Origin of the sequence: Arthrobacter subterraneus, from assembly GCF_900099735.1 — a bacterium.
In the GTDB taxonomy this organism is placed as follows: Bacteria; Actinomycetota; Actinomycetes; order Actinomycetales; family Micrococcaceae; genus Arthrobacter_D; species Arthrobacter_D subterraneus.
On record NZ_FNDT01000003.1, the window covers coordinates 1 to 114,476 of the forward strand.

The following is a 114,476-nucleotide window of genomic DNA, read 5'->3' on the forward strand; positions in this document are numbered from 1 at the left end:
ACCGCCGGCCGCACCACCCTCACCGGCGAAGGCCTCCAGCACGCAGACGGCCACTCACCCATCCTCGCCTCCACCAACCCCGCCGTCATCACCTACGACCCGGCGTACGGATACGAAATCGGCCACATCATGCGGGACGGTTTGGAGCGCATGTATGGAGCCGGTAATGCGGTCTCGGGCTCGGATCCGAACGTCATGTACTACATCACCGTCTACAACGAGCCAATCCTCCAGCCCGTCGAGCCCGAGAACCTTGACGTACACGGGCTGCTGCGGGGCATCTACAAACTCCAGGACGGACACGCGGCCGAAAACCCTCCAAAGTCGCAGATCCTTGCCTCGGGTGTGGCGGTCCCATGGGCACTCGAAGCACAGCGGATCCTGGCCGAGGAATGGGGTGTGTCGGCCGATGTGTGGTCCGTGACGTCCTGGACCGAGCTGCGGCGCGACGCCCTCGCCGCCGAGGAGGAAGCCTTCCTCAACCCCGGCGCTGAAGCCCGCGTCCCCTTCGTCACCGAACAGCTCGGCAACGCACCCGGACCCATTGTCGCCGTCACCGACTACATGAAAGCCGTCCCCGACCAGATCCGGCAATTCCTCCCCCAGGACTTCGCCACCCTCGGCGCCGACGGCTTCGGCTTCTCCGACACCCGCGCCGCCGCCCGACGGTACTTCAAGATCGACTCACACTCCGTCGTCGTACGCACCCTCGAACTCCTCGCCAAACGCGGCGAAGTCGACCCCGACGCACCCCGCCAGGCCATCGAAAAGTACTCACTGCTCGATGTCAACGCGGGCACCACCGGCAATGCGGGTGGTGACTCGTAACCCAGTGCGGATCCACAGGACCCGCCGGCCTTCCTCGGAAGCCGGCGGGTCCTGTTCGCCGTTAAGGCTCTGTTTGTAGCCTTCGTACAAAATGGAGCCGAAGGTGTCCGGGCCGTATGCTCGAATTATGGCATCGCCCACTCCCCCGCGCGGATCGTCCCTTCCCGCTCCGGACCCGGCCACCGTGGACCGGCTCCGCACACAGATCGGTGCACTCTCCACGGCTACCCTGAAGCAGCTCGATTCCTCCCTGCCGTGGTACCGGAACCTGCGTCCGGATGAGCGCTCAGCGCTGGGCCTGGTTGCCCAGAAGGGCATCGCTTCCTTTGTGAACTGGTACCAGAAGCCGGTCTCGCCTGCATGGGTTCTCAGCGATGTGTTCGGTACTGCACCTACTGAGCTCACCCGGTCCATCAGCCTGCAGAAGGCGCTTCAGCTCATCCGGGTGGTTGTCCAGGTGGTCGAGGACCAGGTCCCCGATCTCGCCTCGAACGCGGATCAGGGCCTCCTGCGGGAAGCTGTTCTCAGGTACTCGCGGGAAGTGGCCTTCGCGGCAGCAGATGTGTATGCCCGTGCAGCCGAAACCCGCGGCTCCTGGGATACCAGGCTCGAAGCCCTGGTTGTTGACGCCATCCTGCGCGGAGAAAGCTCGGACGCACTGCGCTCCCGGATTGCGGCCGTGGGATGGAAGTCGCAGGCACCGATCACCGTCATGGTCGGCAGCTCACCGGCCGAACCCAACGCAATGTTCCTCAATGAACTGCGCCGCACCACCGGCCGGCTTGCCGAGGACACACTGGTCGGCATCCAGGGGGACCGTCTCATTCTTGTCCTCGGCGGCGTACAGGACCGGAACAGCGCCTACGCCAGGCTGAGCGAATTATTCGGGCCGGGACCGGTGGTTTACGGGCCCGAATCCGCTTCACTCGTAGCGGCCAGCGGGTCAGCACAGGCAGCTTTCGCCGGACTCACCGCCGCCCGAGCCTGGCCGTCCGCGCCGCGTCCGGTTGCAGCCGACGACCTGTGGCCGGAGCGGGTCATCTCTGGCGATGACACCGCGCGCAAGTCCCTCCTCCGCAACATCTACCGTCCCCTGGCAAATGCCCAGAACGGACTTGAGGAGACGCTCTCCGCCTATCTCGCCCTGGGTCACTCGCTCGAAGCCACATCACGTGAACTGTTTGTTCACGCCAACACCGTCCGATACCGTCTTCGACGCGTTTGTGACATCACCGGGTGGGACCCGCTGATCCCCCGGGAGGCGTTTGTTCTCCAGACTGCTTTGGTCATCGGCCGGCTCGCACCGCCGCCGAAGACCGCTTCGGAGCGCTCAGCAACACGGCCGGAGCGCGCTCCTTCGTTGTAGACTTCCTACAAAGTGGCTTCGGGAGCTTCGTGCACCGGAACACCCTGCTTCTGACCGCCGATTTGGAAAGCTTGATACGTGCTCGCAATTCTCTGCCCTGGACAAGGGTCCCAGTCCCCCGGATTCCTGACCCCGTGGCTCGACCTTCCGGGCGTGCGGGAGCATCTTGAGGCTCTCAGCGAGGCAGCAGGCGTCGATCTCGTGCTTCACGGCACGGTCTCCGACGAGGAGACCATCAGAGACACCGCAGTAGCACAGCCGTTGATTGTCGCCGCGGGACTGGTTGCCGCCCGCGTACTCCTGGGAGACACTCCACTCACCTCCTCCACCGTGGTTGCCGGACACTCGGTCGGCGAACTGACAGCGTCAGCTGTCGCCGGAGCGCTCACGGAGCAGGATGCCATCAGGCTTGTTCGCACCCGGGCACAGTCAATGGCCGCCGCGGCCGCCGTGACACCCACCGGCATGAGTGCCGTTCTGGGTGGAGACCCCGACGACGTCGCAGCCACCCTTGAGCGGCACGGATTGACCGCAGCGAACGCCAACGGGGGCGGGCAGATTGTCGCGGCGGGCACTGTCGACCAGCTCGCCGCCCTTGCGGCAGATCCGCCGCAGAAAGCCCGCGTCATCCCGCTGAAGGTGGCAGGCGCCTTCCACACCCATCACATGGCTCCAGCGGTGGAAGCGCTTGAGGAGCTCCGCCCCTCGCTCTCACCCGCGGAGCCCCTCGCCACGCTGCTGTCCAACTTCGACGGCGAGCCGGTGGCTTCCGGAGACTTGAATCTGGACAGTCTGATAGCGCAGGTCTCGCGCCCTGTCCGTTGGGATCTGTGCATGCAGCGACTCCAGGATATGGGCGTCTCCGGTGTGCTGGAACTTCCTCCGGCGGGTACCCTGACAGGGCTGGCAAAGCGGGGAATGCGCGGAACGGCCGGACTGGCAGTAAAAACGCCCGAGGACCTGAGCGCCGCCCGGGCCTTCATGGACGAACACTCCCGCACCGCTCCGCCAGCGGACGCCCCCATCGCAGAAGGAAACGCGTGACTACTCCCACCCTCAATCAGTCTCCGCTGCAGGAGAACACCCGCATCCACGGTTTGGGCATCTGTCGCCCCGAGGTGATCGTCACCAACGAGGACATCTGCCAGTGGATCGACTCGTCCGACGAGTGGATTCGCCAGCGCACCGGCATCGTAACCCGTCACCGCGCGGACAAGGACACCAGCGTCATTGACATGGCCGAAGCCGCGGCCCGCGCCGCCCTGGAGGATGCAGGTATCGAAGCGTCACAGCTCGGCGCCGTACTGGTCTCCACCGTGACGCATCCATACGCAACTCCCTCCGCCGCAGCGCAGCTCGCAGACCGGCTCGGCGCCACGCCGGCACCTGCCTACGATATTTCAGCGGCCTGCGCCGGGTACTGCTACGGGATCGCGCAGGCCGACGCCCTGGTCCATGCAGGAACGGCCGACTACGTGCTCGTGGTCGGTGTCGAGAAGTTGTCGGATTTCATTGACAACACCGAGCGCACCATTTCCTTCCTGCTCGGTGACGGAGCCGGTGCCGTCATCATCGGTCCGTCCGACTCACCCGGGATCGGTCCATCCGTCTGGGGATCGGACGGCAGCAAGCACGAATCCATCCGCATGACGCATTCGCTGCTCGACGTCCGGGACCTTTCGCTCGCTGCACTCGCGGAAGGACCGGAGGCCCTGTCCTCAGCCGCGGAATCCGCCATCTGGCCGACTATGCTTCAGGATGGACCCACCGTCTTCAGATGGGCTGTGTGGGAGATGGCGAAAGTGGCACAGCAGGCCCTGGACGCTGCAGGAATCCGGGCCGAAGATCTCGTCGCCTTCGTGCCGCATCAGGCGAACATCCGCATCATCGATGAAATGGTCAAGCAGTTGGGCCTGCCCGAGCATGTGGCGGTGGCTCGGGACATTGTCGACGCGGGAAATACGTCGGCAGCCTCGATTCCTCTGGCAATGCACCGCCTCCTCGCGGAGAATCCCGGACTCAGCGGCGGCCTCGCCCTGCAGATCGGGTTCGGTGCCGGGCTTGTGTTCGGCGCCCAGGTAGTTGTTCTCCCCTAGTTTTCCGCTTCGGGCCGCACTCCGCGGCTCGATCGAACCGATCCGGTACTTACCGGGACACAAGAAAAGGAGCCACCATGGCTAGCAACGAAGAGATTCTCGCAGGACTGGCAGAAATCGTTAACGAAGAGACCGGCCTCGCGCCCGAATCCGTGGAGATGGACAAGTCCTTCACCGACGACCTGGACATCGACTCCATCTCCATGATGACCATCGTGGTCAATGCCGAAGAGAAGTTCGGCGTGCGCATCCCCGACGAGGAAGTCAAGAACCTCAAGACCGTCGGCGACGCAGTTGAGTTCATCGCCAAGTCACAGTCTTAGCGTGGACGCGGCGATGGCAGCTACGGTCATCGCCGCTCCATCAGCTCACCTTCCACACGGAAACAACGACGCATCGAAAGAGTGAACCATGGCACGCAAAGTAGTCATTACCGGCTTGGGCGCCACGACACCCATCGGCGGCGATGTTCCCACCATGTGGGAGAACGCGCTGAAGGGCGTTTCCGGCGCCCGCACCATCGAAGCGGACTGGGTTGCTGAATTTGAGCTTCCGGTCACCTTTGCCGCGCAGGTATCGACGCCTGCCAGCGAGGTCCTGACCCGGGTCGAAGCCAAGCGAATGGATCCCTCCACCCAGTTCGCGGTGATAGCGGCCCGGGAAGCCTGGCGGGACTCCGGAATCGAGGAGGTCGACCATGACCGGTTGGCGGTGGCATTCGCCACCGGTATCGGCGGCGTCTGGACGCTGCTGGACGCCTGGGACACGCTGAAGGCAAAGGGCCCGCGTCGGGTTCTTCCGATGACGGTCCCCATGCTGATGCCCAATGGTCCGGCGGCCGCAGTCAGCCTTGATCTTGGAGCACGCGCCGGCGCGCACACACCGGTTTCGGCCTGTGCCTCCGGCACCGAGGCGCTCCACCTCGGACTGGATCTGATCAGGTCCGGCAAGGCCGACGTCGTGATGTGCGGTGGCGCTGAAGCAGCGATCCATCCGATGCCGATCGCGGCCTTTGCTGCCATGCAGGCCTTGTCCCGCCGCAATGATGACCCTGAGCATGCCTCTCGCCCATACGACATCGACCGGGACGGTTTTGTGATGGGTGAGGGGGCCGGTGCCCTTCTGCTCGAGGCGGAGGAACATGCCCTCGCCCGCGGCGCGCGGATTTATGGTGAACTCGCCGGTACCTCCGTAACGGCAGACGCCTACCACATCACAGCCCCGGACCCCGAGGGACTCGGCGCAACCCGTGCACTCAAGGCCGCAATGTTTGACGCGCGCGTGCAGGCGTCCGATGTTGTTCACGTGAATGCACATGCGACCTCCACCCCGGTAGGTGACCAGCCGGAATACGTTGCTCTCAAGACGGCACTCGGCAGCCAGGTTGACTCGGTGGCCGTCTCGGCGACGAAGTCGCAGACCGGTCACCTGCTCGGTGCATCCGGTGCGGTGGAAGCCGTCATGACTGTGCTGGCTGTTCATGAACGTCGGGCCCCGGTGACCATCAACCTTGAGAACCAGGACCCGCAGATCCCGCTGGACGTAGTGACCTCGGCACGTGACCTTCCGGCGGGCGATATCGTCGCGTTGAGCAACTCGTTCGGGTTCGGTGGCCACAATGCGGTCATAGTGGTGAAGAACGTCTAACCGGCTCTCCCGGAACACACGCTGGAGGCCGGGTACCTGAGGGTACCCGGCCTCCTTCAGCGTTTCAGGGCTGTGGTCAGCCGACCTGGTGCAGCCAGCGAACGGGGGCACCCTCTCCCGCGTGCCGGAAGGGCTCCAGTTCCTCGTCCCAGGACTCGCCCAGCGCCAGGGACAGCTCATGGTAGACCGCGGCCGGGTCTCCGGCTCCCGCCTCATAGGCGTAACGGATGCGGTCCTCGGAAATCATCACGTTGCCGTGTACGTCGGTCGTAGCGTGGAAGATTCCCAGCTCGGGGGTGTGCGACCAGCGCCCGCCGTCCGCCCCTGCGCTCTGCTCCTCGGTGACCTCGTAGCGCAGGTGCGCCCAACCGCGCAGCGCGGAAGCCAGCTTCGCTCCGGATCCCTGAGCGGCAACCCAGGACAATTCGGAGCGGAACATTCCGGGCGCGGCGGGCTGCGGCGACCACTGCAGGTCGAGTCGCTGATCAATCACCGATCCGACGGCCCACTCGATATGAGGGCACAACGCAGAAGGGGCTGAGTGTATATACAAAACACCACGCGCCATCACAACAGACATTCCATCCTCCATAGCTGTAGGTACGTCTTCCCCAACGACCTTCAACTATCGGCGTACTGTCCCGTTATTGTTTGGATGTGGTGTGCTCAGTCCACGGGGTAACAAGGAACATTCTGCCCCATGAACGCAAATCGCGCCACTGTAATTACCTGCGCCGGATTCCGTGCGTTCATGCCCGCGGGTGCGCCTGCTCATAACTGCGCCGAAGCCGGTCCACCGATACATGGGTGTAGAGCTGCGTTGTCGCAAGGCTCCGGTGCCCGAGAAGCTCCTGAACGGCGCGCAGGTCTGCTCCTCCGTCGAGCAGGTGGGTTGCCGCGGTATGGCGCAGGGCATGGGGGCCCGTGGCACCGGTGCCGTCGACGCCGGCGAGATGCCGCTCCACGACGGACCGTGCCTGGCGCTGGTCCAGGCGGCGCCCGCGGGGACCAAGGAACAGTGCAGCGCCGCTGTCGGGCTTGACCCAACGCGTTCTTCCCCTGCCGATCCAGTCGTTCAGTGCCTGGGCGGCAGGCACACCATACGGTACGGTGCGTTCCTTGTTGCCCTTGCCCAGCACACGCACCATACGGCGGTCATGGTCCAGATCATCGAGGTCAAGGCCGACCAGCTCCCCGACGCGGATCCCCGATCCGTAGAGCAGCTCGAGGAGAGCCCGGGCGCGTAGCGCTTGCGGGTCGCCTCCTACCGCCGCGTCCTGCGCGGCAGCGAGCAGCGGCTCCAGCTGGGATACCGAGAGGACATCGGGAAGCCCGTTGCGGCGACGAGGGGCTTTCAGGCGTAATGCGGGATTCTCTGCCAGATGACCCTCGCGGGTTGCCCAGGCGAGGAAGTTCCGCACCGTTGCTGCGCGGCGGGCGATGGTGGCACGTGAGAGCCCCTGCTGGTCCAGTGAGCCGAGCCAGGACCGGAGGCACGTCAGATCCAGCCCCGCAAGGGTGGCGATACCAAGGGAAGCTGAGAACGCCGCGAAATTCTCAAGGTCGCCCTGGTAAGCGCGCACAGTGTGGACGGAGCGATTACGTTCGCGTTCCAGATAGCGGATGAACCCTTCGGATTCGTTGGCGAACGGGAGGGTGGGTCGGTTCCCCCCTCGCCGTTCTCTCATCCGTTGCTCCCGATCCATCAATGGCTTCCCTGCGCTTGGTCCGCCCCGCCTGAAGCTACTGTGCGCCAGTGTGGGTGTCCGATCAAGGAGCCACACCGCCGCGCGCTTCAGGAAGCCGTGTGCTGGACGGGTGAAGGGGAGGCGGACGGCGCCGGGCCATTTGCCTGCGCGGCCATCTCGGCCACCGCCGATTCCAGTTCGAGCAGCGAGCGCTTGACGGCAACGCCGGCGGCGTAGCCGGTAATGGCACCGCCTGCCCCCACAACCCGATGTCCCGGAATAACGATTGACAACGGGTTGGCGCGTACCGCTGCCCCCACTGCACGGCCCATGGCGTGATTTCCGAGAGCGCCGGCGACCTCCTTGTACGTACGACGTTCACCGTAGGGGATCTCCGCGACGGCGGCCCAGACCTTGCGCTGGAACTCGGTTCCACCCACCAGGTTGTAGCTGAGCGGCGGAGCCATCACGCCACGAAAGTACCCGCGCAGCCACTCCTCCGTTGACTGGAACACTGCAGAGGCAGCATCCGGGTCGCTAGTAGCGGGAGAGCCATTCGAGGCGACCTCTGGGGGCTGGTCATTGGGGAGTTCCTCGTCAGCGGGCAGCCCGAGAATAACCGGCGAGGGCTCGGGCGAGTGATACTCGTGATAGACGCCGACGAGGTCCTGATCTCTGGCTACGAGTACGAGTCCCCCGACCGGGCTGTCGATGATCTTGAAGGTGTTCATGGTGGATATCCCTTTCATGTGTCTGCTTCCGGGTGGTGCGCTGTGAATGTTCAGGGGTGTGCAGGTTCGGGCGGCCCTCTGTTGGTGGCCCATCAGCCCGGGGAGCCGGATTACGGGCTGGTCATCGCGGCCGTTTACGCCAGCCGCCGCCGTCACCGCGCTGCGCAAGGCCGTCAGTCTCCAGCCGGCCCAGCCCGGCCAGGACGCCGGCAATACTCAGGCCGGCAACGGATGCGAGCTTGTCCACGGTCGAGGATGCGCGAACAGGCAGGGCGTCGAGCAGCAACAGATCCTCCACCGTCAAGCCGTCATGCAGGGCCGGTACGACAGCACGCTTTTGTACCGCTTCGACAGCAAGGGGGCCGGCGAGTTCCGCCACCTCCGCAGCATCGGTGACGCAGACGGCGCTGCCGTCGCGGAGCAGTCTGTGGCAGCCAGCCGAATTGGGAGACTGGACAGAACCCGGAACGGCTCCAACGGAGCGTCCAATGCCAGCGGCGTGATGCGCGGTATTGAGGGCCCCCGAGCGCCACCGCGCCTCGACGACCACTGTGACGGCGCTGAGCGCCGCAATGAGTCGATTTCGCTGGAGAAATCGGTATCTCGAAGCTGACGAGCCGGGGGGTACCTCTGAAATCAGTTGTCCGCGCTGGGCAATATTCCGGAGCAGGCCCTCGTTTCCGGCTGGATAGTATCGGTCGATGCCGCAGGCCAGCACTGCCAGCGTGGGCAGCGGATTGTCCTCGGCGGCGATTTTCAGCGCCGCCCGGTGGGCGCATGCGTCGATTCCAAAAGCGCCGCCTGACACCACCGTGAAACCGCGTCCGACCAGCCCCGAGGCCAGGGCACCCGTCACGTTCTCCCCGTAGCTCGTGCTGTCGCGTGAGCCGACGATCGACACCACCCGGTTCTGCGGCGGAATTGGCACCGGATTTTCGCCTCGGACCCATAGGCACAGGGGTTCGCTGAGCTGGAGGTCCGCCAGCGCCGTAGGCCACCAGTCCGATTCCGGGGTAAGCAGGGTGCCCCCGAAGCGGCGGACCGTTTCCAGGTCCCTCAGCGGTGCGAGTGTGTCCCAGCGCGCACTCCAGCGGGTGATGGCTTCCGTCAGCGCGTCCCGTCGCATCTCATGGCCATGGCTCTCCAGGACGTCAAAAAGCGCCCGCTGAACGCTCGGACCGGCGGACGAAACGCCGGTGGCGATCCGGTACGCTTCGACAGGCCCGGCAGCCGCTACCAGGCCAAACCCGACGTTATCCGAAGCTTCGAACAGACGGGCCAGACCCGCCCGGGAAATCTGCTCCTCCGTCCATCCATTCATACTGCTTCCTCCTGAGTGCGGAAGAGAAGCGCCGTTGTGACGTCATCACTGTTGGGCATGGTCCGCCCCGCGAGATCACCGATAGACCACGCCACCCGGAGAACCCGGTCATAGCCGCGCTTGGTGATAGCTCCCGTTTCAATCCCTTTGTCCACAGACACGGTTGCCTTACGGCTGAGCCTGAGTTCGTTGTGCAGCAGGGCTGCCGGCACCTCTGCATTTGTGGACAAATTCCACGCGCATAGGCGGTTCTCCTGCGCCGCCCGGGCATCTGCCACCCTCGATGCGATCGCCGCACTTGAGTCAGCGGTGGCTGAACCGGAGAAGTCATGGAGACTGACCCTGTGCATTTCCAACTGCAGGTCGACCCTGTCAAGGAGCGGCGCGGACATCCTGCCGAAGTAGCGTCTGCGCTGCTGGGCAGAACAGGTGCAGTCCATGCCTTTACCGGTCGACTGTCCGCAGGGGCAAGGATTGGCGGCAAGCACCAACTGGAAGCGTGCGGGATAGGTGGCCGTGCCGGCTGCACGGTGCAGGACCAGTTCCCCGCTCTCCAGCGGTTCCCGCAGAGCATCGAGGATGCGGCGCTGATATTCGGGGGCCTCGTCAAGGAAGAGTACGCCGCGGTGTGCGCGCGATGCCGCACCCGGGCGGGGGATGCCGCTGCCTCCCCCAATGATCGATGCCGCGCTGGCCGTGTGGTGTGGACTTTCGAACGGCGGTCGGCGTCTCAGCTCCCGGCATGCCTCCGCGCTGCCCAGAGAGTGGATGGCGGTGACCTCCATGGCCTGTTTGTCCGTGAGATCGGGGAGGATTCCCGGAATGCGTTCAGCCAGCATGGTCTTGCCGGCGCCGGGAGGGCCCACCATCATCAGGTTGTGTGCTCCGGCGGCAGCGACCTCGACGGCGAACCGTGCTTCCGACTGGCCCGCGACATCCGCCATATCCTTGGGCACCGGGTCCGGACCCTTATGGACAGATTGGGTACAAGCGTCCGGCGGCTGCGCCGCCGGAAGCTCGACGGATGCCGGATCCGCTCCGAACGCCAGCGCCACCTCCGCCAGCGAATCATAGCTTTTCACCTCGGCGCCCGGTACGAGATTCGCTTCCGCGGCGTTCCCACCGGCCACGACCACGCTGGTGAACCCGGCCTGCACAGCGGCCATCACCGCCGGGAGTACGCCACGGATGGGCCGCAGCCGCCCGTCCAGTCCCAGTTCCGAAAGAAACACCGTGCGTCCGCAATGGCGGACGTCCCCGGCAGCCGCCAGGGCTGACATGACTATGGCAAGGTCAAAGCCGGATCCGCGCTTCGGCAAGGAAGCCGGCACGAGATTCACCGTTATTTTGCGCCGGGTGAGAGGAAGGCCGGCATTGCGCGCTGCCGCCCTGATGCGCTCCCTGGCCTCGGAGAGCGAGGCGTCCGGCAATCCGAGCAGGATGAACGCCGGCAGGGTCTGCCCGATGTCGGATTCAACCTCCACGATGTAACCGTTGAGCCCCACCAGGGAGACGGCGTAGGTGCGTCCAAGCGGCATCAGCTCACCGCCCGCAGATGGTCGATGACCGGGTGACCGGTGCCGTCATCGATGATGGCCACCGCGTCCACGCGGAATCCGGAGAAACGGAGGTCGTGTGCCCGCGCCCAACGGGAAGCAAGCAGGTACAGCCGTTCAAGCTTGCCGGGAGTGATCGCTTCCAGCGGGTGGCCGAATGCCTCCGAGGACCTGGTCTTCACCTCGACGACCACCAGGGTGGCGCCGTCCACCGCGACGACATCGATCTCCCCCAGCGGACACCGCCAGTTGCGGTCGATGACCCTGAAACCTGCTTCCTCCAGGTAACGGGAAGCAAGTGCTTCGCCCCGCCTGCCCAACTCGTCCTTGGTTCTCATAAAAACACCTCCGGTTACCAGCGTGGAGCAGCAGGTAACCGGAGGCGGAGGAGAGTGCGCTTATGTGGGAAACCCCAGCGGACTCAGGCGAATGTGGAGCGGAAGTCAGCCGCTCAGGGAACCGTCCTTGGGAAGCGGAATATCATCGGACTTCGCCAATTCCTCGACATTGACGTCCTTGAAAGTGATGACCCGGACAGTCTTGACGAACCGGGCTGAACGGTAGACATCCCACACCCACGCATCGTTCAGCGTGAGATCGAAATAGATCTCACCGTCCGCCGAACGCGCCTGAAGGTCCACGTGGTTGGCGAGATAGAATCTCCGCTCGGTTTCGACCACGTAATTGAACAGGCTGACGACGTCGCGGTACTCACGGTAGAGCTGCAACTCCATGTCGGTTTCATAGTTTTCGAGATCTTCGGCGCTCATAAACCCATCATCCCCCACTTTCAACGGCAGGCATGCCGGGCTCGGCGACCGCACTGCCAAGGCGCCACGTCCGCCGGTGCTCGCTGCTCGGCCCAAGCCCGTCAATGGCGGCACGGTGGGAGGCGGTTGCGTACCCCTTGTTGATTTCCCATCCGTAGCCCGGGTACTCCTGTGCGAAGCCCACCATCAGCCGGTCCCGTTCCACCTTGGCCAGGACGCTGGCCGCAGCGACGCTCAGGCACTGCAGGTCCGCCTTGATCCGCGTGTGGACCGGGGCGTCGCAGCTGACCTCGAGTGTCTCCACGTCGTCAAACAGCGAACCCTGCGGCACCGGCGCAAGCCAGTTGTGGTTGCCGTCGAGGATGACCGCGTCCGGCCGGACCTCCCGGGTAGCTTCAGCCCACGCGCGGTTACCGGCAAAGCGCAGGGCTGCCATCAGTCCTACTGCGTCGATCTCGGCGGCCGTTGCGTGGCCGACCCCGTAGGCGGCCGCCCAGCGCTGAATCCTCGGAACCAGAGCCTCTCGCTCGGGTGCGCGCAGAAGCTTGCTGTCCCTTACCCCCCGCAGCCCTTTGGCGGATGCAAGATCAATGACCACAAGACCCACGGTGACCGGACCGGCCAACGCTCCCCTGCCCACTTCATCACAGCCTGCGAGAAAGCGGTGGCCTTCGGCGAGGAATGACCGTTCATAGCGGAGTGTCGGCGCCTTCCCTGTCACGGCGCCGGCTGTTCCTGCCCGGAGCTGTCAGGCGCCGTCTCAGGAACTCCTGCAAAGACCTCCGGGAAGTTGCCGAGGAAACCCATCCGGTCCAGTGGCCAGGCGACGACGGCCGCCTTTCCTTCTATGTCGTCAACATCGATGAATCCCCCACCGGGCTTGTCGGTGTTGGCACGAGAATCCGCCGACGCGTTGCGATGATCTCCCATGACCCAGACTTTCCCTTCAGGCACTGTTACGTCGAAGGGTGTGTCCGAAGGATTGGCGCCCGGGAACAGGTACGGTTCATCGAGGGGTTCACCGTTGACGGTGATCCTGCCCTCGGCGTCGCAGCAGATTACCCGGTCTCCCTCCAGGCCGATCACGCGTTTCACCAGGTGCTGCTGGGATTCATCCGGCAGCAGGCCGACAAAGATGAGGGCGTCCTTGAACCACCCGGTATCCGCTGTTGCAGCCGCTGTCTCGGGGAGCCAGCCTTCCGTGTCGCGGAACACCACAATGTCGCCCCGCTTGAGCTCGAAAGGCTCTGGAACCAACTGGTTCACGAAAATCCGGTCGTCTATTTCGAGCGTGTTCTCCATGGAACCCGAGGGAATGAAGAAGGCCCGGAAGAGGAAGGTCTTGATAAGAAAGGAGAGCAGCAGCGCAACAGCGACGATAATGAGGACTTCCTTCGCCCAGCTGCCCAGAGAGCGGGCCGCTGAACCGCCGGAGGTGGTTTCCTCACCGGGACCGTCGAAAGTGGGCGTTTCCGCCGCGTCCTCACCGCCGTCGTTCGGTTTCCCTGGATGGGCTTCGGCCATTATGTGTTGTTCCTCTGCTGTGCGTTCAGGACTGACCGGCGGAAGACGCGTGGTCGGCGGGGCGTGGGATTACGGTGAAGCGTTCGAAGGGCCAAAGGACGTGGGTGACACGGCCGACCACCCGCTCCTCGGAGATGAGTCCGCCGCCGGGTGCACCGAGCAGGCCGCGGGAGTCGAAGGACTCGGAACGGTGATCACCCATGAGCCACAACTTACCCTCCGGAACCACGACCTCGAAGTCCGTTTCGCTCGCCGCGTCCATGGGAAAAACGTAGGGCTCCTCGATCGCGTTCCCGTTGACCGACAGCCGCCCGGAGGAGTCGCAGCAGGCAACGGTGTCACCGCCCGTGCCGATCACCCGCTTCACGTAGGTTGTTTCCGACACGCCAAGCCCGAAGAAGTGCGCAACACCTGCCAGCACCTCCGGCAGCCCGCCGTCGCCCAGGGGCGCAAATGAACCCCTCCCGTCGAAGACAACAACGTCGCCGCGCATGGCCTCCGCGGACACGTAGTCGGTCCGGGAGACCAGCACGCGGTCGTCTTCCTTCAGCAGCGGCTCCATTGAACCCGACGGGATGTAGAACACGTCCATCAGGAGCGCGCGGACTGCGATGACGGCCACGCAGGCGAAGGCCACCGCATAAATGGCGAAGCGCCAGCCCGACATACCGGGCCAGCGCTTCGACTGATGCCTGGGTTTCCGCACGACGGAAGGATCAGGCATCACAAATGGGAAAAGTTACTTGGCGGTCTTCGGATCGCGCTTTTCCTTGATCTTCGCAGCCTTGCCGCGGAGTTCGCGCATGTAGTAGAGCTTCGCGCGGCGCACGTCGCCCTTGCTGACAAGCTCGATCTTGTCGATCACCGGGGAGTGCACCGGGAAGGTACGCTCAACGCCGACGCCGAAGCTGACCTTGCGAACCGTGAAGGTTTCGCGGACGCCGTCGCCCTGGCGTCCGAGGACGAAGCCCTGGAAGACCTGGACACGGGTGTTCTTGCCTTCAATGATGTTGACGTGCACCTTGAGGGTGTCACCGGCCCGGAAGTCGGGAACGTCATTGCGCAGCGATGCTGCATCCACATTGTCGAGAATATGCACTTGATTGCTCCTGGTGAACGCCACAGGTCATTCACGTTGGTCACAACGACGAAGACCTGAGTCCAGGCAAATGCCGTTGAAGTTTAGGTACCGGTGCGCCACGTAGCGTTTTCCGGTGTGCCGTCCTGTTGGCTACGCTCCCCCTGTGGCAGGCGCGTACCGGTAGGCACGATCCCCAATTATGCCACAGGGAACCCTGCTACCCCGAATGGGACGACGCCGGATCAGAGACAGGCGGAAGCGCCCGCTTCACTTCTCCCCCTGCAACCGCGAAACCTTCATCGGCCAGGACCGCCAGGTCGGCAGCGTCCAGGCTCCCGGCGTCGAGCCTTGCCAGAAGGTCCGGCCGGCGGCGGGCGGTGCGCCGGAGTTGCTCGTCGCGCCGGTAGCGCGCGATGCGGGCGTGGTTGCCGCTCAGGAGGATTTCCGGCACTGCGAGGTCCCGCCAGGCGGACGGCTTGGTGTATACCGGGTACTCCAGCAGCCCGTCGGAGTGCGATTCCTCGACCAGGGACTCCGGGTTGCCGACCACCCCCGGAAGCAGGCGCGCGACCGCCTCAACCATTGCCAGGACGGCCACCTCACCGCCGTTCAGCACGTAGTCGCCAAGACTGAGCGGGCGGACGTCGAAGGATCCTTCTGCCCACTCGAGCACCCGCTCGTCGATTCCTTCGTAGCGACCGCAGGCGAAAACGAGATGTTCCTCGCGTGCCAGATCGTGCGCCATCGCCTGGGTGAAAACCGCGCCGGCCGGCGAGGGAACAATCAGGACCGGGCGGGCGCCCCCGTGCACGCTCTCGAGAGCCTGTGCCCACGGTTCAGGCTTCATGACCATGCCGGCGCCGCCGCCGTACGGGGTGTCATCCACGGTCCGGTGCCGGTCCGTGGTGAAGTCCCGGAGATTATGGACAGAAAGGGCCAGCAGCCCGTCCTGACGCGCTTTCCCGATCAGCGAGAGATCCAGCGCCGCGAGGTACTCCGGAAAAATACTGAAGACGTCGATGCGCACTAGCTGCCGTCGGCCTTCTCTGCGGCGTCCGGGCTCTCTACCTCGTCCGCTTCCGCCTGGTTGGAGCCGGGCAGGTTCAGCTCGAGCAGACCTGCCGGGGGCGTGAGGAGCACGAATCCACCGTCGACGTCGACCTCGGGAACGATCTCCTCCACGAAGGGGACCAGGATTTCCTCACCGTCCGCCCGCTCAATGATGAGCAGGTCCTGGACCATCATGGTTCGCAGGGCGCTCACCCGGCCGACCACCTCGTCCCCCACCCTGGCCTCAAGTCCCACGAGCTCATGCTCATACCAGGCATCGCCGTCGTCATCCGAGGTGTCCTCCGATTCGATGAACAGCTTCGCCCCCCGCAGGAGTTCGGCAGCGTTCCGGTCGGGCACTTCCTCGAAACCGAGAATCAGGATGTCCTTGTTCCAGCGCGCACTGGAAATTGTGAGCGGCCCCTGGGCAGCCGGCTCCACCCGGAAAACCGCTCCCGGTTCAAAACGCTCTTCGGGCGCGTCCGTGAAGAGCTGAACGGTTACTTCACCCCTGATGCCGTGGGGCTTTCCGATGCGGGCGACCTGCAGATCCATGGGTTCTCCGTGTGTGGTGGCGAATCAAAACAGTAAAAAAGTCCGGCCCCAACACCTCAAGTGGTGGGGCCGGACTTCAGGCATGAGTGCTGCTGATCAGCGGCGGCGGTCGGTGTCCACGACGTCGACCCGCACCGGCTCGCCATCCGCCAGGGCGGAGATGACGGTGCGCAAAGCGCGTGCCGTTCGACCCTGCCGGCCGATCACACGGCCGAGGTCTTCCTGATGAACGCGCACCTCGAGGGTCTCACCACGACGGTTCGACTTCGAGGAAACCTGAACATCATCAGGGCTGTCCACAATTCCGCGGACAAGGTGCTCCAGCGCTTCAGCAAGCAATTTACTCGGCCTCGGAAGCTTCAGCCTCAGGCTCGTCGGCCTTCTTGCTCTTCGGGGTGATGGCCTCGGGCACAATGACGGAACCCTTTTCAGGAGCCGTGAAGGTCTCCTTGGGAGCCTTGGTCTTCAGGGTGCCTTCCTGGCCCTCGATCCCCTTGAACTTCTGCCAGTCACCGGTGATCTTCAGAATCGCGGCGACCTGCTCGGAAGGCTGCGCACCGACGCCGAGCCAGTACTGCGCACGGTCCGACTTGACCTCGATGAACGAGGGCTCTTCCGTGGGGTGGTACTTGCCGATCTCTTCGATGGCACGGCCGTCGCGCTTGGAACGCGAGTCCATGACAACAATGCGGTAGTACGGGGCGCGCATCTTGCCGAAGCGCTTCAGGCGAATTTTTACGGCCACTTGTGTGGTCACTCCTTGCTGATCAAAAGGGCGAGCTCCGGTTTCTGCACCCGTGGGGCGGGCCATACATTTGGAAGCTCTAGAGGACACAATGCGCGCAGAGAGAGGGGCTGCGCAGATTGGGTACGGGTCCATTGTGCCAGAAGTTCATGCCTGCGGGCGACTCCACGGCTGTGTGGTGCGCAGGCCCTAGCGGACAGCGACGCGGAGCTTGTTCCGCCAGGGGTCGTCAAACCGCAGTTCGCGGCCGGTGTGGTGGTGAGCAATGCCCGCTACCTTCAGCCGGTCGGCAAGTGCTCCGACCTCGTCAGCGTGCGGTACTTCGATGAGGACCTCACCGAGGCCGAGGGTGTCCTTGCGCGGTCCGGCTCCGCGGCTGTTCCAGACGTTCATCGCCATGTGGTGGTGATACCCGCCGGCAGAGACGAACAGCGCCTGGCCGTGCCAGCCGGCGGTCCGCTCGAATCCAAGGGTGTCGACGTAGAACTGTTCGGCCGTCCGGACGTCTCCCACCTGAAGATGAACGTGACCGACATCGGCGGCCGCCTTCTGCTGGTTCGCGACTGACTCCTCCGTGAGGTTGCTCTCAAGGTAGTGCCTGGGCGGCAGCGGCGCGTTGTCCATGACGACGGTGCGCCTGCCTTCGGTGGTGGTCCAGTCCCAGGTTTCACGGGGCTTGTCGAAATACAGTTCAATCCCATTGCCCTCGGGATCCGTGAAGTAGAACGCTTCGCTGACCAGGTGGTCCGCACTTCCCACGTAACGGCCGTCGGCTGACTGCGCGACCTGCGCCGCGGTTGCAACCGTCGCAGCGAGATCGGAGCGGCTGGAAAACAGCAGTGCAGTGTGGAAGAGGCCGGCCTCGGTGGGTTCCGGCAGCGCAAGGCCGGCAGCGGGGGCGAGATGGATAAGCCGCTGACCGGCGCGGCCAAGGTAAAGTCCGCCGTCGGACTCCGCGATATCCACCAGGCCGAGTGCGCTCCGGTAGTAGTTGGCCATGCGGTCAAGATTTCCCACCTTGAGCATCACTGTGCCCATCGCGGTTTCTGCAGGCAGCAGGTCCTGAGCGTTCATTTTTCCTCCAAGCGTGTGGTTATATCTTCCAACTACTTGAAGGTTTAACTTATTCCCAGGCTGTTCAGTTGGTCAACCAGGCTGTTCAGTTGGTCAATGGGCACAGCAGGAAACCTGCAGCCTATGCGCTACGCGGCATGGCTGCGCACGAACTCCCGGATGAGCGCGTTGCCCTCTTCCGTATCCTGGGGGCGGTGTCCGCCGCCCACTACCCGGTGCACAGCACCGGTTCCGGCCAGATAACCGGCCACCTCTTCATAGAGCGGCTCCCACCCGCCGGTCAGCACGAGGGTAGGAACGCCCGGGACGATCTCCAGCGGCGCTTCCCACGGCGGCGCCTGCATTCTGAGCCGCCGGGCACGATGACGGTCCTCAGCGCTCATGAGCGGGCGCGGTTCGGAGGCGAAGACGGCCCGGGCAAATTCGCGGTGAAATTCCGCATCGGTCAAGTCCGCTGCACGGGCGAACAGCGGCTCAACCCGGGCGCGGTGGGCTGCGGTGGCGGGAAGTTCCTGCGTCAGGGACAGGCAGGCCGGCTCCGCGAGGACGAGCGATTTCACCAGCTCGGGCCGTTCAAGCGCGACCATCATGGCTGAAACGGCACCCTGTGACGCTGCGACCACATGGCCGCCCTCCCCCAGCGCATCCCGGACAATCTGCTGGTCCGCAAGAAAGTCCGTGGGCAGGGGCTCGAGGACCGGATCAAAGCCATGGCGGCGCAGAAACAGGCAATCGAAATCCAGCGCCATCCCGTGCTGCCTGGGCCAGGCTGCCGCGCCGAAGGTTCCTGCGCCGTGCACGAAGACAACGCGAGTGCTTTTCATGTCCTCAACCTAGCTGCCGCCCCGGACATTCCGTTCCGACCGACAGCATCCCGGCCTACTTGCCGAGGAACTTCTCGAAGCCCTTGGGAAGGTTGAGGGACGAGGGATCGAAATCGTTCTGCTGGCCGAAAGCAGCGCCCGTCGGCACCGAAGCCCGCTGGCCGTTCCGCCGTGCTTCGGCGGCAGCTGCCTCCTGCGCGGCCTTCGCGGGATTGCCGGAACGCGGCTTCTTCTTTCCCTTGGTGTTCGCCTTGCCCTTCCGCGCGCCTCCCGAGAACCCTCCGGGACCAGGCATCCCCGGCATGCCCGGGATACCGCCGCCGGCGGCCATCTTGCGCATCATCTTCTGCGCCTGCCCGAAACGCTCCAGCAGCCCGTTGACCTCGGAGACATGGACGCCGGAGCCTCGCGCGATGCGGGCACGGCGGGATCCGTTGATGATCTTCGGCGCCACGCGCTCATGCGGGGTCATGGAACGGACAATCGCCTCTACCCGGTCGATCTCCCGCTCGTCGAAGTTTTCCAGCTGCTGCCGCATGTTGGCGGCTCCGGGCATCATCATGAGCATCTTCTTCATGGAGCCCATGTTGCGGATCTGCTGCATCTGAGCCAGGAAGTCATCGAGCGTGAAGTCCTCCTGGTCGGCGAACTTCTTCGCCATCCGGGCGGCTTCGTCCTTGTCCCACGCCTGCTCGGCCTGCTCGATCAGGGTGAGGATGTCGCCCATGTCGAGAATGCGGGATGCCATACGGTCCGGGTGGAAGACCTCGAAGTCCGTGAGCGCCTCGCCGGTGGAGGCGAACATCACAGGCTTGCCGGTAACCGAGGCGACGGAGAGTGCTGCACCGCCGCGTGCATCGCCGTCGAGCTTGGTCAGGACCACACCGGTGAAGTTGACGCCCTCATTGAAGGCCTGTGCAGTGTTGACCGCATCCTGGCCGATCATGGCGTCGATCACGAAGAGCACTTCGTCAGGGTTCACTGCGTCGCGGATATCGGACGCCTGCCGCATCAGCTCTTCATCAATGCCCAGCCGGCCGGCGGTGTCGACGATGACGACGTCATGGAGCCTGGTGCGTGCCTCGGCAACTCCCTGCCGGGCAACCTCCACAGGATTTCCCGTAGCCGACTCGAATTCGGAGCTGACGCCCGGATGGGGAGCAAAGACAGGAACTCCGGCCCGCTGTCCGTTCACCTGCAGCTGTTTCACCGCGTTTGGCCGCTGCAGGTCACATGCCACCAGCAGCGGGCTGTGCCCCTGGCCCTTGAGCCACTTGGCGAGCTTGCCCGCAAGGGTGGTCTTGCCGGCGCCCTGCAGGCCCGCCAGCATGATGACCGTCGGGGGGTTCTTGGCAAGGCGCAGCCGCCGGGTCTCGCCGCCGAGGATGCCCACGAGCTCCTCGTTGACGATCTTGACAACCTGCTGCCCGGGGTTCAGCGCCTGGGACACTTCCAGGCCGAGGGCGCGTTCCTTGACCTGCGCCGCGAACGCACGCACCACAGGCACGGCAACATCCGCGTCGAGCAGCGCGCGACGGATCTCGCGAACGGTGGCATCGACATCGGCCTCTGACAGGCGCCCCTTGCCGCGAAGGTTCTTGAAGGTCGCTGTCAACCGGTCTGAGAGTGAATTGAACACGGTGCGTGAACTGCTTTCCTCGAACTCAAGTGGATTCAACTATCAAGGGTAGCAACTGGGTTGGTTCCCCCGGACAGCAGACAGCCGCACCCTGACAGTGGCAGGGTGGAGGAGTGACTACACATGCGATTGATGAACAGGCCTCGGGACACCGGTTCCGCGGACAGGCCATACGTACGCTGCTGATTCTCGGTGCGTCCGGCGACCTCACCGGCCGGCTGCTGCTCCCCGGGCTTGCCAGGCTGGTCAGGCATGGGAAGGCCGAGGACCTTGCCCTCGTAGGCGCCGGATCGGATGCGTGGACCGCCGAAGACTGGCAGGGAAGACTGGCGACGTCCTTCGCAGCTGCCACGCCGGATTCCGGCACGGCAGACGACGGCGGCGCCCTGGCACGGATCTGCGCGGCCAGCACCTACCACCAGGTGGACGTCACCGCTGACGGTGCACTGGCCGGCCTGATCGCCGGGCTTGAACCTCCCGTTGCGATTTATTTTGCGCTGCCGCCCGCTGTCAGCGAGAAGGCCAGCGCAAAGCTCGGTCCGGGCGACCTGCCGGAAGGTTCCCGCCTGGTGCTGGAAAAGCCCTTCGGCACCGACCTGGAGTCGGCGAGCCGGCTGAACTCCATCCTTGCCCGGCTGGTGCCCGAGGACCACATTCACCGGGTTGACCACTTCCTCGGCAAGGCGACGGTCCTGAACATCCTTGGGCTGCGCTTCGCGAACCGGTTCCTCGAACCGGTGTGGAACAGCCTCCATATCGATTCCGTCGACATTGTCTTCGATGAGGAGCTGACGCTCGAGAACCGTGCCCGCTATTACGACGGCGCCGGGGCACTCAAGGACATGATCCAGAGCCACCTGCTGCAGGTAATGGCCCTGCTTGCCATGAACGCCCCGTCAACACTGCACGAGCGGGACCTGCGCGATCACGTCGGCACTGTCCTGAGGGCCAGTTCCGTGCACCCGGACTTCAGGGAGAGCACCCGGCGTGCCCGGTACACCGCGGGAAACATCGGCGGGCGGGAGGTTCCCAACTACGTGGATGAAACCGGCGTCGACCCGTCCCGCGGAACCGAAACCCTCGCCGAAATAGTGGTGTCGATCAATAACGAGCGGTGGGCTGGAGTGCCGTTCCGGCTGAGATCCGGAAAGGCACTGGGGAGGACCCGCAAGGAAGCAGTCATCACCTTCAAGCCCGTGAACCACCTCCCGGACGGTTTCACAGGGGTAGACTCCCCCACCCGCCTGCGGATCGGATTCGGTCCGGACACCCTCCAGCTGGACATTGACGTCAACGGACCCGGTGACGTTTTCTGCCTCGACCGCGCAACCCTGCAGGCGGAGCTGAATGCCTCGGAACTGCTTCCCTACGGTGAAGTGCTCGACGGCGTCCTGTCGGGTGATCCGACCCTGTCGGTCCGCGGCGATACCGCAGAGGACTGCTGGCGCATCGTGGAACCTGTCCTGGCGGCGTGGAAAGCGGATGAGGTTCCCATGGACGAGTACGCGGCGGGCTCGGACGGCCCACCCAACTGGTGACCCTGCGTTCAACCCGCCTTGCGGGGCCGGCCCGCGCCCGGACGCGGCCCGGCCCCTCCGGCGTCAGTCCCGGCAGTCGGCGTCGTCAGCGCACTCACGGACCAGCTTCATGACCACGCCGCGCTCCTCATCGGGGCCGCCGCTCTTGTTGGCCAGGACGTAGAGCTCTCCGTCCATGTCCTCACCGATTCCGAGCACAAAGAGATTGATGTGCCCGTTGACCAGGTTGAAGACCTTCGGTGTGCGGTCCCGGGGGTCCGCGGTATCGGTCTCATCGACGTACAGAACCCGGCCGTTCGCGGAGTGGAAGCCGTCTGAATAGTCGCCGAGGACATACGTTCCGTACAGTTCAGGCAACTCGGATCCCCGATAGACAAAGCCGCCGATTGTTGCGACACCCTCATCATGGTCGTACTGGGCAACCGGATCTATCAGCCCCGGCGGGAACCCCGGAGTATCGGCGTAGACAAACCCGTCAGAGGCGAAACCCATGAGTTCGGTGCCGCCGGGATTGAACTGGAACGTTCCTTCCTTCACCCGCCACCCGTAGTTTCCGCCCTGCTGGATGGGTCCATCGACCTCTTCGATACTGTTCTGTCCGACGTCGGCGGTCCAGATCAGTCCAGTTCCACCGAGATCGGCGCGGTCTGACGAGGCGCGGAACGGGTTCCGGAATCCGTAGGCGTAGATCTCCGGTGCGGCGCTCGCCTGCGGGTCCATTCTGAGGATCTTGCCCAGCAGGTTCGACAGGTCCTGGGCGTTGCCCGCACCCTCGTGACTGATGCACGGGCCCTCGCCGGCAAGACCCTGCTGCCCGAACTGGTCGTCCGCACACCCGCCGTCGCCGGAGGTGATGTAGAGCAGGTGCCGGTCAGCGGCGGTGGTACCGAAGAAGATCGCGCCGCCGTTGTGATTGAACTGCGGCTCCTCGATGGTGAGCACCACCCGGCTGGCCGATTCCTGCGGCGTGATCGCCCCTCTGGCCAGCGGGTCCATCCCGGGGTTGGGGACGGTCCATTCCCGGACGGTGGCGAGGTGGTTGGGCTGCTGATCCGGCGTTGATGCCGTGCCCGGTATAGGCTCCGAGGTCATCGTGTACAGCAATCCGTTGACAGCAAAATCGGGATGGAAGGCGGCGCCGAGGAAGCCCCGCTCGTCGGCATCCAGGATCAGCGGCACCAGGAGGGAGCCGACATCGAGGACCCGGCTTTTCGCACCCGTCTCCGTGTTGACGGCCCAGAGGGGCCCGTCCTGGTCCACCACGAACAGGACGTCCGCGATACCCGGAGCGTAGGTCCCCCAGTTGGGCGCGGTCAGGCCATCGCCTTCCGCAATGGTCTGCAGTTCCAACTGGATGGCACCGTCATCGATGTGCCCGGGAATCGGGTCGTCGATCGGCTCGGGTGCGTTATTTGACGGTCCGGCCGTCGCAATGCCGGCTGATCCGGCAAGAACAAGACTGAAAGCCAACCCGGTGAGGCCAAGAATGAGGCGTGGTCCGGCGTGTGTATGAGGTTGCATGTAGATCGCCATCCTTCAGGCGGATCCAGCGAGACCTTCGAATAGGAAAGAGGAAGAATTGTCCCCGCCCGGTGATCAGCAAGTCAGCTGAAGACCGGAAGACCGATCTTGTATGGGACGTTTCAAACGGCGCACTCGTTACGACGCCGATGCTACACCCGCGCTATCAGGTTACGGAAGAATAACGGACACACGAAAAATGCGGGCCCCCCGCAACCGGAGGGCCCGCATTTCCGGCGTCGGACTAGAGTGCTGCTTCCCCGCGCTCGCCGGTCCGGACGCGGACGGCGTCTTCAACCGGGAGGACCCAGACCTTCCCGTCACCGGCGCGGCCGGTGTTGGCGGTGGATACGAGCACATCCACGATGTCGGTCACCGAGGCGTCGGATACGAGCACCTCGACCCGGGCCTTCTGGAGCAGGTCGACGGTGTATTCAGCTCCCCTGTAGACCTCCGTGTGTCCACGCTGGCGTCCGTAGCCGCTTGCCTGGCTCACCGTCAGTCCCTGCACCCCGTAGTTCTCCAGGGCGCCGCGTACGTTGTCGAGCTTGTCCGGACGGACGATTGCTGTCACGAGCTTCATGAGTTCACCTTCTGCTGGGCCGGGTCGGCGACGGGAACCTGGGAGGTGCCGTGGAACGGGTGGAACTGTCCTCCGACGCCCAGTCCGCCGAATTCATAGGCGGTCTCGGCGTGTTCGGAAAGGTCGACGCCGGACACTTCGTTGTCGGGAGTGACCCGGAAGCCGATGGTCTTGTGGATAGCCAGGCCGATCAGTGCCGTCATGACCGCGGACAGGGTGATCGCCACGAGAACGGACACAATCTGCGCCACGAGCTGCGCTGTGCCGCCGCCGTAGAAGATGCCTCCGCCTTCGCCGTCGATGGGAAGGGCAATGAAGCCGATCGCAAGGGTTCCAAGGGTGCCCGCGACAAGGTGCACGGCCACAACATCGAGGGAGTCATCGAAGCCAAGCTTGTACTTCAGGCCGACCGCCAGTGCGCAGACGGCACCGGATACGAGGCCAAGTCCGACGGCGCCGATGGGGCTGACGCTTGCACAGGCCGGTGTGATGGCGACCAGGCCGGCGACGATGCCCGATGCCGCTCCGAGTGAGGTGGGACGGCCGTCGCGGAAGCGTTCAGTGACCAGCCAACCGACCATCGCCGCTGCCGGCGCTGCCATGGTGTTCACCCAGATCAGGCCCGCTTCCTCTGCGGTACCGGCGGCGCCGCCGTTGAAGCCGAACCAGCCGAACCAGAGCAGTGCCGCGCCGAGCATCACGAGGGGGACGTTGTGCGGACGGTGCGCCGGATCCTTCCCGAAGCCCTGCCGCTTGCCGAGGATGATTGCGAGAACCAGTGCCGCAACGCCGGCGCTGATATGGACGACCGTTCCGCCTGCGAAGTCGATTGCCTCACCTACCGTGCTGCCGATTGCGCCCTCGGCGCTGAGCAGGCCGCCTCCCCAGACCATGAAGGCCAGCGGGCAGTAGACGGCCGTGACCCAGATCGGGACAAACAGCGACCACGCGCCGAACTTGGCCCGGTCAGCAATGGCGCCGCTGATGAGGGCGACAGTGATGATGGCGAATGTCACGCCGTAACCGGCTCCGATCATGTCCTCGGTGCCGATCAATCCCTCAAGTCCGAAGGAGGCGAAGGGGTTTCCGAAGAGCTGGGCGACGCCGTCGCCGCCGGTCATCGAATAGCCCCAGAGCACCCAGACGATGCCTACCAGGCCGACGGCGATGAAGCTCATCATCATCATGTTCAGGGCTGCTTTGGCACGGGTCATGCCGCCATAGAAAAATGCCAGCCCGGGTGTCATGAGCAATACCAGGGCGGCGGAAACCATGACCCAGACGTGACCTGCTGTCAGATCCATCGTTACGTCCTCTCGCGAGTGGCGGGCACTTCCCGCTCGAGAAAAGTCTCGCAATGGCGTGTTTCCGTACCTTGGGAATTGTGTTGCCGGCACGTTACGGCGGATTCACTGACGTAAAGAGTGCGTGACCGGATTGTTTCGGCCGTGTTTCATCCGCCGTTGTTCCGGCGGACCGCCGTTAAAACCGCGTGCCCCGCAGCCTGTGTGGGGCTGCGGGGCAAGTCGATGCGTTGGGTCAGTTCAGGAGTGCGTCCACAAACGCTTCGGCCTCGAACGGCGCGAGATCGTCCGCACCCTCACCGAGGCCGATCAGCTTCACGGGCACCCCCAGCGAGCGCTGGATGGCGACGACGATGCCGCCCTTGGCAGTTCCGTCCAGCTTTGTGAGGACAATGCCGGTGATGTTGACGACTTCAGCGAACACCTTCGCCTGGTTCAGCCCGTTCTGTCCGGTGGTTGCGTCGAGAACCAGCAGGACCTCGTCCACTGTGCCCTGCTTCTCGATGACCCGCTTGACCTTGCCGAGCTCGTCCATCAGACCGACCTTGTTCTGTAGCCGGCCCGCCGTGTCGATCATGACGACGTCGACCTCACCCTCGATTCCGGCCTTGACGGCCTCGAAGGCGACGGAGGCAGGGTCTGCGCCGTCGACGTCGGACTTCACGGTGGGCACTCCCACCCGCTGTCCCCAGGTGGCCAGCTGCTCCGCAGCTGCGGCGCGGAACGTGTCAGCTGCTCCGAGCAGTACATCCTTGTCTTCGGCGACGAGCACCCGGGCCAGCTTGCCCACCGTGGTGGTCTTGCCTACACCGTTCACGCCGACCACCATGACGATCGCCGGCCGGTCCGCGTGGCGGTCGGTGGCAAGCGTCCGGTCCATGGTCGGGTCCACGAGCCTGATCAGCTCCTCCCGGAGCATGGTCTTGACCTCTTCGGGGCTGCGGCTGCCGGCGACCTTCACGCGTTCCCGGAGCGCATCCACGAGATCGGTGGTGGGTTCGGTGCCGAGGTCCGCCAGGAGCAGCGTCTCCTCGATCTCATCCCAGACGTCCTCATCGATGCGGTCGCGGGAAAGCAGAGCGAGGAGGCCCTTGCCGAGCGCGTTGTTGGATTTGACCAGCCGCGCGCGCAGCCGGGCGAGGCGTCCCTGTACCGGGTCCGGTGTCTCCACCGGGATGGTCTCGACTCCGGTCCGGGTCTCCTCGAGATCCCTCAGATCGTCAGGAACGACGACGTCGGGGCCGGTGTCGAGGTCGGCCGGCCTTTCGAGCGTGTCGGTGCCGACACCGCGTGAAGCGGTTGCGCCGTCGTCGTCCGGGTCCCGCGTGGTGGTGTAGGTGCCCGGCGGCGTGCGGCGGGAGCGCACCAGCAGAGCGGCGAGCGACCCCAGGACGCCCAGCGCTACGAGGACATAAATGACTATCGGGAGGATCTCGTTCACGTTTCCAAGCTTCTCACACGGGCCGCGGGCGTACAGGGCGGCCGGAAACTGGGACAATCGGACATTGTGGTTGCTTTTCGAAACTTTCAACGGCGTGCGGAGCGCGGTCCGGACACCCGGGAACGCCTGCGCCTGCCGCGCGAAATCAAGGTACTTATCGCCGCGGCGTTTGTGATTGCCATCGGCTTCGGCCTGGTTGCTCCCGTCCTCCCCCAGTTCGCCCAGAGCTTCGGCGTGGAAGCGACTGCCGCCGCGGTGATTGTCAGCGCCTTTGCGTTCACGCGGCTGGTCTTCGCTCCCGCCGGCGGCAAATTCGTCGAGCGACTGGGGGAACGTCCCGTCTACGTGGCGGGCCTGCTGATCGTCGCGCTGTCGACGGCGGCCTGTGCCTTCGCTGCCGACTACTGGCAGCTGCTCATCTTCCGTGGGCTGGGCGGCATTGGTTCCACCATGTTCACCATCTCGGCGATGGGCCTCATTGTCCGGCTGGCGCCGGCAGGGATGCGCGGCCGGGTCACCGGCGCCTACGCATCGGCCTTCCTCCTGGGCAGCATCGGCGGGCCGTTCCTGGGCGGGCTGCTGGCCGGGTTCGGTCTCCGCGTGCCGTTCCTGGTGTACGCGGGAGCGCTGCTGGTGGCGGCCGCCGTCGTCTTCTTCCAGCTCAGGGACACCACCCTCGGCAGCCGCAAGTCAGCGGCAGCCCAACCGGCACTGACTGTGAGGGAGGCGGTCCGGGATTCCGCGTACCGGGCGGCGCTGGTGTCCGGGTTCGCCAACGGCTGGGCATCGTTCGGAGTCCGGATGGCCCTGGTTCCGCTGTTCGCGGCCGCCGTGCTGGGCGCCGGTCCAGAGGTGGCGGGAATCTCGCTGGCCTTCTTCGCCGGAGGCACCGCGCTGGCCCTCACCGTGTCCGGCAGGCTCGCCGATTCACTCGGCCGGAAGCCCCTGGTGCTCACCGGCCTGGCGGTCAACGGTGCAGCCATGGCCGGCCTCGGGCTCACCACTGATGTGGTCGCCTTCCTGGCAGTGTCCGTCATAGCGGGCATCGGCGCGGGCATCCTCAATCCGGCCCAGCAGGCAGCCGTTGCCGATGTGATCGGCAACGAGCGCAGCGGCGGAAAGGTGCTCGCCGCCTTCCAGATGAGCACCGACACCGGTGCTATCTTCGGCCCGATCCTGGCCGGGCTCCTGGTGGATGCGTTTTCCTACGGCTGGGCGTTCGGCCTGACCGGCGTGACCGCCCTGGCGGCATTTCTGATGTGGACTGCGGCCCGGGAAACCCTGGGCGAGGCAGGCCAGCCCGTCAGGCGTCCACCAGCCGCTGGCTGATCACCGTGGACACGCCGTCGCCCCTCATGGTCACGCCGTACAGGGCGTCCGCCACCTCCATGGTGCGCTTCTGGTGGGTGATGACGATGAGCTGGCTGGATTCCCGGAGTTCCTCGAAGATGGTGATGAGCCGGCCGAGGTTGGTGTCATCCAGCGCTGCCTCCACCTCGTCCATCACGTAGAACGGCGACGGCCGCGCCTTGAAGATCGCCACCAGGAGCGCGACGGCGGTGAGGGACCTTTCGCCGCCGGAGAGCAGTGAGAGCCGCTTGATTTTCTTGCCGGCAGGCCGCGCCTCCACCTCGATGCCGGTGGTCAGCATGTCATCCGGGTCCGTCAGCACCAGGCGGCCCTCACCGCCGGGGAACAGGCGCCCGAAGACGCGCTCGAACTGCGCCGCCGTGTCGCGGTAGGCGGCGGTGAACACCTCTTCCACCCGCTCGTCCACTTCCCGGATGATGTCCAGCAGGTCCTTCCGGGTGGCCTTCAGGTCCTCAAGCTGGGTGCTGAGGAATTGGTGGCGTTCCTCCAGCGCCGCGAATTCCTCGAGCGCCAGCGGATTCACCTTGCCCAGCGAGGACAGGTCGCGCTCGGCGCGTTTGAGCCGCTTCTCCTGCTCCTCGCGGACAAACGGCACGCCTTCGCGGACCGGATTGCCGTCGTCGTCCACGGCCATGCGCAGATCCGCCCATTTGTCAGCGGATTTCGCCGCGGAAGGAACCGGCTGGTCCGGACCGTACTCGGCAATCAGGTGGTCAGCGGTGAGGCCCAGCTCATCAATGGACCGGTTCTCCAGGGCCTCGATCCTGAGCCGCTGCTGGGCACGAGCCAGTTCATCCCGATGCACCGAGTCGGTCAGCTCAGCCAGTTCGGTCAGCAGCGCCTCGTTGCGGCTCCGGACCCCGGCGAGTTCGGATTCCCACGCCGACCGCACCTCCTCGGCAGCCTCCCGGGCGCGCCCCGCGCGGTCAACCGAAACGTCAAGGAAGGCGAGCACCTGCCGCACGGCCTGGCCCACCGCCGTCGCTTTGGCACCCTGCAGCCGGCGGATCCGCGCCCGTTCCGCGGCCTGTTCCCGGGCGGCCCGCTCGGTCCGCGCCGCATGCTCGAGCGACGCCGCCCGGTTCGACGTTGCCCGCAGCTGTTCCTCCGCGCTGCGCAGCGCAAGCCGTGCGTCCATCTCGGCCTGCCGCGCGTGCGTTGCGGCGAGCGCCAGCGTGTCCCTGGTCCCGGTGTCCGGCTCCACGTCCGCGGGAGCGTCCTGGGCGTGCGCCAGCCTCAGCGTGACTTCTTCGAGGCGTTCCTGCTCGGCAGCGAGATTGGCCTCGGCTGACTCCGCCAGGCGGGTGAGCCGCTCCGTCTCCCCTGACGCCGAGCGCAGCACGGAACCCAGTTGGCCCAGCTTTTCGGCGACGGCGGCAAGACGCGCGTCCGACTCGTGCAGCCGTTCCAACGCCGCGTCCGCCCGTTCCTGCGCTTCCCGGCGCTGTGCGGTAGCTGCGGAGATCCCGAACCGTGCCCGCTCGTAGCGTTCGGTGGCGGCACGCAGCGCCTCCGCGGCCTCGTCTACGGCAGCCTGCACCTCGAGGGTGCCGGGCGCAGCGGCGGTGCCTCCCCGCACCGAAACAGCCGTATAGAGGTCACCCTCGCGGGTCACGGCGGTCAGCGACGGGTACTGTCCCACCATGGCTGCGGCCTCGGTGAGGGAATCGACGACGACGACGGCCGCCAGGATCCTCCTGACCGCCCCTTCCAGCCCGCCGCTGGCGGTGACAAGCGAGGCCGCTGTACGTGCGCCGTCCGGTACTGCCGGCGGATCCGCTGCCTCGGGGTCCGCGCCGGCGATCAGCAGCTCCACCCGCCCGGCGTCGTCGTCCTTCATGCGGCGGATGGCGGCTCCCGCGGTCTGGAGGGAATCCACCGCCACTCCCTCGGAGAGGGAGCCCAGGGCTGCCGCGATAGCAGCCTCATACCCCGGCTCGACGGACAGCAGTCCGGCGACCGGGCCGAGCACCCCCTCCTCCCCCGCATCCAGCAGCACGCGGGACCCGTCCCTGCGCTCCAGCCCGAGCCGCAGTGCTTCGATGCGTGCGGAGAGGGCATCACGTTCCCTCTCCGCTGCGCGTTCCTCAGCCCGGAGTTCCTCAAGCGCTTCAAGCACCGCCTCCAGTGCCGCGCCGGCCTCCTCATAGTCGGCGTCGAGGCTTTCCTCACCCTCCTCCGCGCCTGCCACCTGGGATTCCAGGGCGGTGAAATCGCTCTGTGCGCGGCGGCGCCGTTCAGCCACCTCCACGACGGATTCCCGGAGCCTGCCCAGCTCTGCCTCGGCGGCCTCCACGCGGGAACGCGCTGCGCCGACCTGGCCGGACAGCCTGGCCAGGCCCTCCCGCCGGTCCGCTGCGGCGCGCAGGAGCGAGGCAAGGCGCCGTTCCTCGGCGGCCGCCGCGTCCTCCGCGTCAGCCCGCTGTTCCAGGGCGTCCTCGAGCACCTCGGTGCGTTCGGCAATGTGCTCCTGCAGTTCGGATTCTTCCGCCCGCACCAGAGCCGCCTGCCGGTCCAGTTCCTCCGGGTCCCGGCCGCCCTCCGCCGGGGTGTCCACGGATCCCAGCAGGCGGCGCCGTTCCTCGGCCAGGTTGCCCAGGGAACGGAACCGTTCCCGGGTGGATGAGAGCCGGTACCAGGTGTCGCGTGCCGCATTCAGCTTCGGTGTTGCCTCCGCCGCGAGCCGCTCAAGCTCCGCCTGCCGGGACCGTCCCGTCTCAAGGAGGGCCTCGACCTCGGCCCTGCGCTCTTTCAGGGCGGTCTCGTCCGCAATCTCCTGCTCAAACGAGGTGGTCAGCTGTACCAGGTCGTCGGCCAGCAGACGGGCACGCGCATCGCGGGCCTCGAACTGCACCTGCTGCGCGCGGCGGGCGATGTCGGCCTGCTTGCCCAGCGGTGTCAGCTGACGCCGGATCTCACCGGTCAGGTCCGTCAGCCGGGTGAGGTTCGCCTGCATTGCCTCAAGCTTGCGGACCGTCTTCTCCTTGCGCCGGCGATGCTTGAGGATGCCCGCGGCCTCCTCGATGAACCCGCGCCGGTCTTCGGGCGTTGCGTGCAGCACACGGTCAAGCTGGCCCTGTCCGACAATGACGTGCATCTCCCGGCCCAGCCCGGAATCGGACAGAAGCTCCTGGATGTCAAGGAGCCGGCAGTTGCTTCCGTTGATGGCGTACTCGGATCCGCCGGCGCGGAACAGCGTGCGGGAGATGGTCACTTCCGAGTATTCAATGGGCAGCGCGCCGTCGGTGTTGTCGATGGTGAGGGACACCTGCGCCCGGCCCAGCGGAGGCCGCCCGGAGGTGCCGGCGAAAATCACGTCCTCCATCTTCCCGCCGCGGAGCGTCTTGGCACCCTGCTCGCCCATGACCCAGGCCAGTGCGTCGACGACATTGGACTTCCCGGACCCGTTGGGGCCGACGACGGCGGTCACTCCCGGCTCAAAGTCGAAGGTCGTCGCGGAGGCAAAAGACTTGAAGCCTCGGACAGTCAGACTTTTCAGGTGCACGGGACTCAGGTTCTCCAGGAGGGGTACGTTACCCACAATCTACTGCGTTCAACCGGGAATCATTGGTATTTCCACAGTGATCCGCTGCCCCCGGCCCGCCGGGTCAACGTGCCCTTATGTGCTGGAGGAACTAGGCTTTCCCCAGGATCGTTAGTAACCGAAGTATGCTTATCATTTCCAGATTGGCATCCAATGCCGGCCATGCGCTATCGGTTCCGGTGGAGCGAACAGCGGACCCGCGGATCACCCCGCAAGGGAACAGACGGACACGAGGCAGGAAATTTGACCGGCAACTTCAACTTCCGACATCGCAACACCGCTCTCCTCGGCGTGGAAAGTGTTGAAGCGCCGGTCATCATCACCTCAGCCGAGTTCGATCGCATCCTCTCTCCGGCGCTTCGCCGGTTGAGGCTCTCAAAGGGCCTCCTGCAACGGGTAGCCGGCATCACGGAGCGCCGCTGGTGGGCGCCGGAGACCGGCTTCGAGGACGGCGCCATCGAAGCGGGGGCCAAGGCCCTTGCGTCGTCGGGCATTGAAGCCTCCCAGATCGGGCTGCTGATCAATACCTCCGTGTCGCGGACAAACCTTGAGCCATCCGTTGCCGTCAAGATCCACAATGGGCTGGGCCTGCCCTCCTCCGCCATGAATTTCGACGTCGCCAATGCGTGCCTCGGCTTTGTCAACGGCATCACCCTGGCAGCCAACATGATCGAGGCGGGGCAGATCCAGTACGCCATGGTGGTCAACGGGGAAGACGCCCAGGCCACCCAGGAAGCGACGCTCAGGCGCCTGAATTCGCCCAGCGCCACACGGGAAAGCTTCATGCAGGAGTTCGCCACCCTCACCCTGGGCTCCGGTGCAGCCGCCGCTATCCTCGGCCCGGCTGACCTGCACCCGGGATCCCATCGCATCCTGGGAGGCGTTGCCCGTGCCGGGACAGAACACCACGAGCTGTGCGTCGGCGGCATCGACGGAATGTACACCGACGCCCAGGGCCTGCTCGACGGCGGCCTCCAGCTGGTCGTCGAGGCCTGGGAGGAGGCACAGACCCAGTGGCAGTGGGCGGACATGGACCGCTACATCACCCACCAGGTGAGCACCACACACACCAACGCGATCATCGAGGCCGTGAACCTCGATCCCAAGAAGGTCCCCCAGACCTTCCCGCGGTGGGGAAACGTGGGACCGGCCTCCCTTCCGATGACCCTTGCGGCAGAGGCCCAGACCCTGACCTCGGGTGACCGGGTGCTGTGCATGGGCGTGGGATCCGGCCTCAACACCGCAATGCTGGAGATTGAGTGGTAGAACTTCCCGGCGTCGACCCGATGTGGTCGACCTACCTCGACGTGCCGTCCACCGCCGCCGTGGACCCTGACGGAACCGTCAACCGGTGGCATTACCTGGACAATCTGCCCTCCCTCGTCGGCGAGACGCGCGGCACGCTCCTGTGCGTGCACGGGAACCCCACGTGGTCCTATCTCTGGCGAACGCTCCTCGCAGCCGGCGCCAGGCAGGGGTGGCGGGTTGTTGCCGTGGACCAGCTCGAAATGGGTCTTTCAGAGCGGAGCGGCCGGAAGCGCAGGCTGGCTGACCGGATCCGTGACCTCGAGGACTTCACGGGTGCGCTTCGGCTCCGCGGCCCGCTGGTCACCGTCGGCCACGACTGGGGCGGGGTTGTCAGCCTCGGATTCGCGGACCGCAACCGCGAGGACCTCGCTGCGGTTGTCCTGACCAATACCGCGATTCATCAGGATCCCAACGCTCCGATTCCCGCGCCGCTCCGGCTGGCCCTGAACGGGGCCGTACACCGGCTGGGCACCTCCACCACCCCTGCCTTCCTTGAAACCACACTCGCGCTGGCACGCCCCCGGCTCTCCCCCGAGGTGCGGGCGGCCTACCGCGAGCCCTACCGCACGGCCTCGCGGCGCCGGGGCATCGAGCAGTTCGTCGCCGACATCCCCGTTGGGCCCGCCCATCCGAGCCATGCCGAACTGACCCGAATCGCCGGAAACATCCGCACGCTCGATGTGCCGGTGCTGATGCTGTGGGGCCCTGAGGACCCCATCTTCTCGGACACCTATCTCAATGACCTCACCAGGCGCCTCCCGCAGGCCGACGTACACCGGTTCGAAGGTGCGGGCCATCTGGTCGCCGAGGACCGCGACATCGCCGCACCCATCTTCGACTGGCTTGGTGACCGTGAGTCCATCTCCGGTGCGAAGGTGCCCGCATGTGCCTCCGCCGGCTCATTCACTCCGCTCTGGCAGCAGATCCGGGACCGCGGCACAGGGGATTCCGCCAGCACGCCGGCCGTCGCCGATATGGGGACCGACGGCGAAGTGGCCCGGCTCCTCTCCTGGCGGGAACTGGACCACAGGGTCAGCAGGCTCGCAGCAGGCCTGCACCGGATCGGCGTCAGGTCCGGCAGCAGAGTCAGCCTGATGGTCCCGCCCGGAGTTGAGCTCACTGTCCTGATCTACGCATGCCTACGACTCGGCGCTGTCATTGTGCTCGCCGACGCCGGGCTTGGAGCAAAAGGCCTCAGCCGTGCAGTCCGCGGGACGGTTCCGGATTTCCTGGTGGGCATCGAGCGGGCACTGGTTGCAGCGCGCGTCTTCGGCTGGCCCGGCACACGCATCAGCGCCGGACCGGTGCCTGCCTCGCGCGCCCGGCTCCTCGGGGTCACCCACCACCTGAGTGACCTCTCCGGGGGAAGCTCCGCCTACCAGGGAGCCGACCCCTCCCCCGACTCCGACGCCGCAATCCTGTTCACGTCCGGTTCAACAGGACCCGCGAAGGGAGTGGTCTACACACACCGTCAGCTCTCCGCGATGCGTGACACCCTGGCCGTCACTCTCGGACTGACGCCGGGCAGTGCACTCGTGGCCGGTTTTGCACCCTTTGCACTCCTCGGACCCGCGCTCGGCGCGTCCTCAGTCACCCCCGCAATGGACGTGACTGCGCCGGGGACCCTCACGGCGCGCGCGTTGTCCGACGCGGCGGCAGCCATCGAGGCCACCACGGTGTTTGCCTCACCGGCCGCCCTGCGCAACGTCCTGGCTACGGCGGCGGACATCACGCCGCGCGGCGGGCAGGCGCTGCGCCGGATAAAGATTCTGCTCTCCGCAGGGGCACCCATTCCGTCGAGTCTGCTGGAGGAGCTGCAGGCACTGGTGCCCAGTGCTTCCCTGCACACCCCCTACGGCATGACTGAGGCCCTCCCCGTCACCGACATAGACCGCGAAGGCATCCGAAAAGCCGCTGCCCTGCCCGTGCCGGGAACAGGAAACGGTGTCTGCGTGGGCAGTGCCGTGCCTGCAGCGGAAATTTGCATCAGCGCCCTCGACTCCAGTGGCGCCGCCTCCGGCACACCCACCACGAAACCCGGTGTCACCGGTGAAATCCTCGTGCGCGCCCCACACGTCAAGGACCGTTATTTCCGGCTGTGGCTGACAGAGCGGGAATCGTCGAGAACCGCGGGCTGGCACCGGACCGGCGACGTCGGGCATCTCGATCGCGACGGGCGGCTCTGGGTCGAGGGAAGGCTCGCCCACGTGATCACCTCTGCATCGGGAGTCCTCACACCGGTTGGACCCGAGCAGGCCATCGAAAAGCTCGACGCCGTTCGTCAGGCCGCCATGGTGGGAGTGGGGCCGGCGGGCACCCAGGCCGCTGTCGCCGTCGTCGTACCGGCGGACGGTGGGAAAGCATCGGGTCTCGCGCCGACCGGCCTGGCAGACAGCGTCAGGCAGGCGCTCAGCATGGGCGGCTTGTCCCCGGCTGCGGTGCTGACCCTCCCTGCGCTGCCCACGGATGTCCGCCACAATGCGAAAATCGACCGTGCCGCCGTCGCAAAATGGGCAGCCGACGTACTGGAAGGCCGCGGGAGGAAGGCCCCGTGAAGGTTCTCGTCACCGGTGCCAGCGGGATGCTCGGCGGTGCCGTGGCTTCCCGGCTCGTCCGGGACGGCCATACCGTCCGCACCTTCCAACGCCGTCCCTCCGGTGTCCCCGGGGCGGTGGATGTGGCTGGAGACCTCGGTGACCGGGCCGGCCTCCTGCGTGTCGTTTCCGGGATGGAGGGCGTTATCCACCTCGCGGCAAAGGTGTCCTTCACCGGTAACCCTGCCGACTTCCGCCGGATTAACGTGGACGGTACAGCGGATCTCCTGGACGCGGCGCGGGCTGCCGGAGTGGAGCGCTTTGTTCAGGTTTCATCGCCCTCGGTGGCGCACACCGGTGATTCCCTGGTGGGTGCGGCCGCGGAGCCGGCCAATCCTCAACGCGTGCACGGCGCCTATGCGCAGACCAAGGCGCAGTCGGAAATCCTCGCCCTGGCTGCTGACGGCAGGGATCTGGCCGTCGCCGCGGTCCGTCCGCACATCGTGTGGGGGCCGGGTGACGCCCAATTGGTGGAGCGGGTCCTCAGCCGCGCACGGGTGGGACGGCTTCCGCTGCTCAGCGGCGGTACTGCGCTCGTGGACACGACCTACGTGGACAACGCCGCCACGGCCATTGTTGCGGCGCTTGCCCGCATGGAATACGTGCATGGTCAGGCGCTGGTGGTGACGAACGGCGAGCCGCGGCCCATCGGGGAACTCCTCGCCCGCATCTGCGCCGCTGGTGGCGTTCCGGAACCGCAAAGATCCGTGCCCGGCTGGCTGGGCCGGTTCGCGGGCAGCGCCGTCGAAACCTTCTGGCGGGGCACCCACGCCGACGGCGAGCCGCCGATGACCCGGTTCCTCGCGGAGCAGCTGTCCACGGCGCACTGGTTCGACCAGCGGCGAACCCGGGAACTGCTGGACTGGACACCCTCAATTCCGCTCGACGATGGCTTTGCCCGACTGGCGGCCCACTACGGCGGACGGGCCTGACCCGGCTACGCCGGCCAGGAGCCGAGCGTGGGTCGCCGAGCGTGAACCGAGCGGGCGGAAATAACCATATCCTGCCTGCGGCAATGGGTATTTCCGCCCGCTCGATCCGACAAAGAGGCCAGGAATAGCGAAAGGGAGAACCGGTTTCCCGGTTCTCCCTTTCGCTATTCAGCTATGTCGCCGATACTAAGCGGGCAGCATACGACTCGTTAGAGGCGCACGAAGAACGAACCCGGCAGGTCAGTCAGCGGGTGCTGCATGGTGAGGTTTGCACCGTTCATGCCACTGCTGATGACCTGTCCGCCTCCGGCGTAGATGCCCACGTGGCCAGGCCGGATGACCAGATCGCCGGGTGCAGGGGAGCTTACCCGGGTACCGTAATCGGCGAACTGCAGAGGACCGAGGTCCCCGACCGGCTGACCGGCTGCCGCCATTGCGATCTCGATGAGTCGGGTGCAGTCCTGAATGGACCCGGCAGCAAGTTGCGCACGAGCGGAAGCCAGGATGGCTGCACCCACACCGCTCGATGCGCCGTCAGCCACGGTGATGCTGGAGGAGGCCGTGGTGACGCCCATGGTGCTGGTCTCTACCGGTGCCGGAGCAACCTGCGGGGCCGGTGCTACCGGTGCCGGAGCAACCGGTGCGGGTGCAGCCGGTGCCGGGGCAGCAGCCGCGCTGCCTGACAGGCTGATGACCTGACCCGGGTAGATGATCGAATCCCAGCCGAGGCCGTTCGCCGCGAAGACGGCTTCGAGGCTTACGCCGTAGCTGGCGGCGATGGACCCGAGGGTGTCTCCGGCCTGAACGGTGTGTGTCGGGGCGTTGACAACCGGTGCCGGCGCTGCCGGAGCAGCAAGGGGTGCGGCCTGGACGCCCGCTTCTACCGCCGGGACGGTGGCTGAGGTGGTGGTGGTTCCCGCGCTTGCTGGAAGAGCGGCTCCGAACATGATTCCGGAGGCTGCTACCAGGACTGCTGCAGGGCGGCCGACGGTCCCGGCGTGGGAGCTGACTGCCTTGGAAACGACCTGCATGGTGCTGGGTGACTCTGCACGGTGGCGCGCGATATGACGGTTCTTGGACACGAAAATTGCCTCTCCCAATGCCTGCGGAGTTAGCTGTCGGATTCGGATGGGAGCCACCCGGACGTCCGGCGGTGAGGCCGGGCACGTCTTAACCCCTAGGACTTCTGAAGAAGTCCGCTATCTGGTTCCCCCGCTCCTGTCGCTGTGTGTAGCGAACGGACCTTCCAGCGGCGACAGGATTAGGCAATCCACCAGAAGGAAGCCGGGCGTTTGAGCCCGGCGTGTCCTAAACGTTACCGTCTTTTCGTTGAAATGTCACGTTTCGGTCACGGCCGCTCCACCGCAGGCGTCCAACCGCGTCCGAGAGGATCAGATCTTGTACTCGTCAGACGGGCTCTGTGCCGCGTCATTATCGCCGCCGCGGTGCATGGCCGACTGTGCCTTCTTCAGCGCCTGCTCGGCCTGCGCCTGGACCTCCGGAGCCTTGGCCTTTACCGTCTCGGATGCCTGGGACACCTTGTCCTGAACCTTCGGGTTGCTCCAGAGTTCGTTGGCCTTGACCTTGATCTGCTCATAACTTGCACGACCAGCCCGGGCGCCCAGAACGTAGCCTGCTGCCATGCCTGCCGCAAAAACCAACTTGTTCTTCATCGCGTGTCTCCTGACGTGTCGGGTACTGACGTATTGAATCTAGTCAGCGTACTTACTTTTGTCACGTCAGATGACACTCACCATCGCCCGTTGCGCGGCCGTGGCTGGCACCGGGGGCAACTGTAGGACGAGCGGTTCATAAACGTTTCGCGGCGTATCCGTGAGTCCCTGCCCTCGGCCTGGCACCGCCGGCAATGCTCGCGCTCCCTCCCATAGGCATTCAGGGAGCGTTCAAAATATCCCGAGGCGCCATTTACATTGACGTACAGGGAATCGAAACTGGTGCCGCCCGCGTCGAGTGCCCGGGACATCACGTCCCGGCAGGCGTCAAGCAGTCGGGCAGCCTCTGCCCTCCGGAGCGTGTCGGTAGGACGCGCATAATGCAGCTTTGCCGCCCACAACGACTCATCGGCATAGATGTTCCCGACCCCCGAGATGAGGGACTGGTCGAGCAGGGCCCGCTTCAGACCGGTTCGGCGGGACTGCAGCTTTCGGAAGAAATCCTCGAAGGAGAACGCGGGATCCAGCGGATCACGGGCAATGTGGGCAGCTTCCAGCGGAATCAATGGGACAGGGCTTTCGCCAAGGCCACCGGGAAATCCGTCGGAGGTGGGGACCATGTTTGTGACGAAGAGCCCGCCGAAGATTCGTTGGTCCACGAAGCGGAGCTCCCCCGGCATGGACCGGGCACCGGCCACCGGCGACAGCCGCAGGCGCACCCTCAGATGTACCTCATCGGGCTGCTCCGCATCTTCGACCAGCAGCTGCCCGCTCATTCCGAGATGGGCCACCAGAGCGACGGCCGGCGACGGTTCATCCCGGGTAAGCAGGTGCGACGACGGTGATTCGGGACCGCCGTCGTCGGGCGTGTCCTCGTCGGGCGTAAAGGTGAGCGGTAGCCAGAGGAACTTCCCGCGGCGCACCGCGTCTGTAACCCGCGCTCCGACAAGATTGCCGGCGAAATCCCCGGCTCCGAGCGTGTGGCGGCGGATGGACCGCGGATCAAGAACGTCAACTGCCTCAATCCGGCGACCCTGGACCCAGCGCGCCAACCCACGGCGCACCACTTCCACCTCGGGCAGTTCAGGCATGGGCGTGACGGCGGCTCACGTTGACTGACGGAGGTCCGCGTCGGTGCGGAGCCCGGCGGCACCGGCCTGGAGAAGCTTCCAGGACGCTGCAGCAGCTTCCTGCTCCGCTTCTTTCTTTGACCGGCCGGAGCCGGAGCCGTAGGTGGTTGAGCCGATGACCAGCACGGCTTCGAACCGGCGGTCGTGGTCCGGGCCGAAACCGGTCACCTGATAATCGATGACGCCCATCCGCTGGGCGGCGGCGATCTCCTGGATGCTGGTTTTCCAGTCTGTACCAGCGCCGAGCGCAGCGGCATCCTGAAGCACCGGCCCAATGATGCGCATCACAAGGCGCCGCGCCGTTTCCATACCGTTGCTGAGGTAGGTAGCCCCGATGATGGCTTCCATGGTGTCCGCGAGAATTGAGGATTTGTCCCACCCGTTGGTGAGCTTTTCACCCTGCCCGAGGAGGATGTGTTTCCCGAGGTCAAGGCCGCGTGCAATGTCGGCGAGTGCCCGTGTGCTGACAACGGCGGAGCGCCTCTTGGCGAGGTCGCCCTCGGAAAGGTCAGGGTTGTCGCGGTAGAGCGCGTCGGTGACCGACAGACCCAGCACGGCGTCACCGAGGAACTCCAGGCGTTCATTCGTCGGAATACCGCCCTGCTCATAAGCGTAGGACCGGTGCGTGAGCGCAAGACGAAGCGTCTCGGCGTCAATACTGACACCGAGACGCTTCAAAAGGTCTTCAGAACTCTCCACGCAGGCGACGCTTTCGCGATCAAAGCCGAGGACACCGGAAACCGGTGCCGTCAGCATCTAGACGTCGGCTACCTTGCGTCCCTTGTACTCAAGGAACAGTGCGGTGCCGGCGGAATCGGTGACAACCTTCGCCTGGTGGGCAAGGCTGTAGGTGACGCGACCGTTCTCCACCGTCTTCACCAGCTTGGGGGCAACAGCCTTCCACTGGGAACGGCGTGCACGCGTATTCGAGCGGGACATTTTCCGCTTGGGAACAGCCACGGCTAACTCTCTTCTCTCTTGTCTGACTCTGTCTTAACATCTGGTTCCGCTGCCTCAGGGGTGGCGGCCGCGCCGGCCAACCCTGACAGAGCAGCCCAGCGGGGGTCGAGGACCTCGTGCTGGTGTCCGGGATCATCTTCCAGGCGGGCACCGCATTCGGCGCACAAACCCTGGCAGTCCTCCCGGCATACCGGCTGGAACGGCAGTGAGGTCACCACCGCATCCCGCAGTACCGGCTCGAGATCGATGGCATCGTTCTCGACCAGGCGCTGCGCGTCCTCCTCTTCATCCTCCGCCAGCTCGGGGGCGTCGTAGTAGAAGAGTTCCTGCACATCAACGCTACTGCCGTACCTGAGCGGGTCAAGGCACCGGCCGCACTCGCCGACTACTTCGACGTCTACGCTGCCCGATACCAGGATCCCCTCGTGTACGGCCTCGAACCTCAGGTCCAGCTCCATCTCGGAGCCTTCCTGAACGCCGATGAGCGCCACACCAAAATCCTTCGGTGCGGGCACATGTTCTTCGACTGTCCGCATGTTTCCCGGACTGCGTCCGAGATCCCTGACATTGAACACCAGGGGCGAACCAAGATCGCTTTTAATGGGAACTCCTGTAGAACATATGACCGACGAACCATCTTAGCCCGAAACAAAGCCCCACCCCAAACCGGCTATCCTCTCGCAGCACTGAACCATCCCAGATGCGCTCGGAATGCGGGTGACTTGACGCATCCGCGGCGATACGCTGTCCTCTGTGACTCAAATACGCGTGCGTGACGCTGCCCGGTTCCTCGGCGTCAGCACTGACACCGTCCGCCGCTGGATCGATGAAGGTACTCTCGCCGCTACCCGTTCAGCGGGGGCTCTCACCATCGACGGCCTGCAGCTCGCGCGCCTGGCGCGGGACCGCGCCGTGCTCCCCGAAGATCCCTCCGGCGCGGCCACCTCCGCACGGAACCGCTTCGTGGGGCTTGTCACGGAGGTAGTGAGCGACACGGTGATGTCGCAGGTCGAGCTGCAGTGCGGTCCGCACAGAGTGGTGTCCCTGATGAGCAGTGAAGCGGTGCGCGAGCTAGGCATACAGCCCGGCTCCGTTGCCGTGGCAGTGATCAAGGCTACCAATGTGATTGTGGAGGCCACACCGGTCGGAACCCCGCAGCCGGGCGAACACCGATGATGCGCCGGGCACGGCAGGCAGCGGGCGCCGTCGTCGTTCTTTCGCTTTCTGCCTGCGGCAGCGGCGGTCAGGCCCGTGAGACAACACTCAACGTCTATGCCGCGTCATCACTTCAGGTTCCGTTCGAGGAGATCGCCGAGGAGTTCGAAGCCGCTCACTCCGGCGTGGATGTGCAACTGAACTTCGCCGGATCCTCCGATCTCGCAGCCCAGATCCGTGCGGGTGCGCCCGCCGAGGTGTTTGCCTCGGCCAACAAGGCCACCATGGAGCAGATTGCTGCTGAGCAGCTCCTCGCATCGGAACCCCGGCCGTTCGCCACCAACGTGCTGACCATCGCGGTGGCCGAGGGAAACCCGCTCGGTATCGAGTCACTGGCGTCGCTCGCGGAGCCCACGGTTTCGGTGGTCCTGTGCGCCCCGCAGGTGCCGTGCGGCTCAGCGGCCGGAGATGTGCAGGAGCTCACGGGGGTTTCTCTTACGCCCGTCAGTGAGGAAAGCTCCGTCACGGACGTGCTTGGGAAGGTCTCATCGGGTCAGGCGGATGCGGGGCTCGTCTACGTGACGGACGCGGCGGCGGCCGCCGGGTCGGTGGACAGTGTGCCGTTCGACGCGGCCGCCCAGGCCGCCAACGTGTACCCGATCGCGGTCACGGGAACGGGCGGTGACCTCGCAGCCGACTTCGTGGACCTCGTCACCGGAGTGCAGGGCCAGCGGGTGCTTGCCGCCCACGGCTTCGGGAAGCCCGGCCGGTGAGCGGTTCCTATTCCGGCATCCCGCGGTGGGTGCTTGCCGTCGCCGCAGCAGGCGCCCTCTTCCTGCTGGTACCGCTTGCCGCCATTGTGCTTCGCGTTGACTGGACGCGGTTCGGCGCGCTGGTTTCCTCCGAGCCCTCCCGCGCGGCGCTCCTCCTGAGCCTGCAGACCTCGGGGACCAGCACGGCGCTCTGTGTGCTCTTCGGGGTACCGATGGCCTTTGCCCTGGCACGCACCAGGTTTCGGGGTCAGCGCGTGGTCCGGGCGCTCGTTCTCCTGCCGTTGGTGCTGCCGCCCGTGGTCGGCGGCATCGCGCTGCTCTATACCTTCGGGCGGCAGGGGCTCCTCGGCGAGTCCCTCCGCATCCTCGGCGTGGACATTGCATTCTCGACCGCCGCCGTCGTGCTGGCGCAGACGTTCGTTGCCCTGCCGTTCCTGGTCCTGAGCCTCGAGGGAGCCCTGCGGACCGCAGGTACCCGCTACGAGGCCGTTGCTGCGACGCTGGGCGCACGCCCCACCACGGTGCTGAGACGGGTGAGCCTGCCGCTGGTCGGACCGGGCATCGTGTCCGGTGCTGTTCTGTCCTTCGCCCGCGCACTCGGCGAATTCGGCGCAACGCTCACCTTCGCCGGCAGCCTGCAGGGCGTAACCCGGACGCTTCCGCTGGAAATCTACCTGCAGCGGGAAACCGACCCGGACGCCGCGGTTGCACTGTCGCTGGTGCTCGTCGCCGTCGCCGTCCTGGTGGTCGCGCTGGCGCACCGCATCCATGAGGGCACCGGCCCGTGAACCTGGTTGCCAGCGCGAAGATTCCCACGCGGAACATTGACCTGCGGCTTTCCCTCTCCGCCGGGGAAACCGTGGCTGTCATGGGACCCAACGGGGCCGGAAAATCCACACTGCTCGCCGTGCTCGCCGGGCTCATTCGTCCCGACCACGGCTCTGCCTCCCTCAACGGCAAAACCCTGTACGACGACGGCGCGTGGCTGCCGCCCCATGCCCGCGGCATTGCGCTGCTGGCCCAGGACGCGCTCCTCTTCCCGCACCTCTCGGTGCTGGAGAATGTTGCATTCGGACCCCGGTCCGCCGGAGCCTCCCGCAGCGCCGCCCGGCAGGCAGCGAACCGCTGGCTTCAGGAGGTTGACGCCGCTGACCTTGCCGGTCACCGGCCTTCACGCCTCTCGGGAGGCCAGGCGCAGCGGGTGGCCGTGGCCCGTGCCCTCGCGGCCGAGCCGGCGCTCCTGCTGCTGGATGAGCCACTGGCAGCGCTCGACATTTCCGTGGCGCCGGTGCTGCGCCGCACGCTTCGCCGGGTGCTCGAGGGGCGCAGCGCAATCATCGTCACGCATGACGTGGTGGATGCGTTGCTGCTCGCCGACCGGGTGGTGATCATCGACGGCGGACGGATTGTCGAGGATGGGCCCACCCGGTCAGTCCTTGAAAGGCCGCGCAGCCGCTTCGCCGCGGGGCTGGCCGGAGTGAACCTCCTGACGGGCACCACGGCGGCGGGCGGGCTGCACACCTCAACAGGTCTGCAACTGGCGGCCCTGACGGAGGAGGATCTGCCGCCGGGGAAGGACGCAGCAGCGGTTTTCAGCCCCCGGGCCGTCGCAGTTCACCGGCTCCGGCCGACGGGCAGTCCCCGGAACGTCTTTTCGGTGACCGTCACGGATCTTGAGCAGCATGGACCACGCACCACCGTGCGCGCAGGGCATCTGAGTGCCGAGATCACCACTGCCTCGGCCGCCGACCTGGACCTGTTGCCGGGCACGGGGATGTACTTCAGCGTGAAGTCAGCCGAGGTGACCGTCTACCTGCTCTGAGCATCCGGGCTACTGAAGTCGGTAGACCTCAGGCGGACTTCTCCGCAGCGTGCTGGTTGGATGTCTCAGACATGATGTCCCTGTCGTCCAGCTCCTCGTTGACTTCTTCCTGACGGTGCTCAGTCTCCGGGTCCGGGCTGCCCGCCTCGACGTATTCCACCTCGAGCTGCCGGTGGACCTTGCTGTTGAGGACCTCAACCTGGTCATCCTCAAGGCTGTTGAGGTTCTCCGGAAATGGATCTTCCGGCTTGATGCGACTTTTGCCCATTGTTTTTCCTCTGTCCGCCCGCACTGGAATTCCTGATTCTACTGAAACGAATCCGCTTCTAGGGAGTGGTCTCCTTGAGCCGCTTGAGGACGGCCTTCGGGACAAAGGGCGAAATGTCACCGCCGAGGCTCGCCACCTCCTTCAGGAGCGTCGACGAGAGGTGCGAGTAGCTTGCCTCGGCCGGAATGAACACCGTCTCGATGCCGGCCAGTTGCCGGTTCATCGCGGCCATCGGCAGCTCGTATTCGAAGTCGGCACTGGAGCGCAGGCCTTTCACAATGAGGTTGGCTCCGTGCTCACGGCAGAACTCTGCGAGCAACCCGTCACCCATGGGCCGTACGGAAACCCCGCGCAGGTAGGTGAGGGTCTCGTTGGCGATGTCCAGCCGGTCCACCAGCTCGAACCGGTACTTCTTTGCGTAGTTGGTGGAGACAGCCACGATGACCTCGTCGAAGAGGCTGGCGGCACGGGCGATGACCTCCAAATGGCCGTTATGGATGGGATCGAAGGACCCGGGGCAGACTGCGCGGCGCATACAACGAATGTACCCTCTGGCGCGCCGGTTTAGACCGTCGCCGGCACAGGCGTTCGACATACTGGATCACATGGATTCAAACCTACCCATCCCGTCGAGGCAGCTCTCCGGCTGGCAGCGAACCGCCCAGGGCGCCAACCTCCTCTCCCCCGACGGCCGTCTCGGAACCGTCATTTTCGAGGAAATCACCGCGCTCGCTGCGCAGCACGGTGCCATCAACCTGGGCCAGGGGTACCCGGATGAGGACGGACCGGACCTCCTCCTGGACGCCGCGCGGGAGAACATAGCGTCCGGGCTCAACCAGTACGCACCCGGGCGTGGGCTGCCCGTCCTCCGGGAGGCCGTTGCAGCCCATCAGCAGCGCTTCTACGGGTTGACCGTCGATCCTGAACGGGAAGTTGCGGTTTCCACCGGAGCCACGGAGGCTATCGCGGCGTCCATCCTCGCCTTTGCCGGTCCCGGGGACGAGGTCCTGACGTTCGAGCCCTTCTACGACTCCTACGGCGCCATCATCGGTCTCAGCGGAGCCCGGCACACCACCGCACCGCTGGTCGGCCCGGACTTCCAGCCGGACCTGGATGCCCTCGAGGCGGCCGTGAACGAGAAGACCCGCGTGATCGTGGTGAACAACCCGCACAATCCCATGGGTTCCGTCTTTTCGAGGGAGGCCCTTGTTCGGATCGTGGAACTGGCGGAGCGCTACGACGCAATCATTGTGACCGACGAGGTGTACGAACATCTGACATTCGGCACAGCCCACATCCCCGTCGCCACGCTGCCCGGCGCGTGGGAAAGAACCGTCACCATCTCTTCGGCCGGAAAGACCTTCTCCGTGACCGGTTGGAAGATCGGCTGGTTCTCCGGACCCTCGGTCCTTGTGGACGCAGTCCGGAGTGTCAAGTCCTTCCTCAGCTACAGTTCGGGCACCCCGTTCCAGGGGGCGGTAGCCCTGGGGCTTGGGCTGAAGGACGGTTTCTACCGCTCCATCGCCGATTCCCTGCAGCACAAACGGGATGTCCTTGGTGCCGGACTTCGGGCCGCCGGATTCGAGGTCAACACTGCGCAGGCGACCTATTTCACGGTGGTGGACGCCGCTCCGCTGGGCATCACCGACGCCACCGCGCTGGCCAGGAGGCTGCCGGAACTGGTCGGTGTCGCGGCTATCCCCGTCCCCGTGTTCTGCCACGACGAGGGCGCTGCCCGCACGCGCTCGCTCCTCCGGTTCGCCTTCTGCAAGAAGGAAGAGGTTCTGGCCGACGCGGCGCACCGGCTGGCAACGCTCCAGGACCGGTTGTGAGCGTTCCGTCACGGTTCCTCCGCGGAGCGGGCGCACATGCAGAAATCGACGGCGATGCCTTCAACGACGGCGCTTTTATCCTCAGCATCGGCGGCGCGCAGCAGTCACACGTTGATCTCGCCGACCCCCGGAACGTGTTCTACGAGTATCTCCGCCGGATTGCGAATGTCATCGATGTCTTCCGGCCCAAGGGCGAACCGATCCGCATCCTGCATCTCGGGGCCGGAGCCCTGACCCTTGCCCGCTACGTCCAGGTCACACGCCCCGGCTCACGCCAGGTCGCCATCGAACGGGAGCGGGAGTTGCTCGCCTTCGTAGTGGAGCATCTGCCGCTGCCGGAGGGCACTGACTGCGCCCTGCTCGTCGAGGACGCCAGCGACACGCTTGTTGCCTGTGCCGAAGGATCCTACGACGCGGTTGTCCTCGATGTTTTTTCGGGAGCGGATGGTGCCACTGAGCTCGCGGCCCCCGAGACCTACCGGCTGCTTGCGCGCGCTGCCGGGAAGGAAGGCGTGGTACTTGTGAACGTCGGCGATGATCCTCCGCTGGCATTCGCCCGCAGGCAGGCGCGCATGCTCCAGAACACGGGGTACGACGTCGCTGCGCTGGCTGAGGCCGGCATGTTCAGCGGGAAACACGCAGGCAATATTGTGCTCGCGGCGACGGCTCAGTGGGACGCGGAGTGGACGGCCGCGCTCGTTGCGGCGGGACCGCACCCGGCGGCTGTCCTCACCGGAAGCAGCTACGACGATTTCGCCCGCGCGGGGGCTGATTAACGCACCCGATTCATGCTCTATTGAACCCGTGCCCTGGGCCGGAACCAGCAGTACGGTTTAACTACAAGCGGCCGGGAAAATCGGTTTCGGACACCATCTTCTGGAGGAGTCATGACAGCGGAAGTCACCGAAGTATCGGATTGTACTGTTCACAGTTGCGCGTTCAATCATGAAGGCTGCACCGCCTACGCGATCACGGTCAGTGGAAGCCCGGACCATGCTTCCTGTGCAACCTTCATTGATACCTCTGAAACAGGCGGACTGCCGATGGTCCTCGCGCACGTGGGTGCCTGCCAGCGTACTGAGTGCGTGCATAACAGCCATCTCATGTGCAATAAGCACGATGTGAAGATCGGGTCGGGTTCCGACCTCGCGGACTGCCTCTCCTACGAGCCCCGGTAAGCTCCGCTTCTGCGCCGCACATGATCCCTCGGCGTGCCCGCCCCTCCCGCATCTGTCGCTGCGGGCGGGCGGGCACTTCTTTGCGCGTGCATGGTGGCCGGCCCCTTTGCCGCATGAGAGCACTCTCATGAATGACTCACCAAGGTCTCATCGCCGGCTGGCTAAATAGGAAGCCTGCGGGGACCGCTCCTGGACCGCGGGGAAAGTTGGGGCAGGCGATGATCGTGACCAAGGGCGCGGGTACTGAGGCCGGAAAGGAAAGATCCGGCACGCTCAGGGTGGTTCTGTACTCGCACGATTCGCAGGGTCTGGGTCACACCCGCCGAAACCTCGCGCTGGCGCACGCACTGACCCGTGATTTCAGGAATGCGGGGCGGAAAGTGAGCGGGGTGCTGGTGACAGGAGTTGCCGCCGCCACCCGCTTCGAGGTGCCCGAGGGGTGGGACTGGGTGGTGGTTCCGGGCATCGCCAAGGGCCCCGACGGGTATGAGCCCCGGCATCTGGCCGTCCGACGGAAGAAGGTGCTCAAGCTCCGGTCATCGGTGATCGCTGCCGTGCTCCGTGACTTCCGACCCCACCTGGTAGTGGTTGACCGCCACCCGTTCGGCGTTGATCATGAGCTGGCAGACGGACTGGAGCGCCTGCGCAGGAAGCGTCCGTCCTGCCGCGTTGTGCTCGGACTGCGGGAGGTTCTTGACCAGCCGGCGGCCGCCCGCCGGGAGTGGGAGGCTCTGGATCTGGAGCAGGTCCGCCGCAGCTTCGACGAGTTCTGGGTGTACGGCGATCCGGCAATCCACGATCCCGTGCGCACCGGTGAGATTCCAGGCGGCCTCGCCCACCTCGTGCGGCATACCGGGTACCTTTCCCTTGGACGCCCCGTGCGGCGCCGTACCGGTGCCGCCGGCGTCCCGTTCGTGGTCACCATGGCGGGAGGCGGGTCCGACGGGCTCAATGTGACGCTTACCGCCGCCCGCGCAGCCCTTCCACCGGGGTTCGAGCACCTCATCATTACGGGTCCGCAGATGCCCAAGGAGGATCGGGCGCAGGTTGAGACGGCCGCCGGCCCCGGCACGCACGTTGTCGGCTCCGTCCGCGATGCTCTGGCCGAGATCCAGTCAGCCTCCGCCGTCGTCGCGATGGGGGGCTATAACACCGTCTGCGAGATCATGAGCACCACAACTCCCGCCCTTATCGTGCCGCGGGTTCACCCCCGGCGAGAGCAATTGATTCGTGCACGCGGACTGGCCGGTCACCAGCTGCTCGATTTCTGCCATCCCGACGAGTTCACGCCCCGGGCGCTGTCCACCTGGTGGCGGGAGGTTGCGGGTCAGGATGTGCCCCGGACCGGGGTCAACCTTGACGGGTTGGCAACCACCTATGACTTTGCAACCGAGCTTCTTTCCCGTCCGGCCGATACCGCCCGCGAGGACACAGGATGGGCACGCCATGCAGCTGTCTGAGACCGGGCGCATCGGCTACGTCCTGAAAATCTACCCACGATTTTCGGAAACGTTCATCGTCACCGAGATTCTGGCCAGGGAAGCGGCCGGGGAAGATCTCGAGATTTTTTCCCTCCGCCCACCGGTCGACCCACGATTCCACCCCGAACTGGCGAGGGTCCAGGCGCCGGTCACCTATGTCACACGACCGCAGAAACTCTCGGAGGGCTGGCCGATCATCGCCGCCGCCCAGGGCATTGTGCCGAACTTCGCCGAGCGTTTTTCCCTGCTTCTGCCTGACCTCGCCGGGTGCGATGCGTCCGAAGTGCACCAGGGCATTGAGCTGGCCACCCGGGTGGTGGAGCGCGGGATCACGCATCTGCACGCCCACTTCGGTTCCATTGCAGCACGTACCGCCCGAATCACCTCGGCTCTCACGGGGGTCCCGTTCTCATTCACCGCGCATGCCAAGGACATCTTCCATGAACTGGTGGACCACGGTGAACTCATCCGGTTGATGCAGGACGCACACCATACGGTCACCGTAAGCGACTTCAACCTGCGCTACCTGTCGGCGCTGGCTCCCGCCGCGTCAGGCCGCCTGCACCGGGTGTACAACGGTCTCGAGCTCGACCGCTTCCCATTTCAGGAGCCGGCCGGCGTGCACACACCGTTCCGCATTGCCGCCGTCGGACGACTCGTGGAGAAAAAGGGCTTTCCGGTCCTGATCGATGCGGTCGCCGGACTGGTCCGTTCGGGACTGAGGGTTGACCTGCGGATCGCGGGCGGCGGAGAGCTCGCTGACGCGCTGGCCGCCCGGATCGAACTGTTGGGCCTGGCCGGGAGCGTGCAACTGCTGGGTCCGCGCACCCAAAGCGAAGTGATCGATCTGTTGAGGTGGGCAGACGTGTTTGCGGCTCCCTGCATTGTCGGTGCGGACGGGAACGCGGACGGGCTGCCGACGGTGCTGCTGGAGGCCATGGCGATGGGACTGGTGTGCATCGGCTCCGACGTGACCGGCATTCCCGAGGTTCTCGGCCGGACGGACGGCGCGTGCACCGGGATCCTTGTCCGCGCAGGAAACGTCGAGGACCTTATCGGCGCACTGCAGACGGTCGCTTCCGATTCCTTCGACCGGGTCTCCGTGGCGCGCGCGGCACGGGCGCTGATTGAACGCAGCTTCGATTCCCGGACCCAGTCCGGCCGGCTGCGGCAGTTGTGCCTTGACCCTGCCCCGGACAGTCCCGCTGCCGCCGGCGTGGGCAACCCTGCCGCCTCAGAGTTCGAGGAAGTGATCCGGTGAAGCGCCTGGCGTATCTGTGCATCGACCCGGGTGTGCCGGTTTTCGGTACCAAGGGCGCCTCCGTCCACGTCCAGGAAATCATCCGGTCCTGGCGCAACCGCGGCGTGGAAGTAAAGGTCTACTGCACCCGCGCCGGCACAGTGGTTCCGACGGACCTTGAAGACCTGCCCGTCGTCGTCGTACCGGTCACCGGCAAGGACGCTGAACGCGAAGCATCCCAGGCCTCGGTTGCGGCGGAACTTGCCCAGCGGGTCATCGAGGACGGCGCGGACGCTGTGTACGAGCGCTATTCGCTGTTCAGCGATGCCCTCGCGCGGGTGACCGCCGGCCTGCGCGTGCCCGGGTTCCTGGAAGTCAATGCTCCGCTGATCGATGAGCAGCGGACCCACCGTACGCTCCATGACGACGCAGCTGCCGGGAGGACCCTGCGGGTCCAGGTGGCTGCGGCCGCGCGGACGGTCTGCGTCTCCGATCCGGTAGCCGGCTGGGTGAGGGAGCGCGTGGACGGCCGGCATCACGATCGCATCCGCACCGTAGCGAACGGCGTCAATGTTCGGCGCATCCGCCCCTCTGCGGAAGCACCCGGGAAGCCGGTTGTTGCCTTTGTCGGAACACTCAAGCCCTGGCACGGTGTGGAGACCCTGATTGAAGCCCAGGCCTCCGGGTCGCGGGGATGGAGCCTTCGCATCGTCGGGGACGGCCCGCAGGGTCCGCGGCTGCGCGCTCTGGCCGCGGAGGTGGAGGCCGACGTCGAATTCACGGGCTCCGTGCCTCCCGAATCCGTTCCTGCGCTCCTGGCCGGGTGCTCGATCGCCGCGGCTCCCTACCCGGACACCAAGGACGCAGGCGACCAGTATTTCTCTCCCCTGAAGATCTACGAATACTGCGCCGCCGGGCTGCCGGTTGTAGCCTCCCGGGTGGGCCAGGTGCCGCACATCATTGACGACGGCGTGACCGGGCTGTTGGTCGAGCCGTCCGATCCCTTCGCGCTGGCCGAGGCGATCGACGGACTGGCTGCTGCGCCGCTGGCACGCGCCGCCATGTCCGCCGCCGCACGGCGCGCCGCCATGCAACGGCATAGCTGGGACACGGTGCTGAACCGCATCACGGAGGAGGTGCTCCCGTGACGAACAGGAACGCCACGGTGGGGAAGTCCGGGCTTCAGCGCACCTTGCAGGTCATCAGGCCTCATCTGGGCGGGCAGGGACCGCTCATGACGGGCGGGGTCCTGGTACTGCTGTGCGAGGTGGCATTCCGGGTTCTGGAGCCGTGGCCGGTCAAATTCGTGGTGGATGCCGTCACCCGCAGCCTTGGCGCCGATCTCGCGGGAACCGGGCCGGACGCGACCCCGCTGCTGCTCCTGGCCTGTGGTGCAGCCCTGGTGTTCTTCACCGGCATGCGGGCCGTCTGCAACTTCTTCGCCACGCTCGCTTTTGCGCTTGTCGGGTCCCGGGTGGCAACCAGGCTGCGCGCCGCGGTGTTCGACCATGTGCAGTCGCTCTCCGCGCGATTCCACTCCACAAACCGGACCGGCGACACCGTCCAGCGGTTGGTCGGCGATGTGGGCAGGCTGCAGGAAGTCGCGGTCACCGCGGGAATGCCGCTCCTGGCCAACTGCATCACCCTCGTGGCGATGGCGGGTGTCATGTTCTGGCTCGATCCTCTGCTGGCCCTGGTGGTCATCGCCGCCTGCGCCGGGTTCTATCTCCTCTCACGAATCAGCACGGACAACATCACCATCGCCGCACGCAGGACCCGCAAGGGTGAGGGTTCCCTGGCGAACACCGCGCAGGAGAGCCTCGGCGCCATCCGGGTGGTCCAGACCTACGGACTGGAACGGACGCTTTCGGACCGCTTCGGCAGCAGCAACCAGAAAACCCTGAAAGAGGGAGTCCGGTCCCGGCGTCTCGCAGCCGCCCTCGAACGCAGGACGGACGTGATTGTCGGCATCGCAACCGCCGTCGTTCTGGCCGGCGGCGGGTGGCGCGTAGTGCAGGGGGCCATGACTCCGGGCGACCTGGTGCTCTTCCTCATGTATCTCAAGACGGCCATGAAGCCCCTGCGGGACCTCGCCAAATACACCGGCAGGATTGCGCGGGCCACAGCCTCCGGCGAGCGCGTGGCTGAGCTGCTTGAGGAAGCTGTTGATATCAGTGACTCCCCCACAGCGCTTCCGCTCGGGAAGGTCTGGGGCGAACTTGAGTTCCGGAACGTGTCAGCCTCCTACGACGGCCGGCCGGTCCTGTCCAACCTGACGCTGTGCCTGCAGGAGGGCCGGAACACGGCGATAGTCGGTCCGTCCGGATCCGGAAAGTCCACCCTCCTGTCGCTGCTGGTCAGGACAATGGATCCACAGCAGGGTTCAGTCCACCTCGACGGAGTGAATCTCACCGACATCACGCTGGCATCCCTGCGGTCCCATGTGAGCCTCGTGCTCCAGGAGGCCGTCCTGTTCACGGGGACCATCCGCGAGAACATCCGTTTCGGCCGGCTCGCGGCAACCGACGGGGAGGTGATGCGCGCAGCCCGGCTGGCCCAGGCACATGGCTTCATCACCAGTTTCCCGGAGGGCTACGACACCATCATCGGCGAGCGCGGCGGGACGCTCTCGGGCGGGCAACGGCAACGAATCGCTATTGCCCGTGCCATCCTTCGGAACTCGCCCGTGGTGCTCCTTGACGAAGTAACCACCGGCCTGGACCACGCTGCACGGATTGAAGTGCTCGAGGCCCTCGCAGGACTCACCGCGGGGCGCACCACCGTCACGGTCACGCATGAGGCATCCATCGCGTTGAGGAGCGACAGGATCGTCTGGCTCCAGGACGGACGGATCCTGTTGGACGGTTCACCGGAAGAGCTTCTGCACTACCCGATGTTCGCCCGCTGGGTAGACGAGCAGCAACGCTCCGGACAGGACAGCGACCCATCCATCTGGGCCGGGAGCGGGTCATGAGGTCTGTCCGAACCCCGCTTGATCCCGGGCTGCGCTCCCTCGACCTGCTGTTGGATCCCGACGAGCTGAGCGCACTCTTCAACCGCCCGGTACGGACAAGCCATCTCCGCTGGAAACGCGGCACTTCGGCCGTTGCACGGCTCCACGACGACGACGGCGTGCGCTGGATTGCGCTCTACAACGCGGAAACATCCGTGAAGCTGGAGAAAACCGGTCGGCGGGCGCTGGACTGGAATCTGCCTCTGGAGCGCTTCACGCTTGACGACGGCGTCCTGGCGAGCGGTCCCATCCCGCTGGATCCCCGGCTCCACGGCGCCCTTCGGCCCTTCCGCCGACAGGCGATCGCCGTCCCTTCGCCGAGGGCCAGGGTGCTGAAGTACAACCCGCTGCGGCGGGTTGTGGTCGACATGATGTCCGACCGGGCGCGGCTCGTGGGCCGGGTGAGCGCTGCTGGACACTCCATGAGCCGGACAATGCTTTCCCACCTTGCCGAGGGCGGGGTTCCTGTCCTTGTACCTCTTGATCCAGCGCTGCTTCCTCCCGGGACCCCCTGGGGCAAGCACGTGGAGTATCTGCCCTGGTACGGCACCGGAGACCTCAGCACGGTTTCCGGTCCCGAGGCGGAATCCCCTGCGCATTCCGCCGGGGCCGCACTGGCAGTGCTGCACCGGCAGCTCCCCGTGCACCGGTCGCAGGCCTGGCGGGCCCCTGCGGGACGCCTCCGTTCACTGGTTCGCGAAAACGCTGAATTGATGCCGGAGAATCTGGACCGTCTGGAACGGGTACGCAGCCGCTTGGAGTGTCTCCTGCGTCGCCCCGGGCGCGCCGCAGTCATCCATGGCGACTTCTCGGCTGACCAGGTGCTCGTCAATGGTGCGGAGGTTCGCCTGATCGACTTTGAGCGATGCAGCTATGGTGCGGCGGCGTCCGATCTGGGCAGCTTCGCCGCCGTCGAAGCACTTGAAGCCGGCGATAGCTGCCGCAACACCGTCCTCGAGCTTCCCCGCACCGCGGCCCTCCTCTCAGGCTACTGTGCCGATGCCGACGCCGACGCTGGAAGCGAATCCGAGATACTCGCCTGGACCGCTTTCTTCCTCCTGAATCGCCTCCGCGAGCCGTTCCGGTCCTGCCGTCCCGGGTGGCGACAGCACATGGAGGACCGCCTCGGGATGATCGAGGAGGTGCTCTGGTGATGTACCTCCCCACAGAAGTCGTGGACGGAAACGGGACAGAAATCACTATCCATCGTGCCTGGCCCCGGCCGGACGGGCGCCTCATCGTCGAAGGCCGGGAAGTGGAAACCGGCAGGATCAGGGCCGGCAGCACCGAGGTTTCCGGGCACACCGCTGTCCGGCCGTTCGGAGAGGATCCTGCGCTTCCAGGGCTGATGCCGGCAGCGGTCACAGGGGAACTGCTGGTGCACCGTTTGAAGCGACGCGCCGTCGTGCGTTCGGGCAACCAGTACAGGAAATTCATTGCCTCGGGAAAGGCGCCGCGGGTTGCGGGCGCGCACCGGACCGCTGCGGCCGGTCTCGCCGGGACCGGGCTGCTTGTCCCGGACGTCATTTCCTCGGATGCGCAGGGCGTCACACTGACTGCTGTGTCCGGTGTGAGCCTGCACGACCTTGGTATGTGTGCCGGCATCCCGCATGCTGTCTCCGCCGCGCCCGGCAGATATCCGGAAAACGCGGCACTCCTTCAGTGGTGCAGCGCCTGGGATCTGTGGGCGGACAGCTGGCCGCAGTTTGTCGGCGCGAACGCACAGCTCGCCGCTGCTCTCCATACCGCTGAGGACGAGGTTCGAACGATTGGCCGATGGACGGAGTTCGCAATCGCCTTCGATGCCCTCGGTGTGCCGGAGGATCGGCTTCACAGCGCCTCGGCGTCGGTGGCCCGATCACTCATGGGCGGTGAATCATCGGCGGGCCTGGCTCACCGTGACCTGCATGACAAGCAAATACTGGTCGATCCCGTCGAACGCACGGTCGGGATCATCGACTGCGACACGCTTGCTGCTGCCGAGCCCGCGCTCGATCTGGCGAACCTGTCGGTCCACCTTGAATTCCGCAGAGCCCAGGGGCTGCTCTCGTCCGACGCGGCCGCGCTGGGCAGGCAACGGATTCGTGAGGTGTCCGATACCCTGCAGGTCCCCCACTCCCGCTTCGAAGCCTACGCAGCAGCAACTGCGCTCCGGCTGGCATGTATCTACGCGTTCCGTCCGCCGTATCGTTCGCTGGCACGCGCCTGGTTCGACGAGGTCGAAGCTGCTGTGAAATCGCGCAGTCCGCTGGGCGCGGGCGCTCCCTGAGTCCCTTCTACCAGCGAAGATTACCCCCACGTAACGGACCCATCCCGATTCGCTAACGACACGGTGACACGGGCCGCAATGCTCAGCTGGCTGCTCAATACTGGGTGCATGGGGATGCAGCAATTTGAAGAATCAGCCGGAACCAAAATGCGGTGGGCACTGCGCTGGGATTGCGCGCCCGCAGTGATCGTCCTGGTCGCAGTGGCGGTTTTCTGGATCGGCGGCTCTCTGGAGTGGTTCGAGATGCTTCGGGTGCCTGAGAACGCCGTTGGCAATGTCGTGTGGCTCTACCTGATGCTGGCTGCCGTAGCCGGCTCAATTGTGCTCGGAGGCGGCGCCGTCGTCGACCTGTCCCGGCGCCTGAACCGACGTTCGAGGCGGGATCAGTGACGTGAGGGTCCAGTAGCCTGCGGACCGTTGTCCTGCTGGGGCGCCGGCCTCCAGGCTGGCCCTGCGGTGGCGGCAAACTGCAGTGTCTGCCGGAGGACTCCTCCTCCCCACCGCGGGCGCTGGGGCTGACGCTGTCCACATAGGCGGGGACACCCTTGTTCCGGGATTGTGCATGCAATGCACTCATTGCATGTGGGCGGCCTAGGGATTTCGGACAGTGGGACCTCTTAAACTGAGGTTTCTACTGAAAGTGAGATCTGCAGTATGTCTGCATCACGTCGCCGGTTCAGCCAGGAGTTCAAGGACGAGCTGGCCCGGGAAGTCATCGAGACGTCCAAACCTATTGTCGAGGTTGCCAAGGCCTACGGAGTCGGGCCGGAGACCCTGCGCCGGTGGGTGCTGAAGTACCGGGAATCCCAGGGCGGGACCGAGACCGAGTTGACGGTCTCCGAGCGTGCCCGGCTGAAGGAACTGGAGCGCGAAAACCAGGAGTTACGGGCCGAGGCCGCGTTCTTGAAAAAAGCCGCCTCGTACTTTGCGCGGGAGCCACGGTAGTGGCGAAGTACGAGTTCATCGATTCCCAGAAAAACGCTCCCGGTGACACCAACCCGGTGTGGAAGATGTGCCGGTGGATGGCCGTGTCCGCCTCGGGGTTCTATGACTGGCTCTCCCGGCCACTCTCGGCCACCGCGGCCCGCAGGCAGGGGTTGGCTGCCCGGATCCGGCACTTCTTCGACGAAGCCGACGGCACATACGGGTACCGGCGCATCCACGCCGACCTCGCCGCTGAGGGGACACAGTGCTCACCGGAGCTGGTGCGCAGCATCATGCGCCAAGAGGACCTGGTGCCGTGCCAGCCGCGCCCGTTCCGGGTCACCACCCAGACCGACGCGGACGCGGCAACACCGGTCCCGGACCTGGTCAAACGCGACTTCACAGCGGACCGGCCCGGGGTGAAGTTCGTCGGGGACATCACCTACATCCACACCTGGCAGGGATTCATCTATCTGGCCACGGTCATCGACTGCTATTCGAAGAAAGTGGTTGGCTGGTCCATCGCCGATCACATGCGCACCGAACTGGTCGCCGACGCCCTGCAGAACGCCGCCCAGACCACCCACATTGAGCCGGGCGCGATCTGGCATTCCGACCGCGGCAGCGTCTACACCTCAGCGGCTTTCCGCGCTCTCGTCACCGAGCTGGGTATGCGCTCCTCGATGGGCCGCACCGGGGTGTGCTGGGACAACAGCCTGGCCGAATCGTTCTTCGCCGCATTGAAAAACGAGCGGGTTTACCGGACGGTCTACGCGACTAAATCACAAGCAAGACGGGACGTCATCGGCTATATCGAGGGTTTCTACAACAGCCGCCGCCGGCACTCAGCACTCGATTACCGACGCCCCAACGAAGTCCACTACAGTTACCAACAGCCAACCATGGCAGCGTAGAGAAAACCATCAAATCCGCTGTCCGAAATCACCGCAGCAGCTCAATGGGCGGATTCAAGGGGTCGTTGCAACACCGGTGTTTAGTTTGATGTTAGTAGGGCGTGTAGGCGTTGGGCTGGGGTGTCCCAGTTCAGTGTTTTGCGTGGTCTGCTGTTGAGTTGTTGGGCGACGTGTTCGAGGTCCTCGGGGCCGTAGGCGTTGAGGTCTGTGCCTTTGGGGAAGTATTGGCGTAACAGGCCGTTGGTGTTCTCGTTGGATCCGCGTTGCCAGGGGCTGGCTGGGTCGCAGAAGTAGACGTCCATGTCGGTGGCGAGGCTGAAAGCCTTGTGTAGTGCCATCTCGGAGCCCTGGTCCCAGGTGAGGGATCCTCGCAGGTGCTCGGGCAGGGTGGTCATGGTTTTGATCAGCCCGTCGCGCACGGAGGTGGCTGTGTGGTCCACGGGAAGGTGGACGAGCATGACGTACCGGGTGGTGCGCTCGACCAGGGTCCCGATCGCGGACTGGTTGAAAGCTCCGGTGATGAGGTCGCCTTCCCAGTGCCCGGGAACGGCTCGGTCCTCGATCTCGGGTGGTCGTTCGGAGATGTTGATCATGTCGTCGACGAACCGGGGGGTGCGCTGTTCGGGGTTCCTGCGTGTTTTCCGTCGGGTCCGGCCGGTGCGCAGTGCTGTTTTGACTTCGCGTTTGAGTCCGCCGCGGGACTGGATATAGAGGGCCTGGTAGATCGTTTCGTGGCTCACGCGCAGGTGGAGATCATCGGGGTAGTCCTTGGGCAGCAGTCTGGATATCTGTTCCGGCGACCAGCGGTTCAGGAGCTTATCTTTCACATACTCACGCAGCATCCCGGCTGCGGCCAGCTTACTTTCCTTCGGCCGTGCCCGACGCGCAGCAGAGGCCCGGTGCGCACCGTAAGGCTGGTAACCGAGCACCGGATGGCTGTTGCGGGTGATCTCCCGGCTGATCGAGGATGGTGAGCGGCCAAGGACCCTGGCAGCGGCCCTGACCGATGAGCCGGACTTCAGCAGGTCAGCAATCTGTTCCCGGTCCGTTTGCGAGAAATAGCGGGCGCTGATCACCTTCTCCACAGCCTGTTGGGACACCCCTGCAGGTGCCGGCACTGCGGAGGTGTCTTGCATCCCTGTCCGATGCGTTATTGCCGGGGCCATGTCAGGAGCCGAGAGGCCCGCAAGAGGAGGAGATGCCACCTCTTGGTTATACGCCAGCTGGGGTACGGGTCGGCGCCGCTTCCGGGCTCCACCCTTAGCCAGGACGAGTCCCTTATCCCACGCGATCGCGGTATTCCGGTGGACACCAGCCGCGGCCGCGGCTTCTCGCCTGCTCAGACCGGCTGCACGGAAGCGCAGGAACTCTTGATGCTTCCGCTGATTCGGATACAACCCCAGCATCCCGGCAGATCGTGCCCAGTTGAAGCATGTGCCCCGGTTCATGCCGACCTGTCTGGCCGCCTCGCTCACGCTGTCCACCCGGTCCATCGCGGCGAAGAACCTGTCCTTGTCCGCCTGCGTGTACTTGCGGTTCCGGCGCACCTGCTCCCCACGGGCTGACGCGTTCATCCTCGTCCGAGCAGAGGATTTCTCCTCAACCGTAAAGCGATCAATCGATCCTGATTCCACTGCTGAAGCAACTCCCGTATCTCAGGGTGTTGCAACGACCACTAGAACCCACCCATGCAACGCATGCAGAGCATGCACCATCCTGAGAGGAAGCCCCATGCCGAATATCAGCATTCGCGGAGTCGATCAACCTACAGTGGATGAACTGAAGCGGATCGCAGCGTCGAACGGCCGCTCAATGCAGGCGGAGCTCAGAATCCTTCTTAGACATTTCGCTTCCTTGCCCTGGGAGTCACGCCTTGCCGACTGTCCCGTTTCGATGTTGCCCCTCCCCCGCTGGTATGCGGAGCTGGCAGAGATCCAGCTTGACTTCGCCGGCCTCTCCCTTGACCGGCTTCCGACCCGGCGCTCCCCGTTCCGTTCGACGCCAGAGTCCATATTGTCGTTACTCCAGGACACACGGACGGTCGCTCCCGCGCCCGAGGAGTGTGCAGCATGAACATCATGGACTCGGACGTGCTGCTGGCGATGATCGGTTCGGAAAATGGCGAGATCGAAGAATGGGTCAAACAGCTTTCGGGCAAGCCGCATACCTCCGCCCTTGCCGTAGCAGAGGTTTACGCGGCAATCCGGCGAGCACCCGACACTCTCTTCCGCGAAGCGCGTTACCGTGCGCTGCAGGGGGCCCTCGACGGCATTCTTCACCGCCGCGTCCTTCCCTTTGATCAGAACGCGGCCCGCGAGCTGGCCTCGCTCGCCCTCACCCCCCACCCGGATGGAGGGACTTTCGCCCTGGCAACACTCATTCCGTCGGCAACAGCCCGCGTTCTCGGCATGAAGATTGCGACGGCTCGCCCCGAGGACTTTTTCGGCATCGATGTGGAGCTTGAGGTGCTGACTCTCGGAAGCTGACAGGGCAGCAGGGCTAACGGAGTTGACGGGTGGTGGCTGACTGGGCAGCAAGGCGCCGGAGCGGCAAGGCGACGGGGGTGGAGAGCGCCCGTGAAGGCGTCGCGCAGATCAGGCTACAGGCGCTGTAGCTCCGCCGGAAAGCGGTCCTTCGGAGAACCGAGACGCCAGAACAGTGTCCGCTTCCCGTATGGCGGCAGCCCGCGGGCGGCCGAGTGCCCGGTAGGTCCAGCCGGCGTCCCGCCAGGCCACGGGATCAAGACAATTCCGGCCGTCCACGATCGCCGGACGGCGCACCAGCGTCTTCAGGAACTGTGGATCAAGGCTCCGGTAGTGCTCCCACTCCGTGAGTACCAGCACGGCGTCAGCGTTCTGCACCGCTTCCTCAACCGACTCCGTATAGGTGAGGTCCGGGAACCGACGCATCGCGTTGGGAACGGCCTCAGGATCACTTGCGGTGACAGCCGCCCCCTGCAACTGCAGTTGAGCCGCGACGCTGAGGGCGGGCGAATCACGGACATCGTCCGAGTTCGGCTTGAAGGCAAGGCCAAGCACGGCGATCCGCTGTCCCAGCAAGGACCCGCCGCAGACCTCGCGCGCCAGATCGACCATGCGGGACCGCCGTCGCATGTTGATGGAATCCACTTCGCGCAGGAAGGTCAGTGCCTGATCGGCCCCGAGCTCGCCGGCCCGCGCCATGAACGCCCTGATGTCCTTGGGAAGGCACCCGCCACCGAAGCCGAGACCCGCGTTGAGGAACTTCCGGCCAATGCGTGCGTCATGGCCGATGGCGTCCGCGAGCATGGAGACGTCCGCGCCGGTCGCCTCACACACCTCAGCCATCGCATTGATGAACGAAATCTTCGTTGCGAGGAAAGCGTTGGCGGAGACTTTGACCAGTTCAGCGGTCTCGTAGTCCATGAGCAGCCTCGGGCGTCCCTCGGCCAGCGCCTGGGCATACACCTCGTCCAGGATCAGGCGGGCACCGCTATTCGTGTCATCGAGCCCATACACCAGGCGGTCGGGTTCCAGGGTATCCCTGACCGCGAAGCCCTCCCGCAGGAACTCCGGGTTCCAGGCAAGCGCCGCGGACGGACACTGCTCGGCGATGCGCTTCGACAGGTCCCGCGCGGTCCCCACCGGAACGGTGGATTTCCCAACAACGACATCCCCCGCACGCAAATGCGGAATCAAAGCCTCCACACTTGCATGCACGTGGCTCAGGTCCGCGCCATTCTCGGTCCGCTTCTGCGGCGTCCCAACGGCGACGAAGTGCACCGCCGAGCCAGCTGCGGCGCTGATCTCGGTCGAGAACCGCAACCGGCCGGTTCCCAGGGTTTCAGCCAGGAGGTCATTGAGTCCCGGCTCGTAAAAAGGAGCCCGCCCGGAACTGAGAGCGGCCACCTTTGCACCGTCGACGTCGATGCCCACCACCTCGTGCCCCAGCTTCGCCATGCACGTGGCGTGTACTGCTCCGAGATAACCGCATCCGATGACCGATATCCGCATGGTGATCGCCCCTTACATCCGTGTGTCCGTATTCATGAAGACACGCTACGGACGCTGGATGGGGTGCACATGAACTCCAGATGAGAGTTGGATGAGATTGTGCCGTCAGGTCAGCTTCCGCGCCCGCGTGAACCGGGCGTCAGGCCGGTTCGAGATACCAGAGCCGGGTTTCTCCGTATTTTTTCTCGGCAAAACGCTCAAATCCCTCGGGCCAGCCAGGCTCACCCGAGCGCGATGAGCGCTCCACTACGACGACGGCGTCCTCGCCAAGATGCGGTGCAAGGAGGGAGAGAACCTCCATCAGCGGCTCGTCTTCCATGGGATAGGGCGGGTCCATGAGCACCACATCCCACTGTGCGTCTTCCGGCGTCCGGTTCAGGAAGGTTTCAACCTTCACCCGGTGCACCCGCACGCAGGTTCGCCCCAGTACCTGGTTGATCGCATCGGCGTTGGCCCGGCAGGCCGCTGCTGCACGGTCGGCGAATTCCACCAGATCCACCGTCGCGGCTCCCCTGCTTGCAGCTTCCACACCCAGCGAACCTGATCCGGCGAACAAATCCAGCACGTGAGCGCCTGTCAACACGTTGTACGCGTCAAGCCGGGAGAAGAGCGCTTCCTTGACCCGGTCGGTGGTGGGACGCGTCATCTGGCCGGGGACGCCAGTGAGCGGTATTCCTCCTGCCGCGCCCGCGATGATCCGACTCATAAGAAAACACTCTAATTCACTGGCAGAACCGGCTTCCGCATGGTCCAATAAGTGCAGCCGAGAAGCAGCCGCGTCAGCGAAGTGCGAGCGGCTGCGCCGCTCAAGGGGGACTTGGGGGCTTCCACGGAAAGAAAACACAGATGAATACTCGGTCCTGCCTGCTCACCGTAGGTGTCTCAGCACTTCTCGCGACGGGCCCGGTCCTTGCTGCCGTGCCCGCATCGGCCGCCCCGGGTTCTCCCCAGTGCGTGTCGGCACAGGCAGCGCTCACCGCGCAGATCGGCGTCGCGTCAGTCGACATCGCACTGGCGAACCAGCTCCGAGAGGCTCTTGCCTCCTTCGAATCCATCGGTGCCCAGCTTGAACCCCTGTACCTGGAGGCAGACCTCGCGGTCGCCGACGAGCTGGCTGCCCTGGACGCTGCGGATATCGCTGCCTACGACGCTTCCGTGGCGGCCGGCGCGGCAGCAGCAATTCTCAGAACTTCTATCGACGCCGAAACTTCCGCCGAAGCTGATCTCGCGGCAGCTGAACAAGCAGTACTCGAGGTGCCTGAAGGAGACGCTGCCGCCCTGGCAGAGGCCGAGCGACTGCGCGACGAGGCACAGGCACGGCTGACCATCGCGACCGCAGCCCGGGAACAGGCGGACGTAGACGCAACGGCGGCGCAGGAAACATCCCTTGCCGCCGACGCCGCCTTCACCGAGGCAAACGAGGCGTTCCTCGCAGCGGCCGACGCCGCCTACGCGTCGCCGGCCATCCTTGCCCTTGAGGCCCAGTTCGATGACGCCGCCGCCTCATTCGACGACGCTTTCATCCGTCTAGGCCTCACGGAGGGAACCGACCCGCAGCAGCTCCTCGACCTCGCCGATGCGGCGGCAGTCGCCTGCGCCGCTCCTGCGGCAGGCTACGAGCCGGTGATCCGGGCTGCTCCCCAGCAGCGCGGCATGAACATCCAAACCGCAGCGTACGACGCCGGCACTACCGTTTCCGCTGACCTCGCCCTGCTGGCGGGGCTGGCAGGGTTCGGTGCGGCAGCAACTGTCGGCGCCGGCGTCGTTGTCCGCCGCCTGGAAGCCCGACGGGTCCGCGGCAACTGACACTGCCGGACCGCTGCCGAAGCGGATGCCGGGCGTCCGAGGGATGCTGCCCCCCCGAACGACCGACGTAGCGCGGGACAGTAGTGGCGCGCGGAGCCGGCTCATCCACCGGCTCCGCTCCCCCTCTTAGAGTCCGCGACGGGTATCGCCCGCTTCATCGGTCTCGACCTCTTCCCGGCGCACATCCTCGCTGACGGTCTGCTCGTCCGTGACGGTTTCCTTGTCCAGGCGGACACGCTCCACGGGCACGGCTTCTTTCTCCACCACGGGCCGTTCCTCGTGCAGAGTCACCTCGTGCTCCTCCTCGCTGATGGCCGGGCCGCCCATCGCTTCGCCCCGGTTGGCATCAGTGATCGGCTCACGCTCGACCCGCACCTCTTCGCGCTGGACGGGCACGGTCTGTGTCACGTTTTCGGTGACCACGTACTTGCGCAGGCGCGCGCGTCCGGTTTCCCGGCTCTCGGTACCGACGCGCAACTGCTCCTCGGATCGGGTCATTGCGTCATCGGTGGTGGGTCCGGAAGTGTCGTGCCCCACGCTCCTGTCACTGTCATCGGCGTCGTACGGATCCCGCTCCCCCACGTCAGCGATGCCGGGGCGCACGTCCCCCGTATCGTCAGAGCCGGTGGTGGTGCCGGAGTACGTGCCATGGGCGGCAGCGTCGTTTCCGCCGCCGGGCCGGCTCAGGGCGTAGTGGCGGTAGAGTTCCTCTTCCTCCGCCTCACTCAGATTCTGGTCCGGATCCACCTTGGGTGCGTCCTTGACCTGATCCTTCGTGTAGCTGATGCGTACATCGTCACCGTCCATCGAGGCACCCTGGAGCGGGGCGAACGATTCGGATGTGCCGAAAAGGCCTGTCCGTACGGTCACCCAGCTGGGCTCGCCCGTGTGGTCATCCACATACACCTGGCCGGCGGACCCGATCTTGTTCCCGTCCTGGTCCACGACATTGCCGTTGCCGTCGAGAATCCTGTCGATGTGTTCCTGCGTGATCACTGGTATCTCCTTGAGATTGATTACAGAGGACCTCTTCCGGAGTGTCCGGGTGCATAAGGGTAAGCACAGCCGCCGGTTAATTGGAAGCATGCTTAGTAGTTTTGTCCGGAGCGGGTCAGGAACCCCGGAACCGGTTCCGGGGTTGCCACCATGGAGGTCAGGGCTAGACTTGCTACAGGTTCAGCAGGGAGCCACAGTAAACCTACTCGTGGGAGTGCCACCTATGGACGCTCAGCCGCGCTCGCTTCCTGAGCTTCAGGAATTTCCGACCGACAGTCTTTTCGAGAATTGCTTCGACGGCTTGGCTGAGCCGATCGATGACGACGACTTCCCCTCGGATCTTTCATCCCTCCCTGAATGCCGTCTCATCGAGCTCAGTGACACGCTGTTCATCGAACTCGATTCCGAGATGCCGGACCTACGCACCCTGGAGCGATATCAGACGGTCTGCGACGAACTGACGCTACGCCAGAACAATCGGGGTGTGGCGTGATTCGGCCAGACTATTTGTCAGCCTACTGATTGTCGCTATAGTTGTTTGTACGGTTCAGCAGCGAGCCTCACCAGCCTCATTTTGACTGTGGGAGTTCTCATGGACCTGCGTTTCCCAGACGCCTCTTCAACCAAACTGCGCACGGCGGTTCGCGACAACGTGAAACTGAGCCGCTTCGAACTGTACGTGGACGGCGACAATGTCGGGCACCTGCAGTATGAAACCCGCCGGGACCAGATTTGGCTCCTCCACACCACGATTGACCAGAGGTTCAGGCGCTCCAGGCTCGACAACTATTTTGTAGCCCATGTCCTCGAGAACCTGCACCGTCGGCGAATCGGAGTTATGCCTTTCTGCCCGACCGTGCGCCACTATCTGGCGTGGCATCCGGAATGGACCGCGCTGATACCGGCCGCGGAACGCTCACGCTTTCGGCTGTCACCGGGAGCCAAGTCCCGCAAAACCACCGCGCGAGCTTCCTGAGGCGGATTCGCTATCCGCGTTCGAGGAACGCTTCCTTCTCTTCATTGAGGTAGAGATCCAGCGCTTCCGCCAGCTCGGGGTGGTCGGTGAGCGCAGGATCGGCATCGATCAGTTCCTGCGCGTCGCTGCGCGCCTTCTCTATGACCGCCGCGTGCTGGATGACCTTCAGAAAGCGCAGGGCTGACCTCCCGCCGGACTGTGAGGAACCGAGGATGTTCCCCTCTCGTCGAAGCTCAAGGTCCTTCTGCGACAGTTCGAATCCGTCCGAGGTTGACGCAACCGCATCCAGCCGCTCCCGGCTGGGATGTTCCGGCTCGAGTTGGGTGACCAGCAGGCATGTGCCGGGGTGACCGCCGCGACCGATCCGGCCCCGCAGCTGATGAAGCTGTGAGATTCCGAACCGGTCTGCATCGATGATGACCATCAGCGTGGCATTGGGGACGTCCACCCCAACCTCGATGACGGTCGTCGAGACCAGTAGGCTGACCGATCCATTGGAGAACCCGGCCATCGTCGCTGCCTTTTCCTGGGGGTCCAGCCGCCCATGGAGAACCCCCAGTGTCACATCAGCAAGCGCCGGCACCTCCCTCAGTGATTCCACAAGCTCCGCTACCGACGTCAGCTCCTGCCTGTTCGCCGGAGGCCCCTCGTACAGTTCCAGGGCGTCGGAAGTGTCGGCTTCCAGCTGCGAATCGCCGATCTTCGGGCAGACAACATAGACCTGACGGCCTGCATCAATCTCCTCGCGTGCCCGCGCCCAGGCGCGGTCAATCCATCGCGGGTTTTCTGAAAGTCCGACCACGTGAGTCGAAATCGGCGCGCGCCCCGCCGGCAACTCCGCCAGGGTGGACACGTCCAGGTCGCCGAATACGGTCATGGCCACCGTTCTGGGGATCGGGGTGGCAGTCATGACGAGCATGTGCGGCGCTGCGACCGCCTTTGTCCGCAAAGCGTCGCGTTGCTCCACCCCGAAGCGGTGCTGCTCATCCACCACGATCAGCCCAAGATCGAAAAACTGCACGTTCTCGGACAACAGTGCGTGCGTCCCAATCACGATGCCTGCGTCACCGGACGCTGCCGATAAAAGCGCCTCACGCCGCTGGGCCGTGGACATCGAGCCGGTCAACAGCACCACGCGCGTGCCGTCTGCGGCACCGCCGAGCATGCCCCCTTCTGCCAACGGTCCAAGGGTCCGGGTGATCGACTGGTAATGCTGCGCTGCCAGCACTTCGGTGGGCGCCAGAAGGGCGGCCTGTCCGCCTGAATCGATCACCTGGAGCATCGCCCGCAGCGCGACGAGCGTCTTCCCCGACCCCACCTCACCCTGGAGGAGGCGGTTCATGGGGTGGGCGGCGGCGAGGTCCGCCGCGAGCTGCTTCCCGATCGCCTGTTGACCGGCGGTCAGGGTGAATGGCAGCGCAGCATCAAACTGGTCGCGCAGACCTCCCGCGCAGTGGGGACGGGAGGTCGCTTCCTCCGATCTCACCTCCGCCCGCCGGCGGGCCAGCGCTGTCTGCAGAACCAGGGCCTCCTGGTAGCGGAACCGATGCTGAGCCCGATACGCGTCCTCCACCTCCGCCGGCCGGTGAATCATCTCGTAGGCCTGGGTGATGTTCATGAGCCGGTCCCGGCGGGCAATATGGGCGGGAACGGGGTCGTTCAGCTGCGAATGCGCGAGGCTGTCGAGGAGCTGGCTGACGCACCCCCTGATCATCTGACTGCTGATCTGTTCGGTAGCAGGGTAGACAGGAACAGGTCTCAAATGTTCGTCGACCCCGCCCTCACCCTCGTCCAGTAAGGAAAACCGTGGATTGGTGAGTGTCAGCTCACCCCGATAGCTCCCCGTCCGGCCCGAGAAAATGGCGCGGGTTCCAGCCGTCAACTGGCGTTCCGCTGCGTAGCTGTTGAAAAAGGTGAGGTGCATGGTCCCCAGCCGCCCGGCGTCGTCATCGGTAATGACCACATCCAGCAGCTTGCCCTTTCGCGTCCGCATTCGCCGCGAGTTGGCGGACTGGACACGCGCTATCAGGGTGACTTCCTCATCCAGGGGAACGTCTGTCAGAGCGGTGAGTTCACCCGCGGCGAGATACGTCCGGGGGAAGTAGTTGAGGAGCTGCCCCACACTGTTGATGCCAAGGCTTTCCTCCAGAAGTTTCTGCAGGTTGTCACTGAGGAACTTCAGGTTCAGCGGGGCAGCGAGCTCGGGCGGGCGCCTGTTCTCCATAGACCTTCCTTGAGGCAGCGGTGCCGCCCGTTGGGGATCCACGGTGCGACAGTGCCGAGCTTAGCCGAGGGCAGTGACGGTTCGGTTGTGTCAATCCTCGAAATGGGTTGCGCCGGCGGCCCCGGAGACCCGCTGGACAATCTCGGACGCGATCATCCGGAGCTTGACGTTGCGGGTGCTGGATGCCCGCTGCAGGATCTCGAAGGCTTCCGCCTGCGAGCAGCGGTTCTGGGCCATCACGATTCCCACTGCCACGTCGATGTCCGTCCGCGACTCCATGGCCCGGCTCCGGTTGTCCGCTTCCTCGCTGTAATGGGCCATGCGCAGTGCAAGCTGCAAACCCTTTGAGGCCTGGTGCGCGTACGATTCGGCGAAGGCGACCTCGTCGTCATCGAACGCATCCGGGCGATAGGAGTAAAGGTTCATTGCGGCCTGCGCACCCGGCCCTACGGTGAACGGAGCGGAAAGGATCGAGCGGATGCCGTGCCTGGACACCTCTTCTGAGTATTCGGCCCACCGCCCGTCAGTGCGGAAGTCCTGAACGAGGACTGTTCGCTGTTCACTTGCCGCGGTGAGACACGGACCTTCCTTGAAGGCGTACTGCAGCTCGTCCATCGCTTTGGCTGTCTCTGAGTTGTAGGCCACGGTCGCAGCCCGCCGCCTGCGCAGCACCGTGATCCCGCACAGAACCGAATCTTCAGTCCCGCTCACGCTCCGCGCCGAAAGCACAGCCAGCTCGTTGAGGAATTCCTGCATGTCCGAGGTCGAGAGGACGAGGTCCTGCAGTTCATCGAAAAGCGAGCTGTGGTCCCTGGGAGTGGGAGGTTCACCCGCGGATCCGGATGCGTCCAGCTCCTCGTCAGCCTCAAAGGAGACGGATTCGCCCACGGGGCCATCCTTTCAATGGTTCAAACATAAACTTTCATCGCATAGGATACTTCACTAGACGCATTCCACTCCGTCCAACAGGACTCGTACCCTGTCGTGGATTGTCCTGCCGGTGCCGTCCACCGGCATTTTTGTTCGAGCGGGAGGCACTGTGTGACGGGTGCGGCACCGCTTTCGGGGATAGAGGGTTGAGGCATGGATACTTCGCACTGGTCGACAAGTCGTCTGCTGAGCACGGCAGCCAGGCTCAATGAAAACCGCGACAACGAGCGGCTCCGCAGCATTGGGGTCACACATTCCGGACTCACCATTCTGAAGGTCCTGTCAACAGTTGGGTCCATGAGCCAGGTGAGGCTTGCGCAGACTGTTCGCGTTCAGGCCCAGACCGTGGGCAAGGCGCTTGAGCGCCTTGAGGTCCGTTCTCTCGTCAGGCGCACCAAGAGTGCATCGGACCGGCGGGTGACCTTCGTTGAGCTCACGCCCTCAGGCCGCGCCATCCTCGATCAGGTGCAGCAGAGTGAGGGTGTGGCCCTGGGCGGCACAGGCTACGCTGAGGAAGACCTCCGTGCGGCCCTGATCAGTGTCATCGAAGCCACCCGGAATAATCTCCTCGCTGACGGCGCCGAACCAGGACCGGAGCTGGCTGTTTCCGCCTAGCCGGTCCTGCACGGCGCCCGAAGTTTTCGGCGCCTCAGTCTCCGGCGATGACCCGATCGCGGCCGGCAAGCACTCCCGTCACGGCCAGCAGGGCCATGATCCCTGCTGTAACGAGCAGTGGAAGAGTCCACCCGCCGCTCAGGTCACGGAGACCACCGAACATCACCGGCCCCGCAGCGCCCAATCCGTACCCCACAGACTGCGCCATGCCCGAGAGCGCCGCCGCCTGCGGATAGTTGACGGTCCTCAGGCTGAACAGTGACAGAGCGATGACAATGAGGCTTCCGCAGCCCAGCGCACCGAACAGCACCCACACGAGAGTGTGGTCCGGCGCCACCGCCAGTCCCAGGAAGGTTGCGAACGTCAACGCGCTGCTCCCGAATGATACGAGGCGCTGGTCCGAACCCCGGTGAAGAAGGCCGCCGGTCGCAAGGCTGGCGAAAACGCTGACCAGCAGGAAAATAGACAGGTGGAATCCCGCCGTCGACGCCGGGACCCCCCGGCTTTGCTCTATGGTGGGCAGCCAGGCCATGAGGATGTAGAACGCAATCGACTGCAGTCCCATGAAGAGGGTTACCTGCCAGCCCAGAGCTGACGCCCACGGCGACCGGTAGGCGATTGCCGGCGCCGTCGTGGGAACGGGGCCCGAGGCAGTGCGCCGCAGCCACGGCAGGAGGACCGCCATCGCTATGAGGGCGAGCCCTACCCAGATGCCGAGAGCCAGCCGCCAGCCCGCCGTTGACGTTTGCGCTACGGGCACGACGACGGCTGCCCCGATCGCTGCAAAAGCAGCCTGTGTTGCGGTGTAGCTTCCGGTCACTTGGCTGACTTTTGCCGGAAAATCACGCTTCACTAGGGAGGGCAACAGGACGTTGAGGAAGGCGATGGCGAGGCCGATCATGGGGGTTCCCGCCCAGATGGACCCGGGCACGGGCAGGGAACGCAGCACAATCCCGGAGGCAAGGATCAACAGCGAAAACCACAGCGCCCGGTCCAGGCCCAGACGGGCTGCGAACCCGGGCGCCACGGGTGAGAAGACCGCAAAGGCGATCAGCGGGAGTCCCGTGAGGAAGCCCGCCGCAGCGCTGGTCAGCTCAAGGTCGTCGCTGATATTCGCAAGGACCGGTCCCACGCTGACAAACGACACCCGAAGGTTGACTGCGATCAGCAGCACTCCGATGAAGGCGAAGCCGAAGCGGGCGGTACGTTCGGGCTTCAACGCCGTGGCCGTCCCTTTCACTGTGCACGTTCCATCCCTGAAAGTGTAATGGCCGGCTGGGTTGCCGCCGTCAGCGGCCCACCGCGTACCCCTGCATACCGCGCGGGTTTGCACCGGCGTACATCATGCCCGTATCCGGATCCCTCGACACCGCGCATAACCTGCCGATTTCCCAGTCACCCGCCCTGCCCACCCGATGGCCGCGGTTGCGCAGTTCCTGAAGGACCTCCTCGCCCGCCCGCTGCTCGACGAGAACAACACCGGGCTGGTGCTCATGCGGATAGAAAGAGCTTGGAAAGTGTGTGCTGTGAAATGCCGGAGCCTCGATTGCTTCCTGGAGATTCATTCCGCTGACCAGGATATTGAGGAGGAAATGCAGCTGCCATTGGTCCTGCTGGTCGCCGCCCGGTGAGCCGTAGGCGAGGACCGGTTCGCCATCCCTCAGAACCAGCGACGGCGAAAGAGTGGTTCTGGGACGCCGGCCGGGAGCGAGCGTGTTGGGCAGTCCCTCTTCGAGCCACGCCATCTGAAGGCGGGTTCCGAGCGGGAAACCCAGTTCCGGAATAAGGGGTGATGAGTGGAGCCAGCCGCCGCTGGGCATGGCAGAAACCATATTCCCCCAGCGGTCCACCACATCCACGTGGACCGTATCGGAGCGAGCCTCCCCGTCTGCCTGCGGCCCCGAATCGAGCAGGGCGGCAACGGCGTTCGGTTCGCCGACGCCGGTGAGGCCGGCCGGGTCAAAATCACCGCGTTCCCGGAGGTCCGGCAGGCGAGGCGTCCTACCCTCCGGGCTGCCCGGTCGGATCTCCAATGACGCACGGGCATCGATAAGGCGGCGCCGCTCGGAGGCATACTCAGGCGAGAGCAGTGTGGCGCCGGGCACTGTCTCCACGTCCCCGTACCAGGCATCCCGGTCGGCGAATGCGAGCTTTGTTGCTTCAATGATGGTGTGCAGACCATCGGCCGTGCCGGGCTGCACATCCAGGCCGTCAAGAATCGCCAGCTGCTGGAGCAGAACCGGGCCCTGGCTCCAGAACCCCGGCTTGCACACCGTGTGGCCTTTGAACTCCAGGGTTTCGGGTTCTTCGTAGTGCGGCCGCCAGCCCGCCATGTCCTGGCGGGTGATCAGGCCCGCGTGGTCCCTGCCGCTCGAGTCCCTCGCCGGCTGCCGGGCAAACTCGGCGACAGCTTCGGCGACGAAGCCCTCGGTCCACTCCCGGATCGCGGCCTCAATGCCGTCCTCCCTGCTTCCTCCCCCGGCGAGCGCAGCATCCTCGGCCTCCATCAGTCGCTCATAGGTTCTCGCGAGTGCCGGGTTGCGGATCAGCTGACCCGGGTGGGGCACCTTCCCGCCCGGCAGGTAGACCTCGGCCGAGGTTGGCCAGTGCTCCCGGAGCAGGTCCTCGACCCGCGCAATATATTCCACAACCTTTGCGGCGGCGGGGAATCCTTCCTCGGCATAGAGTTTGGCCGGCGTCAGGGCTTCGCGAAGGCTCACAGTGCCGTGGTCACGGAGGAACGTCAGCCAGCCCAGGGTTGCTCCCGGAATGGCAGCGGCCAACGGACCCGTTCCGGGCACCATTTTCAGTCCAAGTCCGGTGAAAGCGGCCGGCGTTGCCGCGGCGGGGGCGGGACCCTGCGCACAGAGAACGGTAGGTTTCCTGTCATCCGCCCGGGCGAAGATCAGGGGCATGTCACCTCCCGGCCCGTTCTGGTGCGGTTCCACCACCTGCAGGGTGAATCCGGCAGCAACAACCGCGTCGAAGGCGTTTCCCCCTCGCTCCAGTACCCCCATGCCGACCTGGGACGGCAACCAGTGGGTGGAAGACACCATGCCGAAGGTGCCTGCGAGCTCAGGCCTGGTAGTGAAATTCATGAAATACCTTTCGGGTCCGGGAGGTCAGCTCGAAGGGAAAGAGAACGAGGCGCCGGAGGCATGCGCGGGTTCCGGCCACCGCTGGGTGACCACTTTGCCCCGCGTGTAGAAGCGCACGCCGTCGGGGCCGTACATGTGGAGGTCGCCGAAGAGTGAATCATTCCAGCCACCGAAGGAATGCCAGGCCACCGGGACCGGCAGCGGGATGTTCACTCCCACCATTCCGACCTTGACGGCACGCTGGAATTTCCTGGCGTAGGCACCGGAACTGGTGAAGACGGCTGTCCCGTTGCCATAGGGGTTGCTGTTGATGAGTGCGATCGCTTCATCGAGATCTGCGACCCGAACAATGACGAGTACCGGCCCGAAGATCTCCTCGCTGTACGCACTCATTCCAGTGCGGACATGGTCCAGGACGGTGGGGCCGACGAAATTGCCGCCTTCGAGCCCCTGGACCACAAGGTCCCGACCATCCACCACCACGGTTGCGCCGTCGTCGGCCGCTTCCGTCACCAGCTTCACGACCCGCTCGCGCGCGCCGGGGGTGATCAGCGGCCCCATATCCGAGCTGGCGTCAGTGCCTTCGCCGACTGTGACATTGTTGGCCTGGTCCCGGACCTTCCGGACCAGGAGGTCCGCCGCTTCACCGACGGCCACCGCGACCGAGATTGCCATGCAGCGCTGTCCCGCCGAACCGAAAGCCGCCGCCGTGAGATGGTCCGCCGCGAGGTCCAGGTCACCGTCCGGCAGGATGACCGCGTGGTTCTTCGCACCGCCAAGCGCCTGGACCCGTTTGCCGTGGGCTATTGCTGTCTCGTGAACGTACTTTGCGATGGGCGTGGAACCCACGAACGACACCCCGTCGACATCAGGATGGGTCAGCAGCCCGTCAACGGCTTCCTTGTCGCCGTGCAGCACATTGAACACACCGTCAGGCAACCCCGCTTCCTTCCACAGCTCTGCCAGCAGCAGCGATGCGGACGGGTCCCGCTCGGACGGCTTCAGGATGAAGGCGTTTCCTGTCGCGATGGCAACCGGCGCCATCCACAACGGCACCATGACGGGGAAGTTGAAGGGCGTGATCCCGGCGACCACACCGATGGGTTCCCGGAAGGAATAGACATCGATGCCCGTAGAGACCTGGTCGGAGTATTCGCCCTTGAGCTGCTCGATGATGCCGCAGGCGAATTCGACAACTTCGAGTCCCCGCCCGATTTCCCCCTTCGCGTCCGCCAGGACTTTACCGTGCTCGGAGGTCACGATTTCTGCGAGGTCGTCGGTTCTGCCGGCAAGCAGCTCGCGGAACCTGAACAGGACGCTGGTGCGTTTCGCCAGGGGAACCTGTGACCAGTGGTCTGCCGCCTTCCGGGCTGCTGCCACCGCGTTTTTCACATCGTCCCCGCTGGCGAGCCGGAGTGTTCCCGTCACTTTCCCGGTCGCTGGATTGAAGACGTCCTGGGTGCGTTCCCCCAGACCGGGGACGCGCTCGCCGTTGATATAGTGCTCAATTGTTCGTTCCATGGTTTCCTCTGCTGTGGATCGTAAGTTGGTGTGGCGCTCAGGCGCCGGTGTAGTGCTCGTCCGCCACGAACAGCGCCTCGTCGAGCATCTCGATCCCCTGCCGTGCGTCCTCAGCGGTGATGGTGCAGGGAGGCACAACATGCGTGCGGTTGAAATGGACAAACGGCCAGAGACCGCGCCGTTTGCATTCCGCGGTGAACTTCGTCATCGCCGCGGCGGACTCCCCGCTCGCGTTGAAGGGCACCAGGGGCTGGCGCGTCTCACGGTCAGTCACCAGTTCAAGCGCCCAGAAGACGCCCAGTCCCCTCACCTCGCCGACGCTCGGGTGCCGGTCTGCGACCTGCTTCAGGAGCGGTCCGATGACGTCGGTTCCCAACGTCCGCGCGTTCTCGACAATTTTCTCTTCCTTGAAAATATTGATCGAGGCGACGGCCGAGGCGCAGGCAAGCGGGTGACCCGAATAGGTCAGCCCGCCCGGGTAGGGGACATTGTCGAACGTTGAGGCTATTTTCGCCGAGATGATCACTCCACCGAGGGGCAGATACCCGGAATTGACGCCTTTCGCGAAGGTGATGAGGTCCGGTGTGACGTTCCAGCGGTCGACGGCGAACCATTCGCCGCACCGTCCGAACCCGGCCATCACCTCGTCGGCGATCAGCATGATTCCGAATTCGTCGCAGATCGCCCGGACGCCCGCGAGATAATTCTCCGGCGGAACAAGGATCCCGTTGGTCCCGACGACCGGTTCGAGGATGATCGCAGCAACTGTGTGGGCGCCTTCCACCATCAGGGTGTCGCGCAGATGCGCCAGAGCGCGCTCGCACTCCTGTTCTTCGCTCTCGGCATGGAAGGGCGAGCGGTACTGGTAGGGGCCCCAATAATGAACGACACCGGATATCGCGGGTTCAGAGCCCCAGCGCCGCGGATCGCCGGTAGCCGTGATTGCCCCGGCGGTGGACCCGTGATAGCTGCGGTACGCCGCCAGGACCTTATGCCTCCCGGTATGGAGACGTGCCATGCGCAGGGCGTTTTCGTTTGCCTCGGCACCGCCGTTGGTGAAGAAGACCTTGTTGAGATCACCGGGCGCCAGCTCGGCAATGAGCCGGGCAGCCTCCGAGCGGGCATCGTTCGCGAAGCTGGGTGCGATGGTCGCCAGACGGGCGGCCTGCTCCTGGATGGCGGCGATCAGCTTCGGATGTTGATGGCCGATATTCACGTTCACCAACTGGGAGGAAAAGTCCAGATAACGCCGACCGCTGTAATCCCAGAAATAGGATCCTTCCGCTCCGGCAACCGGAAGCGGGCTGATCTGGGCCTGGGCGGACCAGGAGTGAAAGACGTGTGACCGGTCCAGTTGCGCTATGTGCTCTGACTGGCTGGTCGCGGTCTCATCGGTGGCGGTGGTTTGCGTCAATGGATCGTCCTCTCGCGTGTGGGGGCCGGCCTCACCGCCTCCGCTTCAGTTCCACTGACGGACGATCGGACTGCCTAACCTCCTCCACCATAAGTCACGCCTATATCCGTGACAATAGAGGATTTGTAACAGAACAAAATCAGCGGGCGGCTCCCCACACGCCCGCATGGGCGGCCTCGGCGATCATCCCTGCCAGTTCGGGTATGGATTCGGAGACTGCCGCGATCGTGACCCGGATATGCCCCCCCGGAAGGGGCGCGGCGGCAAACGGCGATCCGGGCGCTACCCCTATCCCCTGGCTCGCCAGCCGCACTGTCGCCGCCGATTCATCGGCCACCGGCACCCAGACGTTGAGGCCGTCCGTGCCGCCGACCTCCACGTCATGGCGGCGCAACGCCTCGACCATTGCCTCCCGCCGCTCGTGGTACTCCACCCGTGCGCGCTCGACCTGCCGGACTGACTGGTCCTCGGTGAGGAGGCCGAGGAGGATCTTCTGCAGAAGCCGGCTGGTCCAGCCCTGCCCGAGCTGGCGGCGGGAGGCGATTTCCCTCATCACTGCCGGAGGCCCACTCATGGCTGCCAGCCGAAGATCAGGCCCATGAGACTTCGAGAAGCTCCGGATGTGTACGGTCCGGTCAGGAAGCCAGCGACCGAGGCTGATACCCGGCGTCCACGCCACGTATCCGGCAGAATCGTCCTCGATCACCGGGACGTCAGAGTCCGCCAGCACTGCTGCCAGCTCCTTCGCGCGCCCGGGCGACAGGGAAACTCCGGTGGGATTCTGTGCCCGCGGCTGGAGCACCACCGCGGCCGCGGGTGCGCTCAGCGCATCTTTCAGCGCCGCCGGGACCATCCCCTGGGTATCAACCGGCACACCGACAACCTCTGCCCCCGCGGCTTCCAACTGATCGAGGATCAACGGGAAGGTGGGATGCTCCACAATGACACGGTCGCCGAAACGGATCAGCGCGCGGGCAGCAAGTTCGACCGCGTCCATGGCGCCGTCGACGACACTGAAGTGTTCCGCCGGGTACGGCCAGTCGTCCCTGAGAACCTCCACCAGCTCGGGCACCACGGGTTCGTCCAGATAGCTGCCCGGAACGAGAGAGCTGGTCATACGGGCCAGTACCGGTGCCAGATCCGGGAGCAGGGCGCCGTCCGGCACACCGGTGGAGAGGTCGAGCGCAAAGGGGCTACGTCGCTCCACCGCACGTCGGTACCGCTCCGAACCGGGATGCAGCTCCGCGATCCTGGTGCCGCGCCGCCCATCAGTGTGGATGGTTCCGGAACGCGCCAGGAGAGACCATGCCGCACTCACGGTGGTGGGAGACAGCCCCAGTTCGGCCGCCACCGCGCGGATGGGTGGCAGCGTAGAGCCAGGTTTGAGGACTCCCGCACGTATGGCCCGGCTGACCGCATTGGCCACGCCGCGCGAGGTGGGCTCCTCAGGTTTCCAGCCGAGATCGATTTTACGGGGTGTCATTTTTGTACTGTAACAACATCAGTATTGTCATAGCAATGGGCGTGATCTAACGTGGTCTGTGTTGAACGTCACAGAGAGGCTGCTATCGCTCTGCGGAGAAGTCTTCCGGAGAAGCCCATGCCCGCCTCGAAAGGAAGCTTTCGGGCTGAGAGGAAAAATATGCAGATCACATGGAGAGGGTGGACGTCTTGAAAAGTCAGCTCGAGTCAGAGCCCGCAACAGGAAATGAGCCCCCGAAATCCTTTGGCAGGAGGCTGAAATTCATCGGTCCGGGCCTCATTGTCGCGGCCACCGGCGTCGGTGCTGGTGACTTCATCATGGCTTCGATCGCCGGCGCCGACTACGGATGGGCCCTGATGTGGGCGGTTCTCGTCGGTGCTGCGATCAAACTGCTCCTCTCAGAAGGCATTGGGCGCTGGTACCTCGCCAGCGGCCAGACTTTCCTCCAGGGATGGCACTCCCTCGGCTGGTGGGCAACCGGGTACCTCGGGATCTACACCGTCATTTTCGGCATCGTCTACGGAGCCGCCGTTCCCGCGGTGTCGGCGCTGGTCCTAACGGCACTCTTCCCCGGAAGTATTTTCTGGCTCTGGGCAGTGCTGTCCGGCCTGGCCGGGTTCATTTTCGTATGGTTCGGCCGCTTCGGCTTCCTTGAAAAGGCCATGACCGTCCTGGTCGGGGTCATGTTTGTGACAGTGGTGGGCTCCGCCATCGTCATCATGTTCAACATAGGACAATCGGATTACAGCTTGGCTCCCTCCGTGCCGGAAGGTTCCTTCATCCGCATTCTGGGCATCATCGGCGGTGTTGGCGGAACGATCACACTGACCTGCTACTCCTACTGGATTCATGCCAAGGGCTGGAAGGGCAAGAAGTGGATCCCGATGATGCGGTTCGACATCACGTCGGCCTACATCATCACTGCCATTTTCGCTGTGTCGATCCTCATCATCGCTGCAGAACTGCTGTTCGGCACTGGGCAGACCATCGAAGGCAACGAGGGACTGGTGGGCCTCGCGGACACCTACGGTGAACGCTTCGGCGATCCGGCCCGCTGGGCCCTGCTGGTTGGCATTTGGGCAGCTGTGTTCACATCAATCCTTGGCCCGTGGCACGGTATCTCCTACATCTTTGCTGACCTGGTCCGGCTCATCCAGGACCACCGGCGGAAGACGGTCACCTCGCATGAGTCCATCTCGGAAAAGGACACTTCCTTCCGGATCTACCTCGCGTGGATGACCTTCCCCCCAATGCTGCTGCTCTTCCTCGAGCGGCCGTTGCTGATGGTTCTGGCGTACGGGGTGCTGGGCGCAATCTTCATGCCCCTGCTCTCGATTGGCCTCCTGTATCTGCTGAACTCCAAGAAGGTCGAGCCGGCCTACCGCAACGGGAAAATCAACAACGTTCTGTTGGTGCTGGTTGTTCTTCTATTCCTGTTCCTTGGCGGCGGGGAGTTGGTCGACGCGATTTCCGGCTGAACTACGGGAGCGGGCCGGTAGCGATGTTCAGTGAACATCGCTACCGGCCCGCTCCCGCGCGTTCAGGGTCTAGTGCGGCTCCTGCGGAACCACAGCCCCCGCTCCCGCAAGCTGTGTCACCGCAATGTGGCTTGGCTGCCCTGCTTCCTCGATGAACTTGAGGGCCAGCGCTGCTTCAGGGACGTGGACGTGCACACGCCAGCGGTAGCCCTCCTCGACCTCGGTCACAGCGCTCATAATGACCGAGTCGCCCACCTCATCCAGGTGCAGGCGGAGCGTCGCGGCATCGAGCGGACTGAGGTTGATGGTGCACATGACCTCGACGCCCTCGGCCGGCATGCCGTTATGGATGTGCGGCGCCTGGACGTCGTAGCCGTGCAGGCCGTCGAGCAACTCATCCTGCAGTTCCTCACCGAGCGAGGCGGCGCGGAGCGCGTCCATGATGAGGAGGAACCCGACTCCTCCGGCATCCACCACCCGGGCTTCGGTGAGCGCTCCGAGTTGACTTTCCGTACGGACCACCGCTTCCAGCGCAGCCTCCACGGAACCCTGCAGGGTCATGGCGAGAGCGTGGTTACTGTCGTCTCCCTGATTTGCCTGATCCACGGTGGCAGCTCCGGCCGCCGCGGCCTCGAGGACGGAGAGCAAGGTCCCGGGCACTGGATCGCTGAGTGCCGACCAGCTGCGGATCTGTGCACGGTTGAGCGCAGTGGCCAGCAGCGGACCGGACAGGCGCGAGACACCGTGAAGCGGCTCGGCGATTGCCGCCAGGAACACTGCAAAGAGCGTCCCCGAGTTTCCGCGGGCGTCTTCCATGGCAGCCTGACCTGCGATCTTCAGCAGCTCCCCGAGATCATGGGTCTCAACGTCTGCAACGGCCTGGGCTGCTGCACGGACCGTCAGGTAGAGGTTGGTGCCGGTGTCGCCATCTGCCACCGGGAAGATGTTGATCGCGTTGAGGCGGTCGCTGTGGTTGCCGAGGGATTCTTCAGCCTTGCTCAACCATCGCTTCATCGCAGTAGCGTTAGCGGTGATTTTAGTCTGCAAAATGATCCCATCCCACGTTGGCTGGAGGCTCTGACCCCACGGTCACCTCGGCATGCCCGGCCTTAATTGAGCCTACCGCAGTGAACCCTGCCAGCGGCATAACGTTTGGGTTAACGGTGGCCAGCAGACCGTGGTCCTCTCCCCCGCCGAGCACCCACTCGAGCGGGTCGGCGTCCAGCAGGCCGGCAGCTGCCACCAATGGTGACGACAGACTCTTCAGGGCCTCCGGATGAAAGTCCACACGGACAGAACTGGCAGAAGCCAGCCGGTGGGCATCGCGCACCAACCCGTCGGAAATATCCATCATTGCGGTGGCACCCGCCTGCGCGGCCGCAGGCCCCGCCTGCAGCGGCGGACGCGGCCTGCACTGGCATTCGACGAGCCGGAGAAGGTCCGCACCGAGCGATCCATAACCATGGGAGGACTCCAGCAGCGCCAATCCGGCTGCCGCGCGTCCCACGGTTCCGGCGAGGACGACGACGTCTCCCGGCCGCGCCCCGGATCGGACCACCGGAGAACGGCCGCGCAATGAACCGGTGACTGCAGCGGTGACTGAGATTTCCGTGCCCCTCCCGAGGTCGCCTCCCACAACGGAGCAGGCGGACGCCCCGAGCTCCCTGATGGCGGCGGTGAGCCCGTCCGCAAGATCCTCGACCCAGCCGACGGCGGTGGTGCCGGGAAGCGTGAGGCTGACCACCAGCGAAGTGGCGTCACCGCCCATTGCGTTGATGTCGGAGAGGTTCTGTGCGGCAGCCTTCCAGCCGACGTCGAACCCACTGGTTCGATAACCATTGGGCCACTGCAACCGGAAGTCCATGTCCTGGACCTGAGTGTCCACGGACAGCAGCACCCTGCCGTCCGGAGCCGCCACAAGCGCTGCGTCATCTCCAGGACCGAGGAGCACTCCGGAGGGATCCCCGTGCGGGCTCTGCAGGCGCGGCAGGATCCGCTCAAGCAGGGCGGATTCGCTCAGCTGGGCAACAGTAAGTGGCATGATTCCACCGTACTTGGCACAGCAGACATTCCCGCGGCGGGCGTGGACAACGCCACCGCATACAGCGCTGTCCCACACTGCGCCGCTGCACACGCAGTCGGACGAAGCCGCCCACCGCCAGGTGCCGAAAGCCCATTGACTGAGTAAATCGCTAGCCCGCCCGCCGCCGTCGTATCCGACGTCGGACAAGCCACCCGACCAGCGCTGCAAGAGCCGCATAGAGGACGACGTCGAAGTACTGCGCGTACTGGTCCACCAGGTGGTACTGCGTTCCGAGAAAGTAGCCCAGCCCGATGAGCAGCACATTCCATAGCAGGCTGCCGGCAATGGTGAACAGGGCGAACGTGCGCAACGGCATGTGCTCGGCCCCGGCGGGCAGCGAGATCAGGCTTCTCACTCCCGGTATCAGGCGGCCGAAGAAGACGGCAGAGCGCCCGTGGCGCCTGAACCAGCCGGCCGCCCTCTCAAAATCCTCGCGGTCAACCAGCGGCAGCTTCGATAGGCCGCGCACCACGCGCTCCTCGCCCATTTTCGCGCCAAGGAGGTACAGGAGAACAGCGCCCAGGAAGCTTCCCGCCGTGGCCAGGGCGACCGCCAGGATTGCGTTCATCCTGCCCTGCTGCGACAGGAATCCGGCCAACGGCAGCACCACCTCGCTCGGAATGGGCGGAAATACCGTCTCAAGGAGCACCAGGACACCGACGCCGGCTTCACCGAGGGCGCTCATCACATCGGTGATCAGCCCGGCCAGTCCAGTCGGTTCCTGGAGCGCGCCGGAGCTCGTGCCGGAACTACTGCGCGGGAGTGGAGGCGACATACTCGCCCAGTGTGCCCTGGTCGAGCGCTTCCGCAATGCGGCCGATCGCTTCATCGTCCTTGACGACGATGGACTGCCCGTCCGGTGCCGTGCCCACGCCCAGATTGGGGAGGGTGAAGAAGACGACGTCGTCGGAGCGGACCTGCCGCATGCCGAGCGCGAGGGATCCGAGCGTCACGGCGTCAAAGTCCTCGTCAACGCTGAGGTACGGTGAAATTTCATTCACCACGCGGCTCAGCCTCACCGGGTTGGTGAACGTCTCCGTGCTCAACAGCTCCGACATGACGCCCTTGATGAAGAGCTGCTGGTTCTGCACCCTCTGGTAATCACCATCGCTGAACGCCTGACGTTCGCGGACAAACTTCAGTGCCGATTCACCGTCGAGGGTAATGCTCCCCTGCTGGAACTCTTCCCCTTCCGTTCCCTCCGAGCGGAAGGCGATCGGGTTGTCCACGGTCACTCCGCCCAGTGCATCGGTGAGACCTTTGAAGCCTTCGAAGTCCAGCATCACCACATGGTCGACCGGGGCATCGAACATGGTCTCCACGGTCTGCACAACCAGCGGGACACCGCCGAGCGCAATGGCCGCGTTGATCTTGTTGTCGCCGTGACCGGGAATCTCGGTCCAGGTATCCCGCATGATCGACATCACGTAGACGGTCTGCCGGTCCTCAGGGATATGCAGGAGCATCATGGTGTCCGAGCGGGTATCCGCAGACCCTTCGCCGGGATTGCCTGCGTCGGCTGATTCGCCGGGCCGTGCATCACTGCCCATCAACAGGATGTTCATGGCGCCTTCGGCGGCGGCGGTCCGCTCAGGCCGGGTGGATGCGTCCGGAAAGGCCGGCTCGATGGTGGTCGTCCGGGTTTCGAAGGCCACTGCCAGGCTGATCACATAGCCGGCCACCAACGCCGCCAGGGCCAGGACCACGCCCAGCAACACCAGCACGGTGGTGCGCAGCGGCCGCCGTCTTTTCGGCTCCCGCGGGCGCGGCGCGTCGTCATAATCGTTCTGCGTAGTCAAACGGAGTGCTCCCAGCGGATAGTCGGTAAGCCACCATGGTACCGAGCCGGCTTTCCCACACGGGCAGGCAGCAGTCGGGCGATGCGCTTGAGTTTCCCCAATCGCTGTGGAACTGTTCACCCATGGCAAGTGAATCGCTCAGGGTCGACGACCCGGCACAGGCACCCCTCGGTGCGCCGTACTGGAAGCTCTGGACCTCCTCCGGATTCTCCAACCTTGCCGACGGCGTGTTCAAGATTGCGCTGCCCCTGCTCGCCATCCAGTTCACTCAGTCGCCGACACTGATTGCGGGGCTCTCGTTCGTTGCCACCCTCCCCTGGCTCCTTTTTGCGCTGACGGCGGGTGCCCTGGCTGACCGGCTCGACCGCCGGCGCCTCATGCTGCTGGCCAACCTCACCCGGGCGGCGTTGCCGGCGCTGCTCATCGGGGTGATCCTTCTTGACCTCGGCTCGATCTGGGCGCTCTATGTGATTGCGCTTCTGGTGGGGGTGGCGGAAACGCTGTATGACACATCCGCCCAGTCGATCATGCCGCAGCTTGTGCACCGGGATCAGCTGGCACGGGCCAACGGCCGGCTCTACGCCGTCGAGCTTGCCACCAACCAGTTCATCGGTCCGCCGCTGGGTGGGCTGCTGGTCGCTGCCGGCGTTCTCGGCGGCTTTGCCGTTCCCGCTGCCTTGTGGCTCGCCGCAGTGGGATCGCTGTTCCTCGTGCGCGGGAACTTCCGCATCGAGCGCGAGGAGAAGACCACCCTCCGCTACGACATCGCCGAGGGCCTACGGTTCCTGTGGGACCAGAAGATCCTGCGTACGCTCGCCGTCATGACCGGCACCTTCAATTTCGCCTCGAGCGCCGCGTTTGCACTGTTCGTGCTCTTCGCCGTCGGTCCGTCGTCGGCCATGCAGCTGACCGAGGCCGCTTTCGGTGTCCTCCTGACCACCTCCGCCATCGGCGCTTTCGCCGGCTCTTTCGTGGCCGGGTGGGCGGAACGGAAGCTGGGCCGCTCAAAGTCGCTTGCCCTGACCATTCTCGGCGGATCATTCTTCGTCGGAGCGCCGGCCCTCACCACCAACCCGTACATCCTTGGCTTCGTGTTCTTCATCGGCGGCGTGTTGGTCATGCTCTGGAACGTCATCACGGTCTCGCTGCGTCAGCGCATCACGCCGGACCGGTTGCTGGGACGGGTGAACAGCGCCTACCGCCTCCTCGCCTGGGGCACCATGCCGCTGGGTGCTGCGGCCGGCGGTCTGATTGCCCAGTGGCTGGGGCTCCAGGCGATGTTCGGGATCATGGGCCTGCTGACCCTCGCCCTGCTGGGGCTCATGCCGATTGTCACGGACCGGGCCATTGACGCGGCCGACGTCGCATCCTGACTCACGCCGCCCCCGCTCCCGACGCTAGGCTGGGATGCATGCCCTTCTCCGCCCGCGCTGTTCGCCCTGCCGCGGGCGTACTGCTCGCACTGTCGCTGAGCGCCTGCTCACCCATCGTCGACGTCGATGCCGCCCCCGACGCCGCCAATCCCCGCTGCGCCGAGGTCATGATCTCCCTGCCCAACCAGGTTGCCGGGTACGAGTTGAGGGAAACCAACAGCCAGGCGACCGCCGCGTGGGGAGATCCCTCGCAGGTTGTGCTCCGGTGCGGGGTAGAAATCCCAGGACCCACCACCGATGCCTGCGCGTCCGTCAACGACGTCGACTGGGTCATCCGGGAGTCCCCCGACACGGACGTCTGGACCGCAGTAACCTACGGCCGCAATCCCGCGGTGGAGGTCCTCTTCGACCCCAACCAGGTCCCTTCCAGCACCGTGCTCGTCGATCTGAGCGTGCCCGTCACACGGATCGAACAAACGGAACAGTGTCTCAGCCTCAGCGACACGGTGGACCTGACCGACGAAGGCTAGCGCCGTCGTCGTTCCCGCGTTTTACACTGGGGCACGATGAAAACCACCGACTCCACTCCCCTGTCCGGTACCCAGTACACCCTCCAGCACGGTCCCTACACGGCCTGCGTGGCCAGCGTGGGCGCAACCCTGAGGTACTTCCGCCATGATGGCCGCGACCTTGTGGTCCCCTATGACGCCGAGGAAATCCGCCCGTCCTTCCGCGGAGCGGTGCTGGTGCCCTGGCCCAACCGGGTGGTGGACGGCAAGTACACCTTCAACGGCGAAGCGCAGCAGTTGGCCCTGACGGAACCGCAGCGTTCCCACGCCATCCATGGGCTGCTGGGCTGGGTTGACTGGACGCTCGCGGACCAGAGCACCGAATCGGTCCGGCTGGCAGCGTCCGTTATCCCGCAGAAGGGCTACCCGTTCCGCCTCGAGATCGAAGTGCTGTACACGCTCGACGACGACGGCCTCACCACCACCATCACCGCAGCGAACCCCGGACCGTCCGCAGCGCCCTACGGATCATCGGCTCATCCCTACCTTGTCGCCGGAGAGGGGCTGGTGGATGACTGGACGGTCCAGGTGCCGGCGTCGAAGGTCCTCCAGGTAACCGAGGACCGGCTGATTCCCACCGAACTGACGGATGTGGCGTCGTCGCACTTCGACCTCCGCGAACCACGCCTCATCGGCGACACTTTCCTTGATCACGCCTACACGGGCATCAATTACGACGACGGCGGCACCGCCACGGTGGCCGTGCACGCCGCGGACGGCCGCGGCGTTGCGATCACATTCGACCGGACCTGCCCCTGGGTGCAGATCCATACGGCAGACAAGCCCAACCCGGCTGTGTCACGGCTCGGCCTGGCAGCTGAGCCCATGACGTGTCCTCCGGATGCCTTCAACTCCGGAACCGACCTCATTGTGCTGGAGCCGGGTGACATCCACTCGGCGGCCTGGCGCATCCACGCGCTGTAGCAGGAGCGGCCCTCAGACGAGCGACTGCAGCCGCTGCTTCATGCCGTTCAGGGCCGGATCCCGCAGCGAGTTGAACGCGGGCCGGAGCAGCGGCTGCAGCAGTTTCACCGCGCCCTTCATGCGGAACTGCGCCGTATAGGTCACTTCACTTCCGCTGCCGGACGGTTTGACCTCGATCGAGTCGAACGCCTCCACAGTCTTGTTCTCGCCGCGGAGCTTGATGAAGCGTGTGCCGAGTTCGATGACCTCGTACTCGATGGAGCTCCGCTTGCCACGGAACAGGGCCTCGGCATGGTACCGGTGACCCACTGCCACCGGCCCCTGCGACCGCTTCTCCACCACGGGAGTGCCCGGGTCCCACTCACTGGTGTGCTCGAACTGGGACAGGTAGGCGAAGGTGCGTTCGGGGGGAAGGTCGGTCTGCACGGAGCCGCTCACGGTGATCATCCACCCAGCCTACGGAGTCGCCGGAGGTGCTGAACAGGGGCCGGTGGAGGTGCGGACCAGAAACTCCGGGTGGATGGCAACCGAGGCGGGGGCCTCGTCCTTCACCACGGAGTCAATGGCCGCAGCGACGATGGCCGTCTCGTCCCATCCGAAGGTGGTCAGCTCCGGACTGACCAGGGGCGCCAGTTCGCTGTCGTCGAAACCGAGGATCGAGACGTCGCCCGGGATGGACAGGCCACGGTTCCGCGCAGCACGGTAGGCGCCGAAGGCAAGGGTGTCGCTCAGGCACAGCAGGGCCGTCGGGCGTGCCGGCAGTGCGAGGAGGATCGCCGCCGCCTCTGCGGCTCCCGCCACGGAGGAGGCGGACGGCCCCACCACCACGTCCAGTCCCAGTTCCGCCCCGAGTTTCTCCACCAGGAGCTGCGCGGGCCTGCCCGGAGTGGACGGCAGCGACGGTGCCAACAGCCCCACCGACCGGTGGCCCAGACCGGCGAGGTGATTCAGGGCGGTGCTGATCCCGGTCTCGTTGTCGAAGAGCACGGTGCGTGCAACCGGACGGTGCGGCAGTGCGTCACCCAGGGACACCAGGCGAATCCGCTCCGGAACCTCGGCCCAGTACGGGGCGGACGGATCCACCGGAAACACGATGGCGGCGTCGACCCGGCGGGCCGGGAGCGAGCGCAGGGCATCCCGTTCGCGCACCGGTGAGGTGTCGACGTCGGTGATGGCCGAGAACAGGCCCTCCTGATGGAGCGCCTCCGACAGCATCACAGCAAGACCCTGCCGCCAAAGATCCCCGAGCGATCCGATGATTGCAACGTTGCCGCTGCGGCCTCCGGCGAGGGCGCGTGCAGCCGGGTCCGCCGACCAGCCCATGTCCCGGGCGATCGCCTGGACACGCGCCACCGTCCTGTCCGACCCCCGGAGGCCCCGGAGGGCATAGGACGTGGCGGCCTTCGACAGGCCGGCCGCCTGCGCGATGTCCCGCAGCGTTGGCCGCTTCGGCTCCGTCATGGCCTGAACCCCGCCGGAACTAGCGAAGGCCCGTCTTGCGTTCGAGTGCCAGCCCGATGAGTTCGTCGATCAGCTCTGTGTAGGTCAGACCGGACTTGGCCCACATCTGGGGGTACATGCTGATGGGGGTGAAGCCCGGCATGGTGTTGATTTCATTGATGATGAGCTCGCCGGCGGGCGTGTAGAAGAAATCGACGCGGGAAAGCCCCTCGGTCCCGAGAGCGTCGAAGGCGCGGGCAGCGAGCTCCCGGACCCGGTCAGTGACATAGGGCGGCAGGTCGGCCGGGCAGCTCAGCTCGGCTGCAGAACCGTCAACGTACTTCGCCTCGAAGTCATACCACTCGTGTTCGCCGGGCTGGACGGCGATCTCGCCCGGCAGGCTGGTGCGCGGTTCATCCGTGCCCCGGCCCTGCAGGACCGCCACCTCGATCTCCCGACCCACGATCCCTGCCTCGACGATCACCTTCGGGTCGAACTCCCTGGCATGCTCAACCGCGGCTTCGAGCTCGGCGGGCGACGTTGCGCGGGAGATCCCCATGGATGAGCCCGCGCGGGCCGGTTTGACGAAGACGGGATAGCCGAGCCGTGCGGCACGCTCCAGGCAGGCTGAGCGGTCCCGGGTCCACTGCCTGTCAGTAAGAACTTCATAGGGCCCGACGGACAAACCGGCGGAGGCGAACACGACCTTCATGTAGTGCTTGTCCATCCCAACGGCAGACGCCAGCACACCGGCGCCGACGTAGCGCACATCGGCCATCTCCAGCAGGCCCTGCAGCGTGCCGTCCTCACCGAAGGGCCCGTGAAGCAGCGGAAGGACGACGTCGACGGCCCCCAGGCTGCGGGGCATCTGTTCCGCCCCGGTGGCGACGAGTTCCTGCGCGGCTCCACCGTCAGAGGCTGTCGCGAGCACCACCGGCTCCGGTGACACCGGTACTTCCGGAAGCACCGCCGAACGCAGCGACCACTGGGCAGGGTCCGAGGACACCAGCGACCACTGGCCGTTTTTTGCAATGCCGACGGGCACGACGTCGTACTTGTCCCGGTCGATCGCCTCGAGCACACCGGCTGCGGTCACGCAGCTGACGGCATGCTCACTCGAACGGCCGCCGAACAGCACGAGGACACGGGGCTTGGCAGGTGGGGTCACGTTCAGCCTTCGGATTTCAGTTCGCGGGCCAGCAGTCGCGGGCCAAGGTCGTGTACCGACAGGTTCCCCTGAAGTACGGCAACAACACTATCCGTAATCGGCATATAGACCCCCAGCTGGCGCGCGAGGTCCGCCACCGCCTGCGCGGATTTAATGCCCTCCGCAGTCTGGTTCATGTGGGCCGTCACCTCGTCCAGGGTGAGCCCCTGGCCGAGCAGCCTGCCGGCGGTGTGATTGCGCGAGAGGGAGGAGGAACAGGTTGCGATCAGGTCCCCCATGCCGGCGAGCCCGGAGAGGGTCTCAGGTTCTCCGCCCAGAGCGACAGCCAGCCGGGTGGTCTCGGTGAGGCCGCGCGTGATGACGGAGGCCTTGGTGTTGTCCCCCATCTGCTTGCCTTCGCAGATACCAACCGCGAGGGCAATGACGTTCTTGACGATGCCGCCGATTTCCACACCGACAACATCAGTGTTGGTGTACGGGCGGAAGTAGGTGGTGGTGCATGCCGCGGCGATCCAGGTGGCCACATCCGCGTCCGGGCATGCGACCACTGACGCTGTGGGCTCGCAGCGCGCAATTTCCATGGCCAGGTTGGGCCCCGACACGACAGCGATACGACCCTCCGGCAGCCCGAGTTCCTGCGCGAGCACCTGGCTCATGCGGTCATCGGTGCCCACCTCCAGGCCCTTCATCAGCGAGACCACCACGGCGTCGGGCGAGATCAGCGGCTTCCAGTCCGACAGCTGCGAACGGAGGGACTGCGCCGGCACGGCGATCACCACCACCTCGGCACCCTCAAGAACGGCGGCGACGTCGGTGGAGCAGGTGATGCTGGAAGGCAGCACGGTCTCCGACAGGTAGCGACTGTTGGTGTGCCGGGTATTGATCTCGTCAGCAATATTCTCGCGGCGCGCCCACAGCCGGATGCTGGTGCCGTGCGGCTCGCCGGCATCCGCAAGAATCTTTGCGAACGTGGTACCCCAGCTGCCGGCTCCAAGGACGGCGACGACGGCGGGAGGCCGACGCGTCACTGGCCCTCACCCGCAGGGGACTCGAAGTTCCGGCCCACCTGCTTCTGGTTTTTCGCCGCCGGGTCCCAGCGCTCAGCCGGCGGTGTTTCACCGCGCAGCTCGCCGACCAGCTCTGTCAGCGCATCCATGATCCTGTTGGTTGCCGCATCGAGGGTTGTGCGGGTGATCGGTCCGTCCCTGAACTCCGACAGGTCCACCGGCTTGCCGACGAGCACCCGGGACGTCTTGCGGGGGAACAGGTAGAGCCGCTTCGCGTACCGCGGAAAGACCTCGTGCGCTCCCCAATGGGCGATGGGGACAACCGGTGCTCCGGTCTGCAGTGCCAGACGCGCCGCCCCGGTGCGCCCCTTCATGGGCCACATGTCCGGATCCCGGGTGAGGGTGCCCTCCGGATAGATGATGATTCCGCCGCCGCCCTCGATAGCCTCCTTGGCCACATCGAGCGAGCGGTTTGCCCCCGCCGTCGTGCGTTCCACCGGCACCTGCATGGTGGCGCGCAGCACCGCACCCAGGACCGGAACCTTGAACAGCGACGCCTTGGCCAGGAAGTGGGGCATCACCTTGTGGTTGTAGAGAAAATGCCCGATCACGATGGGATCGATTTCCGTCACATGGTTGGGGCAGACAATAAAGCCGGTGTTCCGCGGAAGGTTCTCGGCGCCCTTCCACTCCTTGGACATCATTGCGTTCATCAGCGGCCGGAGGATGACTCCGAGCACCGCGAAGGTGGCGCGGGACGAGGCGGGTTCAGTCATGCTGGTGTACGGCCGCGTCTAGCGGCCTGTTCCTGCATCTGCCGATTCCGTCACGTCGAAGTCCGCTCCGAGGCCCTCGAGCTTGTCCTGGAAGCGCTCGTAGCCACGGTTGATCAGCTCGATGCCGGTTACCCGGGAGGTTCCGTTCGCTGCCAGGGCAGCGATGAGGTGGCTGAAGCCGCCGCGGAGATCGGGTACGTCGATGTCCGTACCGTGCAGCTGCACCGGGCCGGAGATGACTGCTGAGTGCAGGAAGTTCCGCTGGCCGAAGCGGCAGGGAACACTGCCGAGGCACTCACGGTGCACCTGGATGTTCGCGCCCATACGCACCAGCGCATCGGTGAAACCGAACCGGTTCTCGTAGACGGTTTCGTGGACGATCGAAACGCCCTCGGCCTGCGTCAGCGCAACCACCAGCGGCTGCTGCCAGTCCGTCATGAAGCCCGGGTGGACATCCGTCTCCAGCACCAGCGGTGAAAGCTTGCCGCCCGGGTGGTAGAAGCGGATGCCGTCATCGGTGACGTCGAAGGCGCCTCCGATTTTGCGGTAGGTGTTCAGGAATGCTGTGAGGTCCAGCTGACGCGCGCCCTCGACGTAGATGTCGCCGCGGGTGACCAGCGCCGCCGATGCCCAGGACGCGGTTTCGTTGCGGTCGGAGATGGCTTTGTGGTTGAAGCCGCCAAGTTCCTCGACACCTTCGATCCGGATGGTCCTGTCGGTCTGCACCGTGATGATGGCGCCCATCTTCTGCAGGACGGCGATGAGGTCCATGATCTCCGGCTCGACGGCGGCACCGCTCAGTTCCGTGATGCCCTCGGCGCGGGTAGCCGTGAGGAGGACCTGCTCGGTGGCTCCGACGCTGGGGTACGGCAGCTCCAGTTTTGCTCCGTGGAGCCCCTTGGGAGCCGAAATCGAAATTCCGCCCGGACGCTTGTCCACGACGGCACCGAAGTTCCGGAGCACCTGCAGGTGGTAGTCGATCGGGCGGTCACCGATCTTGCATCCGCCGAGGTCGGGAATGAATGCCTCGCCGATGCTGTGCATGAGCGGGCCGCAGAAAAGGATGGGAATCCTGGAGTCCCCGGCGTGGGCGTCGATGTCCTTGGACGCCGCCATCATGGCGTTGGCCGGGTCCATGGTCAGATCACCGGTCACGGGATCCTTGGTCACCTCGACGCCGTGCAGCTTCAGCAGGCTGGTGACGACATCGACGTCCTTGATTTCAGGGACGTTCCTCAGCACCGACGGTGCGCTTCCCAGCAGCGCCGCGACCATAGCCTTCGGCACCAGGTTCTTGGCGCCGCGGACGGTCACCTTGCCTGCGAGAGGGACACCACCACGGATTGTCAGAACGCTACCCATGAACACCTATTTCCTTCAACGTGTAAGCCCCAACAGCAGATAAGACTCCTGCTAAGCATAGGAGCTACTGTTACCAGACTGAAATACCGACGCCGGCCGCACGGGGCCGTGTTGGACCGGACTGGGGCCGGTACGGCCCCTCAGAGGGTGCAAACAGCGCGGTTCCACCCAGCATTCCGCTCGCGGTGCGTGATCTTGCTTGCACCGGCCTTCCTGCAGTGCGTTGCCCGCAGTACGTTGCCTGCACGGGCGGCCAGGCTAGGTGCGGGCGGGCAGCGTGGTGGGTTTGAATCCGGGTCGCGTGGCTTCGTACGCGGTGATGGCCTCCTCATGGCGCAGGGTCAGTCCGATGTCATCGAGACCTTCCAGGAGGCGCCACCGCGTGTAGTCGTCAATCTGGAAGGGGGCGACGATGGAGCCGCACGTCACCAGGCGCGCCTCGAGGTCAACGGTGATCTCCGTGCCCGGATGGTTTTCCAGTTCCTTCCAGATCAGCTCGATGTCGTCCTGGGCCACCTGCGCGGCGACGAGGCCCTGCTTGCCCGAGTTCCCGCGGAAGATGTCGGCGAAACGGGAGGAAAGTACCGCCCTGAAGCCGAAGTCCTTCAGCGCCCATACTGCGTGTTCCCGGGAGGAACCCGTGGCGAAGTCGGGTCCGGCGACCAGCACCGACCCGCGGTTGAACGGTTCCCGGTTCAGGATGAAGTTTTCGTCCTTCCGCCAGGCAGCGAACAGGGCGTCCTCGAAGCCGGTCCGCGTGATCCGCTTGAGGTAGACCGCAGGGATGATCTGGTCGGTGTCCACATTGCTCTGCCGCAGCGGAACGCCGATGCCGGTATGGGTGGTGATCTTTTCCATGGTGCTCCTTATGAGGGTGTGCCCCTCGTGCAAAGTGTCAGGCAGCGTGGCTGGTGGTGCCGTCGTCGGCGGGCAGTGCCGCTGCCGGCGGTACGGGGTCCAGGTCTGAAGGGGAACTGAGGGTGCCGCGCACCGCGGTGGCGGCAGCCACCACCGGCGAGACGAGGTGCGTGCGACCGCCCTTGCCCTGCCGCCCCTCGAAGTTGCGGTTCGACGTGGACGCACACCGCTCTCCCGGCGCCAGTTGGTCCGGGTTCATGCCCAGGCACATTGAGCATCCGGCGAAACGCCATTCGGCGCCGAAATCCTTGAAAACCTTGTCCAGACCCTCAGCTTCCGCCTCAAGACGCACGCGGGCGGATCCGGGCACCACCATCATGCGGATGTTTGGATCCTTCTGCCGTCCGCGGATGATGTCCGCGGCGAGCCGCAGATCCTCAACGCGGCTGTTGGTGCAGGAACCGAGGAAGACAGTATCCACCCGGATGTCCTTCATCGGCGTACCGGCCTCGAGGGCCATGTAATCGAGCGCGCGCTTGCAGGCCGCCTTTTCATTCTCGTCAGCGAAGTCATCGGGAGCCGGCACAGACTGGCTGAGCGACACGCCCTGACCCGGGTTGGTTCCCCAGGTGACAAAGGGCTCGAGCTCATTGGCATCGAGGAAGACCTCTGCATCAAAGGTGGCGTCGTCATCCGTCCGCAGTGTCCGCCAGTACTCGACGGCGGCATCCCAGTCAGCTCCCTGTGGTGCATGAGGGCGGCCCAGCAGGTACTCGAACGTTGTCTCGTCCGGAGCAACCATTCCGGCGCGTGCCCCGGCCTCGATGGACATGTTGCAGATGGTCATGCGCGCGTCCATGGACAGTGCCCTGATCGCCGAGCCGCGGTACTCCAGGACGTAGCCCTGGCCTCCGCCGGTGCCGATCTTGGCGATCACGGCGAGGATGATGTCCTTGGACGTCACACCTGGCTTGAGGGTTCCCTCGACATTGATTGCCATGGTCTTGAACGGTGTCAGCGGCAGCGTCTGGGTGGCCATGACATGCTCCACCTCCGAGGTGCCGATGCCCATGGCCAGTGAGCCGAAGGCGCCGTGGGTCGAGGTGTGCGAATCACCGCAGACCACTGTCATGCCGGGCTGGGTCAGGCCGAGCTGCGGGCCGATGATGTGCACGATCCCCTGCTGTGCGTCCCCCAGGGAATGCAGCCGGACGCCGAACTCCCTGCAGTTCGCGCGGAGAGTCTCGATCTGCGTGCGGCTGGTGGGATCGGCGATGGGACGGTCGATGTTGATCGTCGGGGTGTTGTGGTCCTCGGTGGCGATCGTCAGGTCAGGCCGCCGAAGCTTCCTGCCGGCCAGGCGAAGTCCCTCAAAGGCCTGCGGCGAGGTCACCTCGTGAACGAGGTGCAGATCGATGTAGAGCAGGTCGGGTTCGGCCTGGCCGTTGACGACCTCCCCCCTGCGCACAATATGCGATTCCCAGACTTTCTCTGCGAGCGTCTTGCCCATGGCCGGTTCCTCCGCGTGCCTTCGTGTGGATCTTCCAATAACTGAAGCAGGAGGGCTTCGGTGCGCGCCACCCCAATCACTTGCGTCTCAGATAATGAGACGGCAATATCAAGTTATGGACAATTCTAGTGGCGTCGGCGTGATTGATAAAGCGGCTCTTGTACTCGACGCGCTGGAGGCCGGTCCCACGACGCTCGCCCAGCTCGTGACTTCCACCGGTCTGGCGCGCCCCACCGTGCATCGGCTTGCCCTGGCCCTTGTCCACCACCGGCTGGTCAGCAGGGACATGCAGGGCCGCTTTGTGCTGGGAAGCCGGCTTGTTGAACTTGCGTCCGCCGCCGGCGAGGACCGGTTGATCGCCTCCGCAGGACCGGTCCTCCTCCAGCTGCGGGATGCGACCGGCGAGAGCGCGCAGCTCTTCCGGCGGCAGGGTGATGCCCGTGTCTGTGTTGCATCCGCAGAACGTCCGATCGGTCTCCGCGACACCATCCCGGTGGGAACACAGCTGTCCATGCGAGCCGGCTCGGCCGCACAGTGTCTTCTCGCCTGGGAGGACCATGACCGGCTGCTCAAGGGCCTGCAGAACGCGCGTTTCACGCCTACTGTCCTGGCCGGCGTGCGGCGTCGTGGCTGGGCACAGAGCCTCGGGGAACGGGAGGCCGGCGTGGCCTCGGTGTCCGCTCCGGTGCGCGGACCGTCGGGGCGTGTGATCGCTGCAGTTTCAATCTCCGGTCCCATCGAGCGCCTGACCCGGCAACCCGGACGGATCCATGCCGAAGTTGTGGTGAACGCCGCGCAGCAGCTCACCAATGCGGTCAGCAAGTCCGCCGAGTAACGGAAATTTCGCGCACCTCTGGCGGCTTTCCAGTCGTAGAAGCCGCCAAATCTGCACAAAATTTGGGGAATGACGGCGTTACGCTGTGGCCATGGCCAGATACGCGGTGTTCCTCAGGGGCGTGAATATTGGCGGAATCACGATCAGATCCGCGGAGCTCCGACAGGCATTCGAGTCCCTCCCCGTCTCAGGGGTGAAGACCCTGCTCGCCTCCGGGAATGTGGTCTGCACCAGCGGCCTCACCGCTGATGAGCTGAAGTCCAACAGCGAACAGCTCCTCCGGGAGCGGTTCGGATATGACGCCTGGGTGGTGGTGCTGGAGTTCCGCACGCTGGAGGGCATTGTTGCGCAGTGTTCCTTCCCTCCGGACGATCCCGCCAGGCATACCTACCTCACGCTCTTTTCGGATCCGGCAGCCCTGGACGAAATGCTTGAGTTTGCTCGTTCTGCCGGCGAGCCGTGCCAGGCCCTGGACTCAACAGCGCTCGCCTGGCAGGCACCCAAGGGAGGCACACTGGACAGCCCGCTCAATGCCTTCTCCAACCGCGCACGGATCCGCAGCACAACAACCACCCGCAACCTGCGGACCGTTCTCAAGGTACTCGCAGCTCTTCGGGAATGACTACCGGCGTGCACCCGCGGTGTGCACGGCGCGCACAAAGCCGTTGTAACGGTCTATCTCCGCCGCCACGGGCCCGACGGCCACCGCATCCGTGGTCTCGCCGATCGACCCAACCAGCCGGCGTCGTACGCGCTTTCCGCGCCTGCGCGCCCCAAGCCGCGCCAGCGCCGCGCACAGAATGCCGAGTGCAATACCGGCAGCCACTCCCCCGAGTGCCAGCAGGGTCGGGACCGGGATCCCTTCGACGGTCGGCGACTCGGGCACCGGGAACTGCAGGAACGCCAGGCCCGCCAGCAGGGCGAGCCAGCCGATACCAACCACCATGGCGGCGAGGAAGAGCCATTGCAGCACTCCCGCAACCGGCCACCACCAGGCGCGGGACCCTGACTGGAAGTCAGTGCGGGCAACGGCTTCATCCAGCCGCTCGAGCAGTTCCGGCTCAGGGCTCCTCGCGGCATCCCTGATGGCCGTGCGCCATGGCTCCACCGCGCCGGAGGAAAGCTCTTCACCGAAGGTGCGCAGCGCCCGGTCGACGGAGGCGCGCTGGGCGGGTCCGGGTTCCGGCAGGGAGGTTCGACCCACGAAGTCCCCCACGTCGCTGCGCCGGAGGTTCAGCCGCCGTAGCGGGTCGGCACGGAGTTTTCCGAGCCAGCGCGTCACCGGCCACCCGGTGACGGAGTGGGCATCCCGGCGGTAGGAACGTACGACGGCGTCAATCACCGCATCGGCGCCGGTCGCCCCGGCCAGGCGGTCCGCCAGCGCGGTGCGGGTTGTCTTTGACGGGCCCGCCAGTTCGGGTCCGGTGAACCGGCGGAGGGATTCGACCGCTACGTCGACGTCCGCGGACAGCCGCCCGGTTGCGGCTTCCTTGCGGCGGACGATAGCGCGGATTTCCTCCGCGAGGCCATCCAGGCCCCTCCCGGTGACGGCGGAAATAGCGTGCACCACCGCGGAACCGTGTCCTTCGGCAGCGAGGATCCCCTTCAGCGACCGGTTCACCTGCGTGAGGTCGGCCTCGGAGAGCCTGTCGGACTGGTTCAGCGCCACCAGGATGACGGACTCATGGGTTGCCAGCGGTTCCAGGAACTCCCGGTGCAGCGCAGCGTCGGCATACTTCTGCGGGTCCGTGACCCACAGCAGCACGTCCACCTGGCCCGCGAGCCGCTCCACGATGGCACGATGGCCGAGCGCGGTCGAATCGAAGTCAGGCAGGTCGAGCAGGATCAGTCCACCCTCGACACCCTCGTTCGGGTTCCCCCGGCGCCCGTTGCGCGCGGGAACCAGCAGCGGCGCACCGTCGGGCATGACGTGCCGGTTCTGTACCTGGAGCCAGTCGAGGAGGTCGGCGCTGCCCTCCTCGCCCCAGATCACGGCCAGTGGTTCAGCGGTGGTAGGCCGGCGGGCGGTGACGCGCGCAAGGTCCGTCCCCGTCAGCGCATTCAGCAGCGATGACTTTCCGCTGCCCGTCGGTCCGAAGATTCCGACGACGGTATGCGCCGCGGAGAGCGACCTGCGTGAGCTCGCGCGGTCGAGGACGTCATAGACGGCGCCGAGTTGGTCTTCATCGACCCGGCCCTCGGCGAGTTCGCGGGCCTCGTTGACGGCCTCGAGGCGTTCCTGGAGGCGGGACGATGACGCCGCCCCGCGGTGACGGCTCACGTCCCGTCCTCCGGCGCCTGATCATTCTTCCGGAGGTCCTCCGCCACGGAACGGCGCTCGGTCAGGCTGACGGCCAGAGCGCGCAGGTGTTCCGATGACGGCTCATCCGTGAGGACGCGCAGACGGTCGGTGAAGCGCTCCCGTTCCGCGTCCATGAGCGTCTCGCAACGCTGCTGCAGCTGCCTGCGGGCCGTCCTGGTGAGCCGCCGCACGGCATCTTCGCCGAAGATCGCTTCCAGTAGCTTCTGCCCGACGACGGCGGAACCTCCCGCGATGAGAACCTCACCTCCGGTTAGGCCTGCCGTGGATGCAAACACCACGATCATCAGGGCGACGGCCACGCCGTTGACACCGAACGAGAGCATCCGCGCCGCGAACCGCTTGTCAGCGCCTTCGGACCGGACGAGATCAAGCAGGTCCTTCTGCCAGGCGCGGATTTCACGCGCAACGGTGTCCGTGAACCCGGACGACATCACGGGTTCACCCGGGGCCAGGAGCGCGCGCCCCGCGGGCTCGGCGCGCCACTGGCGTTCGGTCTGGTCAGCGGCCTTGGCGGCTTCCTCCACGATCACGGTCTGCAGCCCGCTTTCGATGGCGGTTTCAACAGTGACCGCGCGCGGCGGCTTGCCCGTGAGGTAACCGCCGATACGGTCCCGGATCCGGCCGACCCTGGATTCGAGGCCGCGCATGAACTCGCCCGTGCCGACGAAGTCCTGCCAGCGCGCCAGTACCTCGCCACGAAGCAGGGCGCCGTCCTTGGTCGACTCAAGCACGGCTTCGAGCGCGGCGGCGTAGGACAAACGGGCTGCTTCCTCCAGGCGTCCGGCTGTTTCGGCCTGATCGTCAGCAGCGTCCGCCACCTTCTCCACCCGGCGGCCAAGTGCGCGCAACGCTCCTTCGAGAGTGCGCCGTGCGATGTCCCGCCGTCCCTCGGCATCCGCGGAGATAGCCCCGAGCCAGCGGCGGAGCGGGTCCACGCTCTCGGCGGGAAGCATGCCGAGCCCGTCGAGCCGCTCCTCGGGTATCACGAAGATCGGCGCGTGCCCCAGCTGCTCAGCAGCGAGCAGCGCGTGCAGGTCGGCCCGGATTTCCTCCTCCACGCCGTGCGGAACCCTGTCAAGAACGACGGCGAGCAGGATGTCCCGCTGGGCCGCTTCCCGCAGCAGATGCCAGGGAACGGCGTCGGCATAACGGTTGGCGGTGGTGACGAACAGCCACAGGTCAGCCGCCGCCAGCAGTTGGGAGGCGAGACGGCGGTTCTCATCAGCGATCGAATCAATATCCGGTGCATCCAGCAGGGCCAGTCCCTGCGGAATTGTCGCGTCAGGCTGCAGCAGCAGCTGGGCTGCGCTGCCGGCCTCGTCCGCCAGCGCGATCTGCGAGGCCGGCACGGCCTGTGCATCCGCACCGACGACGACGGCGCGTTGCCGGCTCAGCGTCGGCAGCACGCGGTCATCAGCGAACCAGTGCCCCTCTGCGGGATGGTGCAGCAGGATCGGCTGGCGTGTGGTGGGCCTTATTGCACCCGACCGGGTCACCGGGTGTCCCACCAACGCATTGACCAGGGTGGATTTACCCGCCCCGGTGGAACCACCGACCACGGCGAGCAGCGGTGCGTCGAGGCTCTCGATGCGGGGCAGGATGTAATCATCGAGCTGGGCCGCGGCCGCTAGAGTCTCCCGCCGGGCGTCGGCGGCTCCCGGAGATTCCAGAGGGAAGGTCAGGCGCCCAAGCGTTTCGCGGACATTGCCCAGCAGATTGACGAGCCCCGCAGCATCGGCGTCCGGCAGCGAGGCATCCATGGTCCCATCATGCCAGCTCCGGGGGACTTCTCAGGGATATCGGGGAGGCTGGCCGGTTAAACGAAATTCCGCCCCAACCGAACGGTTGAGGCGGAACCTTTGTGACCCCAGCGGGATTCGAACCCGCGTTACCGCCGTGAGAGGGCGGCGTACTAGGCCGCTATACGATGGGGCCAGTACTGTGCTGCCTGGCGGTTTTCCCGCCAAACGAGCTAGATGATTGTTTCACATCCGATGCTGTGGGCCAAATTGAGCCGCTACCCGATTTATGCCGGGCAATCTGCTCAACTTATGCCGTATATACAGCGCTGGGGTACCAGGACTCGAACCTAGAATGTTGGTACCAGAAACCAATGTGTTGCCAATTACACCATACCCCAATGGCACTTTCCGGCGGCTTTTCCCTGCTTCGCAGCAGGTCAACCCCGTCCGCGCCGAGATACGACTTTACCGGATTCCCTGCATGATGCGCAAAACGTCGGTCAGAGTGGTGATCCGACGGCGGACGCTCGTGGTTTCCTGCCCGCCCCGACGGTCCAGCCACACTCCAACCAGCCCTGCCGCATCCGCCCCCTCGGCGTCGAGTACCGGATTGTCGCCCACGTACAGGGTCCGTGACGGTTCCGTGCCCAGACGGCGCGCACCCTCGAGGTAGATCGCCGGATCGGGCTTGGCGACGCCCACCGCATCAATGCCGACGAGCGCGGCGACCCGCTGCAGGCCGGCCTTGTCGAGCTTGGCGCGCTGATAGTCGTGCACGTTGTTGCTGACGGCACCGTAAGGAATGCCCTGGCGGTCCAGCTCGTCGAGGACAGGGATGACGTCGTCGTACGGTTCGAAATGCAGCGGCAGGATGGCTTCATAAGCGTTGTTCCACCGCACCGCAGCCTCACCCTCAAGGGGTTCAGCAAGGAAGGCGGCCTGCGCATGCCGTGCCCGGTGGAGCCGTTGCTCCACAAAACTCAGCTTTCCAGCCAGGTATTCGTCGTAGTAGCCGTGCGGGTCCTGGGTGTACAACTGCTTGTACTCTGCCCACTCCGCCTCGGTCAGGTGCGCCAGTGTATCCGCGCCGACGTGGTGCAGAGTCCTGCCCATCGCAGTCTCAAGGTCCACGAGGGTGTCATCGATGTCGAACAGGACGCCCTGGATCGGGGCGCCGGACTCACTCTTCATACAATGCCCTCACACGGGCCAGGGACGATTCCCTGCCGAGGATCACCATGGACTCAAACAGGGGAGGTGAAATCCTCCGCCCGGAAACGGCAGTGCGGACAGGCCCGAAGGCTACCCGGGGCTTAAGCCCCAGCTCATCCACGAGCACAGCGCGCAGGGCCGCCTGAAGGGACTCCGCGGTCCATTCCGCCTCCTCGAGGGCGCGGAGCGCAGCGGCGAGAACCTCCTTATAGTTCCCCGGCAATGCCTTGCGGGCGTCTTCGGCGATCCCGATCTCGCTGTCCGGGCGGAACAGGAAGCCGATCATCTCCGGGGCCTCACCGAGGAGGGTGATCCGTTCCTGGATCAGCGGCGCAGCTTCCGTGAGGATCGCGAGCTCGCGTGGACCGAGGGTCTGCTTGATCAGTCCGGCCGACTGCAGGTACGGGAGCAGCCGCATCCGGAAGTCCTCCGGGTCCAGCAGTCGCACGTGGGATCCGTTGATCGCCTCCGCCTTCTTCACATCGAAGCGGGCGGGGTTGGCGAGCACGTCCTGCACGTCGAACTTCGCGACAAGCTCATCCACCGTGAAGATGTCCTCATCAGCGCTCAGCGACCAGCCCAGCAGCGAGAGATAGTTGAGCAGCCCTTCAGGGATGAACCCGCGCTCCCTGTGCAGGAACAGATTGGACTCGGGATCGCGCTTGGAGAGCTTCTTGTTGCCCTGTCCCATGACATAGGGCAAGTGACCGAAGAGTGGCATATGCCGCGCTACGCCAATGTCGATCAGTGCCCGGTACAGTGCCACCTGTCGTGGCGTTGAAGACAGCAGGTCCTCGCCGCGCAGCACATGGGTGATACCCATGAGGGCGTCGTCCACCGGGTTGACCAGCGTATAGAGCGGAGCGCCGTTCGCGCGGACTACCGCGAAGTCCGGAACGCTGCCGGCGGCGAAGGTGATCTCGCCCCGGACCAGATCGGTGAACGTAATATCCTCATCCGGCATGCGAAGACGCAGCACAGCGGGCTTTCCTGCGGCCTTGTAGGCCGCCTTCTGTTCCTCGGTGAGGTCCCGGTCATAGTTGTCGTACCCGAGCTTGACGTCACGGCCTGCGCTTCTGTGCCGCTCCTCCACCTCATCAGGGGTCGAGTACGACTCGTAGAGGTGGCCTGCCGCGACCAGCCGGGCAATGACATCCTGGTAGATCCCGCTTCGCTGCGACTGACGGTAGGGTCCGTGCGGTCCGCCGACCTCAACGCCTTCATCCCAGTCAATCCCCAGCCACTTCAGTGCGTCGAGAAGCTGCTCGTAGCTTTCCTCACTGTCGCGGGCCGCGTCAGTGTCCTCGATTCGAAACACCATTGTTCCGCCGGTATGCCTGGCATACGCCCAGTTGAATAGGGCGGTCCTGATCAGACCGACGTGCGGCACGCCTGTGGGGGAAGGGCAGAAGCGAACCCGTACAGGAGTTTCGGGTGTGACAGTGGGGAGGGAAGCAGTAGTCATGATGGAGCCCAGTCTACTGTCCGACGGTGAGCCGACCGGCAGGATCCCTGGCGGCAGGGTCCCTAGCGGCGGACCGGGTTGGACAACCGCCCGATGCCCTCGATTTCCACCTCGTAACGCTGCCCTTCCCTGATGAGGCCCACCCCTGCGGGAGTGCCCGTAAGGATGATGTCTCCCGGCAGGAGGGTGAACGCCTGCGACACGTAGGACACCAGATCCCTGACGCCCCAAATCATCTGGTTGGTGGAACCGTCCTGTTTGAGCTCCCCGTCGAGGCGTCCGCGCACAGCAAGGTTCTCTGTATCGAGTTCCGTCTCGATCCACGGACCGATCGGGCAGGAAGTGTCGAACCCTTTTGCCCTGGCCCATTGGTTGTCGGTCTTCTGGATGTCCCGCGCAGTGAGGTCATTGGCACAGGTGTAGCCAAAAATGACATCATCCACGCGCTCCACCGGTACGTCCTTGCAGATCCGTCCGATGACCACGGCGAGCTCCGACTCATACGAGATTTCCTCGGAGAAGGACGGCAGGACCACCGGGTCACCGGGGCCGATGACCGACGTGTTCGGCTTGAGGAACATCAGCGGCGCGGGCGGCACCTCGTTACCCAGTTCGGCAGCGTGATCGGCATAGTTCCGACCGATGCCGATGACTTTGCTGCGTGGGATCACGGGTGCAAGAAGCCGGACTTCTTCCAGCGCGTGCCGCACCCCCGTCGGTTGAACACCGCCGTAGAACGGGTCGCCGCTGATTACGGCTACTTCCTCTTCCCCTTCAGGGCCCTCTACAAGGCCGAACGCTGGATCATCATTGAGCACAAACCGGGCGATACGCATGGACCAAGGCTAATACACCCGCCGGATAGCATGCAGGGCAGCTAACACGCAGGCAGCGCGGGACGCCCGCCTCCGCACGGTAAGGGGGTGCGTTCAGGACCTGTCAGTGGGGCCAGTCGTCAATGAGGATGCCGTAGGTGACCACACCCGACCTCAGTGCAGGCGCTGCGTCTTTGGCGACAGCTGCCGACCCCCCGCCCAGTGCGAGCGCCGCCGTCAGCAGGAGAACTGCGGAGAGTCTTTTCATGTCGGGTTCCTTCGACGAAGAATCGCGGACTGACCTATGTCAGATGATTCAGTATACGTAGGAAGTGTGATATGCAACACCCCGGGGCAGCATCTTCCCTGCGGCGCGTGCAACTCATCGCTCTCCGGTTGCGGCGTCTGTCCCAACCGGACCTTTCGGCATAAACTCAAGGGACAGCACGTCGGAACCGCGGCGACCGCATTGCCGTTTCGACGCAACCTCAGACAAGGCGGAAGCGTGGCAGCGCATCGTTCGGGCGACCTGATCATGGTGGAGCTGCGCGCACGTGAGGCCTGGAGTCAGCGAGACTACGGCACTGCCAGGCGTCTGGCGGGGTCCGCCGTCGAACTCGCCGCTGCTGCGGACGATCATCACGCCTGGTGGAATATGACTTTCCTCCAGGCAGAGTGCCTCCGCGAGGAAGGATCGCTCGATCAATCCCTCCAATACGCTGAGGCGCTGGGCACCAGCCATCTCACCCTCGATTCCGATGCCCTGAAGGCGCGCGTCCACACCCTCGCCGCCGTCTGCCAGCAGGGGCTTGGGCATCTCGATCAGGCAGTGGACAGTGCAACCATTGCGGTGAGGAGTGCGGCTTCGGTGCGTGATGCTCCGGAGCTCCAGATCGAGGCCCACCATGCGCTTATCGCTGCGCTTGCGGAAAGCGGCCGCCTGGACGAAGCCTGGAGCACGTGCCTGGATCTCTCCACCCACATCACACCGGCCATCCATACCCAGACTGCGGGCAAGGCGTACTGGGTTATCGGGAATGTTGCGTTCATGCGCCACCAGGTCGACGACGGCACAAAGTTCCACCGCCTTGCGGCGGAGCATCTCACCCCGAACAATGACCTGGACCTGTGGGCACGGTTCAACCGCGCGTCAGCTTCCCGGCGACTCGCCGCCGGCGTGGTCGATGCGGAAACACTCGAGTGCATCGAAAGGGCCGAAGTAGCCAGCTCCATTGTGGGCGGCACCGAACGGGACCGGCTTCAGCTCTCCCTGACGCGCGCACACTGGCTATTCCTCACGAGCCAGCTCAACGCTGCTGTTGAACGGCTACGGCCCATCTGCGCGGACGGGTCGGTGCTGTCCCGGCAAACCGAGGGGGAAGCGAACCTGCTGCTTGCCCAGGCGCTATCTGCACGGGGCGAGGAGCTCGAAGCCCTGGCTCATTTCGACCTGAGTGAACAGTGTTTCATCGAGGCCGGAGCACCTGACCGGGCCGCGCATGTGCGTGAGCTGGTCACCAGGCTCCGTTCCTAGAATCCAGCACACAGGACAAAGGGCCCGACATCAGACAAGCGTCCGACGCCGGGCCCTTGCTGACCCTCAAAGCCAGGATCAGTGGGAACGCACTCGTTACACAGTGGAGCGGGTGCTGTCCGGCCAGTTACCGCTCTTCGCAGTAGTTGTACCCGAGTCCGGCCAGTTACCACTCTTGGCGGCATGAGCAGCTGTGCCGCCCCCAACCAGAAGCAACGCAGTCAGCAAGAGAGTTGCGGAGACCTTTTTCATGATTTGCCCTTGTCACTTGGATGGACGCAGAAAGACCATTTGCTTTCCGCGCTGCACAGCGTCTTCAGTATATGGAGCAGAGCGGGCCAATGGGTGACTTTTTTGTCATCTTTTCCGCAGTTTTCACTCGGGCTAGGGAAAATCCGGGACTTCCTGGGTCTCAGCACCCACAATGGTGCAGACGGTTCTGACAATATGATCCGCAACGGACCGCTCCCAGCAATCATTGGAACGAGGCCATGAACCAGACTCACGAACCCGGGCAGCACGTGTTCCTGGAACTACGCGCCCGGGATGCCTGGGCCCAGCGGGATTATCGGGCCGCCCGGGAATTTGCCGGGCAGGCCCGCGGTGCCGCGGACGCGAACGGTGACGAGAACGCGTCGTGGAACATGGCGTTCCTGCAGCTGGAGTGCCTGAAGAAGGAGGGGCGGTTCGAGGAAGCCGCCTCGACCTCGGAAGCCCTGCGCGCGCACCCGCTGACCCAGCGTTATCCTGACCTCGCCGCCCGGGTGTCCACCTTCCTTGCTGACACCCTGATTGGGCGGGGCAACCTGGAAGCGGCCATGGTTGAAGCCCGGCGGGCCGTCGAAGCCGCAGAACAGGCCACCGGATCACCTGATCTCAGGATCCGCGCCCAGCACGCCCTCATTGCAGCCCTCGCGGAAAGCGACCAGGTTGATGATGCCTGGGAGGAATGCCTTCGGCTGGCGGAACTCATCACCCCGGAGGTGAATTCACAGACTGCGGGCAAGGCGTACTGGGTGATCGGCAACGTGGCCTATCTCAGGCGGGACACCCAAGCCGGCACTGAGTACCACCGACGCGCGGCCAGTCATCTTTCGCCGTCGAACGACCTCGATCTGTGGGCACGCTTCAACCGTGCATCCGCCGCACTTCGCCTGGCCGGCGGAGTGGTGGAGCCCGAGACACTCGAATGCATTGAACGGGCGGAACTTGCGGCATCGATTGTCGGGGGAAGCGAACGCGACAAACTGGAGCTGTCCCTCACACGAGCGCACTGGCTGCTTCTCACGGGCCAGGTTGACGCCGCCGTTGAGCGGCTCAAACCGATCTGCGAGGCATCCTCGCTAATGGCCAGCCAAACGGCCGCCGAGGCCTACCTGCTTCTCGGGCAGGCCCTGGACCGCCTCGGAGATCCGCTCGAGAGCCTGTTCCAGCTCGAGAAAAGCCAGGAATTGTTCCGGCAATCGGGCGCTCCCGACAGGGAAGCCCACGTAGGCGCGTTGATTGACGATGCTGTGCGTAGGTCCGGGGCATAGTCTCCGGGCGTGCCGCAGAATCCTGAAGGAACCCTCAGGGCTTTAGTTCCTCCAGGACTTCCTGGACTTCCTCGTTGGAGAACTTTCGCCACGGTGAGGAGTCAGCCGTCTGCAGGGCCGCTTCGGGACTGTCGCTCCGGTTCCACCACTTCGCCTCAAAGACATGCCCGTCAAACAGAATGCGGTCGCCTTTCTCATAGACCTTCTCCGCATCCCATCCCGGGTACGTCCCGGCCGGTGCGGTGACAACGGGCAGCGGCCGCTCCCCCGGCAGCACGGGCCCGATCAGCGTCCAGGGGGTCTCGGCAGCCTGGAGCACCGGATTGTCCGGCACATCTCCACTCGTCCAGTACTTGGCCGAATAGACCTTGCCCCTCCAGACAACCCGGTCGTCCACCACATAGGTGGATTCCTCCGCCCAGATTGGATAGGGGCTGGTCTCAGGATCATCGACTACCGGTTCCGGAGTGGGCTCCGCGGTGGTTGGCGCCGAGTTCAGGGTTGCTGCCCGTCCCTCGAAACCGGCCCCGAGGATGTCTGCAAAAAGCATCCCGTCCTGTTCGATGCCGCTGCAGCTGTCGGACACGATGCTCACGTCGCCGTAGTTGTCACTGCAGGTGGCGTCACGGTTGAGGGACCACATCGACATCCGGCCCACCCCCGATTCCAGGGCGAACGTATTGAACGCTGCGGCAGCATCGAGATCGAAGACCTCCGCGGGGACATCATTCTGGCCGATCATCGGTGTCAGCCCGATCTTCCTCCACAGCGTCTGAGGCCCGAGGCTGATGCCAGCCCGGTCATACAGGATGCCCAGCTGGGAGTGGGTTGCACGCGCCGCGGCGATCGACGCAACCAGCTGTGATACCCCGGCTTCCCGGCTTCCCCCGTAGTCCATCGTCATGACGTTCACTCCGGCGAGGTCGACGCCGCCTTCAAGCATCGCGGTCACGGCGTCGGTGCCCTGCACTGTCAGCCCTGACGGTGCTACGGGCACAGTGAGCCACACGTTCAAAGTCTTGCCGCCGGCGCGGCGTTCCTCCTGCAACGCGGCAATTGCCTCGGCCCTTCGGGCGCCCGCTTCGGAGTCGGCGAGATCCTCACCCTCGATGTCCAGGTCGATGGTGGTGAGATCGTAGCGTTCGACGACCGACCGGTACGCCCTCGTCAGTTGCCGCACATCGGTGCAGGTCCGGGCCAGCTCGTCGTTGATCAAGCCTCCGAATGACACGGCAACCTCCCCACCGCCCTGCAGCAGGCGCGCAATCCGCCGGTCGAGGTCCAGCTGCGACTGTGCTTCATCCATGGTGTAGGCGGCTCCCCAGGAGGGCCTGCATTTTTCCTTTGGATCCGCAACGATGAAGGACAGCACCACGCTCTTGCCTTGCGCAGATGCGGGCTGCTCGAACGGATAAAAGGGTGTCGCCGTGGCGTCCACATACCCCGCAAACCACGAGCCCCCGTTGGCGGCGGCGCGCACGTCCTCAAAGCGGTTCCAGCCCACAAAAGTTGACGCTACCAGCGCTCCGACGACGGCGACCAGGACGGTGAGACGGACAGGCGAAAGCCTGCGGCCGGGAAAACGTTTGGACATGGGTCCCCCAGATACGAGACCGTTCGGACGGGAACGGTGAGCGTATCGTAACGGTGAAAGGCACCGGAATCAAAATGGTGTACTGTTTCGTCCGTCACACCCTTCACCCTTTTGCTGGGCCGTCACCTCAGCAGGGCGCGGATGTACACCGTTGGCAGCCAGGACCGTCACCTGCAGCAGCCGCATTTGACCGGACATTCCGTGCGGAATGTCCATGAGCGTATGGGGGCGGGGCGGAATGAACCAGGAAGTTGCCCTACCGGAATCACCGGTAGGAACAGCCACAACGTCGGGCACAGCGACGCGGCGCCGGCAGTGGGGATCGGAGAAAAGGTCCGAGCCGCTGTCGATCGTCCATCCACAGCCAACACGGCGGAAGATCGCGCTGGGACGCCTTGGCATCGTTGTCACCATCCTCGGCTGGGTAGCCTATGTTGTCTCGACAATCCTTCGGGAGCTCTCCGAGAATCCGTCGCTCGGCTTCCGGTTCCAGCTGGAGGCCATCTTCTACCTCGTGGTGGTCACCTTCCTGACGTTTTCCGCGCTGATGTACCTGCTCGCGCGGCAGGGAGCGCTCTATCGTTTCCGCGACCACCGTCGCGTCCCCCGCGGTGAACTGGATAGGCACTTCGCCCGGTACGAGGAGAGCATCACGGTCCTGGTGCCCTCCTACGCCGAAGAACCCGACGTGGTCCGCGCAACCCTCTGGTCCGCCGCCCTGCAGGAATTTCCGAATCTGCGGGTGACCCTCCTGCTCGATGACCCGCCTCACCCGACTGACCCGGCGATTCTGGCGCGGCTGGAAGCCACACGAGCCCTGGCAGCCGAAATAGAGAGCACGTTGCTCGAACCGTCGATGCGGTTCAACACTGCCCTCGACGACTACCGGGGCCGCATTGCAGCGAATGCCCCGGCAGGTGATGAACTCCCACGGCTGATCGCCGAGTACGAGGCCGCAGCCGTATGGCTGGAAACGATGGCCGAAAACGAGGCAGTCGACGACCACGTGGACGAGTTCTTCGTGGATCTTGTACTGATGGGCCTCGCTCGGGAACTGCGGCTGACGATCCTGGCGCTGGGCGCCGCGCTGTCCCAGCACAGTGCTCCCGAGCCTGACCGCATGGTCGAGCTCTACCAGCGCCTTGCCCGCATCTTCACCGCATCCATGAACACGTTCGAGCGCAAGCTTTACTCCTCGCTCTCGCACGAGGCAAACAAGGCGATGAACCTCAATGCCTACATCTCCCTCATGGGCAGCCGCTGGCATAAGGAGAAGGCAGCCAACGGTGTTGTACTGCGCCCCGCAGTACAACACCACGTCGATGACCTGGTGGTTCCGGATTCGACGTACCTCCTCACGCTCGACGCCGACTCCCTCCTCCTGCGCGACTATTGCCTCCGGCTGGTCCATCTGCTGGAAGCCCCGGGAAACGAGCGGGTCGCCGTAACCCAAACCCCGTACTCGTCGTTCCGCGGAGCACCGACCCGCATTGAACGGGTTGCGGGCGCCACCACGGACATTCAGCACATCCTCCACCAGGGCATGACCTATTTCGGGGCCACCTTCTGGGTGGGAGCAAACGCTGTGATCCGCAAGCGGGCGATCGAAGACATCGTCGAGGTTGAGAACGTCGGCGGGTTTGATATCAAGACCTATATCCAGGACCGCACCGTCATCGAGGACACCGAATCCAGCGTCGACCTCGGCACACATGGCTGGACCCTGGTCAACTATCCCGAGCGCCTCAGCTACAGCGCCACGCCGCCCGACTTCGGTTCCCTGGTGGTTCAGCGACGGCGATGGGCAAACGGCGGGCTGCTCATCCTTCCCAAACTCTGGAACCAGCTTCGGGAGCGGAAGCACCGGCGGGAACGCATCCTCGTCCGCGAGATCATTCTTCGCGTGAACTACATGGCCTCGATTGCGTGGGCGAGTTTCGGCCTTCTGTTCCTCCTGGGCTACCCCTACGACAGCCGGCTCCTGAGCCCGTTGGTCTTCATCACGGCGCTGCCGTACTTCCTCGCCATGGGCAGCGACCTTCGCGATTGCGGCCACCGTTTCAGTGACATCTTCAGGATTTACGGTTTCAACATCGTTCTCCTGCCTGTGAACCTGGCCGGTGTACTGAAATCCGTACAGCAGGCATTCACCGGTGAGAAGATCCCGTTCGTGCGGACGCCGAAAGTCAAGGACCGGACAGCCGCTCCTGCCCTCTACGTTGTGGTTCCGTTCCTGATCGTGGCGTACTCCCTGTTCACCTTCTGGCGTGATCTCGTCAGCGAAAACTGGGGCAACGCTGCCTTCGCGATGCTGAACGCCCTGCTGGCGTTCTACGCGATCCGCGCCTACATCGGTCTGAAGAACTCGGTCGTAGACATAGTGCTGGGCATCCTGAACTGGCTCTACGTCCCACCGCGGAAACCGAGGCAACGGCGGTCGCCGGTCATCGAGAAGCGGCCCGAGGAGGCTGACTGGGAGGCGATCCTGTACCACGGCGACCGCCGTTTGAACCGCGACATGCGCCAGGGCAATGACCGTCGTCGTCGTATCTCTGTACGGTAGTTTCAAAGCAGTTTTCGTGAACGGGATCTGGGCTCCAATGCGGCGCTCACTGCAAGGAAAGCGACGCTCGGTATGAACGCAGGCTGGCTGACGCCCACTGAGGCACCGGATGCGCCTGCGCCCGTTTCGGTCATCCGTCTGGTCCTCCCGCAGGGTGAGCACATCACCGCGGATATTGCGGACCGGTTCGCGGCCCAGGCCCGTGTTGAAGCGGGGGGCGTTCCGCAGCCCATCCTCCTCGTCATTACCGGGGTAGCCTCGCTCAGCCGCGGAGCCCGCGCCGTCCTGAGCCGTTCCCGCACAGCCTCCTCGATTGCAGTGGTGGGCGGCAGCGCGGTGGACAGGGTCCTTGCGAACTTCCTCATCGGTGGTGAGCCGGCACCCTGCCCTACCCGCTACTTCGGGAATGAAGACGCTGCTCTCGCCTGGCTGCTTGGACCCGCACATGACGGCTGAGGACGGTGATCCCCGCCTGGCGATGCTGGTTGACGGCATCGTTCGCCTGTCGCGGGGAGACCTCAGCAGCCGGATGACTCCCTCCGCTGCGCGCGATGATGTTGACGCCGTCATCACCGGCGTCAACCTTCTCGCAGAAGAGCTTGAGCTGGTCTACCGGCAGTTCGAGAAACGCGTGGAAAACCGCACCGCAATGCTTCACCAGGCGCACCTGGACATGAAGCGCATGGCCATGACGGACGCGCTCACCGGGCTGTCCAACCGGGTGGACCTCATCGAGGACATCGAGAAGTCCCTGAACGCGCAGCGCAGCGGCTCAGCCCCACCGGCGCTCCTGCTGCTTGACCTGGATTCCTTCAAGAACATCAATGACCGGTTCGGCCACGACGCGGGTGACGACGTGCTGCGCGAGGTTGCGGAGCGGCTCCGGAGCGTGGTCCGGGCCACGGACACCGTGGCCCGGCTCGGAGGGGACGAGTTCGCTATCCTGGTGACGGAGGCCACCATGGAGATTGCCCTCGGCGTGGCCAACCGGGCGCTCGAGGTCCTCGCCCAGAGTATCGACGTCGAGGAGTTCAGCGTGCAGCCGCGCGCCAGCATCGGGCTCCGCCTTGCCACCGGTGAACATACCGCCGACGCGCTGCTGCATGAGGCCGATACGGCCATGTATGCGGCAAAGCACGAGGGCCGCAGCACCATCAGGACCTTCGAACCGGTCATGCTCTATGAACGGCAGCTTCGTACTCTCATGGCCTCGGAACTGCGCGACGCCATCGGAACCGATCAGCTCTGCGTTCACTACCAGCCGGTGGTCAATCTGAGCGACGGATCGGTCAACGGCGTGGAGGTGCTCGTCCGGTGGGAACACCCGAGCCGGGGAATGATCTCTCCTGAGGACTTCATCCCTCTCGCCGAAGAGATCGGAGCCATTTCGGAACTCGACCGGTGGGTCATGACAACGGCGCTCCAGCAGTTCGCGATCTGGCGGGCTGCGCTGCTTCTCCCGGACGACTTCCAGATGCGGGTCAACATCTCGGCGGTCGAGCTGCGCCAGCTCGACATGGTCGACTTCGTCCGCAGCCTGCTCAAGCGGATGTCCGTGCCGCCGCCTGCCCTGGTCATCGAGATCACGGAATCGGCGCTGGTCAGCGGTGGTGAGGTGGAAACCTACTCCCTGCTCAGCTTCAAGCAGCTCGGAGTGTCGATCGAGATCGACGATTTTGGAACGGGATATTCATCGATCAGTTACCTGCGCAAGCTACCGGTCGACATGGTGAAGGTTGACCGCTCCATCCTGCAGGAGCCGGCCGAAGGGACGTGGCAGCCGCGGTTCGTGGCAGCCGTGTACCAGCTCATCCAGGCGGCCGGTCTGGGTGCCGTCTTCGAAGGGATCGAGACGCAGGAACAGGCACAGTTCCTTCGGTCACTGGGCGAGCTGAGCGGGCAGGGCTTCTACTTCAGCAAGCCGCTTCCCGAGCCCGACATCACCGCCCTGCTGCGCTCCCGCAGTGCGCTCCCCCTGGGTCAGAACGACGTACTCTCGGGCGGTCAGGACAACGACGGCACCGCAGGGTGCGACAGCTGAGACGACTGTTGCCCGGCTCCACCGAAGGAACCGGGCAACCGTAGCGGGCATTTGGCGCAGGGCCGCCTACACGAGGCGGGTCATCCAGCCGTGGGGATCCTCAACCTTGCCCGTCTGGATTCCAAGCAGCTGCTCCCGAAGGGACATGGTGACCTCACCGGCCGAAGGATCCGGCGCGCTGATCACCTCGTCGCCGTCCTTGAGCTCGCCGATCGGGGTGATCACCGCCGCAGTACCGCAGGCAAAGACCTCGGTGATGTCGCCGCTGCCCACGCCGTCACGCCACTCATCCAGGGTGATGACCCGTTCCTGCACATCCAGTCCACGGTCCCTGGCAAGCTGGATGATCGAGGAGCGGGTGATGCCTTCGAGAATGGTTCCGCTCAGTGCGGGCGTCACCAGCGTGCCGTCCCTGAAGACGAAGAAGACGTTCATCCCGCCGAGTTCCTCGACGGCGTTGTTGTTGAACTGGTCGAGGAAGAGCACCTGCTTGCAGTTGTGCGCCTCGGCCTCCAGCTGCGCTGCGAGCGACGCCGCATAGTTGCCGCCGCACTTCGCCGCGCCGGTGCCGCCGCGTCCTGCGCGGGCGTAGTTCCTGGAGACCCAGATGGAGACCGGAGCCAGTTCACCGCCGAAGTAGTTCGCGGCGGGTGAGGCAATGACCCGGTAGGACACCTCGCGTGCAGGGCGGACACCGAGGAAGGCTTCGGTGGCAATCATGAACGGACGCAGGTAGAGGCTCTCACCGTCGCGGCTCGGGACCCACTCGCGGTCAGCTCCCACGAGCTGGCGCAACGACTCCAGAAAGACTTCTTCAGGCAGCTGCGGCAACGCAAGCCGCGCGGCCGAGCGGTTAAGCCGGGCAGCGTTGGCCTCCGGACGGAAGGTCCAGATGGAACCATCGGCATGGCGGTATGCCTTCATGCCCTCGAAGATTTCCTGGCCGTAGTGCAGTACTGCGGCAGCCGGGTCCATGGAGATGGGCCCGTAAGCTTCCAGCCGGGCGTTACCCCAGCCACCCTCGCCCTGTGCATCGACGGTGAAGTCGACCACCACGGTGTGGTCAGTGAAATGGTTGCCGAATCCTGGGTTGGCGAGAATTGCCGCCCGGTCAGCCTCCTTGGTGGGGTTCGCGGATGGGTACTGGGCAAATTCCAGCTGCGTAGCTGTCATGATTCCTCCACGGTTACCTTGCCGTCGCCTCAAACGACAGACAGGGGCGCCTACGGTGGTCCCTTCCGGGATGCACTCTGACGGTTGGTTGAGTTAATGGGTCCTAACCAGCTTAGGATACCGCCGCCGCAATGGCATCGCCGATTTCCGCGGTGGTGCGGGTCGCACCCGCCCTGGTAGCGACGTCGTGCTCCACCGCCTGTTCGATGCGTGCCGCCTGCCCGGCCAGACCCAGATGCTGAAGCAGCAGCGCGGCAGAGAGAATCGCTGCGGTCGGATCCGCCTTCTGCTGCCCGGCGATATCCGGTGCCGAGCCGTGGACCGGTTCGAACATCGACGGCGCGGTATGGTCCATGTTGATGTTCCCGGACGCGGCAAGACCGATGCCGCCAGTCACTGCCGCGGCGAGATCGGTGATGATGTCGCCGAACAGGTTGTCGGTAACAATGACGTCGAACCGGGAGGGGTCCGTGACCAGGAAGATCATGGCCGCATCGACATGGAGGTAGTCGTGGGTGACCTCGGGGTACTCCGCTGCCACAGCTTCGACGGTGCGCTTCCAGAGGTGTCCGGCGTGCACCAGCACGTTGTGCTTGTGGACAAGCGTGAGATGCTTCCTGCTGCGCTCGTTCGCCCGGCGGAATCCGTCCCTGACAAGCCGCTCGACGCCGTGGGCCGTGTTCACCGAAACTTCTGTGGCGATCTCATGCGGTGTTCCCGTGCGCAGCGCCCCGCCGTTACCCACGTACGGGCCTTCGGTGCCTTCACGCACCACCACAAAGTCGATTGCACCCGGATTCGCCAGGGGACTCGGCACCCCGGGATAGAGCTTCGAGGGACGGAGGTTGACGTAGTGGTCGAGGCTGAAGCGCAGCTTCAGCAGCATCTCGCGCTCGATGAGGCCCGAGGGAATGCGGGTATCCCCCGGAGCCGCTCCCACGGCGCCGAAAAGGATGGCGTCATGGCTGCGCAACTGTTCCAGCGTTTCGGCTGACAGCGTTTCACCCGTTGCCAGCCAGTGCTCGGCTCCGAGTTTGTATTCGGTGAGGCTGAGTTCGGTGTCCACAGCGGCCGTCGCTGCCCGGAGTACTTTCACTGCCTCGGCGATGACCTCCGGTCCGATGCCGTCCCCGGGAATCACTGCCACATTGATGCTTTTTGAAGTCATGGGATCAGCCTAGGCAACCATCCCGCATCCCGGACAATTCCGTTTCGTATATTGAGACACCGGCGGTAGCCTGCGCGTGGGAACGTTGGCCCGGCCGCCCTGACCTGCGAAGATTACTTCACGGTCCGCGGGCGCGGACTGTAGCGAAACCAGGAGGCCATGTGAGGACACCCACCAAGGAAGAACGGCAATGGCTGTTCCGCTACCTTGAGGACCATCTGCTCGGCGCAACCAGCGGTGTTCGGCTGTTCAAAGAAGCCGCGGACACCTGGGAGGGTACGCCCCATGGGGAAACCCTCGCACATCTGCATGAGGAGATTTCCGGTGAGCGCTCGGAACTGCTGGCTTCCCTCGAAGCGCAGGGGCACACGCCGAACGCAGCGAAAATGCTCCTCGCCCAGGCGGGTGCGGCCGTCGCCCGGATAAATCCGCTCAATATACGCGGAGGCGAGAACGGCCCGGGCGCCCAGCTGGAACTCGAAGCGCTTCAGAGCCTGGTTCGCGGCAAGGAAGCTCTGTGGGAAACGCTGCTGGCGCTGCTTGATGACGGCTGGTCATTCCCCAAGTACGACCGGGAACGCCTCTCCCACCTTGCGGAGCGTGCCCGGGGCCAGCAGCAGGAGATCGCGGCCATCATGTGTTCCACCGCTGCGGAGCGTTTCCGCGCCTGAACCCTCCACGGCGATTTGGCAGGACACACCCAGTTTGATGAACCGTGACCGCGTGTCCTGCCATATCGGTCACGCGTCGGCAGGCTCCTCGTACTTCGGGAAGATCGGTGTCGGCGCCGGCAGCGCGATTCCGGGCACCAGCGGCGTGGTAATTGCACTGAAGCGCCGGGCGTCGTCGTCATCGCCTGTCCCCTGCCCCAGCACAGTAAGTAGCTTCGCGGCGCCGTCGGGCATCACGGGTTGCACCAGGATGGACACAATCCGCAGGACCTCAAGGGTCACGTAGAGCACCGTGTTCATACGGTCCAGGTCCGTCTTCCGCAGGACCCACGGCTGCTGCTCGGCGAAATAGGCATTGGTATCACCCAGTACCGTCCAGATCGCCTCGAGCGCGCGGGACAGCTCCTGCTTCTCGAACGCGGCCCTGCAGGAATCCAGGAGCGTGTTGGCGGCCGCCAGCATCTTCTGGTCGGCCTCGGACAACGACGACGGCGCAGGCACCAGTCCATCGCAGTTCTTCGCCACCATTGACAGCGACCGCTGCGCAAGGTTCCCCAGGTTGTTCGCCAGGTCCGAGTTCATGCGGGAGACGATCGCCTCATGGCTGTAGGATCCGTCCGCGCCGAAAGGCACCTCGCGCAGCAGGAAGAAGCGGATCTGGTCCCGGCCGTACTGATCCATCCAGTCCTTGGGCGCGATGACGTTGCCGAGTGACTTCGACATCTTGACACCCTTGTTATGCAGGAAACCATGAATCATGATGCGTTTCGGCAGCTCGATTCCCGCGGACATCAGGAAGGCGGGCCAGTAGATGGCGTGGAAACGGGAAATGTCCTTGCCGATCACGTGCACGTCCGCGGGCCAGTACTTGCGGAACTGCTCCGATTCCGTGTCCGGATATCCGACGCCGGTGAGGTAGTTGGTCAGCGCATCCACCCACACGTACATGACGTGTTTGGGGTTGCCGGGTACAGGCACTCCCCAGTCGAACGTGGTGCGGCTGATCGAGAGGTCATCCAGGCCGCGCTTCACAAAGCTGATGACCTCGTTGAAGCGGGACTGCGGTGCGCCGAACTCGGGCTGGTCAGCATAGAGGGCGAGCAGCCGGTCCTGGTAGCTGGAAAGGCGGAAGAAGTAGCT

108 protein-coding genes, 2 tRNA genes and 1 riboswitch (1 of these 111 running past the window's edge) are annotated in these 114,476 nt (G+C 65.0%); of the genes, 44 read left to right on the top strand and 66 right to left on the bottom strand.

Going from position 1 to position 114,476, the window contains the following annotated elements:
* The 6 genes from BLS52_RS04910 to fabF all read left to right on the top strand — a co-directional run.
* On the top strand, positions 1-828 hold an 828-nt coding region (locus tag BLS52_RS04910; RefSeq protein WP_425425026.1), incomplete at its 5' end, for a transketolase-like TK C-terminal-containing protein.
* A gap of 127 nt (positions 829-955) precedes the next feature.
* Entirely contained in the window at positions 956-2,194 is a 1,239-nt protein-coding gene (locus tag BLS52_RS04915) for a PucR family transcriptional regulator (RefSeq protein ID WP_090584868.1), read from the top strand.
* 78 nt (positions 2,195-2,272) lie between these two features.
* The gene (locus BLS52_RS04920; RefSeq protein WP_026545018.1) at positions 2,273-3,238 is read left to right on the top strand and encodes an ACP S-malonyltransferase; all 966 of its coding nucleotides are present in this window, start codon (positions 2,273-2,275) and stop codon (positions 3,236-3,238) included.
* A complete protein-coding gene (locus tag BLS52_RS04925) occupies positions 3,235-4,290 on the top strand; it encodes a beta-ketoacyl-ACP synthase III (RefSeq protein ID WP_090584870.1) in 1,056 nt (351 codons plus the stop codon). The genes BLS52_RS04920 and BLS52_RS04925 overlap by 4 nt, the downstream gene beginning before the upstream one ends.
* Positions 4,291-4,367: 77 nt before the next feature.
* Positions 4,368-4,613: an acyl carrier protein gene (locus BLS52_RS04930; RefSeq protein WP_026545017.1), complete on the top strand. Its 246-nt coding sequence runs from the start codon at positions 4,368-4,370 to the stop codon at positions 4,611-4,613.
* 88 nt (positions 4,614-4,701) lie between these two features.
* Positions 4,702-5,937 carry a beta-ketoacyl-ACP synthase II gene (gene fabF, locus BLS52_RS04935; protein ID WP_026545016.1) on the top strand — a complete coding sequence of 412 codons (1,236 nt, stop codon included), beginning with the start codon at positions 4,702-4,704 and terminating at the stop codon, positions 5,935-5,937.
* Positions 5,938-6,013: 76 nt separating this feature from the next.
* Here the strand turns inward: fabF and BLS52_RS04940 are convergent, their stop codons facing one another.
* The 18 genes from BLS52_RS04940 to ffh form a co-directional block, all read right to left on the bottom strand.
* Entirely contained in the window at positions 6,014-6,517 is a 504-nt protein-coding gene (locus BLS52_RS04940; RefSeq protein WP_026545015.1) for a DUF3145 domain-containing protein, read from the bottom strand.
* Positions 6,518-6,686: 169 nt separating this feature from the next.
* Positions 6,687-7,625 carry a tyrosine recombinase XerC gene (locus tag BLS52_RS04945; RefSeq protein ID WP_035778504.1) on the bottom strand — a complete coding sequence of 313 codons (939 nt, stop codon included), beginning with the start codon at positions 7,623-7,625 and terminating at the stop codon, positions 6,687-6,689.
* Positions 7,626-7,732: 107 nt separating this feature from the next.
* Entirely contained in the window at positions 7,733-8,356 is a 624-nt protein-coding gene (locus tag BLS52_RS04950; protein WP_175460092.1) for a methylated-DNA--[protein]-cysteine S-methyltransferase, read from the bottom strand.
* 121 nt (positions 8,357-8,477) lie between these two features.
* Complete coding sequence (dprA, locus tag BLS52_RS04955; RefSeq protein ID WP_090584874.1) at positions 8,478-9,677, bottom strand: DNA-processing protein DprA; 1,200 nt, start codon at positions 9,675-9,677, stop codon at positions 8,478-8,480.
* Positions 9,674-11,215, bottom strand: coding sequence for a YifB family Mg chelatase-like AAA ATPase (locus tag BLS52_RS04960; RefSeq protein ID WP_090584876.1), 1,542 nt, complete (start codon positions 11,213-11,215; stop codon positions 9,674-9,676). Before BLS52_RS04960 ends, dprA begins: the two co-directional genes overlap by 4 nt.
* Complete coding sequence (locus tag BLS52_RS04965) at positions 11,215-11,571, bottom strand: YraN family protein (RefSeq protein WP_026543797.1); 357 nt, start codon at positions 11,569-11,571, stop codon at positions 11,215-11,217. Before BLS52_RS04965 ends, BLS52_RS04960 begins: the two co-directional genes overlap by 1 nt.
* Positions 11,572-11,676: 105 nt before the next feature.
* Entirely contained in the window at positions 11,677-12,003 is a 327-nt protein-coding gene (locus BLS52_RS04970; RefSeq protein ID WP_026543798.1) for a DUF2469 domain-containing protein, read from the bottom strand.
* Positions 12,004-12,010: 7 nt separating this feature from the next.
* Positions 12,011-12,724: a ribonuclease HII gene (locus BLS52_RS04975; protein ID WP_090584879.1), complete on the bottom strand. Its 714-nt coding sequence runs from the start codon at positions 12,722-12,724 to the stop codon at positions 12,011-12,013.
* Entirely contained in the window at positions 12,721-13,527 is an 807-nt protein-coding gene (gene lepB, locus BLS52_RS04980; RefSeq protein ID WP_090584880.1) for a signal peptidase I, read from the bottom strand. Before lepB (BLS52_RS04980) ends, BLS52_RS04975 begins: the two co-directional genes overlap by 4 nt.
* Before the next feature lie 25 nt (positions 13,528-13,552).
* A complete protein-coding gene (gene lepB, locus BLS52_RS04985) occupies positions 13,553-14,251 on the bottom strand; it encodes a signal peptidase I (protein ID WP_090584882.1) in 699 nt (232 codons plus the stop codon).
* Positions 14,252-14,266: 15 nt separating this feature from the next.
* The gene (gene rplS, locus BLS52_RS04990; protein WP_026543801.1) at positions 14,267-14,626 is read right to left on the bottom strand and encodes a 50S ribosomal protein L19; all 360 of its coding nucleotides are present in this window, start codon (positions 14,624-14,626) and stop codon (positions 14,267-14,269) included.
* A gap of 199 nt (positions 14,627-14,825) precedes the next feature.
* Positions 14,826-15,635, bottom strand: coding sequence for a tRNA (guanosine(37)-N1)-methyltransferase TrmD (gene trmD, locus BLS52_RS04995; RefSeq protein ID WP_090584884.1), 810 nt, complete (start codon positions 15,633-15,635; stop codon positions 14,826-14,828).
* A complete protein-coding gene (rimM, locus tag BLS52_RS05000; protein ID WP_090584886.1) occupies positions 15,635-16,213 on the bottom strand; it encodes a ribosome maturation factor RimM in 579 nt (192 codons plus the stop codon). The genes trmD and rimM overlap by 1 nt, the downstream gene beginning before the upstream one ends.
* 96 nt (positions 16,214-16,309) lie before the next feature.
* Complete coding sequence (locus tag BLS52_RS05005) at positions 16,310-16,552, bottom strand: RNA-binding protein (protein WP_026543804.1); 243 nt, start codon at positions 16,550-16,552, stop codon at positions 16,310-16,312.
* A gap of 1 nt (position 16,553) precedes the next feature.
* A complete protein-coding gene (rpsP, locus tag BLS52_RS05010) occupies positions 16,554-16,958 on the bottom strand; it encodes a 30S ribosomal protein S16 (RefSeq protein ID WP_026543805.1) in 405 nt (134 codons plus the stop codon).
* Between the two features lie 189 nt (positions 16,959-17,147).
* On the bottom strand, positions 17,148-18,032 hold the full coding sequence (locus tag BLS52_RS05015; RefSeq protein ID WP_090584889.1) for a VOC family protein: 885 nt from the start codon (positions 18,030-18,032) through the stop codon (positions 17,148-17,150).
* Between the two features lie 128 nt (positions 18,033-18,160).
* Complete coding sequence (locus BLS52_RS05020) at positions 18,161-18,856, bottom strand: alpha/beta fold hydrolase (protein WP_090584891.1); 696 nt, start codon at positions 18,854-18,856, stop codon at positions 18,161-18,163.
* A 55-nt stretch (positions 18,857-18,911) separates the two neighbouring features.
* Complete coding sequence (ffh, locus tag BLS52_RS05025; RefSeq protein ID WP_090584893.1) at positions 18,912-20,495, bottom strand: signal recognition particle protein; 1,584 nt, start codon at positions 20,493-20,495, stop codon at positions 18,912-18,914.
* A 113-nt stretch (positions 20,496-20,608) separates the two neighbouring features.
* Here ffh and BLS52_RS05030 point away from each other — a divergent pair, with 113 nt between their 5' ends.
* Positions 20,609-22,033, top strand: a complete 1,425-nt coding sequence (locus BLS52_RS05030; protein ID WP_245702698.1) for a glucose-6-phosphate dehydrogenase — start codon at positions 20,609-20,611, stop codon at positions 22,031-22,033.
* Between the two features lie 63 nt (positions 22,034-22,096).
* Here BLS52_RS05030 and BLS52_RS05035 read toward each other — a convergent pair whose 3' ends face one another.
* The 4 genes from BLS52_RS05035 to ftsY form a co-directional block, all read right to left on the bottom strand.
* The gene (locus BLS52_RS05035) at positions 22,097-23,554 is read right to left on the bottom strand and encodes a PQQ-dependent sugar dehydrogenase (RefSeq protein ID WP_175460093.1); all 1,458 of its coding nucleotides are present in this window, start codon (positions 23,552-23,554) and stop codon (positions 22,097-22,099) included.
* Positions 23,555-23,798: 244 nt separating this feature from the next.
* A complete protein-coding gene (locus BLS52_RS05040) occupies positions 23,799-24,137 on the bottom strand; it encodes a P-II family nitrogen regulator (protein WP_026543809.1) in 339 nt (112 codons plus the stop codon).
* A complete protein-coding gene (locus BLS52_RS05045; protein WP_026543810.1) occupies positions 24,134-25,441 on the bottom strand; it encodes an ammonium transporter in 1,308 nt (435 codons plus the stop codon). Before BLS52_RS05045 ends, BLS52_RS05040 begins: the two co-directional genes overlap by 4 nt.
* A gap of 235 nt (positions 25,442-25,676) precedes the next feature.
* On the bottom strand, positions 25,677-26,882 hold the full coding sequence (ftsY, locus tag BLS52_RS18655) for a signal recognition particle-docking protein FtsY (RefSeq protein ID WP_026543811.1): 1,206 nt from the start codon (positions 26,880-26,882) through the stop codon (positions 25,677-25,679).
* 66 nt (positions 26,883-26,948) lie between these two features.
* Between ftsY and BLS52_RS18660 the strand changes: the two genes are divergently transcribed.
* The gene (locus BLS52_RS18660) at positions 26,949-28,211 is read left to right on the top strand and encodes an MFS transporter (protein WP_090584901.1); all 1,263 of its coding nucleotides are present in this window, start codon (positions 26,949-26,951) and stop codon (positions 28,209-28,211) included.
* Here BLS52_RS18660 and smc read toward each other — a convergent pair.
* Positions 28,186-31,758 (bottom strand): chromosome segregation protein SMC, encoded by a 3,573-nt coding sequence (gene smc, locus BLS52_RS05060; RefSeq protein ID WP_175460094.1) that lies wholly within the window; start codon positions 31,756-31,758, stop codon positions 28,186-28,188. The two genes, BLS52_RS18660 and smc, sit on opposite strands and share 26 nt — an antisense overlap.
* A 282-nt stretch (positions 31,759-32,040) precedes the next feature.
* Between smc and BLS52_RS05065 the strand changes: the two genes are divergently transcribed.
* From BLS52_RS05065 to BLS52_RS05075, 3 genes are read left to right on the top strand one after another with little or no spacing between them, the layout of a single operon-like run.
* Positions 32,041-33,063 carry a 3-oxoacyl-ACP synthase III gene (locus BLS52_RS05065; RefSeq protein ID WP_026543813.1) on the top strand — a complete coding sequence of 341 codons (1,023 nt, stop codon included), beginning with the start codon at positions 32,041-32,043 and terminating at the stop codon, positions 33,061-33,063.
* A 20-nt stretch (positions 33,064-33,083) separates the two neighbouring features.
* Positions 33,084-35,660 (top strand): alpha/beta fold hydrolase, encoded by a 2,577-nt coding sequence (locus BLS52_RS05070; protein WP_090585191.1) that lies wholly within the window; start codon positions 33,084-33,086, stop codon positions 35,658-35,660.
* On the top strand, positions 35,657-36,631 hold the full coding sequence (locus tag BLS52_RS05075) for an NAD-dependent epimerase/dehydratase family protein (protein WP_090584902.1): 975 nt from the start codon (positions 35,657-35,659) through the stop codon (positions 36,629-36,631). Before BLS52_RS05070 ends, BLS52_RS05075 begins: the two co-directional genes overlap by 4 nt.
* A gap of 209 nt (positions 36,632-36,840) precedes the next feature.
* Here the strand turns inward: BLS52_RS05075 and BLS52_RS05080 are convergent, their stop codons facing one another.
* The 6 genes from BLS52_RS05080 to BLS52_RS05105 form a co-directional block, all read right to left on the bottom strand.
* A complete protein-coding gene (locus tag BLS52_RS05080; RefSeq protein ID WP_245702699.1) occupies positions 36,841-37,713 on the bottom strand; it encodes a C40 family peptidase in 873 nt (290 codons plus the stop codon).
* Between the two features lie 4 nt (positions 37,714-37,717).
* Positions 37,718-37,877, bottom strand: a riboswitch (cyclic di-AMP (ydaO/yuaA leader).
* Positions 37,878-38,022: 145 nt separating this feature from the next.
* Positions 38,023-38,304, bottom strand: a complete 282-nt coding sequence (locus BLS52_RS05085; protein ID WP_051470361.1) for a hypothetical protein — start codon at positions 38,302-38,304, stop codon at positions 38,023-38,025.
* Positions 38,305-38,381: 77 nt separating this feature from the next.
* On the bottom strand, positions 38,382-39,395 hold the full coding sequence (gene mutM, locus BLS52_RS05090; RefSeq protein WP_090584904.1) for a bifunctional DNA-formamidopyrimidine glycosylase/DNA-(apurinic or apyrimidinic site) lyase: 1,014 nt from the start codon (positions 39,393-39,395) through the stop codon (positions 38,382-38,384).
* Positions 39,396-39,410: 15 nt separating this feature from the next.
* Positions 39,411-40,133 (bottom strand): ribonuclease III, encoded by a 723-nt coding sequence (gene rnc, locus BLS52_RS05095; protein ID WP_026543817.1) that lies wholly within the window; start codon positions 40,131-40,133, stop codon positions 39,411-39,413.
* A 57-nt stretch (positions 40,134-40,190) separates the two neighbouring features.
* On the bottom strand, positions 40,191-40,394 hold the full coding sequence (rpmF, locus tag BLS52_RS05100; RefSeq protein ID WP_026543818.1) for a 50S ribosomal protein L32: 204 nt from the start codon (positions 40,392-40,394) through the stop codon (positions 40,191-40,193).
* Between the two features lie 2 nt (positions 40,395-40,396).
* Positions 40,397-40,930 carry a YceD family protein gene (locus tag BLS52_RS05105; protein WP_084033294.1) on the bottom strand — a complete coding sequence of 178 codons (534 nt, stop codon included), beginning with the start codon at positions 40,928-40,930 and terminating at the stop codon, positions 40,397-40,399.
* A gap of 217 nt (positions 40,931-41,147) precedes the next feature.
* On the opposite strand from BLS52_RS05105, the gene BLS52_RS05110 reads away from it, so the two are divergent.
* The 4 genes from BLS52_RS05110 to BLS52_RS05125 are packed head-to-tail and all read left to right on the top strand — an operon-like array spanning position 41,148 to position 44,144.
* A complete protein-coding gene (locus tag BLS52_RS05110; protein WP_090584905.1) occupies positions 41,148-41,570 on the top strand; it encodes a TOBE domain-containing protein in 423 nt (140 codons plus the stop codon).
* Positions 41,567-42,322 (top strand): molybdate ABC transporter substrate-binding protein, encoded by a 756-nt coding sequence (gene modA, locus BLS52_RS05115; protein WP_175460095.1) that lies wholly within the window; start codon positions 41,567-41,569, stop codon positions 42,320-42,322. Before BLS52_RS05110 ends, modA begins: the two co-directional genes overlap by 4 nt.
* Positions 42,319-43,110, top strand: a complete 792-nt coding sequence (locus BLS52_RS05120; protein WP_217636720.1) for an ABC transporter permease — start codon at positions 42,319-42,321, stop codon at positions 43,108-43,110. Before modA ends, BLS52_RS05120 begins: the two co-directional genes overlap by 4 nt.
* Positions 43,107-44,144, top strand: a complete 1,038-nt coding sequence (locus BLS52_RS05125; protein WP_090584907.1) for a sulfate/molybdate ABC transporter ATP-binding protein — start codon at positions 43,107-43,109, stop codon at positions 44,142-44,144. Before BLS52_RS05120 ends, BLS52_RS05125 begins: the two co-directional genes overlap by 4 nt.
* 28 nt (positions 44,145-44,172) lie before the next feature.
* On the opposite strand, the gene BLS52_RS05130 is transcribed toward BLS52_RS05125, so the two are convergent.
* Positions 44,173-44,412 (bottom strand): hypothetical protein, encoded by a 240-nt coding sequence (locus BLS52_RS05130; RefSeq protein ID WP_051470362.1) that lies wholly within the window; start codon positions 44,410-44,412, stop codon positions 44,173-44,175.
* A gap of 58 nt (positions 44,413-44,470) precedes the next feature.
* A complete protein-coding gene (gene coaD / locus BLS52_RS05135; RefSeq protein WP_026543823.1) occupies positions 44,471-44,947 on the bottom strand; it encodes a pantetheine-phosphate adenylyltransferase in 477 nt (158 codons plus the stop codon).
* Positions 44,948-45,017: 70 nt separating this feature from the next.
* On the opposite strand from coaD, the gene BLS52_RS05140 reads away from it, so the two are divergent.
* The 11 genes from BLS52_RS05140 (at position 45,018) to BLS52_RS05190 (ending at position 57,263) form a co-directional block, all read left to right on the top strand.
* Entirely contained in the window at positions 45,018-46,244 is a 1,227-nt protein-coding gene (locus tag BLS52_RS05140; protein ID WP_090584908.1) for an aminotransferase class I/II-fold pyridoxal phosphate-dependent enzyme, read from the top strand.
* Entirely contained in the window at positions 46,241-47,020 is a 780-nt protein-coding gene (locus BLS52_RS05145; RefSeq protein ID WP_090584909.1) for a spermidine synthase, read from the top strand. The genes BLS52_RS05140 and BLS52_RS05145 overlap by 4 nt, the downstream gene beginning before the upstream one ends.
* A gap of 111 nt (positions 47,021-47,131) precedes the next feature.
* Entirely contained in the window at positions 47,132-47,422 is a 291-nt protein-coding gene (locus BLS52_RS05150) for a DUF1540 domain-containing protein (protein WP_026543825.1), read from the top strand.
* Between the two features lie 224 nt (positions 47,423-47,646).
* The gene (locus BLS52_RS05155) at positions 47,647-48,882 is read left to right on the top strand and encodes a glycosyltransferase family protein (RefSeq protein ID WP_245702700.1); all 1,236 of its coding nucleotides are present in this window, start codon (positions 47,647-47,649) and stop codon (positions 48,880-48,882) included.
* A complete protein-coding gene (locus tag BLS52_RS05160; RefSeq protein ID WP_090584913.1) occupies positions 48,869-50,164 on the top strand; it encodes a glycosyltransferase family 4 protein in 1,296 nt (431 codons plus the stop codon). The genes BLS52_RS05155 and BLS52_RS05160 overlap by 14 nt, the downstream gene beginning before the upstream one ends.
* The gene (locus BLS52_RS05165) at positions 50,161-51,291 is read left to right on the top strand and encodes a glycosyltransferase family 4 protein (protein ID WP_090584915.1); all 1,131 of its coding nucleotides are present in this window, start codon (positions 50,161-50,163) and stop codon (positions 51,289-51,291) included. The genes BLS52_RS05160 and BLS52_RS05165 overlap by 4 nt, the downstream gene beginning before the upstream one ends.
* Complete coding sequence (locus BLS52_RS05170; RefSeq protein ID WP_245702701.1) at positions 51,288-53,117, top strand: ABC transporter ATP-binding protein; 1,830 nt, start codon at positions 51,288-51,290, stop codon at positions 53,115-53,117. Before BLS52_RS05165 ends, BLS52_RS05170 begins: the two co-directional genes overlap by 4 nt.
* Positions 53,114-54,310 carry a phosphotransferase enzyme family protein gene (locus tag BLS52_RS05175; RefSeq protein ID WP_090584917.1) on the top strand — a complete coding sequence of 399 codons (1,197 nt, stop codon included), beginning with the start codon at positions 53,114-53,116 and terminating at the stop codon, positions 54,308-54,310. Before BLS52_RS05170 ends, BLS52_RS05175 begins: the two co-directional genes overlap by 4 nt.
* Entirely contained in the window at positions 54,310-55,425 is a 1,116-nt protein-coding gene (locus tag BLS52_RS05180) for a phosphotransferase (RefSeq protein ID WP_090584920.1), read from the top strand. Before BLS52_RS05175 ends, BLS52_RS05180 begins: the two co-directional genes overlap by 1 nt.
* A 108-nt stretch (positions 55,426-55,533) precedes the next feature.
* Positions 55,534-55,815 (top strand): hypothetical protein, encoded by a 282-nt coding sequence (locus BLS52_RS05185; RefSeq protein WP_139186225.1) that lies wholly within the window; start codon positions 55,534-55,536, stop codon positions 55,813-55,815.
* A 264-nt stretch (positions 55,816-56,079) separates the two neighbouring features.
* Positions 56,080-57,263, top strand: a protein-coding gene (locus tag BLS52_RS05190; RefSeq protein WP_090584924.1) for an IS3 family transposase whose coding sequence is annotated in 2 segments (ribosomal slippage) — positions 56,080-56,344 and positions 56,344-57,263 — 1,185 coding nt in all. Because the reading frame shifts where the segments join, the coding sequence is not laid out codon by codon here.
* An 80-nt stretch (positions 57,264-57,343) separates the two neighbouring features.
* Here BLS52_RS05190 and BLS52_RS05195 read toward each other — a convergent pair.
* Entirely contained in the window at positions 57,344-58,606 is a 1,263-nt protein-coding gene (locus BLS52_RS05195) for an IS30 family transposase (protein WP_139186227.1), read from the bottom strand.
* 388 nt (positions 58,607-58,994) lie between these two features.
* Here BLS52_RS05195 and BLS52_RS19115 point away from each other — a divergent pair, with 388 nt between their 5' ends.
* Positions 58,995-59,336, top strand: coding sequence for a FitA-like ribbon-helix-helix domain-containing protein (locus BLS52_RS19115; protein ID WP_026543831.1), 342 nt, complete (start codon positions 58,995-58,997; stop codon positions 59,334-59,336).
* Positions 59,333-59,749 (top strand): type II toxin-antitoxin system VapC family toxin, encoded by a 417-nt coding sequence (locus tag BLS52_RS05205; RefSeq protein ID WP_090584926.1) that lies wholly within the window; start codon positions 59,333-59,335, stop codon positions 59,747-59,749. The genes BLS52_RS19115 and BLS52_RS05205 overlap by 4 nt, the downstream gene beginning before the upstream one ends.
* Positions 59,750-59,857: 108 nt before the next feature.
* Here BLS52_RS05205 and BLS52_RS05210 read toward each other — a convergent pair whose 3' ends face one another.
* Both BLS52_RS05210 and rsmD read right to left on the bottom strand, forming a co-directional pair.
* Entirely contained in the window at positions 59,858-61,255 is a 1,398-nt protein-coding gene (locus BLS52_RS05210) for a UDP-glucose dehydrogenase family protein (RefSeq protein ID WP_090584928.1), read from the bottom strand.
* A 139-nt stretch (positions 61,256-61,394) separates the two neighbouring features.
* Positions 61,395-61,961: a 16S rRNA (guanine(966)-N(2))-methyltransferase RsmD gene (gene rsmD / locus BLS52_RS05215; protein WP_026543833.1), complete on the bottom strand. Its 567-nt coding sequence runs from the start codon at positions 61,959-61,961 to the stop codon at positions 61,395-61,397.
* Between the two features lie 140 nt (positions 61,962-62,101).
* Here rsmD and BLS52_RS05220 point away from each other — a divergent pair, with 140 nt between their 5' ends.
* Complete coding sequence (locus BLS52_RS05220) at positions 62,102-63,061, top strand: hypothetical protein (protein WP_090584931.1); 960 nt, start codon at positions 62,102-62,104, stop codon at positions 63,059-63,061.
* Between the two features lie 126 nt (positions 63,062-63,187).
* Here BLS52_RS05220 and BLS52_RS05225 read toward each other — a convergent pair whose 3' ends face one another.
* Positions 63,188-64,057, bottom strand: coding sequence for a YsnF/AvaK domain-containing protein (locus BLS52_RS05225; protein WP_090584933.1), 870 nt, complete (start codon positions 64,055-64,057; stop codon positions 63,188-63,190).
* Positions 64,058-64,280: 223 nt separating this feature from the next.
* On the opposite strand from BLS52_RS05225, the gene BLS52_RS05230 reads away from it, so the two are divergent.
* Positions 64,281-64,550 carry a hypothetical protein gene (locus BLS52_RS05230; protein ID WP_090584935.1) on the top strand — a complete coding sequence of 90 codons (270 nt, stop codon included), beginning with the start codon at positions 64,281-64,283 and terminating at the stop codon, positions 64,548-64,550.
* Between the two features lie 99 nt (positions 64,551-64,649).
* A complete protein-coding gene (locus BLS52_RS05235) occupies positions 64,650-65,033 on the top strand; it encodes a GNAT family N-acetyltransferase (RefSeq protein WP_051470365.1) in 384 nt (127 codons plus the stop codon).
* 10 nt (positions 65,034-65,043) lie between these two features.
* On the opposite strand, the gene BLS52_RS05240 is transcribed toward BLS52_RS05235, so the two are convergent.
* Positions 65,044-67,257 (bottom strand): ATP-dependent DNA helicase RecG, encoded by a 2,214-nt coding sequence (locus BLS52_RS05240; RefSeq protein ID WP_090584937.1) that lies wholly within the window; start codon positions 67,255-67,257, stop codon positions 65,044-65,046.
* Positions 67,258-67,347: 90 nt separating this feature from the next.
* A complete protein-coding gene (locus tag BLS52_RS05245; RefSeq protein WP_245702702.1) occupies positions 67,348-68,145 on the bottom strand; it encodes a GAF and ANTAR domain-containing protein in 798 nt (265 codons plus the stop codon).
* Between the two features lie 195 nt (positions 68,146-68,340).
* Here BLS52_RS05245 and BLS52_RS05250 point away from each other — a divergent pair, with 195 nt between their 5' ends.
* Positions 68,341-68,802, top strand: coding sequence for a MarR family winged helix-turn-helix transcriptional regulator (locus BLS52_RS05250; protein ID WP_090584939.1), 462 nt, complete (start codon positions 68,341-68,343; stop codon positions 68,800-68,802).
* Positions 68,803-68,836: 34 nt separating this feature from the next.
* Here the strand turns inward: BLS52_RS05250 and BLS52_RS05255 are convergent, their stop codons facing one another.
* The 5 genes from BLS52_RS05255 to BLS52_RS05275 all read right to left on the bottom strand — a co-directional run bounded on the left by BLS52_RS05255 (position 68,837) and on the right by BLS52_RS05275 (position 76,318).
* On the bottom strand, positions 68,837-70,042 hold the full coding sequence (locus BLS52_RS05255) for an MFS transporter (protein WP_245702703.1): 1,206 nt from the start codon (positions 70,040-70,042) through the stop codon (positions 68,837-68,839).
* Between the two features lie 49 nt (positions 70,043-70,091).
* A complete protein-coding gene (locus BLS52_RS05260) occupies positions 70,092-71,900 on the bottom strand; it encodes a gamma-glutamyltransferase family protein (RefSeq protein ID WP_090584941.1) in 1,809 nt (602 codons plus the stop codon).
* Positions 71,901-71,924: 24 nt separating this feature from the next.
* On the bottom strand, positions 71,925-73,421 hold the full coding sequence (locus BLS52_RS05265) for a CoA-acylating methylmalonate-semialdehyde dehydrogenase (RefSeq protein ID WP_090584943.1): 1,497 nt from the start codon (positions 73,419-73,421) through the stop codon (positions 71,925-71,927).
* A 37-nt stretch (positions 73,422-73,458) separates the two neighbouring features.
* Entirely contained in the window at positions 73,459-74,784 is a 1,326-nt protein-coding gene (locus BLS52_RS05270; protein WP_245702717.1) for an aspartate aminotransferase family protein, read from the bottom strand.
* Between the two features lie 190 nt (positions 74,785-74,974).
* Positions 74,975-76,318 (bottom strand): aminotransferase-like domain-containing protein, encoded by a 1,344-nt coding sequence (locus BLS52_RS05275; RefSeq protein ID WP_090584947.1) that lies wholly within the window; start codon positions 76,316-76,318, stop codon positions 74,975-74,977.
* Between the two features lie 188 nt (positions 76,319-76,506).
* On the opposite strand from BLS52_RS05275, the gene BLS52_RS05280 reads away from it, so the two are divergent.
* Entirely contained in the window at positions 76,507-77,796 is a 1,290-nt protein-coding gene (locus BLS52_RS05280; protein ID WP_217636721.1) for an Nramp family divalent metal transporter, read from the top strand.
* 69 nt (positions 77,797-77,865) lie between these two features.
* On the opposite strand, the gene BLS52_RS05285 is transcribed toward BLS52_RS05280, so the two are convergent.
* From BLS52_RS05285 to BLS52_RS05300, 4 genes are all read right to left on the bottom strand, one after another.
* Positions 77,866-78,810, bottom strand: coding sequence for a DAK2 domain-containing protein (locus tag BLS52_RS05285; protein ID WP_090584953.1), 945 nt, complete (start codon positions 78,808-78,810; stop codon positions 77,866-77,868).
* A gap of 22 nt (positions 78,811-78,832) precedes the next feature.
* Complete coding sequence (gene thiL, locus BLS52_RS05290; protein ID WP_090584955.1) at positions 78,833-79,837, bottom strand: thiamine-phosphate kinase; 1,005 nt, start codon at positions 79,835-79,837, stop codon at positions 78,833-78,835.
* Between the two features lie 151 nt (positions 79,838-79,988).
* Positions 79,989-80,654: a DedA family protein gene (locus tag BLS52_RS05295; protein WP_090584957.1), complete on the bottom strand. Its 666-nt coding sequence runs from the start codon at positions 80,652-80,654 to the stop codon at positions 79,989-79,991.
* The gene (locus BLS52_RS05300; protein WP_090584959.1) at positions 80,629-81,678 is read right to left on the bottom strand and encodes an LCP family protein; all 1,050 of its coding nucleotides are present in this window, start codon (positions 81,676-81,678) and stop codon (positions 80,629-80,631) included. Before BLS52_RS05300 ends, BLS52_RS05295 begins: the two co-directional genes overlap by 26 nt.
* Positions 81,679-81,800: 122 nt before the next feature.
* Between BLS52_RS05300 and BLS52_RS05305 the strand changes: the two genes are divergently transcribed.
* From BLS52_RS05305 to BLS52_RS05315, 3 genes are read left to right on the top strand one after another with little or no spacing between them, the layout of a single operon-like run.
* A complete protein-coding gene (locus BLS52_RS05305; protein ID WP_090584961.1) occupies positions 81,801-83,051 on the top strand; it encodes an MFS transporter in 1,251 nt (416 codons plus the stop codon).
* Positions 83,052-83,089: 38 nt separating this feature from the next.
* Positions 83,090-83,581: a DUF3515 domain-containing protein gene (locus tag BLS52_RS05310; RefSeq protein WP_035777515.1), complete on the top strand. Its 492-nt coding sequence runs from the start codon at positions 83,090-83,092 to the stop codon at positions 83,579-83,581.
* Positions 83,582-83,617: 36 nt separating this feature from the next.
* Positions 83,618-84,544 carry an aldose 1-epimerase family protein gene (locus tag BLS52_RS05315; RefSeq protein WP_090584963.1) on the top strand — a complete coding sequence of 309 codons (927 nt, stop codon included), beginning with the start codon at positions 83,618-83,620 and terminating at the stop codon, positions 84,542-84,544.
* Positions 84,545-84,556: 12 nt separating this feature from the next.
* On the opposite strand, the gene BLS52_RS05320 is transcribed toward BLS52_RS05315, so the two are convergent.
* The 8 genes from BLS52_RS05320 to leuC form a co-directional block, all read right to left on the bottom strand.
* Positions 84,557-84,991, bottom strand: a complete 435-nt coding sequence (locus BLS52_RS05320; RefSeq protein WP_090584965.1) for an SRPBCC family protein — start codon at positions 84,989-84,991, stop codon at positions 84,557-84,559.
* A gap of 9 nt (positions 84,992-85,000) precedes the next feature.
* Positions 85,001-86,005: a LacI family DNA-binding transcriptional regulator gene (locus BLS52_RS05325; protein ID WP_090584967.1), complete on the bottom strand. Its 1,005-nt coding sequence runs from the start codon at positions 86,003-86,005 to the stop codon at positions 85,001-85,003.
* A 19-nt stretch (positions 86,006-86,024) separates the two neighbouring features.
* The gene (locus BLS52_RS05330; RefSeq protein ID WP_425425030.1) at positions 86,025-87,158 is read right to left on the bottom strand and encodes a D-alanine--D-alanine ligase family protein; all 1,134 of its coding nucleotides are present in this window, start codon (positions 87,156-87,158) and stop codon (positions 86,025-86,027) included.
* Positions 87,155-88,180, bottom strand: coding sequence for an NAD(P)H-dependent glycerol-3-phosphate dehydrogenase (locus BLS52_RS05335; RefSeq protein ID WP_090584971.1), 1,026 nt, complete (start codon positions 88,178-88,180; stop codon positions 87,155-87,157). The genes BLS52_RS05330 and BLS52_RS05335 overlap by 4 nt, the downstream gene beginning before the upstream one ends.
* Positions 88,177-88,935, bottom strand: coding sequence for a lysophospholipid acyltransferase family protein (locus BLS52_RS05340; protein ID WP_090584973.1), 759 nt, complete (start codon positions 88,933-88,935; stop codon positions 88,177-88,179). The genes BLS52_RS05335 and BLS52_RS05340 overlap by 4 nt, the downstream gene beginning before the upstream one ends.
* 18 nt (positions 88,936-88,953) lie before the next feature.
* Positions 88,954-90,297 (bottom strand): UDP-N-acetylglucosamine 1-carboxyvinyltransferase, encoded by a 1,344-nt coding sequence (gene murA / locus BLS52_RS05345; RefSeq protein WP_026543847.1) that lies wholly within the window; start codon positions 90,295-90,297, stop codon positions 88,954-88,956.
* A gap of 258 nt (positions 90,298-90,555) precedes the next feature.
* Positions 90,556-91,155 carry a 3-isopropylmalate dehydratase small subunit gene (gene leuD, locus BLS52_RS05350; RefSeq protein ID WP_090584975.1) on the bottom strand — a complete coding sequence of 200 codons (600 nt, stop codon included), beginning with the start codon at positions 91,153-91,155 and terminating at the stop codon, positions 90,556-90,558.
* Between the two features lie 37 nt (positions 91,156-91,192).
* A complete protein-coding gene (gene leuC / locus BLS52_RS05355) occupies positions 91,193-92,665 on the bottom strand; it encodes a 3-isopropylmalate dehydratase large subunit (RefSeq protein WP_090584978.1) in 1,473 nt (490 codons plus the stop codon).
* 115 nt (positions 92,666-92,780) lie between these two features.
* Between leuC and BLS52_RS05360 the strand changes: the two genes are divergently transcribed.
* Both BLS52_RS05360 and BLS52_RS05365 read left to right on the top strand, forming a co-directional pair.
* Positions 92,781-93,500: an IclR family transcriptional regulator gene (locus tag BLS52_RS05360; protein WP_090584979.1), complete on the top strand. Its 720-nt coding sequence runs from the start codon at positions 92,781-92,783 to the stop codon at positions 93,498-93,500.
* Positions 93,501-93,591: 91 nt separating this feature from the next.
* Positions 93,592-94,122 carry a DUF1697 domain-containing protein gene (locus BLS52_RS05365; protein ID WP_090584981.1) on the top strand — a complete coding sequence of 177 codons (531 nt, stop codon included), beginning with the start codon at positions 93,592-93,594 and terminating at the stop codon, positions 94,120-94,122.
* Here BLS52_RS05365 and BLS52_RS05370 read toward each other — a convergent pair whose 3' ends face one another.
* From BLS52_RS05370 to BLS52_RS18445, 8 genes are all read right to left on the bottom strand, one after another.
* Positions 94,123-95,781, bottom strand: coding sequence for a GTPase family protein (locus BLS52_RS05370; RefSeq protein ID WP_090584983.1), 1,659 nt, complete (start codon positions 95,779-95,781; stop codon positions 94,123-94,125).
* A complete protein-coding gene (locus tag BLS52_RS05375) occupies positions 95,778-97,583 on the bottom strand; it encodes a dynamin family protein (protein ID WP_090584985.1) in 1,806 nt (601 codons plus the stop codon). Before BLS52_RS05375 ends, BLS52_RS05370 begins: the two co-directional genes overlap by 4 nt.
* A 102-nt stretch (positions 97,584-97,685) precedes the next feature.
* A tRNA-Glu gene (locus BLS52_RS05380) sits at positions 97,686-97,758 on the bottom strand.
* 133 nt (positions 97,759-97,891) lie between these two features.
* Positions 97,892-97,963, bottom strand: a tRNA-Gln gene (locus BLS52_RS05385).
* A gap of 67 nt (positions 97,964-98,030) precedes the next feature.
* Positions 98,031-98,756, bottom strand: coding sequence for an HAD family hydrolase (locus BLS52_RS05390; protein ID WP_090584986.1), 726 nt, complete (start codon positions 98,754-98,756; stop codon positions 98,031-98,033).
* Positions 98,746-100,242, bottom strand: coding sequence for a glutamate--tRNA ligase (gene gltX / locus BLS52_RS05395; protein ID WP_090584988.1), 1,497 nt, complete (start codon positions 100,240-100,242; stop codon positions 98,746-98,748). The genes BLS52_RS05390 and gltX overlap by 11 nt, the downstream gene beginning before the upstream one ends.
* Positions 100,243-100,304: 62 nt before the next feature.
* Entirely contained in the window at positions 100,305-101,078 is a 774-nt protein-coding gene (locus tag BLS52_RS05400) for a fumarylacetoacetate hydrolase family protein (RefSeq protein WP_090584990.1), read from the bottom strand.
* A 103-nt stretch (positions 101,079-101,181) separates the two neighbouring features.
* The gene (locus BLS52_RS18445; protein WP_175460096.1) at positions 101,182-101,325 is read right to left on the bottom strand and encodes a hypothetical protein; all 144 of its coding nucleotides are present in this window, start codon (positions 101,323-101,325) and stop codon (positions 101,182-101,184) included.
* Positions 101,326-101,562: 237 nt separating this feature from the next.
* Here BLS52_RS18445 and BLS52_RS05405 point away from each other — a divergent pair, with 237 nt between their 5' ends.
* Positions 101,563-102,591 (top strand): hypothetical protein, encoded by a 1,029-nt coding sequence (locus BLS52_RS05405; RefSeq protein WP_090584992.1) that lies wholly within the window; start codon positions 101,563-101,565, stop codon positions 102,589-102,591.
* Positions 102,592-103,082: 491 nt separating this feature from the next.
* Positions 103,083-104,126, top strand: coding sequence for a hypothetical protein (locus tag BLS52_RS05410; protein WP_035777531.1), 1,044 nt, complete (start codon positions 103,083-103,085; stop codon positions 104,124-104,126).
* A gap of 34 nt (positions 104,127-104,160) precedes the next feature.
* Here the strand turns inward: BLS52_RS05410 and BLS52_RS05415 are convergent, their stop codons facing one another.
* Positions 104,161-105,720: a carbohydrate-binding protein gene (locus BLS52_RS05415; protein ID WP_090584994.1), complete on the bottom strand. Its 1,560-nt coding sequence runs from the start codon at positions 105,718-105,720 to the stop codon at positions 104,161-104,163.
* A gap of 238 nt (positions 105,721-105,958) precedes the next feature.
* Between BLS52_RS05415 and BLS52_RS05420 the strand changes: the two genes are divergently transcribed.
* The 3 genes from BLS52_RS05420 (at position 105,959) to BLS52_RS05430 (ending at position 110,324) form a co-directional block, all read left to right on the top strand.
* The gene (locus BLS52_RS05420; RefSeq protein ID WP_090584997.1) at positions 105,959-108,283 is read left to right on the top strand and encodes a glycosyltransferase family 2 protein; all 2,325 of its coding nucleotides are present in this window, start codon (positions 105,959-105,961) and stop codon (positions 108,281-108,283) included.
* A gap of 72 nt (positions 108,284-108,355) precedes the next feature.
* Positions 108,356-108,739: a SpoIIAA family protein gene (locus BLS52_RS05425; RefSeq protein ID WP_090584999.1), complete on the top strand. Its 384-nt coding sequence runs from the start codon at positions 108,356-108,358 to the stop codon at positions 108,737-108,739.
* A complete protein-coding gene (locus BLS52_RS05430) occupies positions 108,729-110,324 on the top strand; it encodes a putative bifunctional diguanylate cyclase/phosphodiesterase (protein WP_090585001.1) in 1,596 nt (531 codons plus the stop codon). Before BLS52_RS05425 ends, BLS52_RS05430 begins: the two co-directional genes overlap by 11 nt.
* Before the next feature lie 66 nt (positions 110,325-110,390).
* Here the strand turns inward: BLS52_RS05430 and BLS52_RS05435 are convergent, their stop codons facing one another.
* Together BLS52_RS05435 and BLS52_RS05440 are read right to left on the bottom strand one after the other, a co-directional pair.
* The gene (locus tag BLS52_RS05435; RefSeq protein ID WP_090585003.1) at positions 110,391-111,497 is read right to left on the bottom strand and encodes a branched-chain amino acid aminotransferase; all 1,107 of its coding nucleotides are present in this window, start codon (positions 111,495-111,497) and stop codon (positions 110,391-110,393) included.
* 112 nt (positions 111,498-111,609) lie between these two features.
* The gene (locus tag BLS52_RS05440) at positions 111,610-112,665 is read right to left on the bottom strand and encodes a 3-isopropylmalate dehydrogenase (protein ID WP_090585005.1); all 1,056 of its coding nucleotides are present in this window, start codon (positions 112,663-112,665) and stop codon (positions 111,610-111,612) included.
* A 161-nt stretch (positions 112,666-112,826) separates the two neighbouring features.
* Between BLS52_RS05440 and BLS52_RS05445 the strand changes: the two genes are divergently transcribed.
* Entirely contained in the window at positions 112,827-113,336 is a 510-nt protein-coding gene (locus BLS52_RS05445; RefSeq protein WP_090585006.1) for a hypothetical protein, read from the top strand.
* Positions 113,337-113,405: 69 nt separating this feature from the next.
* Here BLS52_RS05445 and metG read toward each other — a convergent pair whose 3' ends face one another.
* Positions 113,406-114,476: the 3' portion of a methionine--tRNA ligase gene (gene metG, locus BLS52_RS05450; protein ID WP_090585008.1), read on the bottom strand. Its footprint extends 498 nt past the window's final position; 1,071 of the gene's 1,569 nt are visible here — the last part of the coding sequence; the start codon falls outside the window, past its right edge; the stop codon is at positions 113,406-113,408.

What these genes read in the sequence shown, in the direction of transcription:
- BLS52_RS05310 (WP_035777515.1), top strand. Translation starts at nt 83,090, where the DNA reads ATGCCCTTCTCCGCCCGCGCTGTTCGCCCTGCCGCGGGCGTACTGCTC.
- BLS52_RS05140 (WP_090584908.1), top strand. Translation starts at nt 45,018, where the DNA reads ATGGATTCAAACCTACCCATCCCGTCGAGGCAGCTCTCCGGCTGGCAG.
- gltX (WP_090584988.1), bottom strand. Translation starts at nt 100,242, where the DNA reads ATGACTACTGCTTCCCTCCCCACTGTCACACCCGAAACTCCTGTACGG.
- BLS52_RS18445 (WP_175460096.1), bottom strand. Translation starts at nt 101,325, where the DNA reads ATGAAAAGACTCTCCGCAGTTCTCCTGCTGACGGCGGCGCTCGCACTG.
- BLS52_RS05045 (WP_026543810.1), bottom strand. Translation starts at nt 25,441, where the DNA reads ATGGATCTGACAGCAGGTCACGTCTGGGTCATGGTTTCCGCCGCCCTG.
- BLS52_RS05260 (WP_090584941.1), bottom strand. Translation starts at nt 71,900, where the DNA reads ATGAATTTCACTACCAGGCCTGAGCTCGCAGGCACCTTCGGCATGGTG.
- modA (WP_175460095.1), top strand. Translation starts at nt 41,567, where the DNA reads ATGATGCGCCGGGCACGGCAGGCAGCGGGCGCCGTCGTCGTTCTTTCG.
- BLS52_RS05035 (WP_175460093.1), bottom strand. Translation starts at nt 23,554, where the DNA reads ATGCAACCTCATACACACGCCGGACCACGCCTCATTCTTGGCCTCACC.
- BLS52_RS05390 (WP_090584986.1), bottom strand. Translation starts at nt 98,756, where the DNA reads ATGAAGAGTGAGTCCGGCGCCCCGATCCAGGGCGTCCTGTTCGACATC.
- coaD (WP_026543823.1), bottom strand. Translation starts at nt 44,947, where the DNA reads ATGCGCCGCGCAGTCTGCCCCGGGTCCTTCGATCCCATCCATAACGGC.
- BLS52_RS05285 (WP_090584953.1), bottom strand. Translation starts at nt 78,810, where the DNA reads ATGAAGCGATGGTTGAGCAAGGCTGAAGAATCCCTCGGCAACCACAGC.
- BLS52_RS05320 (WP_090584965.1), bottom strand. Translation starts at nt 84,991, where the DNA reads ATGATCACCGTGAGCGGCTCCGTGCAGACCGACCTTCCCCCCGAACGC.
- BLS52_RS05340 (WP_090584973.1), bottom strand. Translation starts at nt 88,935, where the DNA reads ATGACTGAACCCGCCTCGTCCCGCGCCACCTTCGCGGTGCTCGGAGTC.
- BLS52_RS05440 (WP_090585005.1), bottom strand. Translation starts at nt 112,665, where the DNA reads ATGACTTCAAAAAGCATCAATGTGGCAGTGATTCCCGGGGACGGCATC.
- mutM (WP_090584904.1), bottom strand. Translation starts at nt 39,395, where the DNA reads ATGCCTGAACTGCCCGAGGTGGAAGTGGTGCGCCGTGGGTTGGCGCGC.
- BLS52_RS05180 (WP_090584920.1), top strand. Translation starts at nt 54,310, where the DNA reads ATGTACCTCCCCACAGAAGTCGTGGACGGAAACGGGACAGAAATCACT.
- BLS52_RS05040 (WP_026543809.1), bottom strand. Translation starts at nt 24,137, where the DNA reads ATGAAGCTCGTGACAGCAATCGTCCGTCCGGACAAGCTCGACAACGTA.
- BLS52_RS04970 (WP_026543798.1), bottom strand. Translation starts at nt 12,003, where the DNA reads ATGAGCGCCGAAGATCTCGAAAACTATGAAACCGACATGGAGTTGCAG.
- BLS52_RS05415 (WP_090584994.1), bottom strand. Translation starts at nt 105,720, where the DNA reads ATGTCCAAACGTTTTCCCGGCCGCAGGCTTTCGCCTGTCCGTCTCACC.
- BLS52_RS05070 (WP_090585191.1), top strand. Translation starts at nt 33,084, where the DNA reads ATGTGGTCGACCTACCTCGACGTGCCGTCCACCGCCGCCGTGGACCCT.
- BLS52_RS05410 (WP_035777531.1), top strand. Translation starts at nt 103,083, where the DNA reads ATGAACCAGACTCACGAACCCGGGCAGCACGTGTTCCTGGAACTACGC.
- BLS52_RS05240 (WP_090584937.1), bottom strand. Translation starts at nt 67,257, where the DNA reads ATGGAGAACAGGCGCCCGCCCGAGCTCGCTGCCCCGCTGAACCTGAAG.
- BLS52_RS05105 (WP_084033294.1), bottom strand. Translation starts at nt 40,930, where the DNA reads ATGCGGACAGTCGAAGAACATGTGCCCGCACCGAAGGATTTTGGTGTG.
- BLS52_RS05205 (WP_090584926.1), top strand. Translation starts at nt 59,333, where the DNA reads ATGAACATCATGGACTCGGACGTGCTGCTGGCGATGATCGGTTCGGAA.
- BLS52_RS05230 (WP_090584935.1), top strand. Translation starts at nt 64,281, where the DNA reads ATGGACGCTCAGCCGCGCTCGCTTCCTGAGCTTCAGGAATTTCCGACC.
- BLS52_RS05400 (WP_090584990.1), bottom strand. Translation starts at nt 101,078, where the DNA reads ATGCGTATCGCCCGGTTTGTGCTCAATGATGATCCAGCGTTCGGCCTT.
- BLS52_RS05275 (WP_090584947.1), bottom strand. Translation starts at nt 76,318, where the DNA reads ATGACACCCCGTAAAATCGATCTCGGCTGGAAACCTGAGGAGCCCACC.
- leuC (WP_090584978.1), bottom strand. Translation starts at nt 92,665, where the DNA reads ATGGGCAAGACGCTCGCAGAGAAAGTCTGGGAATCGCATATTGTGCGC.
- BLS52_RS04965 (WP_026543797.1), bottom strand. Translation starts at nt 11,571, where the DNA reads ATGAGAACCAAGGACGAGTTGGGCAGGCGGGGCGAAGCACTTGCTTCC.
- BLS52_RS05020 (WP_090584891.1), bottom strand. Translation starts at nt 18,856, where the DNA reads ATGAAAAGCACTCGCGTTGTCTTCGTGCACGGCGCAGGAACCTTCGGC.
- BLS52_RS05150 (WP_026543825.1), top strand. Translation starts at nt 47,132, where the DNA reads ATGACAGCGGAAGTCACCGAAGTATCGGATTGTACTGTTCACAGTTGC.
- BLS52_RS05295 (WP_090584957.1), bottom strand. Translation starts at nt 80,654, where the DNA reads ATGTCGCCTCCACTCCCGCGCAGTAGTTCCGGCACGAGCTCCGGCGCG.
- BLS52_RS05210 (WP_090584928.1), bottom strand. Translation starts at nt 61,255, where the DNA reads ATGCGGATATCGGTCATCGGATGCGGTTATCTCGGAGCAGTACACGCC.
- BLS52_RS05435 (WP_090585003.1), bottom strand. Translation starts at nt 111,497, where the DNA reads ATGACAGCTACGCAGCTGGAATTTGCCCAGTACCCATCCGCGAACCCC.
- BLS52_RS05365 (WP_090584981.1), top strand. Translation starts at nt 93,592, where the DNA reads ATGGCCAGATACGCGGTGTTCCTCAGGGGCGTGAATATTGGCGGAATC.
- leuD (WP_090584975.1), bottom strand. Translation starts at nt 91,155, where the DNA reads ATGGAAAAGATCACCACCCATACCGGCATCGGCGTTCCGCTGCGGCAG.
- lepB (WP_090584882.1), bottom strand. Translation starts at nt 14,251, where the DNA reads ATGCCTGATCCTTCCGTCGTGCGGAAACCCAGGCATCAGTCGAAGCGC.
- BLS52_RS05250 (WP_090584939.1), top strand. Translation starts at nt 68,341, where the DNA reads ATGGATACTTCGCACTGGTCGACAAGTCGTCTGCTGAGCACGGCAGCC.
- dprA (WP_090584874.1), bottom strand. Translation starts at nt 9,677, where the DNA reads ATGAATGGATGGACGGAGGAGCAGATTTCCCGGGCGGGTCTGGCCCGT.
- BLS52_RS05420 (WP_090584997.1), top strand. Translation starts at nt 105,959, where the DNA reads ATGAACCAGGAAGTTGCCCTACCGGAATCACCGGTAGGAACAGCCACA.
- BLS52_RS05425 (WP_090584999.1), top strand. Translation starts at nt 108,356, where the DNA reads ATGAACGCAGGCTGGCTGACGCCCACTGAGGCACCGGATGCGCCTGCG.
- BLS52_RS05305 (WP_090584961.1), top strand. Translation starts at nt 81,801, where the DNA reads ATGGCAAGTGAATCGCTCAGGGTCGACGACCCGGCACAGGCACCCCTC.
- BLS52_RS04915 (WP_090584868.1), top strand. Translation starts at nt 956, where the DNA reads ATGGCATCGCCCACTCCCCCGCGCGGATCGTCCCTTCCCGCTCCGGAC.
- BLS52_RS05185 (WP_139186225.1), top strand. Translation starts at nt 55,534, where the DNA reads ATGGGGATGCAGCAATTTGAAGAATCAGCCGGAACCAAAATGCGGTGG.
- BLS52_RS04960 (WP_090584876.1), bottom strand. Translation starts at nt 11,215, where the DNA reads ATGCCGCTTGGACGCACCTACGCCGTCTCCCTGGTGGGGCTCAACGGT.
- rsmD (WP_026543833.1), bottom strand. Translation starts at nt 61,961, where the DNA reads ATGAGTCGGATCATCGCGGGCGCGGCAGGAGGAATACCGCTCACTGGC.
- BLS52_RS05130 (WP_051470362.1), bottom strand. Translation starts at nt 44,412, where the DNA reads ATGGGCAAAAGTCGCATCAAGCCGGAAGATCCATTTCCGGAGAACCTC.
- rimM (WP_090584886.1), bottom strand. Translation starts at nt 16,213, where the DNA reads ATGGATCTGCAGGTCGCCCGCATCGGAAAGCCCCACGGCATCAGGGGT.
- BLS52_RS05315 (WP_090584963.1), top strand. Translation starts at nt 83,618, where the DNA reads ATGAAAACCACCGACTCCACTCCCCTGTCCGGTACCCAGTACACCCTC.
- BLS52_RS05360 (WP_090584979.1), top strand. Translation starts at nt 92,781, where the DNA reads ATGGACAATTCTAGTGGCGTCGGCGTGATTGATAAAGCGGCTCTTGTA.
- BLS52_RS05175 (WP_090584917.1), top strand. Translation starts at nt 53,114, where the DNA reads ATGAGGTCTGTCCGAACCCCGCTTGATCCCGGGCTGCGCTCCCTCGAC.
- BLS52_RS05235 (WP_051470365.1), top strand. Translation starts at nt 64,650, where the DNA reads ATGGACCTGCGTTTCCCAGACGCCTCTTCAACCAAACTGCGCACGGCG.
- BLS52_RS05220 (WP_090584931.1), top strand. Translation starts at nt 62,102, where the DNA reads ATGAATACTCGGTCCTGCCTGCTCACCGTAGGTGTCTCAGCACTTCTC.
- thiL (WP_090584955.1), bottom strand. Translation starts at nt 79,837, where the DNA reads ATGCCACTTACTGTTGCCCAGCTGAGCGAATCCGCCCTGCTTGAGCGG.
- BLS52_RS05375 (WP_090584985.1), bottom strand. Translation starts at nt 97,583, where the DNA reads ATGGATGCCTCGCTGCCGGACGCCGATGCTGCGGGGCTCGTCAATCTG.
- BLS52_RS05015 (WP_090584889.1), bottom strand. Translation starts at nt 18,032, where the DNA reads ATGAACGCTCAGGACCTGCTGCCTGCAGAAACCGCGATGGGCACAGTG.
- BLS52_RS04945 (WP_035778504.1), bottom strand. Translation starts at nt 7,625, where the DNA reads ATGAGAGAACGGCGAGGGGGGAACCGACCCACCCTCCCGTTCGCCAAC.
- fabF (WP_026545016.1), top strand. Translation starts at nt 4,702, where the DNA reads ATGGCACGCAAAGTAGTCATTACCGGCTTGGGCGCCACGACACCCATC.
- BLS52_RS04950 (WP_175460092.1), bottom strand. Translation starts at nt 8,356, where the DNA reads ATGAACACCTTCAAGATCATCGACAGCCCGGTCGGGGGACTCGTACTC.
- BLS52_RS04930 (WP_026545017.1), top strand. Translation starts at nt 4,368, where the DNA reads ATGGCTAGCAACGAAGAGATTCTCGCAGGACTGGCAGAAATCGTTAAC.
- BLS52_RS05085 (WP_051470361.1), bottom strand. Translation starts at nt 38,304, where the DNA reads ATGAAGAACAAGTTGGTTTTTGCGGCAGGCATGGCAGCAGGCTACGTT.
- murA (WP_026543847.1), bottom strand. Translation starts at nt 90,297, where the DNA reads ATGGGTAGCGTTCTGACAATCCGTGGTGGTGTCCCTCTCGCAGGCAAG.
- BLS52_RS05160 (WP_090584913.1), top strand. Translation starts at nt 48,869, where the DNA reads ATGCAGCTGTCTGAGACCGGGCGCATCGGCTACGTCCTGAAAATCTAC.
- BLS52_RS05430 (WP_090585001.1), top strand. Translation starts at nt 108,729, where the DNA reads ATGACGGCTGAGGACGGTGATCCCCGCCTGGCGATGCTGGTTGACGGC.
- lepB (WP_090584880.1), bottom strand. Translation starts at nt 13,527, where the DNA reads ATGGCCGAAGCCCATCCAGGGAAACCGAACGACGGCGGTGAGGACGCG.
- BLS52_RS05265 (WP_090584943.1), bottom strand. Translation starts at nt 73,421, where the DNA reads ATGGAACGAACAATTGAGCACTATATCAACGGCGAGCGCGTCCCCGGT.
- BLS52_RS05325 (WP_090584967.1), bottom strand. Translation starts at nt 86,005, where the DNA reads ATGACGGAGCCGAAGCGGCCAACGCTGCGGGACATCGCGCAGGCGGCC.
- BLS52_RS19115 (WP_026543831.1), top strand. Translation starts at nt 58,995, where the DNA reads ATGCCGAATATCAGCATTCGCGGAGTCGATCAACCTACAGTGGATGAA.
- BLS52_RS04940 (WP_026545015.1), bottom strand. Translation starts at nt 6,517, where the DNA reads ATGTCTGTTGTGATGGCGCGTGGTGTTTTGTATATACACTCAGCCCCT.